Source organism: Aminobacter sp. AP02, from assembly GCF_003148805.1.
Lineage (GTDB): Bacteria > Pseudomonadota > Alphaproteobacteria > Rhizobiales > Rhizobiaceae > Aminobacter.
Genome location: NZ_QGGX01000014.1, coordinates 1 through 115,343, shown reverse-complemented (window position 1 = coordinate 115,343; position 115,343 = coordinate 1). Strand labels below are relative to the sequence as shown.

The window sequence follows — 115,343 nt, the reverse complement described above, 5'->3', positions numbered from 1 at the left end:
CCAGCTTTCGAAAAGGGCGCACGGCTGCCGTTCTTCTACCTGGCCGGCACGATGATGCTGCTCGGGCTGTGGTTCATGTGGCTGCTCGATACCAGCCGTGTCGGCGCGGTGTTCCGCTCGCTGAGGCAGAACGAGGACCTGGCGTCGAGCCTTGGCATCAATGTCGCCAAGTATCGCGTCGTCGCGTTTATGGTGAGCTGCTTCTACGCCGGCGCCGGCGGAGCCTTCTTCGCCACCCTGCAGCAGAACGTCTACCCCACCACCTTCCAGGTGCTCGATAGCGTCTACTTCATGGTCTACTGCTTTGTCGGCGGCCTCGAATTCGTCGTTGGCCCGCTGGTTGGAGCGGTCGTCATGATGAGCAGCTTCGAACTGCTGCATGATTTCCACCGTTATCAGACCGTCATCTTCTCTGGTCTGATGATCCTTTGCATCCTGCTCATGCCAAACGGAATCCTGAGTGTCATCAAGCGGCGCTCCGGCAAGTCGGAGGAGGCGCCCAATGCTTGAAGTTCGCGGACTGACCAAGATCTTCGGTGGCCTGACGGCGGTAAACGATCTCAACTTCACGCTTGGTACCGGAGAGATCCTTTCCATCATCGGCCCCAACGGCGCCGGCAAGAGCACCTGCTTCAAGCTTATCGCCTCCTTCCTCAACCCGACGAGCGGTACCGTCCGTTTCAACGGCAAGGACATTACCGGCATCGGACCGCATGCGGTGGCTCGCCACGGCATCGTCAGGACGTTCCAGGAAAACACCAGCTTCCAGGACATGACCGTGCGCGAAACTGTACTGCTCGGCTACCACAAGGACTGCAAGGCTTCGCTGGCCGGCATGATTTTCCGGTCGCCACGCGCTCGCAAAGACGAACGGGCGGCCGGCGACTATGCCGACCACGTGCTCGACCTGCTCGGCATGACACACCTTGCCAATACGGTTTCGGCTGCCTTGCCGCACGGCATGCTGCGCAATCTCGGCATCGCGGTGGCGCTTGCAGCCAAGCCGAAGCTCATCCTGCTGGACGAGCCGTTCGCCGGGCTGAACTCGGACGAGACCAAGCGCGGCGTCGAGCTGATCCGCAAGATCCGCGACGAGGGTGTCACGCCTATCCTAGTCGAGCACGACATGGCTGCGGTGATGTCGGTGAGCGAGCGCATCGTGGTCGTCAGTTTCGGCAGCAAGATCGCCGAGGGAACGCCTGCGGAGATCCAGCAGAACGAGAAAGTCATCGAAGCCTATCTCGGCGCAGAAGACACGGAGATCGGCCTATGAGCGCGCAGTTCTCGATCCGCGACCTGGCCGTGTCCTACGGCAGGGTTCGCGCCGTCAAAGGCGTGTCACTGACCGCGGGCGAGGGGCAGATCATTTCCCTCATCGGCGCCAATGGCGCCGGCAAGTCTTCTATCCTTCGCGCAATCACAGGCCTGACCGCGCCCGAAAGCGGCGAGATCTGGTTCGACGGCGAGCGCATAGATGGCAAGGGCCCCGACCAGATCGTGGCGCGCGGTGTGGCAATGGTGCCGGAAGGGCGGCGTATCTTCCCGTTCATGAGCGTGCGCGACAACCTGCTGATGGGAGCCTACCGCCGCAAGGACAATGCGGGCATCGCCGCCGATCTCGAGGGTATCCTGACGCGGTTCCCTCGTCTGCGCGAACGCATCGGCCAGCAGGCCGGCAGCCTGTCCGGCGGCGAGCAGCAAATGGTGGCGATCGGCCGGGCGCTGATGTCCAAGCCACGGCTTTTGCTGCTCGACGAGCCTTCGCTCGGCATCGCACCGATCATCGTTCGCGAGATCGCCCGTTTCATTACCAGCATCAACCGGGACAATGGCGTCAGCGTCATCCTCGTCGAGCAGAACTCGCGCATGGCGCTCAAGCTCTCGAGCCACTCCTACGTGCTCGAAACCGGCAAGATTGCCTTGTCGGGGCCGTCGCACGAGTTGGCCGAGAACGACGACGTTCGCCGCGCCTATCTCGGCGGCTAGGGGCAGACAATGAAGATCGAGATCATCAATCCGACGACCACCGCCGCCTTCGCCAAGAAGAACCTGGCGGCGGCACAAGGCGTCGCTTCGCCAGGCACCGAGATCCTGTCAGTCTCGGTCGAGAGCGGCCCGCCGTCTATCGAAAGCCATTATGACGAGGCGTTGAGCACGATCGGCATCCTCGAACAAATCCGGGAAGGTGAGGGCACCGGCGTTGACGGCTACGTCATCGCCTGCTTCGGCGATCCGGGCTATCTCGCCGCTCGCGAGATCGCATGGGGGCCGGTCATCGGCATCGCCGAGGCGGCCTTCCATGTGGCCAGCATCGTCGCGACCCGGTTCACGGTGGTCACCACGCTCGCCCGCACCAAGATCATCTGCGAGCACCTGCTGCAGATCCATGGTTTCGAACACCAGTGCCGGAAGGTCAGGGCCTGCGGGCTCGAGGTTCTCGAACTCGAGGAGACCGGTATGGAGGCATGCCGCGACATCGTCGTGGAATGCCGTCGCGCGGTCGCCGAGGACGACATCGGGGCCATCGTGCTCGGTTGTGCCGGCATGGCCGACCTGGCCGCGCATATCCAGGAACAGATCGGCGTTCCGGTCATTGAAGGCGTCACCGCAGCAACCAAGCTTGTCGAGGGCATCGTCGCCCTGAGGCTCGGCACAAGCAAGTTCGGCGACCTCGCTTATCCGCTGCCCAAGCGGCTGAGCGGGTCGGTCAAGCATCTTGAAATCGCACCGCGCGACTAGGCCAGTGTCTGTCCGGAACAGGTAGAAAGGATCGAACAATGTCATACCCCCGCGATATGGTCGGCTACGGCAGGCGCCCCCCGATGGCCAACTGGCCGAACGGTGCCAAGCTCGCGCTGCAGTTCATCGTCGCCTTCGAGGAGGGCTCGGAGAACTGCGTCCTGCATGGTGATGCCCATTCGGAGAACTTCATCTCCGACATCATCGGCGCGCCGCAGTTATTTGGCGTGCGCAACATGAACATGGAGTCGCTCTACGAGTACGGAACGCGCGTGGCGTTCTGGCGGGTTTTCGACGAGTTCAAGCAGCGCGGCATCACCACCACGGTGCTGGCGAACGGCCTGGCGCTGCACCACTACCCCGAGGCAGGCAAGATCATGCACTCCCTCGGCCACGAGATCGCCAGCCACGGCTGGAAGTGGATCGACCACCAGTGGATGGGCGAGGACACCGAACGCGCCCAGATGAAGCTGGCCATCGACACCATCACGCGGGTGACGGGCGAGCGGCCGGTCGGCTGGTACACCGGCCGCTGCAGCCCCAACACGCTCAAGCTCGTAGTCGAGGAGGGCGGTTTCCTCTACGATTCCGACACCTATGCCGATGACCTGCCTTACTGGGAAAACGTCAACGGCAAGCAGCACCTGCGCATTCCCTACACGCTCGAAGCCAACGACATGCGTTTCGTGGCGACCGCCGGCTTCAACTCCGGCGACCAGTATTTCACTTATCTCAAGGACACGTTCGACGTGCTCTACCGCGAGAGTGACAGGACACCGCGGATGATGTCGACCGGGCTGCATCTGCGCATTGTTGGCCGTCCTGGGCGCTGGGCGTCGTTCCTCCGCTTCCTCGACTATGTCCAGAAGCACGAGGGCGTCTGGATCTGCCGGCGTGATGAGATCGCCCGCCACTGGCACAAGCACCATGCACCTGAGCGGCAGTAGCGGCGTAGGAGTCCGAGAACAGATCATGTCGACCTACCTCAACGAAACCGACGCCGGGCGGCGCATCATGCAACGCTGCGACGAACTGGGCAGCATCACCGAGCCGGGTGCCGGTGTGACGCGGCTCTACCTGTCGCCGCAGCATCGTATGGCGGCCGAAACCATTGCCGGGTGGATGCGCGATGCCGGCATGGACGCGCGCATCGACGAGGCCGGCAACGTCGTTGGCCGCTATCATTCCGACAGCGGTGGCGGCCCGTATCTCCTCACCGGCTCGCATATGGACAGCGTGGTTCATGCCGGCTGCTATGACGGTCCGCTTGGCGTGCTGACCTCGCTCGACTGCGTCGCGGTGCTTCATGGCCGTGGCCGGCGCCTGCCTTTTGGCGTCGAGGTCGTGGCATTCGCCGACGAGGAGGGCACGCGCTTCCGGACGACGCTCGCCGGAAGCCGCGCCATCACCGGGCAATTCGGTGAGGACCTCTTCAATGCGAAGGACGGTGACGGCCTCAGCGTCCGCGAGGCGATGATGGAATTTGGGCTTGATCCCGACGCTGTCGGCAAGGCTTCCCATCGCCCCGATGAGCTGATCGGGTACGTCGAACTCCACATCGAGCAGGGGCCGGTGTTGCAAGCGGCGGACCTGCCGATCGGCGTGGTGACCGCGATCAGCGGCCAGACGCGTGCCGTCATCAAGCTCAAGGGCGCGGCCAACCATGCCGGCACGGTGCCGATGGGAATGCGCAAAGACCCGCTACTGGCGGCTGCCGAGATTGCGCTTGCGGTCGAGCGCGTCGCCTCAGCCTATCCAGACACGGTCGGCACCGTCGGGTTCATCAAGGCCGAGCCCGGGTCGATCAATGTAATCCCCGGCGAGGTCTCGCTGACTGTCGACCTGCGCTCGCAGGCCGACGACAACCGCCACTCCGCCTTCCGCGAACTTGACATCGCTGCCCGGGCGATCGCGGCCCTCCGAGGGGTAGGCATCGACATCAACACGATCCTCGATCTCAAGTCGTGTCCGTGCGCGCCCGGGTTCGTCAGCCAGATGACGGCGTCGGTCGAAAGCACGGGGGTAAGGCCGCTGCACCTTCCCAGCGGCGCCGGCCATGACGGCATGGCGATGAGCGCGATGACCGACATCGGCATGATCTTCGTACGCTGTAAAGACGGCATCAGCCATTCGCCGGAGGAGTCGGTCACGGCCGCCGACGTCGCAACGGGGGCGTCAGCGCTCCTGCATTTCATCGAGAATTTTCAGGGAAGACCGTAATGGAACCGAACCCCATCGCAAAAAGCCCCGGCCTGGGTTCAGAGCGTCTGCTATCGTACATCCGTGCGCATCGCGACGACCAGGCGCGCATGCTGGCGGAACTGGTCAAGGTGCCGTCAGACAACCCGCCCGGCGACTGCGCGGCGCATGCCGACCGCGCTGCCCAGCTGTACGAAGGCCTTGGCTTCACCGTCGAGCGACACAAGGTGCCAGACGCGCTGGTCGCCAGTGTAGGCATGATCAGCGCCACCAACCTGATTATCCGGCACACATTCGGTCCAGGTCCGACGATCGCGCTCAATGCGCATGGCGACGTCGTGGCTCCTGGCGAAGGCTGGACGGTTGATCCCTATGGCGCGGTGATCAAGGACGGCTGGATGTACGGCCGTGGCGTAGCAACCTCGAAGTCCGACTTCGTCACCTATGCCTATGCGCTGCTGGCGCTGCGCGCGCTTGGCGAAAAGCTGTCGGGCACGATCGAGATCCACCTGACCTATGACGAGGAGGTCGGCGGTGACATCGGCCCGCTCTACCTGCTGCAGCAGGGACTGACCAAGCCGGATTACGCGATATGCGCCGGCCTTTCCTATGGTGTCGTCACCGCCCACAATGGCTGCCTGCATCTCGACATCGACGTGCGCGGAAAATCCGCCCACGCGGCGCGGCCCGAGACGGGCATCGATGCGCTCGAGGCCGCAACACATATCCTAAGCCGGCTCTATTCGCTGCGCTCGGGCTTTTCGGAGCAGCGCTCGTCGGTCGAAGGCATCACAACGCCGTCGCTGGTGGTGGGGCTCATCTCGGGCGGCATCAACACCAATGTCGTTCCCGACAAGATCGTGATGCGCGTCGACCGCCGGATGATCCCGGAAGAGAATGGTCCTGACGTGGCGCGTGAACTGATTGCCTTCATTGAGGCGACCGCGCGGGAAATGCCTGGCGTCGAGTGCCATGTCCGCCAGCTGATGCTGGCCAATCCGCTGAAGCCCCTCGACGGGCAGGAGCGCCTGGCCGGCGCCTTGCAGAGGTATGCTTCGGAACTAACCGGCGAGCCCGTCTCGACACATGGGGTGCCGCTCTATACCGACGCGCGGCACTACAGCAACGCCGGTATCCCGACCGTGCTTTACGGCGCCGGCCCGCGCACGATGCTCGAAGCCAACGCGCACCGCGCAGACGAGAAGCTCAAGATCGACGATCTCGTGCTGGCGACCAATGTGGTGACGCTGGCTCTGTACGATATGCTCACCGGCAACGTCTGACGGTCAATCGCGCGGAGCGTTCGAACAAGACAAAAGGCCGGGCACATTCCGCCATTCCAGCCGGCTGCGGCTGGGATGCTGCTGCCACGGGCACTCTTCGCTGGCGCGGCAGAATCGCAGAGCCGCGTTGCCTTTCCCGAGCTGTCAGGATATCTCTATGGGACTGGAAACAGTGGCGTTTCCCAAATCTCCCAAAGCAGACTCCGCCCGGCTCGCGCCGATGACCGGGTAGTATCATATCGACCTGCTCAATAGGTGGCTTGTATCGCATGGCGACTGGTGACTGGCGGATTGGCGTGCTGTTTTCCAACAGCGGAGTGACCGCGGCGGCCGAAACGGCTGAAGCGAACGCGACGCGCCTTGCGATCGAGGAAATCAACGCAGCCGGCGGCGTTCGCGGGCGCGGGATTAGCGCCACCTTCTACGATCCGGAATGTTCGGCCAAGAAGTACCAGGAGCTTGCCGTCCGCCTGCTCGCCGAGGACGGCATCAAGATTATCTTCGGATGCTATATGTCATCAGCGCGAAAAGCCGTCCTGCCGGAAATCGAAGCCTATCGCGGCATGCTGTTCTACCCGACCTTCTACGAAGGGTTCGAGTATTCGACGCGTTGCATCTATACGGGTTCTTCGTCGAACCAGAACGCCGTCCAGCTCGCGCGCTACCTGATCGAGAATTACGGCACACGTTTCCTGCTGGTCGGCTCGAACTACGTGTTTCCCTATGAATACAACCGCGTCGTCATGGACCTGGTCACAAGGGCAAAGGGCACCATTCTCGACGAGCTCTATGTGCCGGTCGAACCGGTACGGAAGGATTTCAATCGTGTCATCAAGCAGATTGGCAAGCTGAAGCCCGACATCGTCGTCTCAACGGTCGTCGGTACGGGTGCTGTCATGCTCTACGAGGCCTACAAGGAGGCTGGCTTCGACGTCGCAACGATGCCGATCGCCAGCCTGACGACCACCGAAGCGGAAGTCGCGGAGATGTCGCCTGACATTGCGGCAGGGCACCTGACCTCAGCGTCGTTCTTCGAGACGCTCGACACGCCGCAGGCGCGCCGGTTCGTTTCCGCCTACAAGCAGCGGTTCGGTGCCGATGCACCTGTTACAGCCGGCGCCGAGGCCGCCTACTTCCAGGTCCACCTCTATGCCAAGGCGCTGCAGCTGGCAGGCACGGACGAGCCGGAAGCGCTGGCCAGGCATCTCGCCGGCCTGGAGTTCGAAGCGCCGCAAGGGCGGATACGCATCGACCCGGACAACCATCATACCGAACTGTGGTCACGTATTGGACGGATCAACGCCGAGGGCAAGTTCGACATCATCTGGCAGTCCGAAACGAGGGTCAGGCCGGATCCCTATTTCGTCACGGCGTCATTCGATGATTGGATGAGCAAACCCCATCAGATGAAACGCAAGGCTTAGCGGATCGTTTCGGTGCCAACCAGCATACTCCAGGACCTGAAGGGCTTGCCTGTCCAAGTAATCCACCCGCCGGACCAGGCGGGGATGGCCCTTGTCCAGCACCTCAGGCGCATCGGCTGCAGCTGCGAAACGACCTGGCCCTTGCCTGACGCCGTCAGCCCCTCTGCCGTGGTGGTACTGGTTTCGATCGAGCAGGAGAACCGCGACAAGATACTGAGCCTGTTCCGGCCCGTGGAGCCATCCGATCCTGCCCTGATTGCGGTCGTCACCTATGAGGATCCGAGCACGCTGCAGGTCGTGCTGGAGTGCGGGGCGCTGGCAGTCATCGAGCGGCCGATCCGGCCGTTCGGCCTGTTGACCAATCTGACCATAGCGCGCGCACTCTGGCTCGAGCGGCAGAATACCAGCAAGCGCATCCGCAAGCTCGAGCGGAAGCTGGCAGGCAACAACCGTATCCTGCGCGCGAAGAACATTCTGATGGAAACGCAAGGGCTTAGCGAACACGACGCGTATGAGAACATTCGCCGCCAGGCGATGGCCAAGCGCGTTCCGATGGATGATCTAGCGAGTGCGATCATCAACGCGCATGAGCTCTTGACGTTCAAGGACATGCGTGACTAATATGAAACATAATTGACGCCGGGTGAACCTCGGATGTCGATACGGTGTGAGACAATGTGGTCCCCGCCGAGTGGCTATGTAGCCCGCAAGCTCCTTGTCGGAGTTGGCGGGCTTTTTTGTTTTCGGCTTCCGACAAGGCCGTTGGTTCGATCTACAGCACTTCTTGACGCTCTTTGGGCAGCGCGTGCGAACGCGTGCGCGGCATCGTTACGTCCGGCGTTGGGATACGTCGTTTCGTCTTCGTGAAAGGAGTTTTTCAGTAAGTAAAAATTCAACAAATAATAACGCTCGCATAAAGGCAAGTATATTTCTGCATGTTACCAATGCGGAGGATGAATTCGTTATAGCAATGCAAATTTAAAATAGAAAATACACTAGAATATGCATTGACTATTATTGATTTCTAATAAAGCGTGCGGATGGCCGCGAATGGGGCGGCCTCACAAGAAATCAAGCGCACAACGATGCGAACAGGAGGACATATGAAGAACCATAATCGGCGTACGTTTCTGAAGGCATCGGGTCTTGCGGCTGTCGGATTGGCCGCTCCTTCGATCCTGCGTCTCGGCGGCAAGGCCTGGGCAGCCGACGAGATTCCTGTCGGCATCATGTATTCGCTGACCGGCACCACGGCGATTGTCGAGAAATCAATGAACCAGTGCGCCCAGATGGCGATCGACCAAATCAATGCCAAGGGCGGCGTCCTTGGCCGCAAATTGCGGGCGATCATCGAAGACCCGGCGTCCGAACCCCGTATCTACAGCGAAAAGGCCCGCAAGCTTACGATCGAGGACCAGGTCCCCGTGATCTTCGGTTGCTATACCACCGCCAGCCGCAAGGCGGTGCTGCCGGTCGTCGAGCGGCGCAAGGGCCTGCTCGTCTGGCCGACCTGGTATGAAGGCGAGGAGTGCTCCAAGAATGTGCTTTATGCCGGTTCAGCGGTGCCCAACCAGCAGCTGGAAAATTCGCTGCCGTGGCTGCAGAAGAGCCTGGGCAAGAACAAGGTGTTTATCGTCGGCTCCGACTATGCGTTCCCGCGGGGCATGGCCAAGACATCGAAGACGATCTGCGAAAAGATCGGCATGCAGGTGGTCGGCGACGAATACCTGCCGCTCGGGCATACCGAATGGGCCTCGATGGTCTCCAAGATCGGCTCGAGCGGCGCCGACGTGATATTCTCCAATGTGGTGGGTGACTCGATCGTCGCCTTCTACAGGGAGCTGCGCAACCAGGGCTACGACTTCGACAAGCTGCCGCTCTGCGCCTCGACGACGACAGAGGTCGAGATCAAGGCGATGGGCCCGGAATACGCGCTCGGCAGCTATGTTTCGCTACCCTATTTCCAGACCGTCGATACGCCGCAGAATAAGGTCTTCGTCGAGGCGTTCAAGGCCTATGCTGGCGCTGATGCCGTGACCCACGCCGCGATGGAGGCGGTCTATATCGGCGTCAACATGTGGGCGATGGCCGCGGAAAAGGCCGGCGATCTCGCGCCAGACGCGATCGTTGCCAATGCCGGCGGCCTGTCCTTCGACGCGCCGCAGGGCAAGGTTACCATCGACCCCGACAACCTGCACAGCTACCTGACGCCGCGCATTGGCAAGACCCGCGCTGACGGGCTGCTCGACATCGTTGACCAGTACGCCGAGCCGCTTGTGCCGCTGCCTTACTCAAGCGTCGGCGAGACGGCCGACAAGCGGGTCTGCATGACGAGCGGCGCAACGCTCTAGTCCTGATTGCCAGCTGTGCCGGCGCGGGTTCCGCGCCGGCACGCCCCCGACCAACGCGGATGGAAGCGGCATGGAAACTTTTGTCATTGGCCTCAGCATCGCATCGATATTGTTCATGGTCGCCCTCGGCCTGGCGATCATCTACGGCACCATGAACGTCATCAACCTCGCCCATGGCGAGATGGTGATGATCGGGGCCTACACCACGGTGCTGGCCACCAAGCATCTCGGTTTCAACATCTATCTCTGCCTGCCGCTGGCCTTCCTGGTGACGGCGACATTCGGGCTGATCATCGAGCGCACCGTCGTGCGAAGGCTCTACGGTCGGCTGCTCGACACCTTGCTGGCGACATGGGGCATCGCGCTCATCCTGCAGCAACTGATCCGGATCCACTTCGGACTTGGCCTGTTCGGCATCGAGATCGACGGTCTGGGCTCCGACCTGCAGAACGTTCCGGTTCCCGCCGAGCTGCAGCAGGCCATTCAACTGTTCGGCGCCAACATCCCGGTCTACCGGGCCTTCGTCTTCGTCACCGCGCTGGCGCTTGGCGCGATCACCTGGCTTGTCATGTACAGGACGCGCTTCGGCAGCCAGTTGCGGGCCGTTTCGGTCGCCCGCAACACGGCCGCGGCCTGCGGCATCAACGACAAGCGGGTCAACATGCTGGCCTTCGCTTACGGCTCCGGCCTCGCCGGCATCGCGGGCGTTCTGGTGTCCGGCTTCAAGACTGTGTCGCCCGACATGGGCACGCCCTATGTCGTCGACGCTTTCCTGGTCGTCGTCGCCGGCGGCGTTGGCCATCTGCTCGGCACTTTGGCTTCGGCAGGCATTCTCGGCGAGGTCCAGAGCTTCGTCGCCACCTGGGCGAACGACGTCTACGGACGGACGGTATTGTTCGCCGTCGTCATCTTCATTCTCCTCTTCAAGCCTCAGGGCCTCTTCGTCACCAAGAGCCGTTGAGCTTGGCTGAAACATGGACAAGCGTATGACTTACCGCACCGCTTCCATCATCGCCTACATAGCCTTCTTCGCCGTTGTGCTCGCGCTTCCGCTAGTGCTCAACAGCTTCTGGACCAATCGCGTCGCGATCTATCTGGTCTATTCGATCTGCGCGATCGGCATCAGCATGTCGTGGGGTTATGCCGGCATACTCAGCCTCGGCCAGGGCCTGTTTTTCGGCATGGGCGCCTACATGCTGGCGATGTCGCTGACCCTCGCAGTGCCGGAGAACAACCCGGTGCCGCAGCTCATGCTCCTCAACATGGAGCCGAATGCGGTTCGCGACCTGTGCTGCGTCACCACGGGCTCGTTCCTATGGATTCCGTTCCGGTCGATAGCGGTCGGCATGATCGCTGGGATCGTCGTGCCGTGTATCCTCGCCGCCGGCATCGGCTACGTCATGTTCAAGCGGCGCACGACAGGCGTCTATGTCAGCATCATCACGCTGGCCTTCGCGCTCATTGGGCAATTGCTCATCATCAACAACCAGCCGCTGACCGGCGGTTTCAACGGCTTGGCCGACCTGGCGCTGCTGGAAATCGGCGGCTTCGAATTCGACCCCTACGGCCCGAGCGCCTACTACGCAGTCGCGCTGACGCTGATCGCGGTGATCCTGCTCGCCCGCTACATGCTGACCGGGCGGATCGGCCAGGTACTCAAGGCCATCCGCGAGGACGAGGCGCGCGCCCGTTACCTCGGCTATGACGTCGAGAACTTCAAGGTCTTCATCTTCTGCGTTTCGGCCGGTGTCGCTGGCCTGGCGGGGATGCTGTTCACCATCACTTCCGAATTCGCGACGCCGTCGCTGATGGCGACGTCGCTCAGCATCTCTATGGTGATCTGGGCGGCCACCGGCGGTCGGGCGTCGCTGCTCGGGGCCTGCGTCGGTGCGCTGATCGTCAACTTCGTCGGCTCGCTGGCCAGCGAAAGCGCGACTTTCCAGCCGGTGTGGCCTATCATCCTGGGGCTGCTCTTCGTCTTCGTCGTGCTGTTCATGCCGAACGGCATCGCTGGGATTTTCAAGGCCTTCATCGAACGCAGCGGCAGGACCGAGCGGCTCGGCGAGGCAAGGCCCTCCGGCAAGACCGAGCGCGCCGACAAGTCCGAGCGCGTCCAGACCGAACTGACCGCAAGGGAGGCGTGACCGATGAATGCCGTTCATAGGCCATCGAAGGCGGAGACCGTGTCGGCAGTGCCGATCCTGCGGACACAGAAATTGACGGTGCGGTTCGACGAATTTCCGGCGGTGCGCGATGTCGACCTGTCGATCGCCGACGGCGAGCTCAGGGTGATCATCGGTGCCAACGGTGCCGGCAAGTCGACCCTGCTCGACCTTCTGTGCGGCAAGACGCTGCCTTCGGAGGGCGAGATCTGGCTGCGCGACCGCAACATCACCGGCATCGGCGAAGCCGCGATCGCCCGAAGCGGCGTCGGCCGCAAGTTCCAAACGCCAACGGTGTTCAAGGACATGACGGTGCTGGAGAACCTGCAGGTGGCAAGCAACCGGCGTGTCCGCGTTTTCCAGAACCTGTTCGACCGGGTGAAATCAGGCCCGAACGACAAAGAGGTCGCGGTTGCCGAACGAACCGGCCTTCTCGGCTCGCTGAAGCGCAAGGCATCGGAACTGTCACATGGGCAGCTGCAATGGCTAGAATTGGCGATGGTGCTGAGCCAGGATCCAAAGATCATTCTGCTCGACGAGCCCGCCGCAGGCATGACGGCAGCCGAGACCGACAAGACAGCGGAACTGCTGCTCGACCTTGCCGGCAGCCACACGGTTCTGGTGATCGAGCACGACATGGCCTTCGTTCGTCGCATTTGCAAGACCATCACCGTCATGCACCAGGGGGCAGTCCTTGCCGAGGGAACGGCGGAGGAGATCGAAGGCAACCCCGCAGTGATCGAAGCTTATCTTGGATCGGCGACGCTCAGCCATGCTTAAGTTCAAAGACCTCAATGCGTTCTACGGAACCAGCCACATCATTCACGATCTCAACCTCGAAATCCGCAAGGGCGAGGTGTTTTGCATCATGGGGCGCAACGGCGTCGGCAAGACGACGCTGCTGCGCAGCCTGCTCGGCATCAGCGTGCAGACGAAAGGTGCCATAGAGTTCGAAGGGACCGAGATCAGCCGCGACCTCACCTACCAGCGAGCGCGGCGCGGCATCGGCTACGTGCCGCAAGGCCGCGAGATCGTGCCCGGACTCAGCGTGCTCGACAACATCCTGCTGGGGTGCAACGCCCGGGCGGATGGCCAGACATCGGTGCCGCCGCTGGTCTGGACGCTGTTTCCCTTCCTGAAGGACCACCTTCACCGGCGCGGCACCAATCTCTCGGGCGGACAGCAGCAGCAACTTGCGATCGCCCGTGCGCTCGCCACCGACCCGAGCATACTGGTTCTCGACGAGCCGACCGAGGGCATCCAGCCCAACATCGTCGAGCACATCGAACAGGCGATCATGTCACTGAACCGGGACCATGGCCTGACCATCATCCTCGTCGAGCAGAAGATCCGCTTCGCCCGCAGCGCAGCGCACCGCTTCGCCATCCTGGAGAAGGGGCAGATCGCGGCAGCCGGCGACACCGCCGATCTCAGCAACGAGCTGATCCACAAGCATATGGGCCTGTAGCAGCTGCCTCACGCCCGAACGTCAAGCGCAGAAAGGATTTTTGAGATGCTCCGAATTGAAAGCGTGCTTGGCAGCCGAAGCGATCCGGCAATGCATGAGGCCATCCACCATCTCGAACACCATCACGCCGTGGAATTCGTGACGGTGGCCGTCGGCGATCTCGACCGCCGGCGTCTGATGGCGCGGACCGACAAGGGCGAGGAGGTGGCGATCACCCTACCGCGTGACCAGAAGCTGCATGACGGTGCGGTGCTGGTGCTTGACCATCATCGCGCGGTGATCGTGCGCGCCGGCGAGCAGCGCTGGCTGCGATTTACCCCGCGTTCGGCCAGCGACGCACTGGAGCTCGGCTACCACGCCGGAAACCTGCATTGGCGGGTGCGCTTCGACGGGGAGGACCTGCTTGTTGCCCAGGATGGTCAGGCCTCGGCCTATGCCGCACGCATCGAACAGCTGATCTCGGGCGGCCGTGTCGAGATGAGCGAGGAGGCCGAATGAACGGTCCATCGGCACCGTTGCTCGTTGCCCTGCAGCATGCCGACGGGCAGTTCCCCTCGGGCGGCTTTGCCTTCTCGCAAGGCCTCGAGGCGTCGTCCTCTCTTGCCGGAAGGCTTGGAACCTTCGACTTCGCCGCTTTCGTCGACATCCAGATCCGTCATCGCTGGGCCGATGCCGACCGCATCGCGCTGGTGCGCGCCCACCGGCTCGCCGGCGATCTCGAGGCGCTGGCTGAACTCGACCGCGAGGTCGAGGCCTCAACCTTCGTCGAGGGGCTGCGATCGGGCTCGCGCCGCAACGGCATGGCGCTGTTGACCACGCATGAGCGGATCGGAACCTGCGGCGCTGCCGCCTATCGAGCGATGGTCCGCAAGGGCGATGCCTGCGGCCACCTGCCAGTCGTCCAGGGTCTCGCCTGGCAAGCGCTCGACCTCGACGAGGCGAGTGCGGTTGCGATCGGCGGCTACCAGATGGTGGCCTCGCTGGCGACGGCTGCGGTGCGGCTTGGCGTGGTCGGCGCCATCGACGCGCAGAAAGTCGTCGCGCGCGCCCTGCCTGCCATCGAGGCCGCGGCCCGTGTTCCGACCGGCGACGATCAGCCGCTGCGATCGTTCACGCCGCTCTGCGAGATCGCGGTCGCCATGCATGGCGCTTCGGGCCAGCGCCTGTTTTCGAATTGAGGAGTAGCCACGATGTTGTTGACCCCGACCGAACTTGAACGCCTGACGATCTACACGGCGGCCGAACTGGCGCGCAAACGCCGGGCCAAGGGGCTTCTGCTCAACTATCCCGAGGCTGTGGCGATCATCACCGACGAGATCCTGGAAGGTGCCAGGGAAGGGCGTTCCGTTGCCGAGATGATGTCGATCGGCTCGGCCATCCTGACCCAGGCCGACGTGATGCCAGGGATCGCGGCAATGCTGCCGATGCTGCAGGTGGAGGCGACGTTCCGCGATGGCACCAAGCTGGTCACCGTGCACGAGCCGCTACGCCCGGCTGCCGGCGCTGCCGCCGACGATCTCGAACCCGGGGCAATCGTCGCCGAGGAAGGCGACATCGAGCTCAATGCCGGACGCCGAAAGCTGACGCTGAAGGTCGTCAACACCGGCGACCGGCCGGTGCAGATAGGCAGCCATTATCATTTCTTCGAGGTCAACAAGGCGCTCGACTTCGACCGGGCGGCAGCCTTCGGCATGCGTCTCGACATCGCCGCCGGCACCGCCGTTCGCTTCGAACCGGGGCAGGAAAAGGACGTGCCGCTGACCACCTTTGGAGGACAGCAGCAGCTGTCCGGCCTCAACGGACTGTCGAACGGCTCGGCCGATGATCCGGCGGCCAAGGCCGCTGCACTTGAAAACGCCCGCGCCCGCGGCTTCCGCGGCGCCTGAGGGAGGAACGACCATGGCAACCCTGTCACGCCGCGACTATGCGGCAATGTACGGCCCGACCACCGGTGACGGCTTCCGTCTCGGCGACACCTCGCTGGTTGCCGTCGTCGAGAAGGATTTCGCTGTCTATGGCGACGAATGCCTGCATGGCGGCGGCAAGACGCTGCGCGATGGCGCAGGCCTCGCTGCCGGCGTCACCAGCGTCGAGGGCGCGCTCGACTTCCTGCTCTGCAACGTCACCGTGATCGATGCCGTCATAGGCATCGTCAAGGGCGATCTCGGCATCCGCGACGGCAAGATCGTTGGTATCGGCAAGGCCGGCAATCCGGCCACCATGGACGGCGTCGATCCGCGCCTCATCGTCTCTGCGGCGACCACCGTGCGCGACTGCGAGGGACTGATCGCAACTGCTGGAGCGCTCGACGTGCACGTTCACTTCGACAGCGCACAACTCTGCGATCATGCCATCGCCTCCGGCATCACCACCATGCTCGGCGGCTCGCTGGGCCCGATCACCGTCGGCATCGACTGCGGCGGGCCGTTCAATGTCGGCAAGATGCTGCAGGCGGCCGAGCACTGGCCGATCAACTTCGGTTTTCTCGGCCGCGGCAACTCGCACCGCCCTGCTTCGCTCGTGGAGCAGATCGAGACGGGCTGCCTCGGCCTCAAGCTGCACGAGGATTGGGGCACGATGCCGGCCTCGATCGACACATGCCTGACCGTGGCCGATGAGCTCGATTTTCCGGTCCAGATCCATACCGACACGCTGAACGAGTCCGGCTTTCTTGAGGATACGCTCGCCGCCATCAACGGCCGCACCATCCACATGTACCATACCGAGGGTGCCGGCGGCGGTCACGCGCCCGACATCATCAGCGTCGCCGGCGTGCCGTGGTGCCTGCCGTCCTCGACCAACCCCACCAATCCCTACACGATCAACACCTTCGACGAACATCTCGACATGACGATGGTGTGCCACCATCTCAACCCGGCGATCCCCGAGGACGTCGCTTTTGCCGAAAGCCGCATCCGCGCCCAGACCATCGCGGCCGAGGACATCCTGCATGACATCGGCGCGATCTCGATGCTCGGCTCCGACAGCCAGGGCATGGGCCGCATCAACGAGGTGATCTGCCGCACCTGGCAGTTGGCCGACAAGATGAAGAAGCAGCGCGGACGCCTGCCGGAGGAGACGACGCGCTTCGGCGACAATGAGCGCATCAAGCGCTACGTCGCCAAATACACCATCAACGCTGCGCGCACGTTTGGCATTGCCGAACACGTTGGTTCGCTCGAGGACGGCAAGATGGCCGACATCGTCATCTGGCGGCCCGCCTTCTTCGGTATCAAGCCGGAACTGGTGATCAAGGGCGGCTTCATCGCCTGGGGTGCGATGGGCGACAGTGCCGCTTCGCTGATGACCTGCGAGCCGCTGCTCCTGCGCCCGCAATGGGGAGCTTTCGGCCGGGCCAAGCAGGCGCTTTCGGCCTGCTTCGTCAATCCGCTGGCGATCGACCGCGGCCTTGCCGGCACGCTTGATCTCAAGAAGGCCTTGCTGCCGTCGCGCGGCAATCGCGCGCTGTCGAAGAAGGACATGCTGCACAACGATGCCTGTCCCAACATTCGGGTCGATCCGCAGACCTTCGACGTCTTCGTCGACGGCGAACTTGCCACCTGCGAGCCGGCTTACGAACTGCCGCTGACCCAACGCTACATGCTGAGGTGACACTATGGACACCAGGACGTCTACCCATTCTCCTTCGCCGTCGCGTGTCGGCGCCGCTCGCATCGGCATCGGCGGTCCCGTCGGCTCCGGCAAGACCGCGTTGATCGAACGGCTGATCCCGGCCTTTGCGGCGCGCGGCGTGTCGCTGGCGATCGTCACCAACGACCTCGTCACCGCAGAGGATGCAGAGCGCATCCGCCGCTCGGGGCTGATCGATCCGGCGCGCGTCGCCGCCGTTGAGGCGGGTGCTTGCCCGCACACCGTCATTCGCGAGGATCCCACCCTCAACATCGCCGCCGCCGACGATCTCGAGGCGTTGTTTCCGGATGTCGAGTTGATCCTGATCGAGAGCGGCGGCGACAACCTCGCCTCGACCTTTTCGCTCGATCTCGTCGACTGGTGGATGTTCGTCATCGACGTCGCCGGCGGCGACGACATTCCGCGCAAGAATGGCCCAGGCGTGCTCAAATGCGACCTGCTGGTCGTCAACAAGACCGACCTCGCACCTTACGTCGGTGTCGATCTCGCGGCGATGGCAGCGCAGGCCGCCACCGCGCGCGCCGGTCGGCCGATGGCCCTCACCAATTGCCGCAGCAATGAAGGGGTCGACGCGATCGCTGACCGCATCGTCTCGGACGTGTTGTTCAGATGACGAGCCATTGGCCCCAACCGCCGGTATTTCGCGCTCCGGTACAGACGCGCCAGACCGGGGCGCGAAGCGGCCGCTTCGAATTGGCGCTGTCCCGTCACGGCGCGCGCACGCATATCGGGCGCCAATACGTCTCCTACCCGTTTCATATGACGCGGCCGTTTGCACTCGATGCCGCCATCTCGTCCTTGCTCACCGTCTACCAGCAGTCTTCATCAGGCGGGCTCTATCGCGACGACCGGCTCTCGAGCCGCTTCGACGTGGGGGAGGGCGCTGCCGGCCACGTCACCACCCAGGCGGCCACTGTCGTTCACGACTGCCATGGCCAGCCGGCTCACCAGACGACCGAGATCGTTCTGCAGGAGGGAGCGTTCCTGGCATTGACCCCCGATCCGCTGGTGCTGTTTCCCGGCGCCGCATGCTCGAACATCACTCAAGCCAGGCTCGCGCCAGGCGCGGTGCTGCTGTTGTCCGACGCCTTCGCCTTGCACGACCCCGAAGGTCGCGGCCGGCCGTTCGAGTGCCTGAAGGCGAAAGTCGACATTCGCGACGCCAACGAGCGGCTGCTGGTGCGCGACAATCTCGACATCACTGGAGCGGACCTTGCGGGCCCCGCTTCGCCCATCGGTATTTGGAAGGTCGTGTCCAGCTATTTGCTCGTGGGCGCGCCTAACCGGCTCCCGACGATAGATGAGCTTGCAAGCCTTGGTGGGCCTGGCCGCCAGGTTACCGGCATCACGGCGCTCCCCAATGGCGCCGGCTGGGGCGTGCGTTGCCTGGCAGCAGACGCGATCGCCGCGCGCGGTATCGCCGAAAGCCTGTTCATACTCGCCGTTGCAGCAGCCTTCGGCCAGCAACCCGCCCTAAGGCGCAAATGACAGCCCGATATCTGACTCATAGCCGATGAAAGGAAGCAGACCATGAACACCAGATTTCTCGCAAGAACAGCAGCGCTGGCAGCCTTCGCACTGGTGCCCGGACTCGCCAGCGCGCATACCGGCCTCGGTCACGTCGAAGGCTTCACCCACGGATTTGCCCACCCGCTCGGCGGCCTCGACCATGTGCTCGCCATGGTGATGGTCGGCCTCTTCGCCGCCCAGCTTGGCGGCCGGGCCCGCTGGCTGGTCCCGGCAAGTTTCGTGTCCGTCATGGTCCTGGGTGGCGCGCTCGGCCTTGCCGGCATCGCCCTACCTTTCGTCGAACTCGGCATCGGCTTGTCGATCGTCGTTTTCGGCGGCGTTGTCGCTTTCAATCTGCGGGCCGGGGCGGCCGCTGCCATGGCGCTGGTCGGCTTCTTTGCGATCTTCCATGGTTATGCCCACGGTGCCGAGATGCCCGAGAGCGCCAGCGGTCTGGCCTATGGGGCCGGTTTTGTGCTGGCGACGGCGATGTTGCATGCGGCCGGACTTGGCTTCGGCCTGGCTCTCGACGGCAAGGCCGGCGCACGCGGGGCAGTGGCTGTGCGCTCGCTGGGTGCGCTGGCCGCGATCACCGGCATAGGCGTGGTGACTGGCCTCGTTTGAGGCCGGCATTTTCAACGACCCACCCAGGGGGCAACTGATGCAAGCTCAACAGCAACGAGGTGCCAGGATGAGCAGTCCAGTTCTCATGCGTCCAGCTTGCGCCGCAGGCTTGCCGGCGCGAGGAGGAGCGGCGCTCGCCAGGACGGCCGCGCCGGTTGCCTTGCAACAGGATCCGCACGCAGTCCGGGCGCCCGGCGAGAACGAACTGCAAGCTGCTATCGGGCGCGAGGTACGAGCTTGCCGCAAGCGTCACGGCATGACCGCAACCGAGCTTGCTGGTGCCGCAAACATCTCGGTCGGGATGATGTCGAAGATCGAAAACGGTGTCATCTCAGCATCGCTGACCACGTTGCAGGCTTTGTCCCAGGCGCTCGGAGTACCAATGACCGCCCTGCTCAGAAGCTTCGAAGAAGAGCGCAGCGCGGTCTTCGTTCGGGCGGGAACGGGTGTCGAGGTCGAGCGGCGCGGCACGCGCGCCGGTCATCACTACAACCTTCTCGGCTACATCGGTTCGTCATCCAGCACGGTCTCGGTCGAGCCCTACCTCATCACCCTGACCAGCCATACCGACACATTCCCGTTATTCCAGCACGCGGGAATGGAGTTTCTCTATCTGCTTGAGGGCGAGATCACCTATCGCCACGGCTCGACTCTCTATCACATGGCGCCTGGCGACAGCCTGTTCTTCGAAGCCGACACGCCACACGGCCCCGAGCAACTGGCAAAGCTGCCGATCCGGTTCCTGTCGATCATTTCATATCCTCAGGGCGGAGAGGAGTGAAGGCTTAGCGAGCCTGCGCCTGCACCACCGTTACCGCGATCATGTGGAAGGTGTCCTCTACAGTGCCACGGGAAGGTCTTTGCCGGTTTGGCGAAACCTTGCAGGACCGAGCCGATGGTGTCGGCGCGCCCGATGCGCTGGGCGATCTAATCATCCCTTCTTGTCTCCGTCTTCAAGAAGGTCTTGCAGGTTCTGTTGCAACGTTTTGCTTGCCGGCGCTATGGCAAGACCCCTTCGACATTTTTTCGGCGGGCAAGATGTTCAAGGCCGCCAGTTCGACCAATCAGTGATCCTGCTTTGCGTGCGCTGGTACCTGGCCTACAATCTCAGCCTGCGTGATCTTGAAGAGATGATGGCCGAGCGGGGCATTGCCGTCGACCACACGACCATTCACCGCTGGACCGTTCGTTTCGCACCGCTATTGCTGGAGCGTTTCAACCGACGGCATCGAAATGATCCACATGATGCGCAAGCGGCAGGCGAGATACGCCTTCAATCCGAATCCATCCCTGGCCGAGCATTTCGGAATTCTTGCCGCGTGATTATCCTCGTATCGGACCTCTCTGCGTCCTCATCCGGCCGTTGCAACAGAACCTGCTGCACCGCCGGCGGATTTTCTCAGAGGGTACACCCCGCTCAAGCACAATTTTCGCTGCATAACGGCAACTGAGATCGCACCAAAGAAGAGCCATATCGCGCGGCTCATCGTCTCGAACGAAAGGCGGCGGTTGCTGTAGGCTGGGGTAGCTGCTCACGTACGCCAACTATAACCAGTCCATTGAAAAACGTAACAGCACCGAATGTTGCAATCTTGGCGGGAAACTGACAGGAGATGCAATGAGGCAGGACTTCGTAGCTCACCGCCGCTGGCGGGGACGACTGTTCTGGCTACGGGGGCAAGCCAGAGTTGAAGAGAGCGGCCGATCGAGAATTCGATGACACATCGGTCGCCGATTGCGACCACGGCCACGTTCGTGATGAGGTTACACCGGGGCTTGTTCCAATCTTGCGTTTCGACACCCGAGATTTGCCAACCCAAGATCAGTTCGAAGCCTGGCGTACGTTTCACTCCTCAGTGATCGATACCTCGCCAAGCGCAGAAGCGGGGCAGGGTTTCGTCTTTGAACAGAAGGTGTGGAGCCTCGGCAGCCTGGCTTTCACGTCGGCACGCATGCCGGGGAGGCCGGTGCCACGCACGTGGAGGCACATCCGCAAAGATCCGCTCGACCACTGGTGTCTAGTGCTGCCCGAAAGTGCCATGCATGCATCGCAAGGCCCAGGCGCACTACCGCGCCAGGTGCACTTCCGCTCCCTGGACCGCCCCTATGTTGGGGCGGCGACCGATTCCAGTGTGTCGACGGTCTATATCCCTCGTGACCTGTTGCGCCCGATTGCGGGCGTGCTTGATGCGCACTCTGGCACCGTGGGGCCGACGGGCATGGGCGGCCTGCTTGCCGACTTCCTGATTTCGTTCGAACGGCGGCTGTTGACCATCTCGGAAGACGATGTGCCCAATTACGTCGAGGCAATGCGGGCGATGGTCACCGCCTGTCTCGCGCCAACATCCGATCGTATCGCCGAGGCGCAGCGGCAAATCGAGGCGACGATGCTCGAAAAGGCGCGGCAGTTGATCCATCGGCAACTCTGCTCGCCGAATCTCGGGCCTGAAACGATCTGTCGGTGGTTGGGGGTGTCGCGCTCCAGACTCTACGCCCTGTTCGAACCAATGCACGGCGTGACCCGGTACATCCAACGCCAGCGGCTGCTCGCCGCCTACAAGGAACTAGCTGATCCGGCTCTGGCGCGCAGCATTGAGCAGATCGCCGACCGGCTATGCTTTTCGGAGGCCGCCACCTTCAGTCGGGCGTTCCGCAACGAGTTCGGATGCTCGCCGAGCGACGTCAGGGCTGCTGCCGCCGCTGGCATGCTCGCCCCGACGCGAACGGCATTGTCGGTGATGAACCAGGTCAATCATCTGGGGGAAATCTTGCAACAGTTGCAGATTTGATCGTGCTGTCACGGGTTCTGTCGCAAACCCGTCTTCGGGACGGATGGAAAGCACCCCTGGCAGCGCCAGCGCCCGACTATGTTCCGGTTACTTCATGATCCAAACACGTGAACCGTGAACCATCTTACGTCAAGTGAATGTACTGCACAGTTCGCACTATCGAATCAATGAGCGATGCAACATGCAAGCCGTGCCTGGTGCAATTGGGTAAGTTAACTGGCAAACGCCTCGTTTGGCTCCGGTGAAACAACGTGACATGGCCTGACTGGCAGAGAATCGGGGACGGAAGGAAGCCATCCAGCGGGATCCGGATTTTCCGAACGGCGGCAGCAGGGTGGCAACAGCACGAGCGATAGAGCCGGATCGGGCCTGGTTAGGTTTGGCTGTAAGGCCGCCGGCTGCCTGATCCGTGTCGCTCGGGCCGTAGAGTTTGCATTGTATAGAGCGAAGGCTGGCTCACACCTATACGCTGATGGCCTTCAAGCCTCAAAATAAAAGAGGAATGCGCCCATTCCGGCTGTTCACACTTTCCGTTCCGCGTTGCGACCGCAAAGGCACACGCCTCGCGCCCTTCCTCGCCGCCTCCATCGAACAGCGCCGGGACCGAGATTCAGCAACCGGATGAGCACTGCGCCATCCTCAGGTTCAACGAAGTGCAGCGGAAATGTTCCTCATTCGGCTGCACGCATCAGTCGATCTGCAGAGAGATAGCTGGATGCAGTTTCCTAAGATTCGGCAGGGATTTGTTCTGCCACGGGATCTGGGAACTACCACGTACGACAAGCGCGACGTTCGGATGCTTTCGCACCTCAATGGTAAACTTCGCCAGCAGGTTGATGCCCGAGGAGTTGAGGAATTCGAGATCGGTAAGTTCGATCGTGATAGTTTCAGGAGATCCCGCCAAAACTCCGTTCATCAGAGCCATGATCGGCGCGTAGGCATCGGTGCCTGACAGCCGCATCGTGCCGTCGAAATGGATCAAGCTGGCCTCGGCCCAAACCCGGTATTCGTCCGTCTTGATTTCGCTAATTTGGCTCATTCTCTCACTGCTGCGACTGTTTGACAGGAAGTGTGGCGAAGGTCTCGACATGCACGCGCCTGCCGTCGTCGACCGGACTAAATTTCCAAGCCAAGCGGGCACCATAGTCGCTCATCAACGTCAGCAATCCAAGGCCAGACCCGGAGGCTTCCGGGTCGGCGGCGTTGACCTCGATGCGCTGGATAAGCAGGTCGCCAGGATCGCCTACGGTGATCTCGGTGAGCAGAGCTTGGAATTTGGCAGCGGCCTCGGTGCTGATCACGTTGGCCACCTTAACCCTAAAGTTATCACTATCCATCGCCGCTTCGACCAGAATCTCGCCTGGCTCGCGGAATTTAATGGCATTTTCGATCAGCTCATTGACGAGATAGCCGATGCTATGTCGTACCTCGCGATAATCGCTGCGGGAAACATTGAACGGCAGCGCGAACAGATCTGCAATGAAGTCCGAGGTCGTGGCGCAGTGATGCCATCTCAGATCGAGCGGGCCATCGAACAGCTTCACGCGGCTGACGCTTTTGTTCATGCCGATGGTAATCTCGGTCGGACCATATAGCGAGACCATGACGTTACCTGTGCCTCATGACTACGAGTGTGATGTCATCGTGGATCTTGCTAGTGCCAATATGAGCCATCAGATCCGCCACAATTCCGTCCTTTATCTCTTCAGCACTCGCTCCATGGCGCTGGCGAGCGCTTTCGACAAGGCGATCCAGGCCAAAAAGGTCGCCCTTTGCGCCTTCCGCCTCAGTCACGCCGTCGGTATGGAGCACCACCACATCGCCGGTCGCAAAAGCTACGTTGCGAGTCGCGACAAAAGGCGAGATGTCCTTTTCCAACCCGATTGGAAATCCAAGGTCGATCGTGTCGATGCGCTCGACGCCTTCGGCGCGCACCACCACGACCTCCTCGTGCTGACCAGAAAGTGTCAGCTTCCCGTTTTCATAGTCGAGGAAGGCGAGCGAAAGGTGCTTGTCGGAATTAGTGCGCTCTAGGTTCTTGAAGATCGCTCGGTTAAGCCGATCGAGAAACTGCAGGGGATCGTCCTCGCCTGTTTCCTGCAGCGCACGGGCTACCGATTGGACCATCAGCATCAAAACGCCGCTTTCCAAGCCGTGACCGGTGACGTCACCGATGCCGACCTTGAGCTTTTGCCCGTCGAGCAGCACATCGTAATAGTCACCGCCGACCTCGTCGGCAGGCCGCATGTAGGCTGCGATCTCGACGCCTGGGATTGTCGCCAATTCGCGATCCTTGGGCAAGACCATCAGTTGAATCTGGCGCGCAACGTCCAGTTCGGCGCCGAGGCGGACGTTCTCGCTGCGCAGCTTTTCGTTGAGCGACGAGATCTTCTGGTTGGCGTTTTCGAGATCTTGGGTGCGGTCCTCAACGAGTTGCTCTAGGTTTTCAGTATGGTAGCTGATCTCCTCCGCCATGCGGTTGAAGGCCACCCCGAGCTCGCCGACCTCATCTTTTGTGGGAATGTCGACACGGACAGTATAGTCCTTGGATTGCAGCTTGCGCGCAGCGGCGGCCAGTGCACTGAGGCCCGCCGTGATGCGCTTAGATAGGCCGAACACTGCAGCAAAGACGATCATCAGCGCAACACCGATCGCTGCCAGCTGATAGAGCAAAATGCGGTTAGTTGCCTGAGAGATGCTCTCCTGAGCGGCAATCAACGTTGCATAGATTTCGCTCTCGGGAACCACGATACCGACGGTCATCGTCTCCTTGATGATCGGCCCCGCACTCCACATGTTTGTTGGCCGCAGCTTTTTCAGCACGACGATGTAGTTCAATTTCTCCCCATTGTTGTCGAGCGAAATGGTCTGGATGACGCCGTCATCGTTTTGATCGAGCGGAAGCGCAGAGATGGCTGACTGTGTGCTTCTTCTAAGGGATCGGTCGAACACCGACGGACTCGAATTACCAATGCCGAGTGTCTTCTCGCCCTCCGGGGTGACAGCAAGGACATTGCCATTGGACATGGAGAGGAAGGCAAAGCCAGTTTCGGCGATCCTTACGCTCTGGACGATGTCTGCCATCTGGTCGAGCGTCAGATCGGCGCCTACGACGCCGGCGAGGTCGGTCCGCTCCTTGTTCCAGACCGGCCGAAAGAAACTGACGATTATCTTGCCCGTGACGCCATCCTTATACGGCGAAAGCGTTGTGATCTCCTCGTCGACTGGCTTGCTGCCGGGATCCTTCAGCCAAGCCTGCCAATCCTCGTATAGCTGTGGGAAGAAAAAGTCCCACCAGTTGGTGTCATTGTGGCCGGGATAAACGCGGTCGAACGTAACACCCTGGTTGGTGTATGGCGTCGAGCGCAGGATCGGCGCGCTCTTGGGCCCGATGAAATAGACCTGCAGTTTGCGGGTTCCGGTACTCTGAACGGCGGGGCCGAAGATGTTAAATGCCGTGCTATCACGGACTATCCTCTCGACGTCAGGCGGAAGGTTTCGAGTCGCATTGAGCAGATACCCCCAGACGGTGACGGCTGAAGACTCGCCGGCTTCGTTCTGCCACCAGTCACTGGATGGATTGTAGGTAAGCCGGGTCGTGAAAGACTGATCGCGCTTGATCGCTTCGCCCACCGCCGACTGAACTTGGGGATGGTCTATCAACGCCTGCGTTGAGCCAGCCAGAATGTCGACTTCAGTGTGGACACGATCGATCAGCAGATCGGTCCGCTCCGCTGTCGTCTCAATGTAATTGTTTAGATATTCGCCGGTCGCCTTGGTCAAGCCCAGACCGACCTGCTGGGTGGCGTCCCTCGACAGGCGGTTGACGTTCCACAGTGCCAGACCGCCGCTAATCAGCAGGTCCACCAGCACCGCGCCGCCGACAACCAGAACGAACTTCGCTCGAAAGGAGCGAAGCCCAAAGCGTGACGTGCCGTTATCCACTGTGCTCATAACGGCTTGCGCCCTGACGCAACCCAGACCGGCCAGCCAGCGTAGCCTTTGGGATGCAAGGCAGCAAAGATATGGTCCTGAAATCCCCTGCGGAAACGTTCCACAAATTCTGGGCTGTCGCCGCGCTTGTTGGACATCTCTCCGGCGAATGTGTCTTCCCAGGCTTGGATGACATCTGCAAAATCTTGTGGATCGCCGTCGAGGTTGGTGACCATGAAAGACTCGGCGCGCACGTCATCGAAACCGGCATCCATTAGATAGTGGCGGTTCTTCGGCCCCATTTCCAGGTCCATCTTGAAATGGGCAAACAGCTTCGCGAGCTCGTCATATGTCCACTCTATCGATTCCCCGTGCGGCTCGCCCAGGCATTGTGAGATCTTCTCGTTGGTGATGTAGACGCGTCCGCCGGGCTTGCATATCCTATACATTTCCCTAAGGATTAGCGTTGGCCGGTCGAAGATCTGCAGTGAGTGACGGCAGGTGACGAGATCGAACTGGTTGTCTTCGAACATCATTTCCGACGCGTCGCCATAGATGTATTCAACGCCCCTGATGTTGAAATCGGCTGCCACCTGCCGGGCATAGGCTAGGCTGGAGCGCGAATGATCAAGGGCGACGATCCGAGCCGGCTTGAATTCTTTCTGAACGAGGGCCGCAAAATCGCCAATGCCGCAACATATGTCCGCCATGGTGATGCCTTCACGCATGCCGTGGCGTGGAAGAATGTTGCACTCATGGCGCCACGTCATCTTGGTCTGAGTGCGTAGAACGGGGATGAACCCACCCTCTTCGAGGAAGCTCTGGCCAGGGTAGAAGTCGGCGTCGTATTCCTCGACCCTAATGGCCGGTTCGATCCGGCTCAGCCGGCCGAATTTCTGGGTCGTCCAGCCGACAACGCTTGAGGTTATGACCACGAAGCTCATATCTGGCCTCGCCTGGCAGGCGTCCACCAGCAGGTGCGTGAAGGCATGGAAGGCCGTGTTGTTCATCTGCGAAAGGCGGCGAACATTGAGGTAGAACACGCCGCTGACGCTATCGATGGCTTCTCTGAGCAAGGTTAGGCTAGGTACAATCTCATCGACCGACCTCGGACGTACCGAGCCGGAAATCGCAAACTCCTGGTTGCTCGAATCGAACTGCACTTTGAAAGGTGGACTGTTGGTGAAAGGAACTGCGGTCAATGTGTCAGGCCCCCAAGGGGGAGGTCGACCACGAGCTTGACCGAGTCGTCGTATGTATCAAAGCGCACTTGTGCCTTGTAGCTAACTACGAGTTCGAGCAGCAGCATGTCTCGACCGGGACCGACCTCGCGTGACAATGAACTAATGTAGTCGGCCTCGACCGCGCCAGCCTCGACCGCGCCGGCTTGAATTCTTGTCACCGCATGCTCGAAGGAGCGCCGTTCATCCTCGCCGCACGTGAAAGTGAGTTCGATCCTGTCAACGTGGTTCCGGCGCGAAACGCTACATCCGAAGGTCCCACCCGAGTGGCGGGTCCTGAAGGTGATCTCAAGCAATTCGTTTAGCGCGGATGAGAGCAGATTTGCAAACAACACCGAATCAGGACGGTTATGACTGACAGTGCGCGCGAGATAAGTGGAGATGTAGTCGCAATGGGTCCAGTTAGAGTTAAATGTAGTCATCTCCATGTCGATCTGGACCATCATGCGGAAGTCGAGCTCCGCTAAGTTGTTGTGCGCGGTTTTCGGCGGCATGTCACTCTCTACTTCTGCGCTGCCCTGCGGATAGGCTACCGACTCATCTGATACGTTGGCGGAAGTTGAGAGATGCTCCCGCTTTAGAGGCGAAAACCCGCGCCCGTTCGGCACTCATCGCTCTGCCGAGGTGATGTCCCTGCAGCAAGTCGCAACCTTCCTTGATCAACCACTCGGCCTGACGGGCAGTTTCCACGCCTTCGGCGGTTACCATCATATCGAGGCCGTGCGCCAGCCCGATGATTGCCCGGACAATGGTCTGACTTTTCCCGTCTATATCGAGATCCTTAATGAAGTACTGGTCTATCTTCAGGGAATCAAAGGGGAAATTCTTGAGGTAGCTCAGCGACGAGTAGTGAGTGCCGAAATCATCGAGGGAAATGCGGATTCCAAGCACGTTGAGCGTGTTCAGCGTGTCCAAATTATCGACAGTCTGCTCAAGCAGGACGGATTCAGTGATTTCAAGCTCAAGCCTGTCGGCCCGTATGCCGCTGCTGTCGATTACTTGTGCCACGGTGTCGGTGAGCGAGCCGCCTAGAAATTGTGCGGGAGAAAGGTTTACGGCGACACTCAGCGTGTCCGGCCAGGTCTTCGCCTGCCGGCAAGCTTCTTCGAGCACCCAGCGGCCAATGTCGTCCATAAGGCCGTCGGCTTCGGCAATCGGAATGAACACGTTGGGCGGAATCAGCCCAATTTCGGAGTGGTTCCATCGAACCAGAGCCTCAAAGCCCACGATTTGGCCTGATGCATGGACCAGCGGCTGATACTCAAGGTCGAGTTCTTTGCGCTCCAATGCAAGACGCAGGTTGCGCCGAAGATTTTCCCTCTGCTCAAGCAGCAAGAGCATCGAACGGTTGAAGACACGGACGCAACCCCGGCCGTCACGCTTGGCGGCATAGAGTGCAATATCGGCTGCCTTCATCAGTTCGCTGCTTTCGGCACCATGTTGCGGGCCGTAGGCAATGCCGACACTGGCACCGACAAAGAGCGGCATGTCGTTTATGATGAAGGGCGCCTTGAAGGATTCAACGAGCGCTTGCGCCACGATCTCAGCGTCGCTTGCGTCCTTTCCATATTGGACGATCGCGAATTCGTCCCCGGCGTAGCGAAAGGCCGAATCGCCATCCTGCAAGACACTTCTTATCCGATTGGCGGCGAGCTTCAGCAACGCGTCGCCGGTAGCGTGGCCCAGCGTGTCGTTGACTGACTTGAAGTCATCAAGATCGATCTGCAGCAAGGCGGAGCGTTCACGCACGTTATCATTCGTTGCCAGGATTTCATTAAGCCGCTCGCTGAAACGCTGCCGGTTCTGCAGACCCGTGAGCACGTCATGCGTTGCCTGATGAAGCAGTTTACTGTGCTCCGCCTTGGTAGCCGCGGTTATTGCGATACCGTCGGTCAATTCTACGAGTCCCAGTCCGGCGGCTGTCACAAATACGAGGACCATCCCCTCACGATTGCTGCCGGAGGTTACGTTGATAGCATTGGACTGCCCGTCAACCAGCACTTGTTCAAGCGCTACCCGCGCCTCACCCGCCGCAAGACCGGGATATAGGTCGAACAGGCTGGCACCCTCTGTCACCGTTGGTCCGCGCAAAGCCTTGAACCGCGCTGTGGAATGCGTAAGCCTGTAATTGCGATCATAAAAAGTTATCAGCTCGCCAGAATTGGCGAGCAGTTCCGGGAAAGTGTTACTCCCGGTCAACGTGTTGTCCGTGGCCCCCACCCCGCTTTTCGGAAACCCCAACGTACTCCAAAAGCGGTGCAAAATCTGCAACTCCTGACGCTACGTAAGAAACCTAACACAGCGGCTATAGCGCTTACAAATCCCTCGCGGAAAACTCCACAGCCCATTTCGCCAAGCACGTGGAAACTCCGCTGTCACGTTAAAAGTGGGTAAATTTTGTCTTTGCTAATATTGCGATGCCTTGTTTCGAACAGTTGGCGTCTCGTGGACGCGCGACTTTCGCCCTTGGATTCCTTGATACCGACGACGGTTTTCGGGAACGCCTCGACAAGGCGCCCGACAAGCTCGACCGACAGCGCGATGCCCGACACCTGGGGGATGTGGTAGAGTACGACCTTCAGCCGGTCGTCGGCGATGCCTTCGAGGATGCACGCATAAGTGTCGAACAGGCCGTCGTCGGAGACGCCCTTGTAGTAGAAGGGCGGCAGCATGACGACCTTGTCGATACCGACGGAGAGCGCATGGCGGGTCAGCTCGATGGTTTCGGGGATTGCGGCGACGCCGGTACCCGGCATCAGCTTGTTGGCGGCAACGCCTGCCTTGACGACGCTTTCCAGCATCGCCTTGCGCTCGCCGAGCGAGAACGAATTGGCCTCGCCCGTTGTGCCGAGCAGGGCAACGCCGTGACAGCCCTCGTCAAGCAACCGCTGGCAATGCTTCGCCAGCAGGGCGTGGTCGGGAGACAGGTCGGCGTTGATGGGCGTGGCGGCAGCGGAAAAGACGCCCGTGATTGCGAATTTGGTCATGCGGTCACCCGAGGCGTTCCGGCGAGCTTGCGCGCATAGGCAATCGCCGCGTTCATGTTGACGTGGTTGGCCTTGCCGGTTCCGGCAATGTCGAAGGCGGTGCCGTGGTCGACGGAGGTGCGGTCGATGGGCAGGCCGAGCGAGATGTTGACGCCGGTGTCGAAGGCCACCAGCTGGTGCTGTCCCATTGATTTTTCGTCAATGGACTTGCGGTAGTTGGGTGGCATGAACAGCACGATGCCGGCTTAAAAAATCATCGCTTTCCGATCGAGATTGTTGCGCGGGCCGTCTGGCTTTACCTCCGGTTCAACGTGAGCCTGCGCGAGGTCGAGGAAATGATGCTCTATCGCGGTGTCGCCGTCTCCCATGAGACGATCCGCCGGTGGTGTCGGACACACGGTGCCGATTATGCGCGCCGTGTGCGCCGCAAGTCTCCCTTACCCACGGACATCTGGCACCTCGACGAGCTTGTTGTTCGTATCAATGGACGCAAATGCTTGCTTTGGCGAGCGGTTGACCAGGACGGTTACGTGCTCGACGAAATCGTCCAGGCCCGCCGCAACACCAAGGCCGCCAAGCGATTGCTGATCCGGCTGTTGAAGAAACAGGGCATGGCGCCGAAGCCCATGATCACTGACAAATTGCGCTCCTACGGTGCCGCAAGACGCCAGGTCATGCCAGAAGTCGAGCACCGCTCCCATAAGGGCCTGAATAACCGGGCCGAAAATTCGCACTTGCCGTTTCGAAAGCGGGAGGGAACACGCCAAGGCTTCCGGTCGGTCGGCTCACTGCAGCATTTCGTGTCGATCTTCTCCGCCGTCCGAAACCTCTTCGTTCCATCCCAGACCAACCGCTCCGCAGCACAAATTCGAAATCATCGACGTCAGGCCATGGCCGATTGGGCTGCCGTAAGCGCACAACCTGCCTGAAAAGCACGGCGCCGCGGTCATCTTGCGAACAACGTGACAGCACCTAAATAACTGTAGCCCATTGAGCAATCGGCGTGGCTTTAGTGCGCGATTGCGATGTGTTGGTCAGGGAATTCGAGACCTGCTTTCTTCAGCGACTCAAGGAAAAGATCGACATCCTCGGGACGGCCGAACCTCAGCGCTACCTCTTCAGGAATGTTTTTCACCAGATCGGGTTCGTGCTCTACGAGCCAGGCACGTGAGCGTTCGGCGTCGGCCTTGAGACCTCCCTCGGCAAACACCGCGGCTGCCATCACCTGGTAGAGCGCATTTTCTGGAACGTTTGCTTTCCTGATCCACATGGCAGCCTGCTGATAGTCGCCTCTGAAATAGGAGCACAGGGACAATGCCGCCTCATAATAAGCGAGCGGACCAGGACTGCGTTCACGCGCTGCCGCGACCAGCGGACACCCCTCGCTCCAATGTCCTGACAATGCCAACCTATATCCGTACTCACCCATGAGTTCGGTGTCGTTTGGATTGAGGGCCAGAGCTTGCCTGCCGACGTTGCCCGCGGCATCGAACTCCTTCTTGAAATAGAGGGCGAACATCTGTGCCTGCAGCCCCCTGATGTTGAATGGTTCCAACTCCACGGCCCGCCTTGCTGTTGCGAGGGCGCGATCCAGCAGCCGCGGAGACCAGTTGGGATCGAACGGATACTGGAACCGGGCATCATCGATGTAGGTCTGCGAAAGAAGCGCCCAGCCCGTCGCGTAGTTGGGAAAGCGTTCGACGGCTTTTTCCAGGCACGAGCGTACCGCCGGACGCGCCGCTGCATCGAAGCTGGCACGATAGGAATAGTAGGAAAGCGTACAGGAATATGCGGTCCAGTCATCTGGAGGGTTGGGCACGGCCAGTTGTGCGTCTGCCTGAAAGATCACCCCATAGGCCTGGGCCAGGCTCGTCGCCACGTTCTGGGCGACGTCGACCTGCACCTTGAGAAGATCCGGCACCGTCGTTGCGTTGTCGTAGCTCTGCGCCCAAAGCACCGAGCCGTCTGCCCTGTTCAGCATGCGGACTCGAAAACGGAATTTTTCGGCCGACAGATCCACGCTTCCTGCAAGTACATACCGTGTGTGAGGTGGATCAGATGGGTCTCGCGCCTGAACGACGACGATGTCCTTGAACTTGGAGAGTTGGCTGATGATCTCCTGGGTGAGCCCGCGGGCAAGGGCGGAGGATTCGCTCTTGCCGGACAGGTCGTCGAACCACTCCACCAGCAAACGTGGCACCTCCGGCTTGTTCGAAGCGGACCGGGACCAGTATCCCCACCAGCTCAGTGCTATGGCTGCGGCAGCTATCACCACGACCGCCGCGGCAAGATGGACATAGTTTCGTCGCCGTGGCTGCGATGGCGCGGGGGCAGGCGCGGCTGCCGGCATTTCCTTGACCGGATGGGAAGGCATCGGACGCAGGGAAAAATTGGGAACGTAGCCGCCCTTTGGAATGGTGATCAGTATCGGATCGGTCTGGCCAGCAGTCAGGCAATATCGTTCGATCGCCCGGCGGAGGTGTCCGGCTTCGATACGAACGATCGGGTCGGATTGCGGGTCGAAAGATGCATCTCGCCCGAACACCTCGACGGCAATCGAATAGGCCTTGATGCGATTGCTGCGCCCAGCCAGTGTCTCATCAACGACGTAACCGAGGAACCGTCGCTCCCGATCGGTCGCGTCAAATTCCGTGCTGTTCAGGATGCGCGCAAGCTGGGCACGACAGTCCTCGACAGGCAAGTCGTTTTTCCCGCCGGGGGCAGTTTCTGCACCGATCACCATACTTCCCTCAGCTGCCTGTGCCCGGACCTAAGTCACATTTCTTCACCGGTTACATGATCGTACCGGTAAATTACATGCCGTTACTGGCCTTCACAAGACACCGTGCCTTTAATGAGTGATCCACGGATTGAGATATGAATAGTGTACCGGAAAGCATGCGGGCAGCTTTGTCGGCGGCACTTCGCCGGTTTCCCAGCCTTGAGTTGACAATCCGTCAGTTGATCGCGACTGATCAGAACTTCCGAGACATGTGCGACGAACTGGCCGAGGCTGAAGCCGCGCTTTCGAGGGTCGACCAATTGCCGTTGCACATCTGTGCAATTCGGAAGGCCGAGTGGGGGGATCTCGTGGAGCGGTTGGCGCGCGAAATTCTTGCCGCACTGCAGGAGAAGCAGACGATCGCCCGATCGCATATCATTCCGCCGTCCCCTCGATGACCCGATCAAGTGCCGGTCTGGGCGAGGTCGTGGCACCTCGCAACCGCGTGCCTACCCTCGCGCATGGGTGTTTAGCGCCCTGGCGACATCGGGATGCATTGACACTCCTACATTCGAAGGCCGCCGGCGCTCCCAAATCTGCGCGTCGGGTCTTTCGAGACAAGGCGCGCGAGTACGGCAGGGCAATCCCATGCCTGACGCTGGCTGCTGCCTGTGGTCGTAGAGGTGCGATTGCTCGCGGCGCATTGACGGCGTCGGTCGACGAATTATCCCGTCCCCGGGAGCCTGCGCCGCCCGCGCGGTCATTGGCAGCGCGAGGCCCGTATCGAGGCACCCTTATTCCGTGTAACGTACGGTAAGATACCTCCCCAGACGATCTCCGCCGCAGCACAGTCCCAACCGTGTTCCGCTACTGGAGATTGAGATGAACATCACCCGTCGTGCCTTAACTCTTGCTGGCCTCAGTTTGCTTGCCAGCGCGTCGGCAATATCCCTCGCGCGGGCAGAGCTGGGTGATGGGGCTCTGCATATCGGCGAGGACCTGGAAGAGTTCTGGGTTGCCACCGACGCCTATGTCTACGGCTATCCGCTGGTGACGATGGAAATGACCCGTCGCATCATGACGAATGTCTCCGACGCGAAGGGGACCCGCGCCCCGATGGGGCACATCATCAAGTTGCGCGAATATCCGGACGCGTCGTTCAGGGATGTCACGGCGCCGAATGCCGACACGCTCTACACGACCGCCTTCTTCGATGTCGGCAAGGAGCCTTATGTGCTCAGCGTCCCAGACATGAAGGGGCGGTATTTTCTGCTGCCCATGCTCGACGGATGGACGAACGTCTTTCAGGTGCCGGGCAAGCGCACGACGGGAACGGGGCCCCAGACCTATGTCATCACGGGGCCGGGTTGGACCGGAACGCTCCCCGACGGCGTGGCCCACTACGAATCCCCAACCAACATTGTCTGGCTGCTGGGCCGCATCTACTGCACGGGAACGCCGGAAGACTACGCGGCGGTGCACGCCCTTCAGGATGAGTTCAAGCTGGTGCCACTCAGCGGCTACGGCTAGGACTACACGCCTCCGCCGGGCAAGGTCGATCCGTCCATCGACATGAAGACTGCCGTGCGCGACCAAGTCAATCGAATGGACGCGGTAGAGTATTTTACGCTGCTCGCCGAATTGATGAAGTCGAATCCGCCATCCGACGCGGACGCACCCGCGCTGGAGCGCTTTGCACGGATCGGGCTTGTTTCCGGCAAGGATTTCGATGCCAGCAAGCTGAGGGCAGACTTCCACAAAAAGATACCGGTTATCGGCTTCGACCGGATCATGCTGCAGTTCAAGGTCAACAGCGCGGTGAAGGATATCAACGGCTGGGCCTTCACGACGAAGACCGGGCTCTACGGCACCGATTATCTCATGCGGGCCCTGATCACCGCCATCGGGCTCGGCGCCAACCGGCCTCAGGATGCGGTCTATCCGACGTCGGAGAAGGATACCCATCGCCGCTCTTATGATGGCCGGAAGAACTACGTCATCCATTTCCCGAAGGGCCAGACGCCGCCGATCTCGGGCTTCTGGTCCATCACGATGTATGACGAGAACTTCTTCTTCGTCGCGAACCCCATCAACCGTTTTTCGATCAGCCCCCGTCAGGATCTGAAATACAACGCCGACGGATCGCTCGACCTCTACCTGCAGAGTTCGTCTCCCGGCGCTGACAAGGAGTCGAACTGGCTGCCTGCGCCGGCGGGCAAGTTCATCCTTATGATGAGACTGTATTGGCCGAACGAGAACGATCCCTCGATCCTCGACGGGACCTGGACACTCCCACCGGCCATGGCAGCCGACTGACCCCGGCATGGATGCCGGACTTTGAGGGTTTCGCGCGAGGATCAAACGCGCGAAGCCCTCGTCCAAGGCAGTCGCTCATTCAATTGAAGGAGAACATACCGTGGCTTTCAGAACCATCATGCTCGCCTTGACGGCATCCGCCGGGCTCATCTTGTCAGGCGGTGCCGCGCTCGCGCAGGACGCGATCTCTGCCCCCGCGACGAAGTCGATCGGCGCCGGCAAACCCAGGATCGAGCCTGCGCTGATCGTGCTCAACTCCAAGGGTGCAAGTCTCGCCGGCGGCAAGCTCGTTCTCTCGGGCATATCGCCGAACTCCATCATGTTCGCCGACCGTCCGGTGCGCGCCGCAGGCCATGTCCTTACGGCGCACCTCCTCGAAGAGTGGGCCGAGGGGAGCGACAGCTTCGCCAAGGATCCGCCCAATGCGACCGTGTCGGTTCTTGGCAAGGACGGCGCTTCCGTCCTCGATGTGGTCGTGACTCTGAAAACCCCGAAATTCGAGGGGGACACGCTGACCTTCGACGTCGACGTCCTTGAGGGCAGCATCGACGGCGCCGACGGTCCCGCTTCGACCTTCATAGACATCATCGGCATGCCGTTCACGCCGCTTTCCTTCGCGGGTGCGGCACGGCGGGCGGCCTATCGCGGCGCGTGGTATGCGGGTGCAGCGGCGGGCGCCGCTGCGGTGGCGGCTCCCTACGATTATCACCCCTACTACCATCCCTATATGCGCCCGGCGTGCGGCTACTATCCATATCCACCGTGCTATTGAGCCTCATCTTGGGGGAAAGTGCGGTGGGAAGGGCGGAAAGGTGCAGTTCTAACGGAAGTGCTCACTCGCCGTGCTGAATGACCTGTTCAATGCTCCGTCTCCCGATCAGATTTCCCAGGTGATCTCACACGCGATCGCTCCATCCTTCCTGCTTGGAGTGGTCGCGAGTTTCGTCTCAATGCTGTTTACGCGGCTGACCAACATTCTCGATCGTATCCGCGACCTCAATGCGCTGCCCGAGAAGGTCCATCCCATGAGCCATCTCTAGGGATGACTTGCCTCGGCTGCAACACCGGGCGCGGCTGGTCAACAACGCGATGCTCTACGCTGTCGCAAGCGGCATCGTTGCGGCGCTCCTGGTCATCTTCTCATTTGCCAGTGCCTTCTTCGGGCGACAGCACGTTTTCGGGGCAGGCGCGCTGTTCACGCTTTTCCCTGGTTCTGCTTTCGGTCGCGCTCATCACACTCGGACGCGAAGTCAGGATAGCGCTCAACGACTATGATCATCACGCTGTCGGTGGGCAGTGACGGAGTTCGGGATGAAATTGCGTCAGTCATGAAGTCGAGCTGGCGCTGATGTGGTGCATGAATTTTCTTGAGAGGGGATTGTGTTGAAGAATCTCAAAAAAGCCGTCCTTGTCTGTGGATCTCTGTGGGTGATCCCGGCGGCTGGCGCTGACGTGGACTCCGCGGCGTCCCCCGAAGCGACGCCCGTTGCCGCAAGCCGATGGACGTTTTCGGTCACGCCGTATTTCTGGGCGGCGGGTCTCTCCGGCGAGGCATCCCAGTTCGGTTTGCCTGTCGTCGACATGAATGCGAGCTTCAGCGACATCATCGACAATCTCGATTTTGCCGCGATGCTGATGGGAGAGGCGCGTAACGGGCGATACAGCCTGTTTGGCGACCTGATCTATACCAAGCTTTCTTCCGGCCGTGCTGCGCCGCGCGGCGTTCTGGCGACCAGCGTCAATGTGGAAGCTTCGACTTTCGCCGGGCTGCTCGGTGCGGGCTATTCGGTGGTGGAAGGCCCGGCCGGCCGGCTGGACGTCGTTGCCGGTATGCGGGTATGGTCGGTCAACACGGATATTTCGTTCAGCGGTGCATTCCTCGACGGCGTCACGCGCAGCGACGGAGCGACCTGGGTCGACGGGCTGGTCGGTATTCGTGGCAAATACCACTTCACTCCCAAGTTCTACGCAACGGGCTGGGGCCTGGTCGGCGCCGGCGGCGCGGATATCGACTGGGATGTCGCGGGCGTACTCGGCTACAATATCAACGAACGATTTTCGGCATCATTGGGCTACCGGGCGCTGGGCGTGAACTACAGCAGCGACGGTTTCCTGTTCGACGCCGTCGAGCAGGGGCCGATCGCGGGATTGACAATCAACTTCTGAGACAGTCGTTGCCGCTTGGCTTGGGCGGAAATCTGTGAGCGTAGGAAGGGCTGCTTTGCATGACGCGCGGAACGATCGTCCGTTCGATGACAGACCATGGCCGACGACGGGTCTTCGGTGCGCTGACTATGGCAGCACTGGCTGTCGGCTCGCTCGCCGCCTGTGCCAGCCGCCCGACGGGTGTCCTTGAACCCGTGGCGGCTTCGCCGTCGGCCAGCCAAGTCGACATGCTTGTCACGACCATGCGCGACCGTTCCAAGAATCCGGGCGAAATGTTCAGCGGCGAGCGTGGCCCCGCGCCGGCCTTTGCGGAACTCATCGTATCGATCCCGCCGGCCGATGCGCGCGAGGTTGGTGAGGTTGCGTGGCCGCGCAAGCTCCCGCCGAACCCGGCAACGGATTTCGCAGCGGTCAAAGCCGAGCAAATCGATCAGCAAGCCGCAAGGAAGTGGCTGAACGCGGCCGTGCGCAGGAGCCCGGACCGAAGCGTTCTGGTGTTCATCCACGGGTTCAACAACCAGTTCGAGGACGCCGTCTTCCGCTTCGCGCAAATCGTCCACGATTCAGGGGCCCGCAGCGTACCGGTGCTGGCCACATGGCCCTCGCGTGGAAGCCTGCTCGCCTACGGCTACGACCGTGAAAGCACGAATTACACCCGCAATGCCGTCGAAAAGCTGTTCCAGTATCTGGCGCGCGATCCAGAGATCAAAGAGGTTTCGATCCTTGCCCATTCGATGGGCAATTGGCTGGCGCTCGAATCCTTGCGCCAGATGGCCATCCGCAACGGCGGGCTGCCTGCCAAATTCAAGAACGTCATGCTGGCTGGGCCCGACGTGGACGTGGACGTCTTCCGTTCGCAGATTGCCGACATGGGGAAAACGCGACCTCGCTTCACGCTGTTCGTATCGCGCGACGATCGGGCGCTTGCCGCTTCCCGACGCGTATGGGGCGGTGTTGCCCGTCTCGGCGCCGTCGATCCCTCGCAGCCGCCCTACAAGGAGGAACTTGCCGCGAACGACATCGCGGTCATCGATCTCACCAAGGTCAAGGCCGGCGACGACCTGCACCACAGCAAATTCGCGGAGTCGCCCGAGATCGTCCAACTGATCGGCAGCCGTCTGTCGACCGCCCAACCCTTGACCATAGCCGGCTGGGGCTTGGCGACGCGATCGTGGCCGCGACTGCGGGGGCTGCTCAAACGGTGGGAACCGCGGCGGGCCTCGTCGTGGCTGCCCCAGCGGCGATCGTCGATCAGAACACCCGGCAAAACTACGCTCGTCACGTCGAACAACTACTCCGCTCCCCCGAACGCGAGAGGCAATCCACCAATGTGAAGGCGTCGACGGCGAGCCCGGCAAGCCAACCATGGGATTGAACTGGACCGCCGATAGTTCTGTTGCAAAGTTCCCAGTAAGCCTCCGATTGCATTAAGACGGCTCCATTTACGGAGCGCATCTCATGTTCATAGGCCGGCACTTTGATCGATCGGTCATCATGCGCTGCGGAGAGTGACGGCGTCAATGATGAAGCCACATGGGCGAAACCCTTTCGGGTGGCGACGTAGGAGGATCCGAACCCAAAGACTGTCGGGTGCGCAAGCCTTGTACTGTTGGCTCACGCGGTCCAGCGGGCGCGGAGCTTTATTGTCCGGGAACGTCGAGCGGATCGGCTTTCCCCACGCTACAAACTGTTCGCGAAAGGATCCCCACAAACGATAGAAGTCGTTCGGACTACCATTCGGCGAAGGAGCCGTCGGCGTGACGCCAGACGGGATTGCGCCAGCGGTGGCCTTCCTTGGCGCGTTCCCTCACGTAGTCCTCGTCGACATCGACGCCCAGGCCTGGGCCGTCGGGAATGGCAACGAAGCCGTCCTCGTAGCGGAATACGTCCTTGTTTTTGGCGTAGTCGATGAGGTCGTTGGCCTTGTTGTAGTGGATGCCGAGGCTCTGTTCCTGGATGAAGGCGTTGTAGGTGACGGCGTCTCGCTGACAGTTCAGCCAGCGCGGATCACCTGCGTGCTCGGCCGCAACGGGGTCGGCAAGACAAGTCTGATGAGATCGATCGTCGGCCAGCACAGGCTGACATCCGGCACCGTTGCCTTCGAGGGGAAGGCGCTCGACCGGAGCGCGGCGTATGACCGCGCCCGGTCGGGCATCGCATTCGTGCCGCAGGGGCGGGAGGTTTTCCCGCTACTGTCGGTCAGGGAAAACCTTGAGACTGGCTACGCCCCGCTCAAACGGGCCGAGCGCCAAGTACCGGACTATGTCTTCGAGCTGTTTCCGGTGCTGCGACAGATGCTGTCACGGCGTGGCGGCGATCTCTCGGGCGGACAGCAACAGCAACTGGCCATCGGCCGGGCTTTGGTGATGCGGCCGCGGCTTTTGGTGCTCGACGAGCCGACCGAAGGCATCCAGCCGTCGATCATCAAGGACATCGGCCGCGCCATCCGGTATCTACGCGATACCGCCGGCATGGCCGTACTGCTCGTCGAGCAATATCTCGACTTCTGCCGCGACCTGGCAGATGTCGTGTACATAATGGACCGCGGCCGGATCGTTCACGTGGGCGCTGCTCAGGACCTCGAGCGCAGTGAAGTTCGTAGGCTTCTCACGGTGTGATCTTACGATTCCTTGATCATCGACTGCCCAGCTGCATTTCTGCATAGGCGGACCCCTGTCATCGTCTGGGCGAAATCGTGTGCCACTCAAGAAGGTCCCGGTGGCGCGAGCGCCAAGGCTCATCGTTTGGGCGATGCCTGGAGCAGGCTTGATCCGCCATTCCGCGACCAGGATCACCTTCTTGGCGGAGAGCCCCACGATCGGATGATGCCGATGGTAAAGTAGATGTCGGCGGAGCGCCGTTTCAGGGTCACCGCCCGGATCGAACCTGTCAAGCCAGCGGGCGAGCTACGCCGAGGCGCTAGCATGACACTCGCAGTGGAGTTTCCTGAAACTGGCCCATACGGCGGGTGCCAGGAGAAATGCCCGGGCAGTTGAAATCAGCCGAATCTGCAGGTTCCGTCCGCGCTGTCCAGTGAGTGCGAAAGCGGAAAACTCGAGCCAAGGGTGCTTGGCGGAGGTCATCCCAAATGCACCCGACTTGCCGGGTTCTTCCTGCACCCTAGATGTGAACAAAGACAAACGACAAATGGGCGGGCAAAAATGAGAATCAACCATCTGCTATTGGTACTGTTTGCGCTGACAGCGACGGGATGCGTGTCGGAAGACCTGCCCCCTCAGCCAGGCTACGTGTCGACCGGCCATAGTGGCGTGGCCTCTGTTGCTTCGTCCGTGACCGGCCGCGCAGCAATAGCGACCAATTCATCCCGATACCAAGACCACCCATACTTCGTCGAATTCCGATCACGCTATGCACTAAGTTACGGCCATACCTACGTCGCTTTCGGGCGCCTCGACGGAGCCGGGCGGGCCGTCAATCTCGAAATTGCGGGCCTTCACCCTGCTTCTAACAGCGAAGTTCCTTATGTACTCGGTCATTTCGTGCCTGTGCCCGCCGAAACCGGAGCGAGCGACGGTGACTTGGAAGAACAATACAGGTCCGCGAGTTGGCGGGTGATGCTGAGCCAAGCCGAATACAGCGACGTCGTTGCACACATACGCGAGCTTCAGAATACTACGCGGCTCTGGCAGGCTTCGGTTTACAATTGCAACGCCTTTACCGGCGATATCGCCCGCTCCATGGGGTACAAGGTTCCCTCGAAATACCTGCGGCCTCAGCAGTTTGTAACCGAGCTTCGGGAGATGAATACGGGTCCAGGCGGTCGCCGCTAAGGTCTGTGTGCCAAGTCGGTCATTCCAGTCTCCACTGGAGGATGTCCCCTCAAGCGCACGAATTTCTCTCTGAAAAGTTCATCGCCTCGTGCGAAAGTGCGGGATGCAAGCCGTACGACAGGGAAGCGATGCTTTGAAGTGGTGGCGAGCGCGCACTAGCGCACCCTACTTTGATTGAAGCACCACGAGAATGCAGCGATTAGACTAGATATTCGTTCTTGTCGCTAGGACTTGCCCTCGGCTTGTTGGCCTCTCCGGTAGCGCTCCCTCCAGAGGCAAGCGCCCAAACCAATGTAAATATCAGCATCACTGTAGGCACCAATCTCAACAGAGGCGGGGCATAACCTGCAATCAGGGCGAAAGGCTGCTTCGCAATCGCGTTTTCCGGATCGGCGACGTGTAGACTGCCGCGGTCGGTTCTTTGTCTATAGGGCATGGCGAGGGACCACTCGCTTCGAGATTGCTGTTAGACAAAGCGATGGCCGCGTTGTCGATATGCGTCGCATCAGCAGCAGAAGGTAGCCGAAGATCTCGCGATCTGATCGCGCCCTAGCCTGTTTCCCGCCTGGTCAACTCGTGCCGCTCGATTAAAGGTTATGCCGTCTTGGCGGTCGGCATTTGCCGAGGTGCATCAGTGCGTTGTGGTGGGCGCAGCAGCTTTAGTGCTGTGCATTTTGGCTGTGGCGGGGCGTTTGGCTGCAGCAGGTCGCCTCTTGGGCTTCGCGGGGGCTAAAGGCATCGGCTCAAAGTCCGACGGAACTCTTGCAATGAACTCTCGGCCTGCTCGATAGAAGGCATAGCCAACAACTAGAAGTGCGATCGTCCGTAACATGGCGGGTCTCCTTTGCCACTTTGAACGTCTGCGAAGCCCGTATGGTTCCGGACATCTGGAGCTGAGGCTCGCCGCTGTGGGGCAAAGAAAAAGCCCGTCGCGGGGAGGAGATCGCGACGGGCTTGATAAGTCAGCGGCCTTCGGGAGGAGGAGAAGGCCGCTTGTGCATTGGCGCTCTGGGAGGAGGATGAACGCCAACAACGCGCAAATTGGCGTACATGTACGAGATTTCAAGGGTCTCCCATGCATCAAATTGTCAGGCAGCGTGTGGGACGCCTGATACTTCCTCGAATATTCCTTCTGGGAGGCCAAGCGCCCGGGCCACTCGGTCCCGATATCCCTTGTCGAAACGGTACCCGGATTCAATGTTTTCGACTTCTTCGACAGTCAGGCCGCTGACAATTGCGATGTGGTCGGTCGAATAGCCCACGTACTGCCGATAAGCTTGCAGTGCAGATATTCCGTTTGCGATTTGAGTTAGCACTGCCTCTGGCAGCGCAAAAGGCGTTGCAATAGCCATTTTGCCTCCAAATTAGAATTCAGCCCTTGCCGACGAAAACAGCACGAGCGTCAGACTGATGTGGGTGGTGCCAAAATGCCCAATTGAGCGGCACCCAATGCGCAGACCTCTTGAAACGTTGAGAGGCGCCCGGGCAATATGGCCGCTAGCCTTAGATTGATCAAGCCAGTCGGACCGCCTGCGCGCCGGAAATTGGCTGGACAGACATAGTTTCTGCCACCGAAGCAGTGTTGTTCGCCGACACATTCATGCTGATCCTCGATCAGCTTGGCGAACCGGATAGCGGCGGTTTCGTTTTGGAATTCGCTAGGGTCGAAGGCCTGTCTCGGCGTGCCATCACTATCCCTGCATTGGTTCGGCGATTGGCATTACTGGCCTAAAGGGCCGCGTTGTAGATCGACAGAATATCCTGTCGGGTCAGCTCGCGCGGGTTGTTGTCGAGCAGGCGGCGGATGGCGAAGGCGTCGTCGGCCATGGTCTCGAGGTCGTCCTCCGGCACGCCGAGCTTCGACAGGCGCATCTCGATGCCGAGCGAGGCGCAGTAGTCGTGCGTCGCGCCGAACACGTCCTGCACGGTATGGCCCTCGGGCAGCCCGAGGGCCAAGAGGATTTGGCGGGTCTTCTCCGCTGCCGCCGGCAGGTTGAAAGCGAGCACATGGGGGAATATCAGCGCGTTGGCGGCACCATGGGCGACGTGCCAGCGCGTGCCGAGCGGATAGGCGAGCGCGTGGCCGCCGGCGGTGTTGACCGGGCCGAGGCAGAAGCCGCCATAGAGCGAGGCGAGAGAAAGGCCGGCGCGGGCCTCGACATCGCTGCCGTCCTTGACCGCACGCGCAAGATAACGGCCGACCAGCTTCACGCCCTCCAGCGCGTAGAGGTCGATCATCGGATGCGCCTTCTTGTTGGTGTAGGCCTCGACGCAATGGGCCATGGCATCGACACCGGTGGCGGCGGTGACGGCTGGTGGAACTGTCATGGTCAGGGCGGGATCGACGACAGCGATGTCGGTTAGCATCTCGATGCTTTCGACGGCGAGCTTGGCCTGAGTCTTGGGGTCGGTGACGAGTGCGCGGATGCCGGCCTCGCTGCCGGTGCCCGAGGTCGTCGGCACCTGGGCGAGCGCGACCCGGCGCCGGGCCGCCTTGCCGACACCGACGATGTCCTGCAGCCTCTGCCCGGTGCCGGCCATGACCGAGACCAGCTTGGCCAAGTCCATGGCGCTGCCGCCGCCGAAGCCGACGATGAGGTCGGCCTCGGAACGGGCGGCGAGTTCGAGCACCTTTTCGAGGTTGGGCAGGTCAGGCTCGGGCCGCACTTCACCGAAGACGATCGTCTCGACGCCGAGGCCTAGTGTCTCGACGCGGGTCGCGTTGAAGGCGTCGGCGACGACAAGTGCTTTCTTGACGTTGCGCGCCTTGACCCAGCCAGCGAGCCGCGACACCACGCCGGGACCGAACTCGATGACCGGCGGCCGAACGATCGTGATGGGCGTGTTGAGACCGTTCATCGTTAGTGCTCCAGCTGGGCCGCGGTCGCGCATCGTCAGAAACTTCTCGGCGACAGGCGGACGTATTTGATGGCGCGGCGGAAATAGGTGAAGGCGACGTGGATCGCGCCGTCAGGGGTCTGAAGGATCGACGGATAGGAGAACTCGCGGTTCAGCCCGTCCTTGGAATTATTGGTCAGGCAGAAGCCGTCGCCGGTCTCGAGATCGATGCGGCCGCCGAAGCTGTCGCCGCCGCCGGACGAGAAGGCGAGGCTGAGCGGCGCGCGCGGCACGCCCCAGACGGCCTTGCGGACCGACGATGCCGCTGGCGGCGCTGCTTCCTGAGGCTCGTCGCCATCGATCTCGTCATAGAGCGATAGGCGCCGGTCATCGGACATCGAGGCATTGGCGTGGTTGTAGACGATGGCGATGCGGCCATCGGCCAGCCGCACGGCCTGCACCGAGGAGTTGTTGTTGGGCAGGTCGGTCGCTTCAGGGGCGCTCCAACTAAGGCCGCCGTCAAACGATCGGTTGCGCAGCACCTGCTCGGAGAAGCGGTTGCGGAAAATCGCTACCATCTCGTCACCGCCAAGCGGGATGATGTTCATGTGCACGGCGCCGATGCTGTCGGCCACGTCGTGCATGGTCCAGCTTGCACCGGCATCGGTGGAAACAAGCACGGCGGCGGTGTCGACATCGCCGCTCCAGCGCGTGCCTGATACGCCGATGCAACGGAACACCGGAAGAAGCCACGCGCCGCGGCCGTTCACGATGATCGGTTGACGTACGAAGGTGCCGGGCATGTCACACAGCACGGATACTGCGCCGAAGGTCTTGCCGCCGTCGTCGGAGATGCGGCATTTGACGACCGCTCCGTCCTGATGGCCCGAGGTTTGCGAGGTGTAGAGCAACCAGACCTTGCCGTCGGGCGCGTTGAACAGCAGCGGATTCTGTTCCGATTTTTGCGCGTCGTCCGACATTGTCTCGGGCGCAGACCAGACGTCCGAGCCGGGCGCCAGGCGCGACATGTAGATCGAGATGTCGCCCATGCCTTCCATGGTGCCGCCGAACCAGACGCAAGCGAGCGTACCGTCGGGCAGCAGTGTGAGGTTGGCGGCGTGGTTCTGCACTGTTGGCGACGGCAGGAAGGCATCCGATCGGCCGGCTGCGACGACCCTCACCTTACCGTCCATCCGCGCGGCAACTTCCGCGTGGGTCATGACGGATGCTTCGGCTTGTCCCGCGCCCATGGCCATCTCCCTGCTCATGGCAGTTGTTCGAGTTGCGGCTTGAGTTCGGCGATATCGCCGTCGCTGAGACCGACCAACGGCGGGCGCACCCGCCGCCAGGCCGCCTCGCCATGCTTGAGGCCGACCATCGCCTTGATGGTCGGGATCTGGGCGTAGCTGTTGGACAGGTTGCGCCAGGCATTGATGCGCGCCTGCGCCGCCTCGACCTTGGCCGCTGCCGCCGGATTGGCGTGGTTGTCGAACACCGTGCGCAGCGAATCCGCGATCAGGTTGGACGTCGCGGTGATGCACCCCGCCCCGCCCTCGCGCAGCAGCGGCAGCATCAGTGGATCAGCGCCTGGGAACACGGCAAAGGCGGGATAGGCTTTGACCAGTGCCTGCATATTGGCGAAGTCGCCCTTGGACTCCTTGATGCCGACGACCGTTTTCGGGAACGCCTCGATCAGGCGGCCGACAAGCTCGACCGACAGCGCTATGCCCGAGACCTGGGGGATGTGGTAGAGCACGACCTTCAGCCGGTCGTCGGCGACGCCTTCTAGGATGCGCGCATAAGCGTCGAACAGGCCATCGTCAGACACGCCCTTGTAGTAGAAGGGCGGCAGCATCACGACCTTATCGATGCCGACGGACAAGGCATGGCGGGTCAGTTCGATGGTTTCGGGAATGGCTGCGACACCGGTGCCCGGCATCAGCTTGTCGGCGCCGACGCCCGCCTTGACGACGCTTTCCAGCATCGCCTTGCGCTCGCCGAGCGAGAACGAATTGGCCTCGCCCGTTGTGCCGAGCAGGGCAACGCCGTGACAGCCCTCGTCAAGCAACCGCTGGCAATGCTTCGCCAGCAGGGCGTGGTCGGGCGACAGATCGGCGTTAATTGGCGTGGCGGCAGCGGAAAAGACGCCCGAGATTGCGAAACTGGTCATGCGGTCACCCGAGGCGTTCCGGCGAGCTTGCGCGCATAGGCAATCGCCGCGTTCATGTTGACGTGGTTGGCCTTGCCGGTGCCGGCAATGTCGAAGGCGGTGCCGTGGTCGACGGAGGTGCGGTCGATGGGCAGGCCGAGCGAGATGTTGACGCCGGTGTCGAAGGCCACCAGCTTCATCGGGATATGGCCCTGGTCGTGATACTGGGCGACCACGAGGTCGAAGGCGCCCGAATAGGCGCGGTGGAAAACCGTATCAGGCGGTACCGGTCCGTAGGCGTCGATGCCCTCTGTCTTGGCTGCTGCCACGGCGGGCGCGATGAATTCGTCGTCCTCTGTGCCGAACAACCCGTTCTCGCCGCAATGCGGGTTGAGGCCGGCAACCGCGATGCGCGGGTTTTCGATGCCGATGCGGCGCAGATGGCGATAGCCGGTGCGGATCGTCTCGAGGATGCGCTCGGGCTTCACCCTGGCAATGGCGTCCTTCAGCGACACATGGGTCGAGACGTGGATGACCGACATGCGCTCTGCGGCGAGCAGCATCCAAGACGAGCGTGACCCGGTGAGATGCGCGAGCATGCCGGTGTGGCCGTCATAGTGGTGGCCGGCGAGGTTGAGCGCTTCCTTGTTGATGGGGGCGGTGACGATGCAGCCGATCTCGCCAGCGGTCGCAGCCTCCACCGCGCGTGAGATGAAGCGGAACGAGGCGTCGCCGGCGCGGGTGTCGATCTTACCGAAGGCGATCGGGCCGCCGTCGATGGCGACATGCTCGACGGCAACAATATCGGCGCCGTCGGAAGTCGCGGCGAATTTCAGCGGTGCGCCGACGATCTTCGCCGCCGCCTCGAGGCTGTCGCGATTGCCGAAGACGCGGATGGTGGCGCGGTCGGCGGCACCCATCTCGGCCAGCGACTTGCAGATGATCTCGGGGCCGACCCCGGCGGGATCCCCCATGGTGATGCCAATCGTGCGGCTAGAACTCGCCATCGCTCCCTGTCCGTCTTGTCCGCAGGCTGCCCCGGTCGCCCGGTGCCCCCACGTTCTGGAATCCTCCCGAGCGCATGCACCCGTTGGGCACCTGTTGCACTTGGCCTGTGCCCGAAAACTGATCGGAACCGGCCAAGTTGTCAAGTTGCTTTTTCCGTGATCGGCTTATCGTTTGTGTCGAGTATTGCCATATCATATTGATTTATAATCAGAAATTTTCTGTCGTTTGACGACATCCTAATTTTATGAGCCCAAACCAGGAAAAAATGAATTGACATCTTTACAATATGGCGCCATTTGTTCGCCCACGGTCGCCGCTTCCGTGTCTGTTGCCTTTTGACTGACCAGAGCATCGCCGTTCACGGGTTTCAGGGAGGAAATGTGATGTCGAAACGGAACACCGAGACTCCGTCGCGCACCGGGATGACCCGCCGCGACGCGCTCAGGCTCGGCCTGGGCAGCGTTGTGGGCTTCACGCTGCTCGGCCTCAATGCCAAGATCGTCTTTGCACAGGAAGGACAGGTACTGAAGGTCGCCAATCCGGCCTTTAACCAGGACTGGTCACCGCTGCGCGGCGGCGGCGTGCCCTATCGCTGGAATTCGGCCTGGTGGGCCTCGCCGATGTATTTCGACAGCGAAGGCAAGATCCATCCTTACGTTTTCACGAGCTGGGAGGGCTCGCCGGACTCCAAGACCTGGACCTTCAAGCTCGACCCCAAGGCGACCTTCTCCGACGGCAGCAAGATCACCTCGGCAGATGTCGCGGGTTCGTGGAACGTGGCGGCGATGCCGGGTACCAAGAGCCAGCGCGCCGATCAGGTGCTCGGCAAGGTTGCGGGATTCGCCGAGGTGACCGGCGGTAGCGCCAATACCATCTCCGGCGTCGCCACCCCCGACGAGGGCACCGTCGTGGTGACGCTGACCGAATCCGACCCGATCTACTTCATGCGGGTTGCCAACCACATCGTGCCGATCACCAAGGCCTCGCAGTCGCGCGGCGAGGACGGCAACGAGATCCAGGACTGGTTCACGCCCGACTCAGGCGCGGTCTATTCCGGCCCGTTCAAGCTGACCAGCATCGATATCGACGGCGGCAAGCTGGTGTTCGAGCCGAACGAGAACTTCTTCGGGCCGAAGCCCAAGCTCGCCCGCATCGAGATCACCTCGATCGAGGACAACGTCACTGCCACCTCGCTGCTCAAGTCGGGCGAGTTCAACGCCCACACCGAGCTCGTGACCTCTACCATCGTGCAGGATCTGGGCGCAGAGTTCGCTTCCGGACCGCTGATCCCGACCAGCCAGCACTTCTGGTTCAATTCAAAGCGGGCGCCGATGGACGACCCGAAGGTGCGCCAGGCGCTGATCATGGCCGTCGACCGCGACGGCCTGATGAAGGCTTCGTTCCCCGATGGCCCGCACAAGAAGACCGACCAGGTTCTCAATTCGGTGCCCGGCGCCGACAATTCCGGCTTCGAGCCTTACCCCTATGATCCGGAGGGCGCCAAGAAGCTGCTTGCCGAGTCGACCTATGGCGGTCCCGAGCGCCTGCCCAAGATCCTGTTCGTCGGCATCTCTTCGCCGGCCAACGAGGCAGCCGCCCAGTTCATTGCCGAGCAGTGGCGCCAGAACCTCGGCATTACCGCCGTCGACATGAAGCCGCAGCAGGACGCCTATGCCGGCCCCGACCAGAACGCGGTGCAGATCTTCCGCGACGACGTTGGCACCCGTGTGCCTGATGCCGCGAGCTACCTCGCCGGCTCGATCGCCTCGACCTCTTCCAACGCCCAGAACAAGCTGGGCGGCTACAAGAACGACAAGGTCGACCAGCTGCTCGCCGAAGCCGCCACCAAGGCCGCTGACGATCCCCAGCGCGTGGCCCTTGCCCAGGAGGCCCAGAAGGCCTTCCGCGACGACTGGACCTTCATTCCCTGGTACGCGCAGGCGATGTCGCGTTGGGCCAATGCCGACGTGAAGGGCATCGACAAGAACCTCGACTGGCAGGTTGTCGCGCCTTGGGAAATCACCATCGGCTGATGCCGAGGTGAAGCGCACGGGGGCAAAGCCCCCGTGCTATGCTCCTCTTAAGAACGAACCGAGCGGTGGGAGGCCGCCCGCCATGCTGCGTTATATTGCAACACGGCTGCTGCTGTGGATCCCGTCCGTTCTGCTGGTCATGCTGGCTGTCTATGCCATGGCCTATTACGGCGCCGGCGACCCGATCAAGCTGATCTTCCTGCGCGCCCCCGGCGACGTTGCCTACAATCCGGAAAAGATCGAGGCAATCCGCGATGCGGCCGGCCTTAACCGTCCGTTCCTCGTGCAGTTCGGCAGCTACATCCTCAACCTCTTGCAGGGCAATTTCGGCAACTCGCTGACCTCTGGCCGCTCGGTCTGGGCGATGGTTTCGGCAGCGGCGCCTGTGTCGTTCAAGCTCGGCCTCTGTGCCGTGGTGCTGACGGCGGTCGTTGCCGTTCCGCTCGGCATGATCGCGGCGATGAACCAGAACACCAGGATCGACTACACGATCCTCGGCTCGGCATTGTTCCTGTGGGCCATCCCGGCCTATGTCGCCGGCCCGTTGCTGATGGTGGCGCTGATCTACGTCCTGCCCGGCGGCAAGGTTCCCTATGGCTGGGGCGGCATCTTCGACGTACGCATCCTGCTGCCGCTGCTGGTGCTTTCGTTCCAGCCGATCGCCTTGATCGTGCGCCAGACCCGTGCCGCCGTGATCGAGGTGCTGTCCGAGGATTTCGTCCGCACCGCCCGCGCCAAGGGCGTGCCCGAGTTGGTGGTGGCGCTGCGCCACATCCTCCGCCCCGTGCTGACGCCTGTCGTCACTCAGCTTGGCCTGATCATGATCACCATCGTCAACGGTGCCATTTTCGTCGAACTGGTGTTCGGCCTGCCGGGCCTCGGCCGCCTCACCGTCTCGGCGCTGACCAATTCCGACTATCCCGTCATCCTCGCCATCACGCTGATCGGCTCGTTCCTGGTGATGCTGTCGAACCTTCTGGTCGACGTGCTCTATCCACTGCTGGATCCGCGCGCCAACGACACGATGAGGAGCCGCTGACATGACGATCACACCCGTCATTCTCTCCTCAACAGTGGCCGACGACGAGCCCCCCGTCAGCTTGTGGCGCGATGCCTGGCACCGCCTGCTGCGCAACAAGCTGGCGGTCGCCGGTCTGGCTGTGGTCATCCTGCTCGCCTTCGTCGCCGTGTTCGGCCCGTGGCTTACGCCCTACGACTTCCTGACCCAGGACCTTAACGCCCGCAACCAGGCGCCATCGCTGGCGCATCTGTTCGGCACCGACGATCTCGGCCGCGACGTTTTTTCCCGCGTGGTCTACGGTACCCGCACTGCCTTCGTCGTCGCCATCGTCGTCACCGCTATCGCCGTTGTCATCGGCGTGGCACTTGGTGCAATGGCCGGCTTCTTTGGCGGAATGTTCGACCGCATCGTCATGTGGTTCACCGACATGACGATGTCGGTGCCCAACCTGCTGCTGGTCGTCGTCATAAACGCTTCGCTGAAGACGCCGATCACCGCCTGGATGGAGGCGCGCTACCAGGCGACACTGAACCCGTTCTACCGCGAGACCATCTGGGTCGACTTCCTGCTGGTCTTCGGCTCGATGGCGCTGATCAGCTGGCCGCCTTATGCCCGCCTCGTCCGCGCCCAGGTCCTGTCGATCCGCGGCCGGCCCTATGTTACCGCAGCGCGTGCGCTCGGCCTCACCAACCGCCTGATCCTGATGCGCTACATCGTGCCCAACGCCATCGGCCCGCTGATCGTCTCGGTCAGCGCCGGTCTCGGCACCGCAATGGTGCTGGAAAGCGCCTTCTCCTTCCTCGGCGTCGGCGTCAATCCGCCCACGCCAAGCTGGGGCAACATGATCTCCGACGGCCTGCGCGTCTGGCAGCACTATCCGCACCTGCTGGCAGCTCCCGCCGCCGTGCTCGGCCTCGCAACCGTCGCCTTCTCGTTCCTCGGCGACGGCCTCAACGACGCTCTCAACCCGAGGGGCAGCAAATGACCGCTCCCGCAGACAACAAGCCACTGCTCGACGTACGCGGCCTCACCATCGAGATCGACACCCGTCGCGGCCCTGCCGTCATCGTCGACGGCATCAACCTCACCGTCGGCAAAGGGGAGACCGTCGGCGTCGTCGGCGAATCCGGCTGCGGCAAGAGCCTGACCATGCTGTCGCTGGTGCGGCTGCTGCCCAACAAGATCAGGGTCAAGTCCGGCACTGCCGAATTCGCCGGCCGAGACCTGCTCAAGATGTCAAAGTCAGAGCTGCGCCAGGTGCGCGGTGGCAAGATCGGCTTCGTCTTCCAGGACCCGATGACCTCGCTCAATCCGGTCATGCGCATCGGCGACCAGCTGTGCGAACCGCTGATCTACCACCGCAACATGAGCAAGGCCGACGCTCGCGAGCGGGCGATCGAGCTTTTGCGCCTGGTCGGCATCCCCGGCCCCGAGCAGCGCATAGAGGCCTATCCGCATGAGCTTTCGGGCGGAATGCGCCAGCGCGTCATGATCGCCATCGGTCTTGCCTGCGACCCCGAGCTTCTGATCGCCGACGAGCCGACGACTGCGCTCGACGTCACCATCCAGGCGCAGATCGTCGACCTGGTGAAGGACCTGCGCAAGAAGCTCAACATGTCGGTGGTGTGGATTACCCACGACCTCGCTTTGATTGCCGGTCTCGTCGACCGCGTCGCCGTGCTTTATGCCGGAACCGTGGTCGAGGACGCTCCCGTCAACGAGCTCTTCGCCCGCCCGACGCATCCTTATACGCGCGGCCTTTTGGCCTCGATCCCCAAGCTGTCGGACGAACGCGCGAGCCGCCTCTCCTCCATCGGAGGCACGCCGCCTGAACCGGGGCGCCGCCCCAAGGGCTGCCCGTTCGCGCCACGTTGTGCGCTGGCGGAAAGCGTCTGCCATGAGCGCGTGCCGGTGCTCGAGCCGGTTGCGGGCTCGACCGGCCACCGCGTCGCCTGCTTCGTCGCCCAGCGCCAGATGATGGAGGCCGCGTGATGGCTGCCGAACCGCTGATCAAGGTCGAGAACCTCGTCAAGCATTTCGTCGTTCGCCTCGGCGCCTTCGGTGAGCGCGGCGCCACCGTATACGCCGTCGACGACGTAAACTTCGACATCTTCGCGGGCGAGACGCTGTCGCTGGTCGGAGAATCCGGCTGCGGCAAGTCGACGACTGGCTTTACCCTGCTCAACCTGCAGAAGGCGACATCGGGCAAGGTCCTCTTCCAGGGCGAGAACATCGTTTCGCTCGACGAAAAGCGCATGCGGCCCTATCGCCGCGAGCTGCAGATCGTTTTCCAGGATCCCTACTCGACGCTCAACCCGCGCATGACCATCGGCGAGGTGGTCGGCGAGCCGATCCTGTTCCACAAGCTCGCCACCAAGGCCGAGCTGCCTGAACGCGTGTCGCGCTTGCTCGCCGATGTCGGCCTGCCGGCGCGCTTCGCCCAGCGCTATCCGCATGAGCTTTCGGGCGGGCAGCGCCAGCGCGTTGCAATCGCCCGTGCACTCGCCTGCGAGCCAAAATTCATCGTCTGCGACGAGGCAATCTCGGCGCTCGACGTGTCGGTGCAGGCGCAGATCATCAACCTTCTGCTCGACCTGCAGGAGAAATACGGGCTGACCTATCTGTTCATCGCCCACGACCTTGCCGTGGTGCGCCACATCAGCACCCGGGTCGGGGTCATGTATCTCGGCCGCATGGCCGAGCTTGCAAGCCGCGAGCAGCTGTTTTCCAACCCGCTGCATCCCTACACCAAGGCGCTGCTGTCGGCCGTGCCAGAGGCCGACCCCGAGCTCGAGAAGACGCGCCAGCGCCAGATCCTGACGGGCGACGTGCCGAGCCCGCTCGCTCCGCCAGCGGGCTGCCGCTTCCACACGCGCTGCCCTATTGCGATGGATAAGTGCAAGGCCGTCGTGCCCGAGTGGCGCGAGGTTGTCCCTGGCCACCACGTCGCCTGCCACGCCGTCGAGCAAGGAGCGGCTGGATGACGCTGATGCTCGCCATCGTCGCCGACGACCTCACCGGAGCGCTCGATACTTCGGCGCCTTTCGTCGCGTCGGGCCTCGATGTCGCAGTGGCGATGACCCCCGAAGCGACCGAAAAAGCGCTGGCGGCCAAACCCGATGTGATTGCGATCAACACGGCGTCGCGCGGCCTGCCGGCGGAGGTCGCCAGATCCAGGGTGCGCGACGTCGCGAAGACATTCATGCCGTATGCGCCCGATATCGTCATGAAGAAGGTCGACTCCAGGCTGAAAGGCAATGTCGGTGCGGAAGCCGACGTGCTTGCCGAGGCCTCGGGGCGCAACGCGCTGGTGGTGGCGCCTGCCGTTCCCGACCAGGGCCGCGTTACATGCGATGGCGCCGTCGTTGGCCGCGGTGTCGATACGCCGTTGCCGGTACTTCAGGCTTTTGCTGGCTTGGCCAGGCGTGTTTCCGTGCGCAATGCGGGCAGCGACGCCGAGCTTGATCACATTGTTGCCGAGACTGACTGGAGACATGCCATTGCCGTCGGGGCGAGGGGGCTGGGCCTTGCCTTCGCCCGTAATCTTCGTGCCGACGACAATTCGCAGCACACGGCCCCGCCAGCATGCGGCCGGAGCGTGCTGTTCGCCTTCGGCTCGCGCGACCCCATCACCGACCAGCAGGTTGCCCGGTTGATCCGGGACAATTCCGCCATCCAGATCGTCGATGCCCTGAACGGTCGCTTCGCGCTGCCAGCCGAAAGCTCCCTGCCGATGGTGGTGCGCTGCACTGGCGAAATGGTCGAGGAGCCTGCTCGCATCGCCTCCCGTTTTGCAGAGGGCATCGCCGACTCTGTACTCCGGCTGCGGCCCTCGACACTGGTTATGGGCGGCGGCGACACGGCTTTGGCCATACTTGGCGCGCTTGGCGCCGACGTGTTACTTCCAAAGGGCGAGGTGGCACCGGGCCTGCCCTGGTTCACCATTACGACACGCCATGGCGAGGGGCTGCGTTGTGTCGTAAAATCCGGCGGATTCGGGACGGTCGCGGTTCTATCCGATCTTTTGCGACCGCCGAGCGGGGAACAGGCGGAACGTACATGACGACCGAGTTGCAGCAGGACGGAACAGAGCCTGATACGGCCGAAACCGGCGAAAAGCCGGGTAGCGGCATCAAGGGTGCGTCCAAGGCGCCCAAGCTGGTCGACAAGGTGTTCGACCAATTGCAGGAGCGCATCGTCTCCGGTGAGTTCCCGTCCGGTTCCAAGTTGCCGGGCGAACACGATCTTGCCACGCTGCTTGGCGTTTCCCGGCCGGTGGTGCGCGATGCGCTGGGACGCCTGCGCGACGTCGGCCTTGTCTACTCCCGCCAGGGCTCGGGCACGTATGTGCGCGTCTTCGATACCCAGAAGACCAGCCTCGGCTTCTCGCCGGTCAAGACTATCGCCGATATCCAGCGTTGCTACGAATTCCGACTTACCATCGAGCCGGAGGCCGCCTATTTCGCCGCGCTCCGCCACGACGTGGCCGCGATGCAGAAAATGCGCGCGGCTCTTTCCGAACTGCGTGATGCGACGCGCGACCAAACGCATCGCTCCGACGTCGACTTTCTGTTCCACCGCTCGGTGGCAGAGGCCGCCAACAACCACTACTACACCGCCTGCCTCGACGCGCTGCGCCAGCACATCGCCGTTGGTATGAACCTGCACGGCTTGTCACTGATGGGACCGTTGACCAAGCTTGAACAGGTCTACGACGAGCATCGCGGCATCTGCGACGCGATTGCCGCGGGCGAAGCCGAACTCGCGCGCGACCGCATGCGCGAACACCTCGAAGGCTCGCGCAACCGTTTGTTCGAAAACAAGGTGCTCGATCTCTCGCGCTGACACCGGGTTAGCAGAACTTCAGCCGCTCTGGCGTCACGGAAGGAAGGGACGATGACAACGACGATCGTTACGGTCGGCGGCCGCATGGCTGCCGAGGGCCTTGCCATGCTCGAAAATGCCGGCGTCGAATGCATCTCGACCGGACCGTATCCGACGAAACCGGAGGTGATGGCGCTGATAGACAAACACCAGCCGGAGGCACTTGTGGTGCGGCTGGTGGAACTGGTCGACCGCGACATGCTGGCCGCTTCGCGCAGCCTCAGGATCGTCGCCAAGCATGGCGTCGGTACCAACGACATCGATGTCGCGGCGGCAAAAGAGCTGGGCATTCCGGTCATCATGGCGACCGGCGCCAACGCCCATTCGGTGGCCGAGCACGCGCTTGGCCTGATCCTGGCGCTAACCAAGGATTTCCGGCGCCAGGACGGCCACATCCGCAACGGCCTGTGGGACAAGAAGCTCTATGCGGGGCGCGAGCTGCGCGGCCAGAAGCTCGGCCTCGTCGGCTTCGGCCTAATCGGTCAGATCCTTGCCCGAATGGCGGCTTCGATCGGCATGCGGGTCTCGGCCTACGATCCCTTCGCGCCGGACGAAGCCTTCGCAGGCGGCGTGACCCGCGCCGCATCGCTCGATGGCCTGCTCGCCGAAAGCGATGTCGTCAGCCTGCACTGCCCGCTGACCGAGGGCACGCGCGGCCTGATCGGAAAGCGCGAGATCGCGCTGATGAAACCTTCCGCCTTCCTCATCAACACGGCACGCGGCGAGGTGATCGACGAGCCGGCGCTGATCTTGGCGCTGCAGGTCGGCCGCATCGCAGGCGCCGGCCTCGACAGCTTTGCCGAAGAGCCTCCCCAGGCAAGCCCGCTGTGGAAATTGCCCAACGTCTTGCTTACGCCGCATGTTGCCGGCGTCACCGAGGACGCGCGCCGCGCGGTCTCGATCATGACTTCCGCAAACGTGCTTGCCTTCCTCCGCGGCGAAACGCTCGCCCAGAACCTCTATGCAAAGGTTTGACCATGGCTGAGAAGCTATACGACGTCGCCGCTCTGACCGACTTCGCCTTTGCCCTTTTCAAGGCGGCTGGCCTTGAGCCCGACAAGGCCCGTACCGTCGCAGAAATCCTCGTCGAGGCCGATATGATGGGCCACACCACCCACGGCCTGGCCCTTGCCCCTTGGTATCTCGAAAGTATCCGCAATGGCGTCATGACCAGATCAGGCGCACCCAAGGTGGTGTCCGACCGTGGCGCCTGCGTCACGTGGGACGGGCTTCGCTTGCCCGGAGCATGGCTAACGGTGTCAGCCATGGACCTCGCAGTCGAGCGCGCAGCGACCTATGGCACCGTCACTGTTGCCATCGGCAACAGCCATCACATCGGCTGCCTGGCGGCCTACCTCACTCGCGCAACCGATCGCGGGTTTGTTGCCCTCTTGGCGAGTTCCAGTCCTTCAGGCGCGTCTGTCGCGCCCTTCGGTGGTACGCAAGGCGTCTTCACGCCCAACCCTATCGCCGCAGGTATCCCGACAGGTGGTGATCCCATACTGATCGATGTCAGCGCCTCGATCACCACCAACAATATGAGCTCCCGGCTCATCGGCGAGGGTCGAACATTCGAGCACCAGTGGCTGCTTGACCGCAACGGCAATCCGACAAACGACCCAAAAGTGCTCAACGACGGCGGCACCATCCTGCCCGCCGGCGGCCTCGATCATGGCCAAAAGGGCTACGCTCTGGCGATCCTTGTCGAAGCTCTGACCCAGGGACTTGCCGGCTTTGGCCGGGTAGACGGACCAGCGGGTACCAACGCGGCCGTGTACCTACAGGTTATCGACCCCACCGCGTTCGCCGGCGACGCAGCTTTTGTACGTCAAACCGGTTGGCTTGCCGATGCGTGCCGAAAGAACCCTCCTCGACCCGGTGTCGAACGCGTGCGCCTACCTGGCGAAAGTTCTATTTGGCGCAAGCAGCAGGCACTTGCCGATGGTCTGGCGCTTCATGAGGGAGTGTTTGACAAGCTCAAGACCGAAGCTGAACGCCTTGGCGTGGAAGTTGGCCCAAATTTGCAAGCGCAATAGGCGAACGGCATCCGAAAATGCAAAATCGCCAAAAAGGGTAGGTACGGGCTTACAATGATGTCATCCATGAGCGCCTTGTCAGCTACGTGCCATTGGATGTTCCAAAGGCGGGGCATGCGCCAGTTCGATCCAGTCCTGCCCGAATTTTGACAAGCGGCTTCTCGAACGCAATAAGGTGCTAAGCGTTCACCTCGGAGCCGATTTGCTGTTTCCGGTGTCGTTCGATCATTCGTCGCCGCGGACATGTTTGCCATCTGTGGCTGGAGACCAGGATGGCATTTCGATTTGTCCACACGGCCGATATTCATCTCGACTCTCCGTTGCGTTCGCTGGCGTTGCGCAATGCCGAGCTTGCCGAGCTTGTCGGCGATGCGAGCCGACAGGCCTTTGTCGCAATCGTCGACCTCTGCCTTTCGGAGCGGGTCGATGCACTGATTATCGCCGGCGACCTCTATGACGGCGATCAGACGTCAATGAAGACCGCACGCTTTCTGGCCGCCCAGATCATGCGCCTCCATCAGGCCGGCATCATCGTCTACAAGATTCGTGGCAATCACGACGCGCTGTCGCGAATATCCAAGCAACTTACCTTTCCTGAAACCGTGACTATATTTGGTGGGCGGCCCCAGACAGTGTTGCAGACCTCAGGTAGTCTCGATGTCGCCTTCCATGGGTTGAGCTTTGCCAGCCCAAAGGCGCCGGAGGGCCTGCTTGCCAAATATGCGGCTGCCCGGGAAAATGTTGTCAATATCGGCATCATGCACACCAGCCTTGCCGGTTCTCCCGGTCACGATGTCTATGCGCCGTGCAGCGTAGCCGACCTGCAACGGCATGGTTTCGATTATTGGGCGCTCGGCCACGTCCATGTCCGCAAGGTCTATCCCGGGGCGGCGACCGTTGTGATGCCGGGTATGCCGCAGGGAAGGGACATCAACGAGGCCGGCGAGAAATCGGTCACATTGGTGACTGTCCGAGACGACCGTTCGATCGAGATCGACGAGAGGGCGCTCAGCATTGCGCAGTTCGAGCGTGTGAACGTCGATTTGACGGGCACGGTGGAATGGGCGGAAGCCGTCGGGCGCATCCGGATTGCCTTGGAAGAACGGCGGGCAGCTGTCAGGTCGCGCCATGCCGTGGTCCGCCTCAGGCTTATGGGCACATCGCCGTTGTCGTGGAAGATCATCCGCGACAGGGATCTGCTGCTGGCTGAGGCGGAACAGCTGGGCGAGCAAATTGGTGACACCTGGGTGGAAAAGCTCGAGCTCGATCTTTCTGCCTCCGGTTCCCAGGCATCTGAGGGCCCTGCTGACCCGATATTCGAACTTGCGGAAACCATGCATGCCGAAACCCGTTCCCTTGCATTTCGCGAGGATGCGAAGGCACTCGTGATGAGAGCGCTCGCAGACCTGCCACCGGAGGCACGCGAGTTCGCAGGAAAGGATGAAGCAGGCCTGGAGGAGTTTCTTGATCGGGTACTGGCCAGTGGCGCCGAGCTGGTTACAGCTCGTCTCAAGACTGGTGATGTCCAATGAGGCTCAGGCGCCTTGATCTCGTCCGCTACGGCAAGTTTACCGACAAGACGATCGACTTCGGCCAAAATCAGCAACAAGGGCCGGACCTTCATGTCGTCTTTGGGCTGAACGAGGCGGGCAAATCGACAGCGCTATCAGGATATCTCGATCTCCTGTTCGGGATCGAGGAGCGCAGCCGCTATAATTTCGTGCATGAGTACAGCGCCATGCGCGTTGGTGGTGTGCTCGAAGTCTCGGGCGAAGAGCAGGTGTTCACCCGCACGAAGCAGCGCAACAATTCGTTGTTCAATGAGGCCGGTCAACCGGTCAGCGAAGCTGCGCTGTCCGCTCATCTCGCAGGCCTCTCCCGCGATGCTTACACCACGATGTTTTCGCTTGATGACGAGACACTCGAAGCCGGCGGAAAGGCAATCCTGGAGTCTCGCGGAGATCTGGGCAAGCTGCTGTTTACGGCCAGTGCCGGGCTTGGCCGTGCCAGCGACACCCTCGGCGTTCTTGAGGCGGAGGCGGACAGGCTCCACCGTAGGCAGGCGCACAACACCGAAATCGCACTGCTCAAGAAGCGCCTGGTTGAACTTAAGACCGCGCGCGATGCGATAGACACCTTGGCATCGACCTATGAGAGCTTGGAGTCCGAGAGTAGCGACGCGAAGCGGCAATATGATCGCAGTGTGTCTGAACGGGCGGCCCTGACCGGAAGGCTGGAGACCATTTCGAGGCAGCTGCGCGCACTGCCGATACAAAACGACATAGATCGGAAGAAGGCGAGGTTGGCCGAGTTGCCGAGCCTCGTCACGCCCGCCCGTGCGTGGACAGGCAGCGTCGCCGAAATGATCGACGACGACGCAAGGCTTAGGACGAGGCAATCCGCGATCGCCGACGAGCTCGATAGAGTCCATGGCAAGATCGCATCGATCGGCTTGGACGAACAGATCCTGGCGGTGTCGGAGCGGGTGCGCGCCATGGCGGACAGCAAGGCGCGATACATTTCGGCCGGTCTGGACCTGCCCGCGCGAAAGACTGAACTGCAAATCCTCGACAATTCCGTGTCAAGCTGCCTTGCGGCCCTAGGCAGGCCGTCTGAAACAGCTCCTGAAAAGCTGCTTGTACCTGCAGCCATTGTCGGGGCTCTGCGCAGTTTGCTTGAACAGCGCTCGGGCGTCGTGACCAGCCTGCGTGTGGCACGCGATGAGGCCTCGGCCTCATTTGACGCCCTTCAGGCTGCACGTGAGCGTGTTGGCGAAGAGCCGGCTGTGCCAGCACCAGCCAGGGCACGGGTGGCGGCGTCGCTCTTGAAGGCGAGGGAAAGCGGACACCTTCGCGAAATCCGGGCCGCGCGCGAGACCGAAGATGAAAACGCCGCCCTTTGGGAGGCAGCGCTGCACCGACTGCATCCTTGGACGGGCGATGCCCCGGCCCTGCTTGGGAAGTCGGTTCCGAGCCCATCACAGATCAGCGCGTGGAAAGGGCGTTCTGCAGAACTTGCCAAGGCGAGGGCGGTGCTTCTTGCGAGGGTTGCAGAGCATGAAGACACCCAGGCATTGCTCTCGAGTCGGCTTGCGGCCCTTCGCTCTTCGGTTGATGCTTTGGACGACGAAACAGCCGCCGCGATACGCCGCGATCGCGACGAGGCCTGGGAAAGGCACAGGGGCGAGCTTGACGGCGAAACCGCCGATCAGTTTGCCTCGGCACTTGCGCGTGACGACGTTGCCGGGCTTGGCAGACTTGCCAACGCGCATGGGCTTGCCGAAAGGCGCGCGGCAATGCGGAGCCTCGCTGAAACCGAAGCTGTCCTTGCGCGAGCGCGGACTGCCATTGATGTGAACCGCGTGGAAAATGAAGGGCTGGTGACAGAGTTGATGGCTGCGGCAAGCGACCTGCTCCACCACAGGTCGGACGCTTCCACCGAGCGTCTGATAGATGCGATCGAGCACCTTTCTGAAGCGCGCGGAGACGCTCTCGATGCCTGGGCCCGGATCGACGTTGCCAGGAGGAAAGCCGAGCGTGCGACGGCTGATGGAGCTGTTGTTTCGGTGGCGCTGGCTGGCGCGCTGGAAAGCGTCGGCATTGCGCCCAACACGGGTGACAGTCTGGAAACCGTTATCGCGGTCGCGGAGCAGTTTTTGGAACGGCAAACCAGGCTGGATGCCGAGCGGGCCGAAGCGTTCCGGACCGTAGCGGCCAAGGAAGAGGACCTTGCAACCAGACGGCGCGCGGTCGAACTGGCTGAGCGACACGACCAGGAATGGCTTTGCGCCGTGATCGACACGCTCAAGGGAACATGGCTGGAGAATGGTGCTTCGATAGCGGGCCTTGGAAGCGTCCTCGATCAGTTGGCTATCCTGTCGAAATCTCATCAGGATCGAGAGGCGTTGCAGCTGCGCATAGCCAAGATGGAGGCTGACAGGGCGAACTTTATTGCTGAAGTCGTAAATGCTGCCGCCGAAGTGAACCAGCCTGTCGACGATGATCCAGCGCAACTTGCGGTGGCGCTTCAGCAGCGCCTGGAGCTCGCGGATCGTGCGAGGGAAAACAAGGCGACCCTTGTTGCCGAACTGGAGCGGTTGAAAGGAGACAGGGACAGCCTTGACGGCGAGGCGGCAACCCATGAGCGAAAAAAGCTCGAAGTGCTTCAGATTTTTGCTGTCCAGACCTTGGCAGAAGTCATCGAGCGCGACGAACAGCTGCGCGACCGGGACCGCCTGCACCATTCGGTAATCGAACTCGAAGAGCAGCTCTGTGTCGAGCTCGCGGTCGAAAGTACAAGTCAGGCGCTGTCGGTCCTCGATGGCCTGGAGCCGGACCTTCTGGGCGTTGAAAAGGCAGAAATCGACCGGCGACTTTCTGATCTCGACGACGTCATTGAGGCCCAACTCGTTCGGTTGACCCGGGCCACCGACAGGCTGGACGCGATCGGTGGAGACAGCGCGGTTGCTCGCATCGATGCCGAGCGTCGAACCACCCTGCTCGATATCGAGTCAAAGGCAGTCAGGTTCATCGAGTTGAAACTGGGCGTCATGGCTGCGACAAGCGCATTGCGCCTTTACCGTGAGCGCCATCGCTCAAGCATGATGGCACGCGCCTCGGACGCCTTTGCGCTGATGACCCGAGGGCAGTACACCGGCCTGACGACCCAGCCGAACAAGGGTGGAGAAATCCTCATCGCTTTGCAGCGTGATGGCCAATCCAAGGTGGCCGATGCACTGTCAAAGGGTGCACGCTTTCAGCTATATCTGGCGCTGAGACTGGCAGGCTATTACGAGTTCGCCCAGTTTCGTCCCTCTGTGCCGTTCATCGCCGACGACATCATGGAGACCTTTGATCATGTACGCTCCGAGGAAGTGTTCCGGCTGTTTGGGGAAATGGCGAAGATTGGCCAGGTAATCTACCTTACCCACCACCGGCATCTTTGCGAAATTGCCAGAGAGGTCGTGCCTGGTGTCAAAATCCATGAACTCGCATCGTGATCAGGCTTTGCCATAAGCAGGCTGTCGTCGAACCTGCGTGAAAATTGATCCGGTGCTAAGACCGCGCCCTGAGATTGACCGCGTCGGACGTGATCTGGCCGAGCCGTAATGGCTGGCGGGCGCACTTTTGTCGCCCCTTCAAGTGCGCATTTATATGCGCAGGTCCTAATTTAATCATCTGAGGGCCGCATCATCAACACAGTTCGTGCCTAGGCCGAAGGTCGGGTGGACGGGGAAGCTGGGGGTTCAATACCAATCTGGAACCAACGGGGAGACCCCATGACGCAACATAGCGCCAACGAGCAGTATCTGCTTGAACTCATCAACGCAGAGCGCGCCAAAGCAGGTGCCCAGCCACTAGCATTCGACAATGACCTCAGCGAAGCCGCTGAAGGACACGATCAATGGATGCTCGCGGCCGATGTCTTTTCGCATACCGGTTCGGGCGGTTCATCGCCGACCACACGCATGAAGGCTGCCGGTTATACGTTGAGCGGATCGTGGGCTACCGGTGAGAACATCGCTTGGGCGACCACGCGCGCCCCAACCGGCTATGTCGACGAGGTTCAGCTTCTTCACACCAACCTGATGAACTCCTCAGGTCACCGGGCGAATATCCTCAACCCGAACTTCCGCGAAGTTGGACTGGGCTTCGAGGTCGGCGACTACAAAGGTCGCAGCAGCGCCTTTGTCACTGAGGATTTCGGCAAGACCGGCTCGGATCTGTTCCTGACGGGTGTCGCTTTTGACGACAAAGACGGGGACCATTTCTACGATCCGGGCGAAGGGCTCGGCGCCATCACGGTGACCGCCAAGAATGCCGCGGGCCAGACCTTCAAGACCACGACGTCCGCAGCCGGTGGCTACGATCTGGCGCTGAAGCCCGGCACCTATACTGTGACCTTCTCGGGCGCAAACATCGACACCTCAACCCAGACGGCGACGATCGGCACCAAGAACGTAAAGAAGGACTTGATCGATCCGACAATGAAGTCGGGAACGCTGGCTGCGACAGCCTCGGCTGAGGATCCAGGTTCCGACGCTGGCCACACGCAACCGGCGCCCACCGACACAACGGATGCCGGGAGCAATGCCAATGCCAACGCATGGCTCGCCGACTTCTTCAAGAAGATGGATCATTTCGGTGCCGACCAGGGTACGCGTGCCGCAAGCACGGTAGCTGCGTCCGACGATGGCGCTATCAAGCGGGGCCATTCGGTAGCCTTTGATGGCGACCACCTGCAATTTGCGCAAAACATCGCCTCGCACGCCAATGCCGAGCACGTCTCGAGCCAGTTCGACGGCGACCACATCCATCAGGCCGTCGACGCCGCCGTTGCCGCACTCCAGGCGCATCTGCCAGCCGACGTTCACCTGGTTGCGGATGCAGGCGATGCGGCACAAGCCGCGGTTGCCAAGATCCTGGCGCAGATGGCCGGGCATTCCGGCCAGCACAACGCAGACCTCGTCGCGTGAACATGAGCTGACATGACAAGCCGGTTGGCCGCGCCTCAGGCGCGGTCAGCCAGCATTGCTCAAACCTGCTGCCAAGGGGAAACGCCCTGACAAAACCGCTTCCGATCGACCAGAACCGCACGAACCACTCCGAGCTTCGCCAAGCTCTGGGCTCTTTTCGGGGCGCATTTGTTGCCGTTGCCGGGTTCAGCGGCCTCATCAACGTGCTGATGCTGTCGGGTTCGTTGTTCATGCTCCAGGTCTATGACCGGGTGTTGCCGAGCCGCAGTGTTCCAACGCTTGTGGCGCTGATTGTCATGGTGGTGGTTCTTTACGTCTTTCAGGGCTTGCTGGAAGCGGTGCGCGCGCGCGTGCTGACACGTATCGGCGCCGGCATCGATGAAATGATCAGCGGCCGCGTGTTCAATTGCATTGTCCAGCTGCCGCTTCGCAGCCGAGACCGTGGCGAAGGCTTGCAGGTGCAGCGCGACCTCGACCAGGTCAGCGGATTTCTTGCGGGCGGCGGCCCCGCGGCATTGTTCGACCTGCCGTGGATACCGCTTTATGTCGGCATCTGTTTTCTCTTTCACCCTTGGATCGGTGTTGCTGCATTGATTGGCGCTGGCCTTTTGGTGTCATTGACGGTCCTTGCCGATCGGCTGGTGCGCGTACCGACGAAGGCGATGTCGGGCTTCAGCACAAGGCGCAGTGCCATCGCACAGGCCAGTGCGCGCAACGCCGAAGTGCTGGTGGCGATGGGAATGGGCGAAAACCTGGCGAAGCGCTGGAACCATGCCAACGGCGATTTCCGTCAAGCGCAAGAACGCGCCAGCGACCTGACGGGAGGCTTTGGCGCGGTGTCGCGCATCTTTCGCATGATGCTGCAGTCGATGGTGTTGGCGCTGGGTGCCTATCTTGTCATCTACCAGCAGGCGACACCGGGTATCATTATTGCAAGTTCTATCCTGACCTCGCGCGCGCTCGCACCCATCGAGCTTGCCATCGCGCACTGGAAAAGCTTCCTCAACGCCCGTCAGAGCTGGCACCGCCTCGACGAGCTGTTCAAGGCCTTGCCCGTGTCCACGGGTGGGATGGAGCTTCCCGCACCCGCCGTGGAACTCACGGTCGAAGGTATCAGCGTCGTTGCCCCCGGTGATCGACGACTTGTCGTGCAGGATGTGGAATTCTCGCTGAGCGCCGGGTCGGGTGTTGGTGTCATCGGACCCAGCGGCTCGGGAAAATCGTCGCTTGCCCGCGCGCTGGTCGGTGTCTGGCCGCTGACGCGAGGCAAGATTCGGCTCGATGGCGCAGCACTCGAACAATGGCCTGGGCAATCGCTGGGCCGCCATATCGGCTACCTGCCCCAGGATGTCGAATTGTTCGCCGGCACGGTCGGCCAAAACATTGCGCGCTTCGAAGATGATGCGCCGTCGGAAGCGATCATCGCCGCGGCAAAGGCCGCCGGCGTGCATGAGATGATCCTTCGTTTGCCCGAAGGCTATCAGACAGAAATCGGCGAAAGCGGTGCGGCCCTTTCTGCCGGCCAGCGCCAACGGGTGGCCCTGGCGCGCGCCCTGTTCGGCGACCCGTTCCTGGTCGTGCTCGACGAGCCCAACTCCAATCTCGACTCGGCGGGGGATCTGGCGCTGACGCAGGCCATCGAGCGCATCAAGGCGCGTGGCGGTATCGTCATCGTGGTGGCGCACCGGCCGAGCGCGCTCGCGGCACTCGACCATCTGCTGGTTCTCGGCGGCGGCAAGCAACAGGCGTTTGGGTTGAAGAGCGAAATCGCGCGACAGGCGCAGCAACCGGTTCATGTGCCGTTGCACGCGGTGGGAGCGGCGGGCTGATGACTGCGGTCGCAAACCATCTTTCGACAAACAGGCTGCGCGTGGCACGGGATGTCGCGTCCAGCGTCAAGGCACATGCTGCTGCGCTTCTCGACCGTGGTGCAAAGCCGATGGTCGGTGCCTCGCCGCAGCAGCAGAGACTGCGTCATGCCATACGCCGAAATGTTAGGCTGGGAACGATTGCAGCCTTGGCACTTGTCGGTGGCCTTGGCCTTTGGGCTGCCACCAGCAATCTCTCAGGTGCGGTAGTGGCAGCCGGCCACCTGGTGGTCGACTCCAACGTCAAATCTGTCCAGCATCCGCAAGGCGGCGTGGTTGGCGCGCTGAATGTGCAAAACGGCAGTATGGTCGCGTCAGGCGATGTTCTGATACGCCTCGACGACACGGTGGCGCGCGCCAATCTCGCCATCGTCGAAAATAGTCTGGACGAACTCACCGCGCGGCGGGCCCGGCTGACGGCCGAACGGGATGGCGCCGAGGCAGTCAACTATCCCGGCGAACTGACCACGCGGGCGCTCGATCCTCGTGTCGGGCAGTTGATAGAGGGCGAAAACAAGGTTTTTGCCCTGAGGCGGCAGGCCCGAGACGGCCAAATCTCGCAATTGCGCGAGCGCATCGCTCAGTTCCGCGAGGAGATCGCCGGCCTCGAGGCCCAGCAAAAGAGCAAACAGCGCGAAATCTCTCTGACCAAGGTCGAGCTCGATAGCATCAACCAGCTTTGGCAAAAGAAGCTCGTTCCCATGTCCCGGCTGGCCGAGCGGCAACGCGCCCAAGCCCAACTCGATGGCGAAGATGGCCAGCTGACGGCCGCCGCCGCCCAGACGCGCGGGCGCATCAGCGAAACGGAACTCGCCATCATCCAGATCGGCCAGGACATGCGCTCCGAAGTGGCCGCCGACCTGCGTGAAATCGACGCCAAGGCGGGCGAACTCAGGGAGCGGCAAGTGGCCGCGGAGCAGTCGCTGAAACAGATCGACATTCGCGCGCCGCAGTCGGGCCGGGTCCATCAATTGGCCATCCACACCGTAGGTGGCGTCATCACGCCAGGCGAAGCGATAATGCAGATCGTGCCGACGGCCGACGCGCTGGTCGTCGAAGCAAGGGTCGCCCCGCAGGACATCGACCAGATCCGCATCGGCCAGCCGGCGACATTGCGTCTGTCGGCGTTCAGCCAGCAGACGACACCGGAAGTGGATGGCACGGTCGACCGGATCTCTCCCGACATGATCGAGGATCCCAAGGCGGGCGTCTCCTACTACGTCGTTCGAATTGGTTTGTCGGCGGAGAGCCTGAAAAAGGCGGGCCCGCTTGAACTCAAGCCAGGCATGCCGTCCGAGGTGTTCCTCAAGACCACCGATCGTACGGTTCTGTCTTACCTGTTCAAGCCATTGACCGACCAAGCCAGCCGCGCATTCCGCAGCGACTAGATGCTGTCGACATTCAGGACGGCGGGCCCAGAGGTAGTTTGGCCTTCAGTGAGTTGCGAGAAACGATGGTCAAGCCGCGGCCGCTGGCATCGTCGCAAGCTCCAAACGAGCAAAGGCCATCGAGCTTCCGGGTTGGAGGGCGTTCCAGGGGCGATGCGCGCGCCGCTCCAGGCCAAACGGCGAGCTAAGGGAAACAGGCGAGCCGACAATCGGATCCGAGACTGGCCTTCCGCAATCGGGGGCCTCGAGCGGCCAATTTGCGCGATATTGACGATCATGCTTGATGCCGCCTCTATTTCACGGCACATCGTTCGACATGGCGGATGAGACAAGCAACCGACATCGGGACTCGCAGTGGGCCTTCCCCACGTCGCTAGTCGTGCATGCGCTACTCATCACGGTCTTGCTGGCCTACAGCCAGCCAAGGGTTGCTCAGCAGCAGGAAGAGCAGGCGATAAACGTCACGCTCGCGCCGCCGCCGGAGCAGCCAAAGTCGGAACCTGCTCCTCCACCGGCCCCAGAGGCCCCAAAAGCCGAAAAGGAACCGGAACCGAAACAAGCTCTGTCGGAAACGCAGCCACCCAAGCCGGCGCAAATCGAGGTCCTGAAACCTGTTTTCCGGTTCGGCGACAAGGATGCCGGCCCCGACAAACCTCAGGAAGGGAGCGGTGTTCAAAGCCATTCGCCTTCCCCAGAGAAAAATAACGATCCAAAGCCGACTTCCGAAAAGCAGCCGGATGCAGCCAGTGACGGAGAGAAGCAGGCAACAGCGGAGGCCGAGCCCGCCCAGAGTGCGAAGAACGAAGCAGCCTCGAACCAGGACATAGGCAAACAGGAGGCCGACAAGACAGAGGGCTTGGTGGACGGTACTGACAAGCTAGCGGCCGTGGTGCCAACGCCGTTGGGCGCTGCCGGCACCGACGGCGAGATAGCGCTTCCCGCGCTGGCCACAGCACCACAGCCTAGACCCGACAATGCGCCGAAGTCAGGCCTTGCAGAGAAATCGAAGCCCGGAAACGAAGGCGCCAAGGGTCCAAAATCCAAGAATGTGGACATTGCCGCATCGCAACCCTATCCGGGATTGCCGGGTGTTCGCAGGCCACAATCACAAGGAGCTACCGGCGACGTGTTGGCCACGACCTCGATGGCAGGCGTACCTCGCGACAGACGGGCGGCTAAACTGTGCGCTAGCGCCTTGCAGCAGCAATTGCTGGACTCGTCCTATGCACCCGACCTGGTGCCGCTTGTTCCACTGAAGCTGGGCAATGTCCTCGACGTGCCGGAAGCCGCTTTCCGCACGCGCACTGCATGGCACGCTCTGAGCTTCCGATGCGAGGTCGACACCGACGCGACGATAATCCTGTCGTTGTCCTTCCGCGTCGGAGCTACGATCCCGCGCGACCAATGGGCGCGCCTCGGTCTTCCTACGGGTAACTAGAGCTTGTTGCCGAAAAAATTAATCCGATAAAATCGGGTTCCGGCCGTATCGCAGCGCTTCGAGCATCGGCCGGCATCAGGTCCAATCTCGATTTCGTCCGGAGATTTGCGGTCTTTGACGATGCATTACCAATGGCACCATTGACCGCAACTATAGGCCGCCGCATTCTGGTAAAATTATTTCTCTGGAGGGAAACAAGTATCGACAGGAATTCTCGTGACGCCGTGATTGGAGCCGGTCTGGACTCGCACAGCTGAGAGCTCTCCAGACGGCAGCGAAAAAGCGCGGTTATCCCGGACGTTGTATGTTTCGACAAGCACTTGAAACGGGGCGGGCTGTGGAATTGTACCTGACACACAGGCACTGACGAGACCGTCGGAGAGCCGCTGTAATCTGCTTGCCCTGTCGGGCAAACACCGCGAGGATGCATCGTTGGGGCCCAGCGGGAAACAAGAGATCCGGGTCACTTCGAAGGAAAAATGCTTTCGGCTGCCAACATGGCGGTGTCGTCGCCTACAAGGAGCTTATCAAGGTTGGACCCAGATGCTCTGACGATCGCCTTGGGCGGTTTGGCCCGAGAAATTGGAGAACCCAATTTCCATCTCCGGCTATTGGAGATCGTCGGTCAGCTATTGCCGCATGAAATGGGCTGGATCGTGCGGTATCGTGCCGGTTCGGAGCCAGACGTGCTCCACACCAAGGCCATCGACGCCAAGCTTGTGGAATATTATCTCCAGACAAAACCAAGTGCTGGCGATCCCTATCTGTGCTCATGGAGGGGGAACTCGGTGCCACGAATAGAGACGCTTGACGTGGCGCTGCCTCAAGCCATCGATAGGCATTTCTATGCCGATGATTTTAAGAAGCGCGCGGAATTTACGGATGAACTGGCGCTGTTTCTTCCTATGCCCGGCGCTTCTTGTATCTCGCTGTTTCTTGAACGCCGCGAACAAATGTTTGCCAGCCGCGAACTCGACCAGGCGAAGCGACTGTTTCCGGCGATGCTGGATTTCCATCACGCTCACATCAAGTCGCTTTTCTCCAAGCTTTCAATGGCTCTGACGGATTGTCATTCCATTGAGGAGTCTGCGGTCACCGTGCTCGATCGCTCCGGCCGGGCCGTGTTTTCGACCCCGGGGTGGCGCAAGTTCGAGCTCATGGACGAGCGCAACAGGCTGCCTGAAGCAAGTGCGCCCGTTGCCGATGTCTCCGAACTAATCGCCAGGGCTTCAGGCCCGTTGAGAATGCTACCGCTCGATGATTTGAACCCCGTCGCTCCTGGCGGTTTGGTCGTCTACGTGGCCGAGGCGGACCAGCCTGGTAATGACAGCGGCATCCGGGCGGCCGAAGCGGTTGCCAAGCAGCTTACGCCGCGCGAGCGCGACATCATGCTGTTGACACTTGAAGGTATGAGCACGGGGGCGATTGCTCAAACGCTGAGCATCGCCAAGGGATCTATCAAGAACTGCAGATTGCGAATGTATCGCAAGTTGGGCGTTTCATCGGAACGAGCCATGATCTCAGCGGTCATGCCGTTCACGAAGCAACTCAAGGCGTCACTCAAGGACGGCACGCGCCGCTAGCCATCCTCGGTTACCGGCGAGGACAGCTCGTTCAGAAGGCACAGCTGGACGAAAGCGCGCTTGCGCGTGCGAATGCTCGCGCCATGCTCAGCAGCGGGACTCTGGTGCCAAGCGGCACCATTGCGACAAACATCCCAAAGAAATCAGAATTGGAACCAGCGCAGAGGTGCGCCGCCTGTTTCGACGGCGATCTGAATGTGGAGGACCCAATGCTGAAGACAAATGATCATGAATTCTTTGGGATGGACCGCTTTAAACCGGAAGATCCAGCGCATTCTTATACTTTGCCTGCGAACCTCTATTTCGACCAAGACGTATACGAGGCAGAGAAAGAGGCTGTATTTTACAAATCGTGGAATTTCGTTTGCCACGTTAGCCAACTCGAGGCGCCTGGCTCCTACACAACCGTAAAGATCGGCGACCAGAACATTGCCATCGTCCGTGGTCGCGACGGTGAGATTCGCGCCTTCCACAATGTCTGCTCGCACCGCGCGCACCAGCTGCTGACCGGCGAGGGCAAGACGCGCATGATCGTGTGTCCCTACCACGCCTGGACCTACGAACTCGACGGCAAGCTGAGGACCAACGCGATCCTCGAGACGGTAGACGGATTTGCGGCCGAAGAGTTCTGCCTGAAGCCGGTGAAGGCGGAGATTTTCCTTGGTTTCGTCTGGATCAACCTCGACCTCGGGGCCACCACGCTCGCCGACCAGTCAGGGGCCTTCGGCGACGAGGTCCGCAAGTTTGTCGATACGCCGGAAACGTTGAAGTTCGCAGGCCGGCTGACCTTCGAGATCAAGGCCAATTGGAAGAACGTCGTCGAGAACTTCCAGGAGTGCTACCATTGCCCGCCGGCGCATCCAGCTCTCGTCGAGTTGTTCGATCACGGCATTTACCGGACTAAGAACTACGGTATCTGTTCCAGCCATATCGCGCCGGCACGCGAGGACAACTCGGCCTACAAGTTCGACGCTACCAAACAGGGCAACCAGCTGATGTACGCTGCCTGGTTCCTGTGGCCGAATGTGACCTTTAATGTCTTCCCTGGGCGCAGGAACCTGTCGTTCATGCACATCATGCCCACGGGGCCTGAAACGACCTTCGAGCATTGGGACTTCTTCCTTGATGAAGCGACGCCCAATGAAGAAGAACTCGCTGCCATGGACTACATCAAGAATATTCTGCAGCCCGAGGACATTGGCTTGGTCGAAAGTGTTCAGCGCGGCCTCCACTCGCAGGCCTACAGCCAGGGCCGGCTCGTCATCGACAAGGACATGACCTCCAACAGCGAGCACGGCATCCATCACTTCCAGTCGATGTATTTCAGGGCGATGACCGCAAATCGCGGCTAGCCGATGCCTGGCCCGGTGGTGACAGCCGGGCCATCATCTCCCAATAGCCAGGGCTCCCAGATGAACCACAAAGTGTCGATACCTCAGTTCGACAGCATCATCGAGGTGCGCGCGGGACAATCGATCCTCGATGCCGCATTGAAAGCTGGTCTTGATTATCCCTATGCCTGTCGATCTGGCACATGCTCGGCATGCAAGACGCAAGTGCTGTCGGGCAGGGTCGAGCAACGCGCATACGACGCGGCTGCGTTGAGCGAGGCCGAGCGTGACGCCGGGCTTGTGCTTGCATGCCGGGCGCACCCCATTTCGGATTGCGAAGTCGCCCCGGTCGATGACGAACCGGCCGTGCCATCGCGCAAGACGGAGTGCACGATCACCTATGTCGAGCGCGTGACGCACGACGTCGTTGTCGTGCGCGCCTTGCCTGATGGGGGGCAAGCCGTCCAGTTCCTCGCCGGGCAATTTGCGGTCATCTCGCCGCCGGGATTTCCTGCCAGAGAATATTCCTTCGCCAGCCGTCCGGGATCGCCGGAGCTGGAATTCCATGTCAGGGCGCGTCCCGGCGGCAATGTCAGCTCATACTTTTATGACCGAGCCCGCCGTGGCGATCGCTTCTTGCTCAACGGACCTTTCGGCAACGCCTATCTGCGCAAGGATCATCCCGGACCTGTGACGCTCGTGGCGGGCGGCACGGGGCTCGCCCCGGCCAAGGCCATCCTGGTGGAGGCTCTGGCGGCATCGCCAGGGCGCCGGGTCGATCTGTATTTCTCGGTGCGATGGCAGCGTGATCTCTATTTCGACGATCAGTTCCGGGAACTCGCCGCCACGCACGACCGATTTCGGTTCCATCCTGTGGTGACCGACGAAACCGACACGCCCTATCCGCGCGACATATTCGCGGTCATGGCGGAACACATCGAAGACTTCAGAGCCACGAAAATCTACACCTGCGGCCCCCCCGCCTTGGTCCGCGCTTGCCAGGATTTCGTGTACTCGCGCGGAACCTCTCCCCAGGACTGCCATGCGGATCCGTTCGTCAGCCAGGAATCCCAGCAGATCCTGAATTCCGCCTAGTGGTCGAAGGTCGTGTTGAAGAAAGCAGCCGGGGATCTGGAGAAAGTGAAGTCATGAAATCGCGTGCAGCCGTCGCCTGGGGCGCAAACAAGCCTCTGACAGTCGAAACGATCGATATCGGCGGGCCCAAGGCCGGTGAGGTCTTGGTCGAGATCTTGGCGACCGGTGTCTGCCACACCGACGCCTACACGCTTTCGGGCCTCGATTCCGAAGGTAAATTCCCGGCGATTCTCGGCCACGAGGGCGCGGGCATCGTTCGCGAAGTCGGCGCTGGCGTCACCACTTTGGAGCCGGGCGATCACGTCATCCCGCTCTACACGCCTGAATGCCGGCAATGCAAAACCTGCCTGTCGCAACGCTCCAACCTGTGCACGTCGATCCGGGCGACGCAAGGCCAAGGACTGATGCCCGACAAGACCTCGCGCTTCTCCTGCGATGGCGGCGAGATCTTCCACTACATGGGCTGCTCGACCTTCTCCAACTTCACCGTACTGCCGGAAATCGCGCTGGCCAAAGTGCGCAAGGACGCGCCCTTCGACAAGATTTGTTACATCGGCTGCGGCGTCACCACCGGTATCGGTGCTGTGATTTACACCGCCAAGGTTCGGCCCGGCTCAAATGTCGTGGTCTTTGGCCTCGGTGGCATTGGCCTGAATGTCATCCAGGGCGCCCGCATGGTCGGGGCAGACAGGATCATTGGCGTCGACATCAATCCAGCCAAGGTCGAGATGGCGCGCAGGTTCGGCATGACAGATTTCGTCAACCCGCGCGACGTCGGCAGCGACAAGGTGGTGGCGGCGATCCAGGACTTGACCGACGGCGGCGCCGACTACTCGTTCGACGCCACTGGCAATACCGACGTGATGCGCCAGGCACTCGAGTGCTGCCATCGTGGCTGGGGGGAATCGATTGTCATCGGCGTCGCTGAGGCGGGCAAGGAAATTGCCACCCGTCCGTTCCAGCTCGTGACCGGCCGCGTCTGGAAGGGCACTGCCTTTGGTGGCGCACGCGGACGCACCGACGTGCCACGGATCGTCGACTGGTACATGGAGGGCAAGATCAACATCGACGATCTCATCACCCATACAATGCCGCTGGACGAGATCAACACCGCCTTCGACCTGATGCACGAAGGCAAGTCCATTCGCTCGGTAGTCCTGTTCTGACCTGACGCCCTTTTTCGTCATCTGACTCATGGCAGCGGTCAGCCGGTCCCGCCAGCCAAGCATGCGCCGGCAATGGAGAAGAACATGAAATCGTTGCATCCCGTCATCGACCACGGCATCAAGCAGGGAACGGGCAGCTTTTCCGGCGGAACCTTGGTCTGCGCCTGCGCCGACCGGCCGGTGAAGGTGAAGATCACAGGCGACGTCGCCCACAACCACGCCTGCGGCTGCACCAAATGCTGGAAGCCTGATGGCGCTACTTTTTCAGTGGTCGCGGTTACGGCGCACCACAACATCGAGGTTCTTGAAAACAGCGACAAGCTGGCGGTTGTCGACCCGAGCGCCTTGATCCAACGCCACGCTTGCCAGGAATGCGGCGTCCACATGTACGGCCCGGTCGAGCGCGACCACCCGTTCAAGGGGCTCGACTTCATCCACCCCGAACGGTTTCAGGAGAGTGGCTAGTCGGCGCCTGGCTTTGCGGCCTTTGTCTCGTCGGTGATCGAGGCCGGCGTCGATCCATCGGCTATGGACGGCATCCGCGCCCGGCTCAACGAGCTTGGCCTTGCGCCTTACGACTGCTTGTCGCCGGCCCTGATGGACTACGTTGCAACCTGGACCGCCAAGAAGAACGGGGTGCTCAAATAGCGATGGCGGAGCTCGTCTGCCGAACATCGATCTGACTGACTCCACTGATGCGCGATGACGCCCGAGCCGCGGTCGGGAAGTAGTGCCAAGTGGCATCATTGTTACCAGTTGGGCGCCTTGTATCCTCGGTTTAGCCAGCGGCAAAACGAGCCTTTGACGGTACGTTTCAAGCCGCCGCATCGATGACCCTGAAACTAGACCCCGCTGGCTGGGGCGCATGCTCCGAGCCAGGGGCGGAGCCGTGACCAGAACGTCAGAATCCAGCAGGAACAACGGGAGTAACAAGATGGTAGCGATTACCGAAACTGACGTGCCCAAAGAAGAAATGCGGCGCGCTCTGACGTGGAAAGGCGCATTCTGGATCGCAAGCGGAGCGCCGGCCTTCGTGCTGTTCTCGATAGGCGGATTGGCTGGAACGGTCGGCAAGCTCGCGATCGTCATTTGGGCGATTTCAATGGTGATGGGGTTTGTCCAGTCGTTCACCTATGCCGAGATTGCGGGTCTATACCCCAACAAGTCGGGGGGCGCTTCCATCTATGGTGCTTCTGCTTGGCTGAGATATGGGAAATTCATTGCTCCTCTGTCGGTATGGTGCAACTGGGTCGCTTGGACGTCGGTGCTTTCGCTGGGCTCGTCGATCGCTGCGGCCTACGTGCTCAACACCTTCGCACCCATTCCATCGTCTCATTCGTCAGAGGTACTTTCCTGGGTCACCGCCAACGCCAATTCGCTTGTGGGGCTTAGTCAGGACGAGCAGGTAGCCAAGGCAATTGCAGCCCTGACGCCGAATATCCGGGAATGGACGTTTTTTGGCGGTCAGATCGGGCCCGTATCCTTTTCGCTGAATGCAGCGTTCTGGATAGGTGCCGCATTCATGTTGTTGGTCTTCTCCATTCAACATCGAGGTATCCACGGTACCGCCAATGTCCAGAAATATCTCGGACTGGCCGTCATCATACCGTTGGCGGTCGTCGGCATCGTGCCGATCCTGCTGGGCAAGGTGGATGCCGGCAATTTCCTGCCCATGATACCGAACAGCGGTGAGTGGAACCTCACGAGTTGGACCGTAATCCTGTCCGGGCTGTTCATTGCGGGCTGGTCGACTTACGGTTTCGAGACCGCGATCTGTTACACGCGCGAATTCAAGGACCCTGCCAACGACACCTATAGGGCAATCCTGTCCGCTGGAATCTTGTGCCTGGCCCTATTCATCATCGTGCCGTTTACTTTCCAGGGCGTGCTTGGGCTGGAGGGCGTGACTGACCCCGCCATCGTCGACGGCTCCGGCGTCGCTCGAGCCTTGGCTTTCATGGTCGGCGGCGGTCCCGTTGTCCTGTACGCGCTGATCTTGATGATGGTGCTTGCAGTGCTGCTGTCGATCATGACATCGATGGCCGGGTCGTCACGAACGCTATACCAAGGGTCGGTCGATGGCTGGCTGCCGCGTTATCTCGGCCGGCTGAACCACCATGGCGCCCCCACCAACGCCATGTGGACCGACCTTGTCTTCAATCTGTTCGTCCTAGCCGTCGCCGTGTCGGACGCAACGAGCTTCTTCTTCCTGCTTGCCGTCTCCAACGTCTGCTACATGATCTTCAACTTCCTCAATCTCAACGCTGGGTGGATCCATCGCATCGATTCACCGAGCCGGAAGAGACCCTATCGCGCGCCCACGCTCATTCTTGGTGCGGGCGCGGTTCTGTCATATGTCAACTGCCTCTTCATGGGCGCGGGGGCCAAAATGTGGCATCCGGCTGCCTTGTGGGCCGGGCTCGGCACTGCCCTGCTGATTATCCCGGTGTTCTGGTATCGCCACTATGTTCAGGATGGCGGCCGCTTCCCATCCGCTGATGCGGAGAGCCAGGGTGAAAGGCGTGCGGGCGTTCTTCCCTATGTCGCCTTGCTAAGCGGTCTCGGAATTGTGCTGCTTGCCAACTGGATCTTCGTGCTCTGAAGGTCCGCTGGGACCTGCGTAATATGCCGAAGCGCTTCGGACCAGTTCCTCCTCGCCTTGGTCCGCTTGACCGACAACGCTGCCGGGGTTCCCATTCCTTCTCCGCGTTGTCGGTCACTTTTTGAGCTCGATCCACCCCTTCCGGAGGCGCACGTACATGACACGCCGGCTAGCGAACGCACCGCGATTTTCTTGTATTGCCGCCCGTTGTTGGACGGTCGCGCAACGGTGGCGACCGTGGAGGGTGCGGACGTCGGCATTTTGCAGCAGGTGGGGTGCGCTGAGCCGTCTAGAATGGGCTCCTTGCCCCAACAGACGCGGGTTTAGAGCGAGAACGTTTCATTTGGCGCCGACAGCCAATTCGCTTCCTTGCGCAGGTGGCACACGCCCTGCGTCTAAAGTGGTTGGAAGTTTCGGGCTAACCCCGCTGAATGTCCACTATCGTCATTCGCGGGAGATTTGCTCGGAAGCGAGCAACGCATGGATTTTTCACTGCGATGCAACAAATCGTTCCAATTTGCCCAGCGTCTCCAGTCCCAACTCCACGGCCCCGAAACCCTTCGCCTCCTGGAATTCGGCCGCTGTGGTGAAGACCATGCCGAGGGTCACCTTCGTGAACCCGTCCTGATCCTCGAAGGAGGCCCACGCATCGGCATGTTTGGGCCCATTTTCGCCCCAGAGCAGTGTATAGCCGAGCCTTTCTTCCGGCTTGACCTCGCCATAGAGATGATGGTTCGGATAGACCGTGCCGTCCCGCGCGATCATATCGAAGACCCATTCGCCGCCCGAGCGTAGGTCGATTCGCTTTGTGCGGCAGGAAAACCCCTCCGGTCCCCACCATTGCGGCAGCGTCTCGGGGTTCATCCACGCTTTCCAGACCGCCGCGCGCGGTGCACGTATCACACGCTGCAGCACCATGGTCCGCTCAGCTGCGACGGCGAGGTTGTCCAAACCTGCGCCAAAGCCCTGTCGGTAGCCCGCCTCCATGTCCTCGGCCAACGAGGAAAGCTGTACCGTCACTACCAGCGCACTGCGTTCGCCCAGGTCAGCAAAGTCGGCGGTTACCAATGCCGCCGATTGTGTCGCTCCCTCGGACGAGATCACCTCGTAGTTCACGCTACGCACCGCAGGCTCCAACTCCAACCAGCCGCCCTCGCAGCGAATGTCGGGTTGGCCCTTTACCTTGCAGAGCGAGACCTCGCGTCCGCCGACCCTGGTATCGGCTTCCAAGAATTCCACAGTGACCGACGACGACGGTGAAGCCCAGACTGCCCGTGCGGCCGGGGCCGCCCAAGCGTGCCAAAGCACCGACAACGGCGCGGCCACGTTTCGCTCGAAGGTTAGCGTCGCAAAACGGCTCGTCTTATCACCAGACGCTGAAATGGGCGTGCTGCTTGGCTTAGGGGTCGGTGTCATGATCCGCGTTCCTTCATCACATCCATCACAAACGCATCCAGCCGGTCGAGCCGCGCTTCCCAGATGCTTCGCTGTTCATCGATCCACGTCCGTACCGGTTCCATGGCTTCGAGTACGATGGCGCAGGTGCGCACCCGACCGTCCTTGGCCGTAGCAATCAATCCTGCTTCCTCCAGAACCGAAAGGTGCCGCATTACCGTGGGCAGGCGCAAACCCGTGGGCCCAGCCAAATCCGTCACCCGGGCAGGCTGTTCGGCCAGTTGGGTCAGAATCGACCGTCGGGTCGGGTCCGCCAGAGCATGGAACAACAGTGATAGATCGGTATCATGCTTAGCCATACTGCTAACTATCTCTCCGTCGCGGCGAGACGCAAGAGAAAACTTCGTCAATCTGCTAAGTTTCCGCTATCGGATCACCAAACACTGCCGGCGGGGTCAATCAACTTCGGGCGACAGTCTCTTCCCTCGGCGAACCTGCTATGAAGAACAACCCCATGATTCTCCTTGCCGACGCCGATGACCACCACCGCCCTCGAAATCCTCAAGACCGTCTATGGCTATGACGCCTTCAGGGGAGCGCAGGCGGACATCGTCGAGCATGTGATCGCCGGAAACAACGCCTTCGTGCTGATGCCGACAGGCGGCGGCAAGTCGCTGTGCTACCAGATCCCTGCCATCGTCCGCCCCGGCATGGGGCTCGTCGTGTCGCCGCTGCTGGCGCTGATGGCCGATCAGGTGGCAGCACTGCGGCAGGCAGGGGTGCGGGCGGCCGGGCTGAATTCGGACCTTTCGCCCGACGATCGACGCAACCTATGGCGCGATATCCGCGCTGGTCAGCTCGACCTGCTGTATGTCGCACCCGAAACGCTGCTACGGCCAGACGTGCTCGATCTGCTGGGGGGCGCAAGACTGTCGCTGATAGCCATCGACGAGGCGCACTGCCTGTCGCAATGGGGGCACGATTTCCGCCCGTCCTATCGCCAGCTCGACGCGGTCGTGGCGCGTTTTGCCGGGGTTCCGTGCATGGCGCTGACGGCGACGGCGGACGAGCCGACGCGCGCGGAAATCCTGTCGCATCTCGCCATCGACGAGAGCGACGCCTTCATCGCCGGTTTCGACCGCCCCAACATTCGCTACGCCATCGAGGAAAAGGACAATCCGCGCGCCCAGCTCAAGGAGTTCCTCAAGCGCTACGAGGGCGAGAGCGGTATCGTCTACTGCCTGTCGAAACGCAGGACCGAGGAGACCGCCGCCTGGCTGCAGGGCCTCGGCTACGATGCGCTCGCCTATCACGCCGGCATGGACAAGGCGGCGCGCGAGGCCAACCAGATGCGCTTCCAGCATGGCGATGCAGTGATCATGGTCGCCACCGTCGCCTTCGGCATGGGCATCGACAAGCCGGACGTTCGCTTCGTCGCCCATATCGACCTGCCAGGCAGCATCGAGGCTTATTACCAGGAGACCGGCCGCGCCGGGCGTGACGGCCTGCCCTCCGACACGGTGATGCTCTACGGCTACGACGACATTGCCCTGCGCAGCCGCTTCATCGAGGAGTCGGAGGCGCCCGACCTGCGCAAACGCATGGAGCGACAGAAACTCGACGCGCTCTTGGGACTGGCCGAGACGGCGAGCTGCCGTCGGCAGGTGCTGTTGTCCTATTTCGGCGACCAGTGCGAACCGTGCGGCAATTGCGACACCTGTGCCGAGCCGCCAAAACTGTTCGACGGAGCCATTGCCGCGCAAAAGGCACTGTCGTGCATCTACCGCACCGGCGAGCGTTTCGGACAGGCCTACATCGTCGACGTGCTTTTGGGCGTGGACAACGAACGCATCGCCCAGTTCGGCCATGACCGGATCTCCACCTATGGCATCGGCAGGGAGCACGACAACCGCACATGGCGGGCGATCCTGCGCCAGCTGATTGCGCTGCGCCTGATCGACGTCGACCTGACCGGCCATGGCGGCCTCGCGATTGCGCCGGCTGGCCGCGACTTTTTGCGCGACAAGCCGGCGCTGATGCTGCGCGTGCCGGCGCCGGCACGCGCCAGGCGCGGCAAGGCCATGCGCAGCACGAAGCAGACTGCTGTCATAGATGCGGACAATGACCTGTTCCAGGCGCTGCGGCAGAAGCGGACGGAAATAGCGCGCCAGCAGAATGTGCCGCCCTATGTGATCTTCCACGACAAGACCCTGATCGAGCTTGCGGCAGCGCGTCCAGCATCGCGCGCGGAAATGGCCAACGTGCCCGGTGTCGGCGAAGCCAAGCTCGACCGCTACGGCCCCGCCTTCCTAACTGTCATCGCCGAGCACGCGTGAAGGGCGAACTCGTTACGGCATCAGTGGCAACGCTGTCTGGCCATACCGGCGCTACTTTTCCCCCTCGGGGCTTGCCCGCATCAGGTGGCGCCGAGGGGGGCGTAAGCAAAGCCGAAGTCGGCAGCTTCGACCGCGCAATATCGAAAGATGGTCATGCGTCGCCTCGACCGCCGATTGAACGGCGTAGTGGGGACTTCTGATCTGGCGAGCATTGCCGCCCCTCAGTCGATGTCGAAGCTGACACCCTGGGCGAGCGGCAGTGCCTTGGAGTAGTTGACCGTGTTGGTGGCGCGGCGCATGTAGGCGCGCCAGGCGTCGGAACCTGACTCGCGGCCGCCGCCGGTCTCCTTTTCGCCGCCGAACGCACCGCCGATTTCCGCGCCCGAGGTGCCGATATTGACGTTGGCGATGCCGCAGTCGGAGCCCTCGACCGACAGGAAGCTCTCGGCCTCCTGCAGGTTGAGCGTGAAGATCGACGACGACAGGCCGGCGCCGACGGCGTTGTGCAGCTCAAGCACCTGGTCGAAGTCGGAGTACTTCATCACATAGAGGATCGGCGCGGGTTCTGTCGCAAAATTTCGTAGAGCTGTAGAAATTTCAGGACGCACCCGGACTATGCAGCCAGAATGGCGAATTGCTCGGCCAGAGACGGACTTGGATTGAAGGCGAACCTCGCCTGTCGCTTCCGCATCATGTGGATCAGCTCTATTCCAGACAGGATTATGTTGGCGGAGGCTGGCGATTTGAAACCGAGCATCGGCCGGATACGACGCTTGATATTTCTGTGATCCTGCTCGATCCGATTGTTCAAATATTTGCTCTTGCGGATCGTGATTGGTTTTGAAAAGCCAGCTGCACGGGTCTGCAGCCGATGCGTGATGTCGCAAGAAACGATGGCCTCATGATTGGTTTGGCTGCCGTCGATGACAACACGATTCGGTCTGCCATAACGCTCAAGAGCCTGTTTGAAAAAGCGCCTGGCCGCTGGCAAATCCCGTTGCTCGCTGAAATAGAACTCGACCGTATCGCCGACGCTGTCGATGGCCCGGTAGAGGTATGTCCATTGCCCGCGAACCTTGATGTAGGTCTCGTCCATATACCATTTCCCGGTCACGGAACGCTTGCGAAGATTGAAGCGCTTCAACAGCCAGGGTGAGAAGCGAATGACCCAGCGATGGACACTCGAATGATCGACGCTGAGGCCGCGCTCGGCCATCATCTCCTCAAGGTTTCGCAGGCTCAGCCCATAAGCCAGATACCAGCGCACGCACAGCAGGATGACAGACCGATCAAAATGGCAGCCTTTGAACATCTTGAGCCCTCCGAAAATCATCGAGGGCCATTGCCAGACAACCCGCAACCGAAAATTTGCGACAAAACCCAAAGGGGCTGCTGTCGATGCAAGGATCGCAGCAAACGCAATGGAAGCCTGGCGTGTCCCGATGCAAATCTATGGCTACGCCTTGATTTCATGTTGAACGATATCTATGTTATGTCCAACATTGGAGGCTAGTATGTGTGCCCAGATTCTTTCCGCTGCAGAAAACGATGCAACGGTTGCGTTGACCCGCAACAAGCTCGTGCTTGAGCAAGCGCGGGCCGTTGGCCTTCTGGGCACCGCGAAAAATACCCGTTTGTCGGGGCGTGTACCATCGGAATTGATCGACGCCGCCAAGAAGCGAGCTCACGTCACGTCCGATACCGAATTGTTGGAACTGGCACTGTCACGGTTGGCACTGGAGGACGACTTTGGCGCCCGCCTTGTCGGCCGGAAAGGCAGCATTCCAGCGGATGTCGATCTTGGGCTTTGATCTCTCCGAAGCCCTTCGATCACTGAAACCCCTTAAACGTATGGGAACGCTCGAACGTCGGGCCGATGATGATTTGCCTTGGGTAGATGACGAGCCAATCGTTGGCGGTCCATTATTTCTGGACACGAGCGTCTACCTGGATGTGCTGCAGGGGCGATCGCCGGCAGAGGTGGATACACTTCTAACGTATCGGCTTTGTCACCATTCGGCGGTGTGCCTCTCAGAGCTGACCTACGCATTTGGCCGGCTAGATCCGAAACATGCTTCAACGAAGTCGGTGCTGGAAACAATTCAGGCGACGGTAGACGACATACCGGAGCACAGACTGCATGCCCCGGACGCAGCGACATGGGGGCAGGCCGGCGTCCTTGCCGGCTTGCTCTTTCGGTTGAGCAACTTGCAAAAGGGTGAGGGTCACGAGCGCCGGTTTGTCAACGATGCTCTTATTTTCCTGCAGGCGCGGCAATTCGGTGCAAGTGTGCTTACCGGAAACATCCGGGACTTTGACTATCTTTCACAGATCATTCCAACGGGGCGGGTCATTCTGTACCGATCTCCTCCAGCGTCATGAATAAACACGGTGTGGTTCGTGCGCAGTGATTGGTCGCTACTTGCAGGCAGGACACACCTTGATTTATCCCGATGGGCCTGCCCGCCGCATTTGCGCTCCCGCCGGGAGGGGACGCGCCGCGATCATGTCGCAGTTGATGGTCTATCTCGGCGTGGGAAGCGCGACGGCGCAGGAGCGTCGTGCAACCGGCGAGCTAATTAACATCGCAGTAGCGTTCGACGGTTTGGATCCCTTAGAGCTTCGAGTTTAACCCATCAAGCCGGTGTAGGTTGCGGGCAAGCGAGCACAGGGGTTTGAATTTGTTTCAAGATCGACTGAGCATCTGTGACGTTCGCCGTTTGTGCTGATAAGGTCGCATAAATGGCAACGTGGAACCAGCTCCCTAAGCTGGTCCATAAGGCGCCTGTCCAACCTAAGCGCTTGTCACCCGCCTGATCCGCAGGGAGACATGGCGCACCAGCGTCTGTTGTTTATGGGAGATCGTTCCTCACGCAACCGACCCGATCTCACGTGCGTCGCGAACTACCAATTCTGGCAGGGACTTATGCTTCAAATCGTCCTGATCGCCTATGCCGTTCGCAAGCCACGTCAGCATCGCTCTTCCGAGCATTGGCATCCACCTTAGCACGAAAGAGACGGCACTCGGCGCACTTTCCCGTGGCAGGAGAGAACTCGGCGGTAACAAGAGGTGGACTGGTGAGTGAGCCTAACCCTGCACCTGTCCACCGCCCGTTGGAAGCAGCGATCCACGGTGTCAAACGGCCCTTTAATTGCGGGCAGGTGTCAACCCGGTTTCGCACTGCCATCGCCGGGGTCATGGTCCTTTCCGAGGTCGAGTGCCTCATGATGTTGTTCGGGTCGGGCGCCTCAACGTTTCCAACGAGATGCAGATGAACTGCTGTCAGCCGTTTGACCGAGGTCGCCGCAACCACCGTCCCGGCGGGGACATCACGAGTTCCGCGTTGATGGCGGCCCGAGAACTCGTTTGGGGGAAGTCGACTAAGCTATCTTTTCGTTACCCCACTCGAAGCTGGTGCCGTCAGCCCAAATGCAATGTAGCAAAACGGCGATCTTCCGTGCGACCGCCACCTTTGCCTTCTTCAAGCCGATCCGCCTCGACAGCCAGATGTGACTTTCCGGTCCCGGTGCCGCCGATGAGGACGGCATTGCGCTGATCGGCGACAAAGGTTCCGTTGGCCAGGTCGCGGATAAGTGCCTCGTTGACCGGCGTGCCGTCGAAGTCGAATTCCTCGATATCCTTTGCCAGCGGCAGCTTGGCGACGGTGAGCTGGTATTTGATAGAGCGCGCCTGCTTCTCGGCGATCTCAGCCGACAGAAGATCGCCGACGATCCGCGGGGGCTCTGCTGGCGCTTGATGCCGGTCGCCATGACCTCGTCATAGGCACCGCGCATACCGTAGAGCTTCAAGGTGCCCATCAGTTCCAGAACCTGCGTGCGTTCCATCAGCTTGCCCTCCTGAGGCTGTCGTAGCGGGCACAGTCAGCCTGCGGCTCGTGCTGCAGGCGGAGCGCATCCGGGGTGAGGATGGTGATGGCCGGCACCGGGTCTCGCCGCCGTGCCAGGATGTTGATGATGATGGCGGCGGAGAAGACGTTCTGGTCGATCGCTTCCTGGCAGGCAGCCTCCACGGCATCGATGCCGTCGGTCAACACCGTGGCTAGGATCGACACCATCTGTCGATCGCCGTCATTCGCCGCCTTCAATCTCCGCCGCACCCGCTCCATGGCCGTCGGCAGCATCCAGCCTTGGAACGGCGCGCCATTGCGCAGCGCGCCTGGCTTGCGGGCAAGCACAGGGACGTAATGCCAGGGATCGTAGATCGTCTCGCCGCGCCCGAAGGAACGGACATGCTCGGCGACGATCGCGCAGTTCACTACGGCCAGCCCGTCTGGGCCAATGCCACCTGCCGTGGTGGTGCCGGTGGCTACCCCATCACTGGCCGGCGAAGGGGCAATCGAAGGCCCGGGCGATGTGGCAAAGCTTCCGCTTTGCACCTTGCGACGCGGTCCAAGGCATGGGCCGACTGGTTCTCCCTGACCGGTGTGGAGACGGGCTCTGCCTTCCAGGGCCACCGCTTCGACCAGTTTGGCATGCTGATTCAAGCTGCCGTATCGGGCATGGGCGTAGCGTTGTTGCCGCGCTACCTCGTGGAGCAGGAGCTCGCATCAGGGGTGCTCACCGTCATTGCCGATGCGCCGCTTGCTACCAGGAATGCCTATCATTTCGTCGTGCCGGACGGAAAACGCGAACATCCAATTGTTGCCGGATTCTACGAGTGGGTGTGTCGACAGGTACAGGGGCCCGACTCGGGATAAAAAGGACGCAGCCTTGCGTGGATCTCTGCCGCCTGCCGGCCAAGATCCAAAAATTTCACGTTGCGGGGCGCGAGGCCTCGTGACTTCGGCCTTGGTTGTGGCGCACCATGCTTGCCTACGAAACTTCCACACCGCCAGCAGGAACCCAATGAGACGTAAGCCTATCATCGCTGTGATCATGGATGAAAACACCAGTGCTGGGGGAAGCCTGTACGAAACCTCGAAAAACTACTTTTCTGCCATCGCAGCGGCAGGAGCACTGCCGATTGGCATTCCGTACGTGGCCGAACTTGTCGACCAGGTGGTTGATGAGTTCGACGGGTTCCTGAGCGTCGGTGGACGAATAAACTTCCCTGAGAACTGGTACGTCGAAGGTGATCAATCCAGGTATCCGGCGTCTGAGCGCGTTGCCGTGGAGATCGCGCTGATGGAGGGATTTCTTGCGCGCGACAAAGCCGTGCTCGGTATCTGCAATGGCATGCAGATGCTCGGATGTCTGAACGGCTGTCGGATGGTCTCGGATGTCCATTCGTCGTGGCCGGGCGCGTTGGACCATGACCAGGCAAACGTGTTCCACGATGTAAGCATCCAGGCCGACACCCGAATGGCGGGTATCTTTGATGCCCGGACGTTCAGCGTGAATACGTTTCATCGAGAGGCACTCGTCGAGATATCCAGCAGCGTCGTCGTTGCAGCCCGCGGGCCGGATGGCGTAGTCGAAGCCATTGAAGTGCCTTCACGTTCTTTCGCCATGGGGTTGCAATGGCATCCCGAAAAACTGGATGCCGCTGAACATCCCGGGGCTCGGATATTTGACGCATTCGTGAAGGCCACGGCCGCACGGTCGTAGCGTCTGAGCTTCAATTGCCCGCTGTACCAAGCGAAAGCCTTCCCTGACGGAAATATCAGGTTGCACAAGTGATGCATCAGTTGTACCTAGTTGCTTCCGATTAGTCGTCGGCTCACCCGCAGCATGATCTTTGCTCGAGGGGAGGAACAGGATCGTCAGGTGCTGGCTCGGGAAAGCCGCACTGGTGCATGGGGAGTGGCATGTCTTCAATTAATCGTCGTCATCTCATGGTAGCCGCGGCTGGCGCTGCCTTGGCTTCCTCATTCGCCTTGCCGACTTTGGCGCAGACGCAGCCGAAGCTTGAATTTCTTTACTCGCCCTATGCCGACTACGCGCCGTTCTTCGTTGCTAAGGAGCTCGGTTTCTTTGACGAGTTCGGCGCCGAGGTGACGCTGTCGCCGAAGGGCGATACTGCCGAGACCATCCAGATGCTCGCCTCCGGCAATATCGAAGCCGGTGGCGCGACCTGGGGCGCCAGCCTTTTCAACGCGCTCGACCGCGGCGCCACCGTTTCGATCATCGCCACGCTGGCTCGCATGCCGGCGACGGTTCCGTCGCCTTCGCCCTTCATGGTTTCGCAGAAGGCCTGGGACGAAGGTATTCGCACGGTCGCTGACCTCAAGGGCAAGCGCGTCGGCATTCCTGGCCCGGGTGGCTTCGGCATGTACTCCGTCGCCAAGGCGCTGGAGAAGGGCGGGCTGACGATCGAGGACGTTGAAGCGGTGTTCCTGCCGCCTCCCGCGACGGCTGCCGCCTTCGCCAATGGCGCGATCGAGGCGGGGTGGAGCATCGAGCCCTTCGCTGGGCAGCTCGAGAAGGAAGGGCTTGGCCGCCGGTTGGTCGAGGACCACACCTTCGGCACCGAGCTTGGCCTGATCGCGTTTAACCAGGACTTCGTCGCCAGCAACGAGGATCTGGTGGTGCGCTTCATGGCTGGCTACCTGAAGGCCGCTCGCCTTCTCGACAATGGCGGCTGGCAGGACGACAAGATCGTGACCATCGTGTCGAAGTACACCGGCACGGAGCCCAATACGCTGCGCGGCATCCCCTATACCGTCCGCTCCGAGGATGGGACCATCGACATGGCTTCGGTGCGCGAGCAGGAGGAGTTCTTCCGCAAGCGCGGAACGCTCGAATACGAAGGTCAGGCCAAGATTGACGATGTTTACCGCCTCGATCTGCTGAAGCGTGCCAACGATCTCCTTGCAAGCAAGAAGTGATGCTGGCCGTGCATGAGGCTCTGCAGCCGTTGCCGGCGGAAGCAGTTCCACCGGCCATCGAGGTCAATCATCTGACCAAGGCGTTCTATGATAGCGAAGGCGACCGCGTCACCGTGGCCGTCTCCGATGTCAGCTTCACGGTGGCGCGCGGAGAGTTCGTCTGCATCGTCGGGCCGAGCGGCTGTGGCAAGACCACGGTCCTGCGCATTCTCGCCGATCTTGAAGAGCAGCTCGGCGGCACGGTGAAGCTGAACAGCGCGACGCCGCCGGCCATGGTTTTCCAGGAAGCTTCCGTGCTGCCCTGGCTGACGGTGGCGGAAAACATCGCCTTTCCGCTGAGCCTCAAGGGCGTCTCGCGCGTTGAGCAGGATGCCCGCGTGCGCGAATTGCTGGCGCTGACGGGCCTCACCGATTTTGCAAAGGCTCGCCCGCACCAGCTCTCGGGAGGCATGAAGCAGCGCGTCTCTGTGGCGCGCGCTTTGGTCGACGATCGCGACATCCTCTTGATGGACGAGCCTTTCGGCGCGCTCGACGAACAGACCCGCCTGGTGCTGCAACAGGAGCTGTTGCGCATCTGGGAAACAACCGGCAAGACGGTGGTCTTCATCACACACAGTGTCGACGAGGCTTTGACGCTTGCCGACCGCGTGATCGTCATGTCGCCGCGCCCGGGAACATTGGTGGCCAATCTGACAGTTCCTTTCGAGCGGCCGCGCGACGTTGTCGAGATGCGCCGCGACAAGCGGTTCTGGGACATGACATACGAGGTCTGGCGCCTGCTGGCCTCTCCTGTGGGAGCCTGAGATGAGCGCCACGCCCGTGACACTGACGGAAGAGCAATGGCGTCGGCTCAAGGCGCCGGCACGCCGCGAACGCATCTTCCGCATCGCTTCCTATTTCAGCCCTTTGCTGCTGCTTTTGCTATGGGAGCTGGCGAGCCAGTTCAACCTGATCGACCGTCGCTTTTTCCCCGCTCCTAGCGCGATCGCGGGGACCGCCTGGCGGATGACGGTGAGCCTGGAACTGTTCGACCATATCGGCGCAACCCTGCGCCGCGTGGCCATCGGCTATGCCATGGGCGCGGTGCCCGGCATCGTTCTTGGGCTTATCCTGGGGCTGTCTCGACCAGTTCGCAGGCTGCTTGGGCCGATTTTCGCTGCACTCTATCCTGTGCCGAAGATCGCCATCCTGCCACTGATCCTGCTGGTCTTTGGCGTCGGCGATGCCTCGAAATTTGTCGTCATTGCGATCGGCGTGTTTTTCCTGATGCTCTACAACACCATGAGCGGGGTGATGCAGACACCACAGATCTACATGGACGTCGCCAAGAATGCCGGTGCGACTCGTCTCCAGACCTTCTGGCGCATTGCTTTCCCAGCCGCGCTTCCGAGCATCTTCACCGGGCTCAAGCTTGCCGCCGGTTCGTCTTACATCATCATCGCGGCCGCCGAGTTTCTTGGAGCGCGCAGCGGCGTGGGCTTCTTCATCTGGGCGTCGTGGCAGACCTTTGCGGTGTCTCGCATGTTCGTCGGCATCGTCGTGATCTCTGCCATGGGCTATCTCACCATTCTTGCGCTTGAAGCACTGGAACGGCGTTTCGTGCCCTGGGCGAAGCACTGAGGAAGTGAGGAGCAGAAGCTCATGACCGTCGAAGCTGACCCCATTGCCCATGCACCGGTTTCGGAACGCATCTACCTGGCGCTTCGCCAGGAGATCATGCGCTGCGAGATCGTGCCGGGGACGACGCTCGACGCAGCCTCGATCGCCAGCCAATACGAGGTTTCGAAAACGCCGGTGCGCGACGCCATGCAGAAACTGGCCGCCGATGGGCTGGTGATGATCCTGCCGCGCAGCGGCTATCGCGTTGCACCGATCACCTTCCAGGCGGTGCACGACATCCTCGACATGCGCGCTGCCATCGGCCCGCACGCCGCACGGCAAGCGGCCCGCTACGCCACGCCGGCCGAGATCGCCCTGCTGCGCCAGATCGTCAAGGAATATGCCGCGCCGATGGACATCGGCACCATGCAGCAGGTTGCGCGGCGTTTTCACCTCGCCATCGCCCGCTGCAGCCGCAACAAGCGCGTCGTTGCGCTCTCGGAGACCCTGTTCGATGAGCTCGAACGCCTGCTGCGCTTTGCCATCGACTTCACGGTCAAGACCGGCGAGCATTCCGACGAGCACACAGCCCTCGTCGATGCCATCGAAGCCGGCGACGGTGAGCGGGCCGCCACGATCGAATTCGATCACATCAAGCACAGCCGGGAGTTTCTGATCGAGCGCCTGATGACCCTGGGCTACCTGTCGGAGAGCGAGATCCAACTCGGCACCTCAGCGCGGATTGCCGGCGAATGATGGCATTTCCTGATGCGGTAGAGCGGCTGTCGGCGGCGCTCGGCGCAAGCCCTGCGGCCAAGCTCGCGGCTTCGGCCCTGATCGAAGCCGATGCGCTCGGCCAGCCCCGCTTCGGCATCTCGATGCTCGATGAATGGACCGCTGATGCTGACCCCGTGCCAAGGCGCGACGGTTTGCAGGCAATCAGCTGGCTTGACTGCACCTCCTGCTTTGCGCCGCTAGCGGTCGCCAGCGCTACCCTCGATCTGGCCGTGGCCGCGCGAGAGTTCGGCGTCGCTGCCGCCTTCCTGCGTGGCGTCAGGGGCTTTGGGCGGTTAGCGCCCTTCGTTCGCGAACTCGCCGATGCCGGCCTGCTCGGCATCGCCGGCGCCGAAGGTCCGCCTTTTGTCGCACCGTATGGCGGCATCCGCCCGGTAATCGGCACCAACCCATTCGCGCTTGCCATCGGGCAGGGCATCGATCGCGTGGTCATCGACGTCGCCAGCAGCATGGCAACGATGGCCGATGTTCGCAGCGCTCGCGCTGCCGATACGCCATTGCCAGGCGGGATCGCGCTCGACGGCGAGGGAAGGCCAACCACCATCGCGTCGGAGGTTGCCGCGCTTCTGCCGCGCGGCGGCCAGATCGGCTCGCTGCTCGGGCTGGTGGTCGAGCTCATGGCCGGCGTTGCCGGTGGGGGGCGGGGCGATCCGAAGGGCCGCGGCGTCTTCATCGTCGCATTCGATCCAGCCGGTGCAGAAGATCGCTTCGACTGGCAAGCCAAGCTCGCCGGGTTGAAGCGAAGTTGGACCGACGGCGGCGGCCGCTGGCCGCGCGGCGGCAGTGTTTCGCCCGACACCGTTTTGTACGGCGATTTCGCACGGCGCCTCGACGCCCATCTGGCCCTCATGAACGGTGAGACAAGCCGATGATCATTGGCCGCGCAGCCTAAAGAGTTGATGACCTAAGATGACGACGAAGCCTGTTTCCGCACCTGTCTTTTCCATCGATCCTGTTGACAGCCTGATCGATGAGCTGCGCCGGATTGTAGTCTCGGGCCTCGCTCCCGACGAACTTGTCGCCATCTCTGCCTACACCGAGCGTGCGCGTGGCGTGGTCTGGATGAGCCAGGCGACCTTCATGGCCGACGCACATGGCGTGGTCGACCTGACCAGCGATGCTCCCGTCGGCGGCGACTATGCCGAAGTGTCGGCGACGGGCCTGATCTGGGCTCAGCGACCCGTCGATAGCACGAGCGCTGAACTCTTTGCCGACGACGTCATGCGGCCGCTGGTAACGACGCTGACGGCCGAAACAGCTGATGGCATGAAGGCTGAGGCCGAGCTCTACCAGCGTTTCGCTGCAGCGGGCGTGGAGCGGAACGAAATCCGCGAGGACGGGCTGGTGGGAACGCTGTTCACCCCAGTGGGGCCAGGCCCTCATCCGGTCGTGGTGGTGCTCAACGGCTCGGGCGGCGGCATCAACGAACCCCGCGCCGCGCTGCTGGCCTCCCGTGGCTACCAGGCATTTGCGCTCGGCTACTTCAAGGCACCGGGCCTGTCGCCCTTCATTACCGAAACGCCGCTTGAGTATCTTGAGACTGGCCTTCGCTGGGCGCACCAGAAGCTTCAGCCAAAAGGCGGCTTCGTGGCGGTCAGCGGCCAGTCGCGCGGCGGCGAACTGGCACTCTTGCTCGGCGCCACCTTCCCGGACCTTGTTTCCGCCGTCATCGCCTTCGTACCCGGTGCCATGGTCCATGGCGCCCAGGGTGCCGGCGATCCGGCGCGTGGCGGCTGGCAAGGTGTAACCTGGACCAGGGACGGCATTGCCTTGCCGCATCTATGGCAGAACAACAACTCCGTTCGCTGGCACCCCTGGGCCGGCGATGCTCCGCCCAGCCGGCATCACTCGGTGTTCTTCGAGGGGCTTAAGGACACTGAACTTGCCGCCCGCGCGCGCATTCCGGTCGAAAACATCGCTGGGCCAGTGCTGCTGATCTCGGGCCGCGACGACCGTGCGTGGCCATCCAGCCTCTATTCGCGCATGGTTGTGTCGACCTTGAGCCAGCACGACCATCCTCATCTTGTCCGCCACCTCGACTTCGACGATGCCGGGCATGCCATCAACCTGCCGATCGTGCCATCGACGCAGCTCAGCCGCGAACACCCGGTCTCGAAAGTGCCCTACACCAATGGCGGCACGCCTTCTGGCAATGCCCGGGCAGACGTCGGCTCCTGGCGCGGCATGCTCGCCTTCCTGGACGAGCTGACCGGACCAGGCAGTCAAGGTGCAGCCCACCGGAACCCACATGCGCAAGCAGACAGCTGAATCCTTCGAAAGGGAGACGATCATGCCCACAACAGAACATTTGCAAGGCCAGTGGCGCGAATGGCGCTATGCCCATGTCGCCACGATGTTTCGCCCATACGGCTGGACCTCGCTGGTTGCCCAGTACTGGCTGGAAGCAGACGACAAGGATGTCAGTTTCGATCTGCTTCCAGGCACGTGGTCGGTCGAAGATGGCCGCGTTATGTTCACCCCGCCTGCCGAGGGACCATCACTCTCGGTGAACGGGAGTTATCCCACCGGTCCCGTCGAAATCATCCCAGGCCGCAACCAGACCTATGGCCACGGCAAGAGCCAGCCGGTCTATTTTGGCGTCAACGAGGTCGAGACGATCCTGCGCAGCAAGCACGATGGCCAGTCGCTGTTTGGTGTGCGCGTGCGAGACCCACGCGAGGCGACAAGCGTGGAGGAAGCAGGCGTCACCGATTTCGACTATGACCCGACATGGCGCATTCCCGGCGTTTACACGCCAACTGCGCTCACGGAGTTCGAGGCCGAAACCGTGGAGGCGGGTGTGCGTGAATCGACGCCGCGCATCGGCACTTTCACCTTCGAGCACAAAGGCAAAAGCTACAGCCTTTTGTTGATCGGCAAGGACACGGCGAACGGTGTCCAGCCCGTCGCGCACATTCGCGATCTGACCAGCGGTCCCGTCACCTATGGTGCCGGGCGTGTCATCGAACTGCAATTCGCCGACGATACCCAGACCCGCATCGACTGGATCGACTTCAACTACGCTGTGGCGCTGCCGTGCGCGTTCACGAATTTCGTCACCTGTCCGGTGGTTCCGCGTGAAAATCACCTCGATTTCGAGGTGCTAGCGGGCGAAAAGCGCCCCTCGCAGGATATTGCGCGCACGATGACCTATCAGCCCAAAGCCAACAGCGCTCGCTGACTGCGTCGCGGCTCACTTCGGGAAGTGTCCATCAACAAGCGGGCACCTGCCCGCGCCTGCGCTTCCTCTCGATCTAATGGAGCAGTGGCGTCACAGCGATTGCCCAATAAGGTTAAATTCGCCGTGAGCATCATGGACAGATGAGCTTGGATCATGCGGCCACACCCGCAATGGCCTTTCAATGTGCGAGCGCTGTAAGGCGATGCAGGTGGACGGCGATGGCTGAGTGTTTCGAGTGAGGCGGGACGAAGAGATTTCGGACTGCAGAGAAGATAAACAGGAAGCGTTGCAGGCCGCCTGGAGATTGAAATCCCTGCAGCCCGCTCTCGTTTTCGCAAGGGCAGGTGCGAGTTCTCGGCGCGATTGTTCAGACCCTTATGCGATCGATGCTCGACGGTGGGCATGACCTGGCGTCGTGCCGCTCCATAGGAGCGCAGTTTGTCAGTGACGATCTGCTTTGGCATGCATCCCTGCTTCTCATCAACCGGATCAGGAGACGCTTGGCAGCCTTGGTGTTGCGGCGCCTCTGGACGATCTCATCGAGAACATGGCCGTCCTGATCAAAGGCGCGCCACAGCCAGTGTTTTCTCCCGCCAATCGAAACGACCACTTCATCCAGATGCCAAACATCGCTGGAGCTTGGTGGTTTCCGGTTTCCGCCGCAAGCGGCCAGCATATTTTGGGCCGAACTTCTTCGCCCAACACCGGACCGTTTCATAAGAGGCGACGATGCCCCGTTCCAGCAGCATCTCTTCCACCAGACGCAGGCTCAGCGGAAATCGAACGTAGAGCCAGACCGTGTGAGCAATGACAGCGGGCGGAAAACGATGACGTTTGTAGCTGACAGTGGACTGGACCATGACTGCTGAATATCAGCCAACGGCTTCGCCCGCGTTAACCTGACATCACCGTTGTGAGGTATTCGTGCGCGTCGAAGGACTCTTGACCGAGCCTTTCCGCCAATTTGAATCTCCTAACTGCTCGGCCGACCACTTCACCCTCTCGGCCAGAAACGCCGCAAACGGCTTCACATTCATATTGCCGCTCGCCTCCTCCAGCCCCGCTAGGTACGCCTTCCGGTCTTCCACCCTGACAACGGTCCACGGATAGCCGCCGGACGCCAGCATGGCATTCATTAGAAACCGAGCCATGCGTCCATTGCCATCGGGGTAAGGGTGCACATAACCCACAAGCCAGTGCCCGACCACGGCGCGCACCGACGCTTCCTTCTCCGCCTCCAGCAAGTCGAACAGCTCGTACATGCCATCGGGTACCGCCTCTGTTCGCGGCGGTACATGCTGCGATCCACGCAGGTACACGGGGTGGTTACGGTAACCCGCAAGAGCGCTGGGCCTGAGTATGCCAGCCGTCACGGACGGCGCGAACAGCTCGCGGTACCACTCCCTGTGCGTATCACGCGTCAACGCGCCCGCAGGCGCGCCGTCGATGATGGCCGCAACGGACTCTTTGACTTTCTGGAACGCGAGATAATAGCCGCGCGCGGCAAGCGCATCGCGGTTTTTCCGGTCCGCTTCATCGATCTCCGGATTCCAGCTTCCTTCGCGCACGCGGTCGATCAACTCAGGCGTCACGCTGTAGCCTTCGATCGACAGCGAGTGGTAGGCATCGCTCTCGTAGATATCCTCGACGAACTTCATGTAGGCGCTCTTGTCGGACGGCAGGCCGGGCGCTTTCGGGAATATCTGTATGATCGCCTCGCGCTGGGATTCCCAGATGGCGCGCAGGCGCGCGACCAGCGGCGGTACACCGGCCGTTATGGTCGTGACGGCGGTCTGACCCGCGAACGGATCGGACTCGCGCACGTCGTACCCGGCCGCTTTGAAGGCAGACACTATTTCGTCGGCGAAGGCGTCGCGCCCCACACGGCGGAATGCGCCCGCAAGCCGCCCCGCCACGGCGGAGTGGCCGCCATCGAGCAGCAATGCCAGAACGGTTGACACGTCGCGCACGGAGGCCATGGCAACCTGCATTTCGATCGGCGCGCGCTGGAAGAACCCTTCCGGTACACGGATAAGCGCGGCCTCAACGGTGAGCACCCGCTGGCCGTTCTTTTCGGTCAGCTGTTCCGGCATTTCCTTGACCGCGAGGTCATAGAGGGAGGTACCGAACAGCAGGTCGAACTTGTTGTTCTTACCCTTGGGCGTGTTCACGACCACTTGAGGCGGGATCGTCGACGCTTCCGCATGCAGCAGGAGGGACTGCTCCGGAGACAGGAACCAGTCTTTGCCGAAACGGTCATTGCAATATAGGGAGCAAAATTCCCATAAGCTCGCATACCAGGGGGTGGTGTCCTGTTGCTGGGCCTGTGGCCCGGTGGCCATGACCCATCCTTTGATCACGTCGCGCAAAAAGCCGTTGGCCAAAAGCCGCTCCCGGTGGACGCGGGTCAGCTCGTCTGACTTGAATATGCGTCGCCCCCCCTCCTGCAGCTCTTTGAGGATGGCTAGGGACTCTGCAAGTTTCTCATGAGGCTTGGCCATGGCCGTGCCTTTGCAAGTTTTTTGTGTTGTGCGATTACACGTATATAATGCCGAGTCATTACAAGTCAATGATGCTGTGGAATCACAAGTGTATTATGCTGCGAATCTCATACCTGCAATACGGTCAATGGGTTAACCCGGAAACCGCCTCAAGCGAGACACTCTAAAATGACCAATTTCAAAGTTCCCATAAACGCCTAAAATGCGCACCGCTAGAGGTGAGGCAGGACGATGGTGCAGGCGACAGGCCGTTGGAAATCAATAAGAAACCAGCCTGAGCCCGGCCGCTCCTATCTTGTCAGCGCTACCTATGGAGAATAGCTGCACCCGCCGCAGCCGAACGAGCATGCGGGCAATATGCGGACCGACCAACCCGACAAAACCGATCGTGCCTACGAAAGCGGTTGCCGTCGCTGCAAGAAGCGAGATGCAGGCGAGCATCTCGAGACGTATGCGAGCGACCGGAACCCCAAGGCTTGCGGCACGGTCATCGCCCATGGCAAGCGCCGTCATCATCGAGTTGCGGGCCCAGCAGAGCGGTACCACCATCGCAAGCAGGCCGGCGCAGATCGCTATCTTGGTCCAGCTCGCACGTGCCAGGCTTCCCATCATCCAGAAAATAATCTGCTGCAGCTGGGTTTCAGAAGACTGACATTGGATGAAAGCGAGCAAGGGGCACCGTAAAGTTATGAGGCGACGGGTACAGCGATGGCCACTCGGTCAGGTTTCAGGCGGCATCGAGGTGAGCGATTTCACGCCAGGTCGTCATTGCGCTACGGCGGAGATCGCGATGGTCGGCGGACGATAGAGCGTGGCGAGGGAGGTGAAACAGATTGGCGATCAGGTCGTGGACGGAGACGAAGCGCTGGAGCTGACGTGACGAAGCGCTTCATAATCCGTTCCCTTCGCCGGATCGGCTGGTGTGAATTCTCCGCCCGGTTATTGAGGCCTTTATGAGAACGGTGCACGACATCCGGGCATGACATCCTGCCTTGCCCGGCCATAGGAGCGTAGCTTGTCAGTGATCATCACCCGAGGCGCATGGCCTTGCGCCTTCAGCAGCTTGCGCATCAACCGTTTCGCCGCGCCCGCATTTCGGCGACTTTGAACCAGAACCTCGAGGACGAAATCCTGATCGACGGCACGCCACAGCCACTACTTCCTGCCATTGATGGCCACCACGCATTCGTCCAGATGCCATTTGTCGCCCAGGCATCCGGCTGACCGTCGTTTGATCCCCTTGGCGGGTGATGTCAGGTTAACTGGGCTGAAGTTGTTAGCTGCTAGTGGGCGGTCATGATCCAGCCCATTGTCAGTTACAAGCGTCATCGTTTCCCGCCGTCGCGCCCATGCGGTCTGGCTCTACTTCCGATTTCCGCTGAGCCTGCGCCTAGTGGAGGAGATGCCGCTGGAGCGCGGTATCGTCGTCTCCTATGAGACGATCCGTTGCTGGGCGAGGAAGTTCGGCCCGGACTATGCCGGCCGTTTGCGTCGAAAACCGCCAAGCCCAAGCGATGTCTGGCATCTGGACGAGGTGGTCGTGACGATCGGCGGGAGGAACCACTGGTTCTGGCGTGCTGTGAGTTCTCGTTGAAGCGCGACTTTGCAGCGGCTCAAATTAGCCTGAGCGCCTCGACGCCGTCATCAGCTTTTGCCGGAACACCTCAGACGGTGTCTTGAAGCCGAGGCATTTACGCGGCGTGTTATTGAGGCGGTCGCAAATACCCTTCAGGTCGCTGTCGTTGACCGACAGAGGATCGAGGTCCCGCGGCAGCCATTTGCGGGCTCTGCGGTTGGTGTTTTCAACCGAACCTTTCTGCCACGGCGACTGCGGGTCGCAGAACCAGGTTTGCACGCCGAGCCCGGCTTGGAGATACGCCCAGTCGGTGACGAAAGGATTGGATCTTGGGGGGGCGGGACGATTTGATTTGGCGAAATGGTATCGGATAGATGAGAACAGCGAGACAAATCGTTGCAGCGAACCGATCGACCGAAATCCTTGTCGTGTTCGTTCCCGCTCTCGGAACGGCAGATGCGATTTCTTTGCGCGATTACTGAGACCTTTATGAGAGCGATGCTCGACATGCGGCATGACCTTTCGCAGGGCGGCACCAGCTTGTCGGTGATGATGCGTTTTGGCGCTGAGCCCTGTTTCTTCATAAGTCGAACCAGCAAACGCCTGGCAGCTTTGGTGTTGCGACGGGTTTGGACGATTTCATCCAGCACATAGCCGTCCTGATCGACGGCCCGCCACAGCCAGCACTTTCTGCCGCTAATGCGAACGACAGCCTCGTCGAGATACCATACGCCGTTGGACGAAAGCGATTTGCGGCGCAATCAGGCTGTGATCATGAAACTGTGCGATCGGCACCACCGGCGGATCGTTTCATACGAAACGGGCACACCGCGCTCCAACATCATCCCCTCGACTTCCCGCAGGCTGACATTGAACCGGCAATACGGCCAGAGCGAGAAACAATTTCAATTGGGAAGCGATGGTTATTATAGGTTGGCGCCGCGTTGTTCATCCTTCACGACTACCGCAAAGTAATTGATAAGAATTCAATGTGACAGCGCCGTGCACGACCATGAACGTCGACGACGTCACCGACACGCTCGACTTGGCGCTTGCCACGTCAGGCTGCTACAGCGTCAAGGTTACCACGGGAAGCCCTGCGGTGGCGCGATGGCGATGCGGCTGAAAGCCCGCTTCGATTCGCTGACCCCGGGCAAGAGGGCCGTCATCATGATCCTCCACGCCGACTACTTGAACATCTGGCCGGTCCACGACCCGATGCTGGCGATCACGGAGCAATCGCGAGACGATACCGACGCCACCACGACGTCAGTATTGCTGTTTATGGGGCTGCCAAACTTCGACTAGCGATCCGGTGGCCAGCCAGCTATGGCACGCGAACTCGCCGGAGACTATGTCCGTTCGCTTGATCTGCAGGGCCGCTCCCATCTGCCGGTTTGTTAGTCGTTGCGGCTAATAATGATAATAGGTTTGATATAGACATGCTCCGATTTCCATATTATGAGAATGATATGGAAATGAAGAGCAACCCTATCGCGAAAGTCGAGGCCCACCGTACGGGCCGGCCCGAGCTGCGCGTGCTGGTGTTGTTTCATTCCTGGAGCGGCAATACGCACTGCCTGGCAGAAGCCGTGGCCGCGGGTGCTGCGCTCGGGCCGGAGGTTAAGGTCGAGATGCGGCGCGTGGCGGAGCTTCGCGACGAGCAGGTGCTTCTGCAGGATCAGCGCATCGGCTCCAAGTTTGCCGTGTTTCGGGCGTGCCCGGTGGCGACCTCCGACGATGTGATCGGGGCGGATGTGCTGGTCCTTGGCTGCCCGACGCGGATGGGCACCATGTCGGCCGAAATGAAATGCTTCATCGACGGGCTGAGCACGCTGTGGCGGGCAGGGGCCTTCGAAGACAAGGTCGGCGCTGCCTTCACCACGGCGTCGACGCCGCATGGCGGCCACGAGATGACCCTGATGTCGCTTGCCGTGGCGATGACGCATCTGGGTATGGTGATTGCCTCTCCGGGCTACACGGCGGCGATATTTGAAGATGCTGGCTCGCCTTACGGCGCCACTGCGACCTCGAAGGTGCAGGGTGTAAGGGTGCGGCCATCGGAGGCGGACCAAGCCGCGGCGAGGGCACTGGGCAGGCGCGCGGCGCGTGTCGGTCAGTTGCTCCAGCGCGGCAGGGATGCCGAAAAAGTTCTCAGCTAAAGGAGGAAACAAACGTGTCTACAACTGAGATCGGCCTACAGAACAGGACCATGGCGCCCGGCGAGCGGGACAAGAGCCGAGAGAATGCATTCGGCCTCGCTAGTGTCGACCATTTCGCGCTGCCTACGCGCAACATCGCGCTAATGGAGCGTTTCGTACGTGAAGTACTCGGCGGCGTGCCCTACTACTATGCCGGCTTTGATGAGACTGACCGCAACATGGGTCGCGTGCCCCACATCTTCATCCGCGTCGGTGACGTGCTGTTCCAGTGCACCGAGGTGCCGGAAGGCGACATGACCGTGCGCAAGGATGACGAGAACATCGCCCCGCACGTGGCGTTCAAGGTCACGGCCAAGGACCTCGAAGCCAATTTCGAGCGCCTGAAGAAGATCATCCCGGTGTCGGGGCCCTACCGTCACCGCGGCATCGACTGCACCACCTTCTACTTCATGACTCCGGAAGGTCACAAGCTCGAGATCTGTACATGGGAGCCCTATCCCGAGGACAAGTCGCTGATGATGGGCGCGCCGGGCGTCGGCATCATGAAGTGGTCCGACCTTGCCCACGACTGGCCGAACGTGCCGGGCAAATCCGCCTGACATTTCGCCACGCCCGCCGCAAGCCAACATTGAATAGAGGTTACCTTGATCATTCTCGACGACGACCATCCGGTCGAATTCAAGATGCTGACGCCGGGCTTCAACTGGCTGCGGCTGGGCGCGGTGCTGGCGCATGCGCTGAACGGCTATCACAGCCCGCTGCCCAAGGGGTCGACCATCTCGACCCATACCAAGCATGCCGGCCAGATGTGCTTCGAAGGGCCTGAGCTGGTGCATCGCGGCGTCTATCACACCGGCATGTCCTCGCCGCCATGGCTGGTGAAGGCGATCAGCGAGGCCAAGGTCGCCTCCAATCACGAACTCGACCTGGTGGCGCTGGCCGTGCTGCCGCACCACGACGTATCGACGATGATGGTGCGCAAGGAACTGGGCATCACCAGCATCGAGCAGATCCGCGACCGCAAGATTCCGCTGCGTGTCGGCATCCCGCCGCGTGGCATGGATCATCCAGGCGGTTGGATCATCGACAAGGTACTGGAAGAATACGGCTTCAGTCTTGCCGACATCGAAGCCTGGGGCGGCCAGGTCATCGATTCCGACCGGGCGCCGATTGAGGCGCTTGCGGTACACGTCAAGCAGAAGAGCCGTATCGACAAGCTGCGTGACGGCGAGCTCGACGCGATCTTCGACGAGGCGATCATGACCAAGCCATGGAAGGATATGACCGATACCGTCGACATGCAGTTCCTGTCGATCGACGAGGCGGTGCTGAATCGGCTCGAAGCCAAATATGGCGCCAGGACGGCGACCCTGCCGGCTGGTAAGTTCCGCCTGCAGAACCAGGACGTGGCCTGCGTCGACTTCAGCGGCTGGTGCCTGTATTGCCGCCGCGATCTGCCAGAGCGCTATGCCTATCTCGTCACCCAGGCGATCGTGCAGCATGCCTCGGAGGTCGAGGGCATGTATCCCAGCCCGTTCAGCCCGCTGACCTCGCCGATCAGCGCGCAGGTGTTGTGCACCGACACTGCGCTGCCGTTTCATGCCGGCGCCATCCGCTTCTATGAGGAACAGGGCGCAAAGATCGGCGGATAGCTGCCGATCACGATGCCGCGGTGGAGGCCGCGGCAATCAACTTTGGGAGGAGAGTTGCGATGAGTACGCACGTCGAGGACGGGCGATCGGTAACTTGCGATCAGGCACCGGCGCTGTCCAGCGGGCCGCTGTCGCAGATCAGGGTGGTCGAGCTCGGCTCGTTCATCGCCGGCCCGTTCTGCGGCCAGCTGCTTGCCGACCTGGGAGCGGAGGTCATCAAGATCGAGCCGCCGATCATCGGCGACGCGATGCGCCAGTGGGGTGCGGTAAAGGCCACCAACGGGCGTTCGCTGTGGTGGCCGGTCATCGGCCGCAACAAGCGCTCCGTTACCCTTAACCTGCGCAAGCCCGAAGCCCAGCAGATCGTACGTGAACTTGTTCGCGACGCAGACGTTCTGATCGAGAACTTCCGACCAGGAACGCTGGAACGATGGGGACTTGCACCCGACACGCTGCGCCAGGAAAACGACAAGCTCATCGTTGCCCGCGTGTCGGGTTTCGGCCAGACCGGCCCCTACAGCGACCGGGCCGGCTTCGGCGCCATCGCCGAGGCGATGAGCGGCCTCAGGAGCCTCACTGGCCATCCCGACAGGATGCCAACGCGTGTGGGCATTTCGATCGGTGACTCGCTCGCCGGTCTTTATGCCACGATTGGCGTGCTCTCGGCGTTGGTGGCGCGGCCGTGTAGTCAAGGCAAGGGACAGGACGTTGACGTGTCGATCGCCGAGAGCGTGCTCGGCGTTCTCGAAAGCGTTATCTCCGAATTCGCTGAAACGGGCGCGATCCGCAAGCGCACCGGCCCGCTCCTTCCCGGTATCGCTCCTTCAAATCTCTATCCCACCGCTGATGGCCAGCCCGTGCTGATCGGCGCCAATGCCGACGGCCTGTTCAAGGAACTGGCTATCGCCATGGATGCGGCGGAGCTCGCAATTGACGAACGATTTGCAAGCCATGCGGCGCGTGGCCGCTACCAGCATGAACTCGACGAGATCATTGCCAGCTGGACAGTGACCAAGACACAAGCCGAATTGCTGGAGCTGATGGACGAGCATGGCGTCCCCGCGGGGCCCGTCAACGACGCAAGGGCGGTCGCCGAAGATCCACATTTCAGGGCACGCGAGGCAGTTCTTGAGGTGCCCGATCCAACGCTGGGCAGCGTGACCATGCAAGGGGTTTTCCCAAAACTCTCGGCGACGCCAGGACGTGTCCGCTGGACCGGTCCGGAACTCGGCGCCGACACCGACGACATCCTATCCCGCCGGCTCGGTTTAGACGCCGAACAGATCGCGCGGTTGCGGCAGGACGGGGTGGCATGACCGGGGTAGGCACTTTCGGCGTCTCTGGCGGGGCGCTGCCCAAGTCGGTCAGGATCGTGGAGGTCGGGCCGCGCGACGGCCTCCAGAATGAGAAGGGTGTCGTGCCCCTCGCAGCCAAGCTGTCGCTTGTCGAGAGCCTTATCGCTGCCGGGCTGAAGACGATCGAGGCCGGCAGCTTCGTTGCGGCGCGCTGGGTGCCGCAAATGGCGGACACCGACCGCATCGTTGCGCATTTCCGTGGCGGCGAAGGCGTCGAGTTGCCGGTGCTGGTCCCCAACCTTCGCGGCCTGGAACTGGCCAAGGAGGCCGGCGCGCGCACGGTCGCCATCTTTGCCGCGGCGACAGAAAGCTTTGCGCGTGCCAACCTCCGCGCCTCGCGCCAGGAAAGTCTAGCGCGCTTCGCCGAAGTGGCGGCGGGGGCGCAAGCTTACGGCATGCGGATCCGGGGCTATGTCTCATGCGCGGTGCACTGCCCCTATGAAGGCTGGGTCAAACCCGGCGGCGCCGCCGAAATCGCTGCCAGCCTGAGCGAGATGGGCTGCTACGAAATTTCCATGTGCGACACGACAGGCGCAGCCTCGCCAAGGCTGGCCAGGGCAATGGCCGAAGCCGCGATCGCCGCCATTCCACGCGAACAGGTGGCTGTGCATTTCCACGACACCTACGGCCAGGCCCTTGCCAACACGCTGACATGCCTCGAGCTGGGCATTTCGGTGGTCGACAGCTCGGTCTCTGGTCTCGGCGGATGCCCGTTTTCGCCTGGGGCCGCTGGCAATCTCGCGACCGAAGACCTGGTCTACATGCTTGATGGGCTTGGCATCGAAACCGGTGTCGACCTCATGGCGCTGGTCGAGGCCGGTCGGCAGATTTCCGATGTTCTGAGTCGCAAGCCGGCCAGCCGAACGGCACTGGCGATGGCTGGGGGCCGGACGCCGGCCGCAACATGCAATGCACCGCACTCCAACTGAAGGCGACTCGACGATGATGGTGACAACTGCCGATCTCTACGACCACTACCACCAGACGCTCCACGTTTGCGAACTGCAGTTTCGCAGTTTCGGCCGCCGCAAGCGCTTCTTTGGGCAATGCGCGACGGTGTGGACGCATGAGGACCATTTGCCGGTCCTGAACGCGCTGAAGGCGGACGGCAGGGGCAAAGTGCTGGTCGTCGACGGTGGCGGTTCGCTCAGAGTTGGCATCATGGGCGATCGCATCGCAAGCGTTGCCGTCGCAAATAACTGGGCGGGTGTGGTGATCTACGGCGCGGTGCGCGACTCTTGTGCCATCGACGAGCTAGACATCGGCGTCAAGGCGCTGGGCGCGACCGCGCGGCGTGGTTGGAATCCGGTTTCGGGTGTCGGCAAGGGCGTCGTCAATTTCGGCGGAGCCCTATTCAGCCCCGGCCAATGGGTCTATGCCGACGAGGACTGTGTCCTGGTCAGCCCGAATGAACTCGACTTTGAGCTTGGGAGTCAGACGGCAGCCCCCCTATCGGCGCTCGAAGTGGCGGCAAACTACAAGTGACGGTACAGGAAGCCGGAGCTGTGGCACAAGCGGGCCAGCGGGTGTAAGGGCGATGTTCACGCTGGATCATCTTCATTGCTGGAACCGGGAGCCGGAAGCAGCCGCCCAGGCCTATGTCGACATGTTCGGGGCGGAGCGGCTTTCTGCCAGCAACACGGCAAATGGCCTTCGCGTCGTCATACGCCTGGCTGGTCAGCTGATCTATGTCGAACAGGCGCCGGCAGGCGGGGCCGAACCCGACCGCAACGGATTGGAGCATTTTGCGCTTTCAACGGATGAGTTTGATAGGGCTGTCGCCGAATTGCGGCGCAAAGGCGCGCGGTTTCCCGTCGAGCCGAAACAGGCCCGGCCCGGTGTCCGCGTCGCCTTCGTCGAGGTTCCGGACGGTGGGCGCGTCGAGATCGTCGAACGAGGTGCGTGCGAGTAAGGCGGCGCAACAATCGTTACGAAAATACCAAAATATGATAATATGATGTTGACTTGTGGCATAATTACCTAATTATGATAAGTATGTAAGTTCACCGGACGTAAAAAGTCACAATCGTCCAGAAGTGATGCATTAAGGGGAAACGCTATGAACCGTCGCACATTCCTAGGCAGCTCCGCAGTACTCGCCGCATCGTTGATCGCCTACAAAAACACCGCCCTGGCCCAGGCTATGGGTACGGACCCGGATCCTGCACCGGTCGGCCTGAAGACGGTTGAGGCCATCTACAAGAGTTCGAACGGCAATGTCGTGGCAATGGATTCGCTGCTCTACATCTATGACAAGAGCATCACCATCAACGATGTCGTCATTGCCGGCTCCTATTGTGGCGCAGCCAACCTGCCTCATGCCATCAAGACCGGCGTCAAGGCGATGATCGCGCACAATGCCGGCATCGGCAAAGACGACGCAGGCATCGGCGCCCTGTATCTCGGCGAAAAGCACGACTTCCCGGTCGCTGCGGTGGAATGCCTGTCGGCTTCGATCTCGAACGGCCGCTCGATGGCGGCTGGCATCATCAGCCACGCCAACGCCCAGGCGCTGGCTCTTGGCGTGAAGCCGGGCCAAAACGTGACCGAGGCAGCCAAGCTCCTGCTCGCTGCCCAGGCCGGCAAACCGAGCGATGTCGCGGTGCCGTTCGACAAGAAGGTTTTCGAAAAGGACAAGGTCGGCAGCAGCCGCATCTACGCGTCCTCGGCCCTGACCAATCTCCTGCCGGAAGACGACCACAGCAACGACGTCATCGCCTGGGGTGCGCATTCGGGCTCCATCGCCGCCGATCTCGTCAAGAAGTGGAAGGTCAAGGGCTGGATCGGCAACGACGCGGGCATGGCCAAGAACCACACCGGCATTGGCGGCCTGCCGGCATGCAACGCCATTGGCGTGGCTGCTGCCGCAGTGGCGGCCTTGTCGGCGCGCATCGGTGATGGCGTCAGCACCTATGAGGACGGCATTATCTCGGCGGCCAACGACCTCGCTCGTCAGAAGGGCGTGCGCGACGGAATGAAGGCATCCGAAGCGCTACGGCTGCTCGCTGCCTAACACTTCAATCCAGAGGCCGGTGGTGTTGTCCGGCCTCCCAACGGCTGTTCAATCCCAACCGAGGAGCATGTGCCATGCGGACCGAAGATTTCGACTACAACCACACGGGGCGGAGTTTCGGCGCGTATGCTGCCTATGACGAGACGCAGACCGGCAAGCGTCCGGGCGTGCTGGTGATCCACGACCTGTGGGGCCTGGGCGAACAGCCCAAGGAGCGGGCCCGCCGGCTGGCCGAACTCGGCTATGTCGGTCTCGCCATCGACCTCTTCGGCGGCCGGTTCCAGCCCAAGGCACTGAACGAGGCCCTGCCGATCGTCGGCGAAATGCGCGCCAATTCGCGCAGCTTCCGTGATCGCCTGCGCGCTGGTCTCGAGCAACTTGCCAACCATCCGCAGGTCGATTCCTCGCGCCTGGGCGCGATCGGCTTCTGCCTTGGTGGCATCTCGGTGCTGGAGCTTGCCCGAGACGGTGCGGACCTTAAGGGCGTTGTCTGCTTCCACGGCAACCTCGATGCTGTCGATCCGGCGCAAAAGGGCGCGGTCAAGTCCAAGGTGCTGGTCTGCACCGGCGGCGGCGATGGCATCGTTCCCGATACCCAGATCTCGACCTTCCAGGACGAAATGCGCAACGCCGAGGCCGACTGGCAGGTCAACGTCTATGGCGGCGCCGAGCACAGCTTCACCAACATCTATGCCGATCGCGCTGGCATTCCCGGCGTGGCCTATCACGAAAGGGCCGACCGCCGCTCGTGGGAAGCCATGCGCAGCTTCTTTGCCGAAGCCTTTGCGAAGTAACAGCTGACGACCGGCCGTCGCCGCCTTCGGGCGGTGACCGCCGCGCAGCATTCAGCCGCCGCTTTTCGCTCAAAAATGCCTCGCGGCGGCGGCCAGCCGGGCAATTGTTCCAGTCCGGATAACAGCCATGCTTGTCGAAAAGACCAGGCCCGCGGCCGAGGCAGCGCGCGCGCCTATCCCATGGCGCGCGGTCGCGCTGCTGTCGCTCGCGGCGTTTGCCAGCGCCGCTTCCATTCGCGTCGCCGACCCGCTTCTGCCGGCGATCGGCGGTGAGTTCGGTGTTAGCACCGGAGTCGCGGCCAATGTGGTGATCGCGTTTTCCATAACCTATGGCATGTTCCAGCTGGTCGGCGGCCTGATCGGCGACAGGTTCGGCAAATTCCGCACCGCCACCGTCGCGACGCTGCTTTCGGGGTTCGGCGCGCTGCTGTGCGTCTACGCCGTTTCGATCGACGCGCTGACCCTCGCGCGCCTGGCGTCGGGTGCGACAGCAGCGGCGATCATGCCGATGGCACTGGCCTGGATTGGCGATTCGGTCGATTTCGAACAGCGCCAGAACGTGCTAGCCCGCTTCCTGCCGGGCCAGATCCTCGGCGTGATATTCGGCCAGGCGATCGGCGGCGTGCTCGGCGAATTCATGGGCTGGCGCAGTGTTTTCCTGGTCATTGCGTGCCTGCAATTCGCCGTCGGCGCGGCGATGCTGTTCGAGCTCTGGTTGAGGCGAAAGGCCGAAACTAAGTCATTCGTCCAGGATCTGGGCCCTGTCGCGCTCTTCAAGCGCATGGGCAGCCTGCTGCGCGACGGCTGGGTGCGCACCGTCCTTGGCGCTGTGTTCATCGAAGGCTTTGCCGTTTTCGGGGCAATGGCGTTCCTGGCCAGCCATCTGCAACAGCGGTTCGGCCTGGGCGTCGGTGGCGCGGGCGTGGTCGTTGCTACCTTCGGCCTGGGCGGACTCATCTTCTCCGCTACTTCACAGCGCCTGCTCGACTGGATGGGGCCGGCCGGACTGGCGCGGCGCGGCGGGCTCGTGCTTTCCATCGCCTTCGGCGTGCTCAGCGTCATGCCCACCGTATGGCTGGCACCTGTGCTCACCGCTGTAATGGGCCTTGGCTTCTACATGCTGCACAACACGCTGCAGGTAAGCGCGACGCAGATGGCGCCCGAGGCGCGGGGCACCGGCGTGGCGATCTATGCCTCGTCGCTGTTCTTTGGCCAAACGGCGGGCGTCGCGGCGGCTGCGCTGGTCTTCGACAGATGGGGTGCAGGCCCGGTATTCATTGCCGCATCGATCATCCTGCCGGTGCTCGCTTCCTGGTTTGCAGTCCGACTCGGCACGAGCAGCGGCCGTTAATGCGCCGCGCGGACGTGCCGGGACGAGGGAAAGCCCTTCCCAGCGATACTTTGCGCCAGTTTTTGCCAAAGTGAAAATGCATGATAGTCAAAAAATGAGAATATCGGATTGACATTTTGTGTTATTTTATCATAATACGGGTATAGGAGATCGACATGAAGCTTACGACCGTTGAGGCGGGTGCGTATCTGCACCACATCCATCTTCACAGCCCGGATCCGGACGCCCTGGCGCAGTTCTATAGCGACACGATGGACATGCCGGTCGTCGAGCGCGAAGGCGACATCATCATCTGCCGTGGTCCGCGCCGCCGGGTCCTGATCAGCAAGGGGCCGGCCAAGAAGCTGGCGCATTGTGCCTTTGCATGCCGCGACGTTGATGGGCTCAAGCGCATTTACGAGCGCGCCATCGCAGAGGGGCTCGACCCGCGTACCTTCTCGACGCCGCTGCTTGGACCGGGTGCATTCGTGGTTCGCGATCCCGATGGCAACCATGTGGTCTTCGGCATGGCCAAGGGCGGCGACGAGATCAAGGTTGGCATCAAGGGCCCGATCCAGCACCTGACGCTTGCTTCGCAAGACATCGGCGCCATCGAGCGCTTCTACGCCGGCATGCTGGGCTTTGCCGTGTCGGACCGCGTTCTTGGCGAGGACGGTGAGGTGATGACCTGCTTCATGCGTTCCAATCATGAGCACCACACGCTTGCCTGCTTCCTTCATCGCAACCGTTCGGGCATCGACCACCACTCCTACGAGGCTGGCGATTTCACCACGATCCGCGATTGGTGCGACCGTTTCGCCGACCGCGAGATCAAGCTGATGTGGGGGCCGGGGCGCCATGCGCCGGGCAACAATATCTTCATTTTCATCGTCGATCCGGACGGGAACTGGATCGAGGTTTCGGCCGAACTCGAGGTCGTCTACGACCGTCCGGTTCGTGAATGGCCGCATGTCGAGCGCACGCTCAACATGTGGGGCGACGGCCTGATGCGGGCCTGAGGAGAGCCGCATGCGTTTTGTATCTTTTCAAGCCGAAGGCAATGCGAGCTACGGCATCGTCACCAGCCGGGGCGTTCACGATCTCGGTGCCCGTATCGGCTCCGTCGTTCCGGACCTGAAGTCCTATCTCAAGGCATCGGAACTCGGGCTCGTGCCGTCGGCCAAGGCGGATCTTGCTGCCGACTACCCGGTTGACGACATCGCCTACCTGCCGCCGGTAACCGAGCCGGGCAAGGTCATCTGCGTCGGCCTCAACTATGAGGGCCATCGCCTGGAGACAGGGCGACCGAAGCAGACCTATCCGACGCTTTTCGCGCGCTTTGCCGACACGCTGATCGGTCACAACGTTGCGATCCGCCGTCCGCCGGTTTCCGAGGCGCTCGATTATGAGGGCGAGCTTGCGGTGGTCATCGGTCGTAGCGGTTTCCGGATTCCCAAGAGCGAGGCCGCGTCGTTCGTTGCCGGCTATTCCTGCTTCAACGATGCGTCGCTGCGCGACTTCCAGAACCACACGCACCAGTTCATGCCAGGCAAGAACTTCCCAGGCACCGGTGCATTCGGCCCCTTCATGGTGACCCCCGATGAAGTCGGCGCGCTTGGCGACCTCAAGATCGAGACCCGTCTCAATGGCACGGTCGTCCAGCAGGCCAAGCTGGAGGAGCTGTTGTTTTCCATCGAGGAACTGATCGCATACATCTCGATCTTCACTCCGCTTGCACCCGGCGATGTGCTGGTCACGGGTACGCCGGGTGGTGTCGGCTTCAAGCGCGTGCCGCCTCTGTACATGAAACCTGGCGATGTTGTTGAAGTCGAGATTGATAAAGTTGGTCAATTACGCAATGAAATCACAGAGGAACTGCCGAAGGGATAACCATGTCAGGATTGGATCGGTTTGTTGCGGTTCTGTCGTTATATAGCGAGAGCGCAGATGTCTGGTCCGTCCAGGAGATGGCGAATGCCTTGGACGTGCCTGCAAGCACCGTCTACCGCATCGTTCGGGACCTGGTGAAGGCATCGTTCCTCGAACCGGCGACCGGCGCCCGCTATCGGCTGGGTTCTGCGTTTCCGCGATACGACAGGCTGGCGCGCAATACCGATCCGGTGGTGCGCGCCGGAAGCTCGCTGCTACACGAAGTCGTCCTGCAGGCGCGGGTACCGTGTGTTGCCTTGCTGTCACGGCTTTGCAACGACATGGTCATGTGTATTGACCACGAAGCCGCCAAGAATGTCGAGTTCGAGTGGAGCCTGTTCGAGCGGGGCCGGCCGATCCCGCTGACCAGGGGGTCGACGTCGAAGGTGATACTGGCCCAGCTTCCCGCCCAGCAGCGCAAGAAGCTGCTTGCCAGTGGAAGCGGTAACGGTTCGGCGGAGGCCGCCGAGCTTAGCCAGAAGGGCGACCTGTTCACCTTCATCCGCAAGCAGGGCTACCATATTTCCTATGGCGAGATCGATCCGGCGCTGATCGCTATCGCCGCACCGATTTCGGTGCCGGAAATGGGGCTGTCGGCGAGCATCAGCCTCATTCTCGAGGCCAGGATCAACCACGAGGACCTGGAACGCCGGCTGGTGCTCCTGCTTGTCTCGTCGGCCAGCCTTCTGACCGAACAGTTGCGGCGCTCGGACGAGGGCGCGATCGCAAGCCACAGCGCCGTCGGATAGACCAGCGCGCATATCAATAAGGGACCGCAGAGGTCGTGACCCCGTCGGCTGGGCTTCCGGGGGCGCTGGGCGCATGTCTTGTGAGCGCCAGCGAAGCAATGGGAAGGAACGGCGGAGATGGCCGATTATCAATGCGATGTCGCGGTGCTCGGTGCCGGTCCGACAGGTTTGACCGTGGCCAATTTGCTCGGACAGGCCGGCGTCCGTGTCATCCTGATCGAGCGAAACGCCTCTACTGTCGGCGAACCGCGCGCGGTTTCGATCGACGACGAATCGCTGCGGACGATGCAGGCGGCCGGGCTGGTCAACGACGTGCTCAAGGATGTCGCCCAGGACTACGGCTCCTATTACTACTCTGCACGTGGAACTCGGTTTCTCGCCGTCGCGCCCAGTAGTCGCGATTACGGCTTTCCCAAACGCAACGCCTTTTCGCAGCCGGTGATCGAGGCAACGCTGTGCAGAGGTCTCGGTCGCTTTGCCAACGTTGAAACCCTGTTTGGGCACGAGTGCGAAGCGATCGACGAGCATGCCGACGGAATCCTGCTCACCATAAGGGCGGCTGATGGCCGCGCGGTCACCGTGCGCGCAGCCTATCTTGTCGGCAGCGACGGGGCCCGCTCGATGGCGCGAAAACATGTTGGCGCGACGTTCGAAGGTTCGACCTACAAGCAGCGGTGGCTGATCGTCGACCTGGCTTCAACCCGCGAGCGGCTGCGTCAGACCCGCATCATGTGCGATCCAGCACGTCCGTTCATCACGCTGCCTGGGCCGGGTGGCATCCGCCGCTACGAATTCCTGCTGCACGACCACGAAAACGACGGCTCGATGACCAGCGACGAGGCAATCCACCGGCTGCTCTCGGCTCATGGGCCCGATGCCGACCAGCCGATTGTACGCAGGCAGATCTACACCTTCCATGCCCGCATTGCCGACCACTGGAGTACCGAGCGGATCTACCTCGCTGGTGACGCCGCGCATCTGTCGCCGCCATTTGCGGGGCAGGGCATGAACAGCGGCATTCGCGACGCGCATAACATCGCCTGGAAGCTCGCCTCCGTGGTCAAGGGCGAGATCGGACCGGGGTTGCTGAAGTCTTACCAAGCCGAGAGGCGGCCGCACGCGGCAGCGCTGATCCAGCTCGCGGTACGCTCGGGCGGTGTGATGGTGCCTTCGTCGCGTCTGCACGCCTGGCTGGTGCAGACGGCCTTCCGGATCAGCAGCCTCATTCCGCGCGTGCAATCCTATTTTGCCCAGATGAAATACAAGCCCAAGCCGCATTATACCGAAGGCTTCATCAGGACCGACGACGACGAGCTCGACATCGTCGGTCGGATGGTCTTGCAGCCGATGATCGAGACGGCAAGCGGCCAGCGCGTGTTGCTCGACGATATGATGGGGCCAGGGTTCCGTCTGGTAGCATATGGCGAAGATGCCCAACGTGTTCTGGACGAGGCGCGTGAGCATTGGATGGGCTTTGATGTCGGGCGCCCACTCGCGGTCCTTCCGTCGACGGTGCTGCCGGACCGTACGGCTGCCGCTGATATCGAGGTGGTGCGCGAGCTGGACGGGTTGATGGGCGCAGTCATGCCCGCAGGTCGCGCGGTGCTGATGCTCATTCGCCCCGACCGGTACGTGGCAGCCGCGACGGCCGGTTCGCCTGCAGTCTTTGCCGACCAGATCAAGGCGATGGTGGCAACATGCGGTGAGGTCGCCGGTCTGCCTGCAAACTGACAGAGGATGTTCAAGACCCCTTGCAGCGCTTTCCCGCAACGCGGTTCGCCGGCGTCAGGCACGTGGGAGGTGCTTGCGCGCATTGCTTGGTGCAGGATGGCGCATCCTTAGCTTGGCGGCTGGTCTCTCAAATGCTCAGGCAGGACATGATGACTAGCGGCGCGCCGACTCGCCGTTTCGGGGAAAGAGCAGCAGAAATTTTCCGTTCCCCGCAGGGGGGATGCCCTTTCATCTCAGCGATGCGCGATGTCGAGTCGCCGCCAGGCCATGCCTTTGTTTGCCTGCCTGCCTGGCCGTTCTGAAATGAGCCTTGGGCCAGGCGACAGTCATCGCCAACTTGCCGAGATACCGAGCATCGGGTCCGTCCGCAAAGCGGTATCGCTATCCCGTCCTTGTCGTGAGACGGGACGTCATGATAATATCAAAAAATGATAAATCCGATATTTAGCATTTACATATTTATCATATTACGTAATTATTGCTGAATGGCCTGCGCATTCTTTTGAGGCTCGATGGTGATGTCCTGCCCGGCACAATGGTCCGGTGAGGGCGCCGGAGGAGGTCGAGCCGGGCGTGGGCCGCATCGAAGGGAGGAAATCGATGAAGTTCTTCAGAATTTGCATTGCCGCCGTCGTGGCGTTCGCGCCTTTTGGCGCCGCAGCAGACGAGGTTGTTCTCAAGTCAGTGTCGACCTGGCCGAGTTCGTATGCCGTGGTGAAGGAATATCTTCGCTTCGTCGACCGTGTGAACGAGACTGGCCAAGGTGTTGTCCGGATCGAGCATGTCGGCGGTCCTGAAGTCGTTCCCGCCGACCAGCAGGACACGGCGATCCGCAACGGCGTGTTCGACATCCAGTTCGGTGCCGCTTCCTACTATTCGGGCGTGGTTCCGGAAGCTGATGCGCTGAAGGCATCTGAGCTCTCGCCGATCGAGGCGCGCAAGGCCGGCGCGATCGAGCTTCTCTCCGGTATCTGGCGCAAGAAGCTGAATGCCGAAGTTCTGGGCTGGATGAGCGGTGGCATCGGCTTCTACCTCTACCTGACCGAAGCGCCGAAGCTGACCGATGAGGGTGTACCGGATCTGCGCGGCCTGAAGCTGCGCTCGTCCTCGGCATACAAGGACTGGTTCGAGGCGATGGGGGCGACCAATGTGATGATGGCGCCGCCCGAAACTTTCTCTGCCTTCGAGCGTGGCATGGTCGACGGTCTCGCGGCAACTGGGATCAATTTCCGTGATGTTGGCGTTACCAAGTTCATCAAGGCGCGCGTGAGCCCCGCCGTCTGGCAGATCGATACGCTGATCGTGATGAATGCCGGCAAGTTCGATTCCGTATCGGAAGCCGCCCGCAAGGTGCTGGTCGACGCCGCAATCGCGCAGGAAGCGCAGACCATGGATGCCTACCGCATCCAGGCCGACGAAGAAGCGGCCGAAATCGCCAAGTCCGGCGTGCAGCTCGTCGAGCTGAGCGCCGACGCCGGGGCCAAATACAAGGCTTTGGCCCATGAACTCGTTTGGGAGCGTCTGGCGCGCAATGCGCCCGACAACGCCGACGCGCTGCGTCGCGCACTCTCCAGGTAATCCTCCCAAGGTGCCGTCGGCGCGAAGGACGCGTCGGCGGCACGGCCGTGAATCTGGAGATCGAACGTGGCTTCCATTGCAAAGACCTATGATACTGTCAGCGACGCATGCTGCGTCGGACTTTCGGGCGCAGCCCTGGTATTTACCTGCGTATCCGTCCTTTACGACGTCGGCGCTCGCGCCTCCGGCCTGCAACCGCCGATCTGGACGAGTGCGGCGACCGAATACGCCATGCTGCTGTTGACCATGGCGATCGCTCCCTACCTGGTGCGCCATCACGGCCATGTGCGTATCGAAATCCTCAACCGGACCTTGCCCGCCGTCGGGCAGAAGCTGCTGCACAGGGGCGTCAGCCTAATGGGCTGCGGGGTTTGCATGGTGATCTTTGTGATCGCCATGCGCATGGGCATCGATGTCCATAGCCGCGGCGAACTCGACATCCGCTCGATCGAGATGCCGCGCTGGGTGCTGTTTGCAGCCATCGCCGCCGGCTTCGGCCTGTGCGCGGTCGAGTTCTTGCGGCAGGGCCTGTCGCCGGCGAACGACGCCGAAGCCCACGACGCGACGGGAGGGCTGTGACCATGATCTGGTATCTCTCGGGTACACTGCTCATCGGGCTGATCATCGCGTCGATGGCCTCGACGCTACCGGTTGCCTTTGCCTTCCTGCTTGCCAACATGATCGGCGTCTTGGTTTTCATCGGCGGCCAGGCAGGCCTGGAACAACTTGTCGCCAATGCGACGACCTCGATCACATCGTTCACGCTGGTGACGATCCCACTATTCATCCTGATGGGCGAGCTGTTCTTCCATACAGGTGTTTCGAACCGCATCTTCGACGTGCTCGACAAGCTGTTCGGCCGATTGCCGGGCCGGTTGTCCTACATGACCGTGTCGGGCGGCACGCTGTTTGCGGCGCTGTCCGGGTCGAGCATGGCAAACACGGCTCTGCTCGGCGCCTCGCTGCTGCCGGAGATGACGCGGCGCGGCTACAAGGACCATCTCTCCATGGGGCCGATCGTTGCCTGCGGCGGCCTGGCGATCATCATTCCGCCTTCGGGCCTCGCCGTCCTGCTCGGCAGCCTTGCCCATCTCGACATCGGGGCGCTGCTGCTTGCCGGACTGGTGCCCGGCCTACTGCTGGCGCTGCTCTACGCGGCGGTGATCTTCATCTCGGTTCGGATCGATCCCGACGCCGCGCCGCGCTACGATGTCAAGCCGGCAAGCTGGGGCGAGATCACTCGGCTTGTCGCCATCAACCTGCTGCCGATGGCGTTTGTCATCTTCCTCGTCGTCGGTCTGATCGTGCTTGGCCTCGCGACCCCGACAGAGTCCGCGGCATTCGGCGTGCTCGGCGTGGTCATCGTCGCGGCCGGCTTCCGCAGCCTCAGTGTCGTGGCATTCCGGAACGCGATCGTCGGATCGGCCAAGGTCAGTGGCATGGTGTTCCTGATCATCATGGGCTCGTCGACGTTCAGCCAGCTGTTGGCCTTCTCCGGCGCGTCGCCGGGGCTGATCTCCTGGGCGACGTCGCTCGATGTCGCGCCAGTGGTCCTGCTTGCGGCGATGTTCGGGGTCCTGTTGTTCCTCGGCCTGTTCATGGAAGCGGCATCGATCATGATGCTGACCGTGCCGATCTTCTTTCCACTGGCGCTCGGACTCGGCTACGACCCGATCTGGTTCGGTATTGTCATGCTGATTTCGCTGGAGATTGGGCTCGCCACGCCGCCATTCGGCATGGGCCTGTTCGTCTTGCTTGGCGTCGCACCCAAGGGCACGTCGCTAGGACAGGTCAGCCTGGCCGTGCTGCCCTACCTCGCCTGCACCCTGTTCCTGGTCCTGCTGCTGGTGGCGTTCCCACAACTGACCGCGACCTTCAGATGATGGCGGCGATCCTCGACATAGACACTGCAACGCGTGGGCTATTTGCGCGTCCGCGTACTGGTGAGGTCCTCGAGCGGCAGAGCGGTCTTGTACTTGACCTGCTTGAGGGCAAAGCTCGAGCGGATGTTTGCGACGCCGCGCGTCTTGGACAGGCGGTCGACGATGAAGTGCTGGAGCGCGACGGTGTCGCGCACCACCACGCGCAGAAGATAGTCAGAATCGCCGGTCATCAGGTAGCACTCCATGACCTCTGGAAAGCGTGCCATCGCTGCCTCGAAAACCTCGAGCAGCGCCTCGGTCTGCTTTTCCAGCGTGACCTGTATGAAGACGCTGACGTTGGCGCCCAGCATCACCGGATCGAGCAGGGCGACGCGGCGGATGATGACGCCCGCGTCTTCCAGCGTACGCACGCGGGCAAGACAGGGGGAAGCCGACAGGCCGACGCGCGCGGCAAGTTCGACATTGGTCAGGCTGGCGTCCTCCTGGATCTCGGTAAGGATGCGCATGTCTATCGCGTCAAGGTTCATTTGCAGCATATCCTGTTCAAAGGGCAAATTGATCCGATAATATCTGCTGCAACTATCAGAATTTGCAACACCTTCGGCAGGAAATGCCGGAGCCTTGCCGCTATCCTCGCGCGCAAGTGGAAACTCAAGGAGCTGGAGCGCCATCATGCTCAACAAGACCCCTTCCGACGCCATTGGTGAGGTCCACGCCGGACATGAC

98 protein-coding genes and 17 pseudogenes (1 of these 115 running past the window's edge) are annotated in these 115,343 nt (G+C 61.5%); 87 read left to right on the top strand and 28 right to left on the bottom strand.

What is annotated here, in order from left to right:
* From C8K44_RS18495 to C8K44_RS18380, 24 genes and pseudogenes are all read left to right on the top strand, one after another.
* Positions 1–510, top strand: partial view of a branched-chain amino acid ABC transporter permease gene (locus tag C8K44_RS18495; RefSeq protein ID WP_109577248.1) — the 3' end only. Its footprint begins 528 nt before the window's first position; only the last 510 of its 1,038 coding nucleotides appear in the window; its start codon lies off the left edge, out of view; it ends in the stop codon at positions 508–510.
* A complete protein-coding gene (locus C8K44_RS18490) occupies positions 503–1,273 on the top strand; it encodes an ABC transporter ATP-binding protein (RefSeq protein WP_109577247.1) in 771 nt (256 codons plus the stop codon). Before C8K44_RS18495 ends, C8K44_RS18490 begins: the two co-directional genes overlap by 8 nt.
* Complete coding sequence (locus C8K44_RS18485; protein ID WP_109577246.1) at positions 1,270–1,986, top strand: ABC transporter ATP-binding protein; 717 nt, start codon at positions 1,270–1,272, stop codon at positions 1,984–1,986. The genes C8K44_RS18490 and C8K44_RS18485 overlap by 4 nt, the downstream gene beginning before the upstream one ends.
* Positions 1,987–1,995: 9 nt before the next feature.
* Positions 1,996–2,739: an aspartate/glutamate racemase family protein gene (locus tag C8K44_RS18480; protein WP_109577245.1), complete on the top strand. Its 744-nt coding sequence runs from the start codon at positions 1,996–1,998 to the stop codon at positions 2,737–2,739.
* A gap of 38 nt (positions 2,740–2,777) precedes the next feature.
* On the top strand, positions 2,778–3,686 hold the full coding sequence (gene puuE / locus C8K44_RS18475) for an allantoinase PuuE (RefSeq protein ID WP_109577244.1): 909 nt from the start codon (positions 2,778–2,780) through the stop codon (positions 3,684–3,686).
* Positions 3,687–3,711: 25 nt separating this feature from the next.
* Positions 3,712–4,959 (top strand): allantoate amidohydrolase, encoded by a 1,248-nt coding sequence (locus C8K44_RS18470; RefSeq protein ID WP_109577243.1) that lies wholly within the window; start codon positions 3,712–3,714, stop codon positions 4,957–4,959.
* Positions 4,960–5,048: 89 nt separating this feature from the next.
* A complete protein-coding gene (locus tag C8K44_RS18465; protein ID WP_199227138.1) occupies positions 5,049–6,221 on the top strand; it encodes an ArgE/DapE family deacylase in 1,173 nt (390 codons plus the stop codon).
* Positions 6,222–6,490: 269 nt separating this feature from the next.
* Positions 6,491–7,645: a transporter substrate-binding domain-containing protein gene (locus C8K44_RS18460; RefSeq protein WP_109577241.1), complete on the top strand. Its 1,155-nt coding sequence runs from the start codon at positions 6,491–6,493 to the stop codon at positions 7,643–7,645.
* Positions 7,646–7,657: 12 nt separating this feature from the next.
* Positions 7,658–8,266: an ANTAR domain-containing protein gene (locus C8K44_RS18455; protein WP_109577240.1), complete on the top strand. Its 609-nt coding sequence runs from the start codon at positions 7,658–7,660 to the stop codon at positions 8,264–8,266.
* 482 nt (positions 8,267–8,748) lie between these two features.
* Positions 8,749–9,996 carry a transporter substrate-binding domain-containing protein gene (locus tag C8K44_RS18450; RefSeq protein WP_109577239.1) on the top strand — a complete coding sequence of 416 codons (1,248 nt, stop codon included), beginning with the start codon at positions 8,749–8,751 and terminating at the stop codon, positions 9,994–9,996.
* A gap of 70 nt (positions 9,997–10,066) precedes the next feature.
* On the top strand, positions 10,067–10,957 hold the full coding sequence (gene urtB / locus C8K44_RS18445) for an urea ABC transporter permease subunit UrtB (RefSeq protein WP_109577238.1): 891 nt from the start codon (positions 10,067–10,069) through the stop codon (positions 10,955–10,957).
* 25 nt (positions 10,958–10,982) lie between these two features.
* The gene (urtC, locus tag C8K44_RS18440) at positions 10,983–12,140 is read left to right on the top strand and encodes an urea ABC transporter permease subunit UrtC (RefSeq protein WP_109577294.1); all 1,158 of its coding nucleotides are present in this window, start codon (positions 10,983–10,985) and stop codon (positions 12,138–12,140) included.
* Between the two features lie 3 nt (positions 12,141–12,143).
* Positions 12,144–12,938 (top strand): urea ABC transporter ATP-binding protein UrtD, encoded by a 795-nt coding sequence (urtD, locus tag C8K44_RS18435; RefSeq protein WP_109577237.1) that lies wholly within the window; start codon positions 12,144–12,146, stop codon positions 12,936–12,938.
* A complete protein-coding gene (gene urtE, locus C8K44_RS18430) occupies positions 12,931–13,626 on the top strand; it encodes an urea ABC transporter ATP-binding subunit UrtE (RefSeq protein WP_109577236.1) in 696 nt (231 codons plus the stop codon). Before urtD ends, urtE (C8K44_RS18430) begins: the two co-directional genes overlap by 8 nt.
* Positions 13,627–13,671: 45 nt before the next feature.
* Complete coding sequence (ureE, locus tag C8K44_RS18425; RefSeq protein WP_109577235.1) at positions 13,672–14,124, top strand: urease accessory protein UreE; 453 nt, start codon at positions 13,672–13,674, stop codon at positions 14,122–14,124.
* Positions 14,121–14,804 carry an urease accessory UreF family protein gene (locus tag C8K44_RS18420; RefSeq protein WP_109577234.1) on the top strand — a complete coding sequence of 228 codons (684 nt, stop codon included), beginning with the start codon at positions 14,121–14,123 and terminating at the stop codon, positions 14,802–14,804. The genes ureE and C8K44_RS18420 overlap by 4 nt, the downstream gene beginning before the upstream one ends.
* Positions 14,805–14,816: 12 nt before the next feature.
* Positions 14,817–15,512 (top strand): urease subunit beta, encoded by a 696-nt coding sequence (locus tag C8K44_RS18415; RefSeq protein ID WP_109577233.1) that lies wholly within the window; start codon positions 14,817–14,819, stop codon positions 15,510–15,512.
* A gap of 13 nt (positions 15,513–15,525) precedes the next feature.
* Entirely contained in the window at positions 15,526–17,238 is a 1,713-nt protein-coding gene (gene ureC, locus C8K44_RS18410) for an urease subunit alpha (RefSeq protein WP_109577232.1), read from the top strand.
* Positions 17,239–17,242: 4 nt separating this feature from the next.
* Entirely contained in the window at positions 17,243–17,890 is a 648-nt protein-coding gene (gene ureG / locus C8K44_RS18405; protein WP_109577231.1) for an urease accessory protein UreG, read from the top strand.
* Entirely contained in the window at positions 17,887–18,765 is an 879-nt protein-coding gene (locus C8K44_RS18400; RefSeq protein ID WP_109577230.1) for an urease accessory protein UreD, read from the top strand. Before ureG ends, C8K44_RS18400 begins: the two co-directional genes overlap by 4 nt.
* Positions 18,766–18,807: 42 nt before the next feature.
* Positions 18,808–19,410, top strand: a complete 603-nt coding sequence (locus C8K44_RS18395; protein ID WP_109577229.1) for a HupE/UreJ family protein — start codon at positions 18,808–18,810, stop codon at positions 19,408–19,410.
* 67 nt (positions 19,411–19,477) lie between these two features.
* Positions 19,478–20,191 carry an XRE family transcriptional regulator gene (locus tag C8K44_RS18390; RefSeq protein WP_109577228.1) on the top strand — a complete coding sequence of 238 codons (714 nt, stop codon included), beginning with the start codon at positions 19,478–19,480 and terminating at the stop codon, positions 20,189–20,191.
* A 220-nt stretch (positions 20,192–20,411) separates the two neighbouring features.
* Positions 20,412–20,636 (top strand): annotated as a pseudogene (locus C8K44_RS18385) (hypothetical protein); the annotation flags it as partial.
* Between the two features lie 462 nt (positions 20,637–21,098).
* Complete coding sequence (locus C8K44_RS18380; RefSeq protein WP_109577227.1) at positions 21,099–22,199, top strand: helix-turn-helix domain-containing protein; 1,101 nt, start codon at positions 21,099–21,101, stop codon at positions 22,197–22,199.
* 688 nt (positions 22,200–22,887) lie between these two features.
* Here C8K44_RS18380 and C8K44_RS18375 read toward each other — a convergent pair.
* The 8 genes and pseudogenes from C8K44_RS18375 to C8K44_RS18340 form a co-directional block, all read right to left on the bottom strand.
* Complete coding sequence (locus tag C8K44_RS18375) at positions 22,888–23,238, bottom strand: hypothetical protein (RefSeq protein WP_109577226.1); 351 nt, start codon at positions 23,236–23,238, stop codon at positions 22,888–22,890.
* Between the two features lie 4 nt (positions 23,239–23,242).
* On the bottom strand, positions 23,243–23,803 hold the full coding sequence (locus tag C8K44_RS18370) for an ATP-binding protein (protein ID WP_109577225.1): 561 nt from the start codon (positions 23,801–23,803) through the stop codon (positions 23,243–23,245).
* Positions 23,804–23,807: 4 nt separating this feature from the next.
* Positions 23,808–26,153 (bottom strand): SpoIIE family protein phosphatase, encoded by a 2,346-nt coding sequence (locus tag C8K44_RS18365; RefSeq protein ID WP_109577224.1) that lies wholly within the window; start codon positions 26,151–26,153, stop codon positions 23,808–23,810.
* Positions 26,150–27,334 (bottom strand): class I SAM-dependent methyltransferase, encoded by a 1,185-nt coding sequence (locus tag C8K44_RS18360; protein ID WP_109577223.1) that lies wholly within the window; start codon positions 27,332–27,334, stop codon positions 26,150–26,152. Before C8K44_RS18360 ends, C8K44_RS18365 begins: the two co-directional genes overlap by 4 nt.
* Positions 27,331–27,867, bottom strand: a complete 537-nt coding sequence (locus C8K44_RS18355) for a ubiquinone biosynthesis methyltransferase UbiE (RefSeq protein WP_109577222.1) — start codon at positions 27,865–27,867, stop codon at positions 27,331–27,333. The genes C8K44_RS18360 and C8K44_RS18355 overlap by 4 nt, the downstream gene beginning before the upstream one ends.
* A 43-nt stretch (positions 27,868–27,910) precedes the next feature.
* Positions 27,911–29,572 carry an EAL domain-containing protein gene (locus C8K44_RS18350; protein WP_245417530.1) on the bottom strand — a complete coding sequence of 554 codons (1,662 nt, stop codon included), beginning with the start codon at positions 29,570–29,572 and terminating at the stop codon, positions 27,911–27,913.
* Positions 29,573–29,748: 176 nt separating this feature from the next.
* On the bottom strand, positions 29,749–30,360 hold the full coding sequence (locus tag C8K44_RS18345; RefSeq protein WP_281063003.1) for a dihydrodipicolinate synthase family protein: 612 nt from the start codon (positions 30,358–30,360) through the stop codon (positions 29,749–29,751).
* Positions 30,357–30,536 (bottom strand): annotated as a pseudogene (locus C8K44_RS18340) (4-hydroxythreonine-4-phosphate dehydrogenase PdxA); the annotation flags it as partial. The gene C8K44_RS18345 and the pseudogene C8K44_RS18340, both read right to left, overlap by 4 nt.
* 21 nt (positions 30,537–30,557) lie before the next feature.
* Between C8K44_RS18340 and C8K44_RS18335 the strand changes: the two are divergent.
* Positions 30,558–31,289: pseudogene (locus C8K44_RS18335) on the top strand (IS6 family transposase); the annotation flags it as partial.
* Positions 31,290–31,369: 80 nt separating this feature from the next.
* Here the strand turns inward: C8K44_RS18335 and C8K44_RS18330 are convergent.
* Positions 31,370–33,103, bottom strand: a complete 1,734-nt coding sequence (locus tag C8K44_RS18330; protein WP_109577220.1) for a hypothetical protein — start codon at positions 33,101–33,103, stop codon at positions 31,370–31,372.
* A 134-nt stretch (positions 33,104–33,237) separates the two neighbouring features.
* Between C8K44_RS18330 and C8K44_RS18325 the strand changes: the two genes are divergently transcribed.
* The 6 genes and pseudogenes from C8K44_RS18325 (at position 33,238) to C8K44_RS18295 (ending at position 38,939) form a co-directional block, all read left to right on the top strand.
* Entirely contained in the window at positions 33,238–33,540 is a 303-nt protein-coding gene (locus C8K44_RS18325; RefSeq protein ID WP_109577219.1) for a hypothetical protein, read from the top strand.
* Positions 33,541–33,964: 424 nt separating this feature from the next.
* Positions 33,965–35,398: pseudogene (locus C8K44_RS18320) on the top strand (DUF1254 domain-containing protein).
* Positions 35,399–35,516: 118 nt separating this feature from the next.
* Positions 35,517–36,170 carry a hypothetical protein gene (locus tag C8K44_RS18315; protein ID WP_245417540.1) on the top strand — a complete coding sequence of 218 codons (654 nt, stop codon included), beginning with the start codon at positions 35,517–35,519 and terminating at the stop codon, positions 36,168–36,170.
* Positions 36,171–36,240: 70 nt separating this feature from the next.
* Positions 36,241–36,438: a hypothetical protein gene (locus tag C8K44_RS18310; protein WP_109577218.1), complete on the top strand. Its 198-nt coding sequence runs from the start codon at positions 36,241–36,243 to the stop codon at positions 36,436–36,438.
* Between the two features lie 412 nt (positions 36,439–36,850).
* The gene (locus C8K44_RS18300) at positions 36,851–37,564 is read left to right on the top strand and encodes a hypothetical protein (protein ID WP_245417539.1); all 714 of its coding nucleotides are present in this window, start codon (positions 36,851–36,853) and stop codon (positions 37,562–37,564) included.
* Positions 37,565–37,692: 128 nt separating this feature from the next.
* A pseudogene (locus C8K44_RS18295) lies at positions 37,693–38,939 on the top strand (alpha/beta hydrolase).
* Positions 38,940–39,091: 152 nt separating this feature from the next.
* On the opposite strand, the pseudogene C8K44_RS27960 reads toward C8K44_RS18295, so the two are convergent.
* Positions 39,092–39,239, bottom strand: a pseudogene (locus tag C8K44_RS27960) (IS3 family transposase); the annotation flags it as partial.
* A gap of 55 nt (positions 39,240–39,294) precedes the next feature.
* Positions 39,295–39,555: pseudogene (locus tag C8K44_RS18290) on the bottom strand (enolase C-terminal domain-like protein); the annotation flags it as partial.
* Between C8K44_RS18290 and urtE (C8K44_RS18285) the strand changes: the two are divergent.
* A complete protein-coding gene (gene urtE, locus C8K44_RS18285; RefSeq protein WP_245417538.1) occupies positions 39,511–40,182 on the top strand; it encodes an urea ABC transporter ATP-binding subunit UrtE in 672 nt (223 codons plus the stop codon). The pseudogene C8K44_RS18290 and the gene urtE (C8K44_RS18285) overlap by 45 nt on opposite strands.
* A 543-nt stretch (positions 40,183–40,725) precedes the next feature.
* Positions 40,726–41,355 carry a hypothetical protein gene (locus C8K44_RS18280; protein WP_109577216.1) on the top strand — a complete coding sequence of 210 codons (630 nt, stop codon included), beginning with the start codon at positions 40,726–40,728 and terminating at the stop codon, positions 41,353–41,355.
* Positions 41,356–42,443: 1,088 nt separating this feature from the next.
* On the opposite strand, the gene C8K44_RS18270 is transcribed toward C8K44_RS18280, so the two are convergent.
* The 5 genes from C8K44_RS18270 to pdxA form a co-directional block, all read right to left on the bottom strand.
* Positions 42,444–42,707 carry a DNA-binding protein gene (locus C8K44_RS18270; protein WP_109577215.1) on the bottom strand — a complete coding sequence of 88 codons (264 nt, stop codon included), beginning with the start codon at positions 42,705–42,707 and terminating at the stop codon, positions 42,444–42,446.
* A gap of 376 nt (positions 42,708–43,083) precedes the next feature.
* Complete coding sequence (locus C8K44_RS18265; RefSeq protein WP_109577214.1) at positions 43,084–44,214, bottom strand: iron-containing alcohol dehydrogenase; 1,131 nt, start codon at positions 44,212–44,214, stop codon at positions 43,084–43,086.
* Positions 44,215–44,249: 35 nt separating this feature from the next.
* Positions 44,250–45,386, bottom strand: a complete 1,137-nt coding sequence (locus C8K44_RS18260; RefSeq protein ID WP_109577289.1) for an exo-alpha-sialidase — start codon at positions 45,384–45,386, stop codon at positions 44,250–44,252.
* A gap of 71 nt (positions 45,387–45,457) precedes the next feature.
* Positions 45,458–46,363 carry a dihydrodipicolinate synthase family protein gene (locus C8K44_RS18255; protein WP_109577213.1) on the bottom strand — a complete coding sequence of 302 codons (906 nt, stop codon included), beginning with the start codon at positions 46,361–46,363 and terminating at the stop codon, positions 45,458–45,460.
* The gene (pdxA, locus tag C8K44_RS18250) at positions 46,360–47,349 is read right to left on the bottom strand and encodes a 4-hydroxythreonine-4-phosphate dehydrogenase PdxA (RefSeq protein WP_199227134.1); all 990 of its coding nucleotides are present in this window, start codon (positions 47,347–47,349) and stop codon (positions 46,360–46,362) included. Before pdxA ends, C8K44_RS18255 begins: the two co-directional genes overlap by 4 nt.
* A 384-nt stretch (positions 47,350–47,733) precedes the next feature.
* On the opposite strand from pdxA, the gene C8K44_RS18245 reads away from it, so the two are divergent.
* The 23 genes and pseudogenes from C8K44_RS18245 (at position 47,734) to C8K44_RS18145 (ending at position 76,270) form a co-directional block, all read left to right on the top strand.
* Positions 47,734–49,383, top strand: a complete 1,650-nt coding sequence (locus C8K44_RS18245) for an ABC transporter substrate-binding protein (protein ID WP_109577211.1) — start codon at positions 47,734–47,736, stop codon at positions 49,381–49,383.
* Between the two features lie 82 nt (positions 49,384–49,465).
* Entirely contained in the window at positions 49,466–50,422 is a 957-nt protein-coding gene (locus tag C8K44_RS18240) for an ABC transporter permease (protein ID WP_109577210.1), read from the top strand.
* Position 50,423: 1 nt separating this feature from the next.
* Positions 50,424–51,389, top strand: coding sequence for an ABC transporter permease (locus C8K44_RS18235; RefSeq protein ID WP_109577209.1), 966 nt, complete (start codon positions 50,424–50,426; stop codon positions 51,387–51,389).
* Positions 51,386–52,396 carry an ABC transporter ATP-binding protein gene (locus tag C8K44_RS18230; protein WP_109577208.1) on the top strand — a complete coding sequence of 337 codons (1,011 nt, stop codon included), beginning with the start codon at positions 51,386–51,388 and terminating at the stop codon, positions 52,394–52,396. The genes C8K44_RS18235 and C8K44_RS18230 overlap by 4 nt, the downstream gene beginning before the upstream one ends.
* Positions 52,396–53,388 (top strand): ABC transporter ATP-binding protein, encoded by a 993-nt coding sequence (locus C8K44_RS18225; protein WP_109577207.1) that lies wholly within the window; start codon positions 52,396–52,398, stop codon positions 53,386–53,388. Before C8K44_RS18230 ends, C8K44_RS18225 begins: the two co-directional genes overlap by 1 nt.
* Positions 53,385–54,467 carry a four-carbon acid sugar kinase family protein gene (locus C8K44_RS18220; RefSeq protein WP_109577206.1) on the top strand — a complete coding sequence of 361 codons (1,083 nt, stop codon included), beginning with the start codon at positions 53,385–53,387 and terminating at the stop codon, positions 54,465–54,467. The genes C8K44_RS18225 and C8K44_RS18220 overlap by 4 nt, the downstream gene beginning before the upstream one ends.
* Positions 54,464–55,249 (top strand): FadR/GntR family transcriptional regulator, encoded by a 786-nt coding sequence (locus C8K44_RS18215; protein ID WP_109577205.1) that lies wholly within the window; start codon positions 54,464–54,466, stop codon positions 55,247–55,249. Before C8K44_RS18220 ends, C8K44_RS18215 begins: the two co-directional genes overlap by 4 nt.
* Before the next feature lie 51 nt (positions 55,250–55,300).
* Positions 55,301–56,263, top strand: a complete 963-nt coding sequence (locus tag C8K44_RS18210; RefSeq protein ID WP_109577204.1) for a hydroxyacid dehydrogenase — start codon at positions 55,301–55,303, stop codon at positions 56,261–56,263.
* A 2-nt stretch (positions 56,264–56,265) separates the two neighbouring features.
* Entirely contained in the window at positions 56,266–57,324 is a 1,059-nt protein-coding gene (locus tag C8K44_RS18205) for an Ldh family oxidoreductase (RefSeq protein WP_109577203.1), read from the top strand.
* A gap of 272 nt (positions 57,325–57,596) precedes the next feature.
* On the top strand, positions 57,597–58,856 hold the full coding sequence (locus C8K44_RS18200; protein ID WP_109577202.1) for a DNA repair exonuclease: 1,260 nt from the start codon (positions 57,597–57,599) through the stop codon (positions 58,854–58,856).
* Positions 58,853–59,392: pseudogene (locus C8K44_RS27955) on the top strand (AAA family ATPase); the annotation flags it as partial. The gene C8K44_RS18200 and the pseudogene C8K44_RS27955, both read left to right, overlap by 4 nt.
* Before the next feature lie 756 nt (positions 59,393–60,148).
* Complete coding sequence (locus C8K44_RS27950; protein ID WP_245417541.1) at positions 60,149–62,323, top strand: hypothetical protein; 2,175 nt, start codon at positions 60,149–60,151, stop codon at positions 62,321–62,323.
* A 279-nt stretch (positions 62,324–62,602) separates the two neighbouring features.
* Positions 62,603–63,799, top strand: coding sequence for a CAP domain-containing protein (locus C8K44_RS18190; RefSeq protein ID WP_109577200.1), 1,197 nt, complete (start codon positions 62,603–62,605; stop codon positions 63,797–63,799).
* Between the two features lie 209 nt (positions 63,800–64,008).
* A complete protein-coding gene (locus tag C8K44_RS18185) occupies positions 64,009–65,628 on the top strand; it encodes a type I secretion system permease/ATPase (protein ID WP_245417537.1) in 1,620 nt (539 codons plus the stop codon).
* Positions 65,628–67,055: an HlyD family type I secretion periplasmic adaptor subunit gene (locus C8K44_RS18180; RefSeq protein WP_109577198.1), complete on the top strand. Its 1,428-nt coding sequence runs from the start codon at positions 65,628–65,630 to the stop codon at positions 67,053–67,055. Before C8K44_RS18185 ends, C8K44_RS18180 begins: the two co-directional genes overlap by 1 nt.
* A gap of 283 nt (positions 67,056–67,338) precedes the next feature.
* Positions 67,339–68,493: a DUF930 domain-containing protein gene (locus tag C8K44_RS18175; protein ID WP_245417536.1), complete on the top strand. Its 1,155-nt coding sequence runs from the start codon at positions 67,339–67,341 to the stop codon at positions 68,491–68,493.
* Positions 68,494–68,693: 200 nt separating this feature from the next.
* Positions 68,694–68,843, top strand: a pseudogene (locus C8K44_RS27945) (NAD(P)/FAD-dependent oxidoreductase); the annotation flags it as partial.
* Between the two features lie 129 nt (positions 68,844–68,972).
* Positions 68,973–70,076, top strand: coding sequence for a helix-turn-helix transcriptional regulator (locus C8K44_RS18170; protein ID WP_109577197.1), 1,104 nt, complete (start codon positions 68,973–68,975; stop codon positions 70,074–70,076).
* 209 nt (positions 70,077–70,285) lie between these two features.
* Positions 70,286–71,428, top strand: a complete 1,143-nt coding sequence (locus C8K44_RS18165) for an aromatic ring-hydroxylating dioxygenase subunit alpha (RefSeq protein WP_158282756.1) — start codon at positions 70,286–70,288, stop codon at positions 71,426–71,428.
* A gap of 60 nt (positions 71,429–71,488) precedes the next feature.
* Complete coding sequence (locus C8K44_RS18160; protein ID WP_158282755.1) at positions 71,489–72,502, top strand: 2Fe-2S iron-sulfur cluster-binding protein; 1,014 nt, start codon at positions 71,489–71,491, stop codon at positions 72,500–72,502.
* Positions 72,503–72,555: 53 nt separating this feature from the next.
* Positions 72,556–73,668 (top strand): S-(hydroxymethyl)glutathione dehydrogenase/class III alcohol dehydrogenase, encoded by a 1,113-nt coding sequence (locus tag C8K44_RS18155; protein WP_109577194.1) that lies wholly within the window; start codon positions 72,556–72,558, stop codon positions 73,666–73,668.
* 72 nt (positions 73,669–73,740) lie between these two features.
* Positions 73,741–74,316: pseudogene (gene gfa, locus C8K44_RS18150) on the top strand (S-(hydroxymethyl)glutathione synthase).
* A gap of 286 nt (positions 74,317–74,602) precedes the next feature.
* Positions 74,603–76,270, top strand: coding sequence for an APC family permease (locus C8K44_RS18145; protein ID WP_109577193.1), 1,668 nt, complete (start codon positions 74,603–74,605; stop codon positions 76,268–76,270).
* Between the two features lie 489 nt (positions 76,271–76,759).
* On the opposite strand, the gene C8K44_RS18140 is transcribed toward C8K44_RS18145, so the two are convergent.
* Positions 76,760–77,686, bottom strand: coding sequence for an SRPBCC family protein (locus tag C8K44_RS18140; protein WP_109577192.1), 927 nt, complete (start codon positions 77,684–77,686; stop codon positions 76,760–76,762).
* Complete coding sequence (locus C8K44_RS18135; RefSeq protein WP_109577191.1) at positions 77,683–78,024, bottom strand: metalloregulator ArsR/SmtB family transcription factor; 342 nt, start codon at positions 78,022–78,024, stop codon at positions 77,683–77,685. The genes C8K44_RS18140 and C8K44_RS18135 overlap by 4 nt, the downstream gene beginning before the upstream one ends.
* A gap of 177 nt (positions 78,025–78,201) precedes the next feature.
* On the opposite strand from C8K44_RS18135, the gene recQ reads away from it, so the two are divergent.
* Complete coding sequence (recQ, locus tag C8K44_RS18130) at positions 78,202–80,001, top strand: DNA helicase RecQ (RefSeq protein WP_109577190.1); 1,800 nt, start codon at positions 78,202–78,204, stop codon at positions 79,999–80,001.
* 221 nt (positions 80,002–80,222) lie between these two features.
* On the opposite strand, the pseudogene C8K44_RS18125 reads toward recQ, so the two are convergent.
* Both C8K44_RS18125 and C8K44_RS18120 read right to left on the bottom strand, forming a co-directional pair.
* Positions 80,223–80,561: pseudogene (locus tag C8K44_RS18125) on the bottom strand (aldehyde dehydrogenase family protein); the annotation flags it as partial.
* 53 nt (positions 80,562–80,614) lie between these two features.
* Positions 80,615–81,313 carry an IS6 family transposase gene (locus C8K44_RS18120; RefSeq protein ID WP_109577287.1) on the bottom strand — a complete coding sequence of 233 codons (699 nt, stop codon included), beginning with the start codon at positions 81,311–81,313 and terminating at the stop codon, positions 80,615–80,617.
* Positions 81,314–81,515: 202 nt separating this feature from the next.
* Here C8K44_RS18120 and C8K44_RS18115 point away from each other — a divergent pair, with 202 nt between their 5' ends.
* Together C8K44_RS18115 and C8K44_RS18110 are read left to right on the top strand one after the other, a co-directional pair.
* Complete coding sequence (locus C8K44_RS18115; RefSeq protein ID WP_109577189.1) at positions 81,516–81,812, top strand: hypothetical protein; 297 nt, start codon at positions 81,516–81,518, stop codon at positions 81,810–81,812.
* Positions 81,802–82,383, top strand: coding sequence for a hypothetical protein (locus C8K44_RS18110; RefSeq protein ID WP_109577286.1), 582 nt, complete (start codon positions 81,802–81,804; stop codon positions 82,381–82,383). Before C8K44_RS18115 ends, C8K44_RS18110 begins: the two co-directional genes overlap by 11 nt.
* Positions 82,384–83,500: 1,117 nt before the next feature.
* Here C8K44_RS18110 and C8K44_RS18095 read toward each other — a convergent pair.
* Positions 83,501–83,847: pseudogene (locus tag C8K44_RS18095) on the bottom strand (ATP-binding protein); the annotation flags it as partial.
* Positions 83,847–84,266: pseudogene (locus C8K44_RS18090) on the bottom strand (IS21 family transposase); the annotation flags it as partial. The pseudogenes C8K44_RS18095 and C8K44_RS18090, both read right to left, overlap by 1 nt.
* Between C8K44_RS18090 and C8K44_RS18085 the strand changes: the two are divergent.
* From C8K44_RS18085 to C8K44_RS18045, 9 genes are all read left to right on the top strand, one after another.
* Positions 84,207–84,719 (top strand): LysR substrate-binding domain-containing protein, encoded by a 513-nt coding sequence (locus tag C8K44_RS18085; protein WP_109577188.1) that lies wholly within the window; start codon positions 84,207–84,209, stop codon positions 84,717–84,719. The pseudogene C8K44_RS18090 and the gene C8K44_RS18085 overlap by 60 nt on opposite strands.
* A 148-nt stretch (positions 84,720–84,867) precedes the next feature.
* Positions 84,868–85,569 carry a gamma-glutamyl-gamma-aminobutyrate hydrolase family protein gene (locus C8K44_RS18080; RefSeq protein WP_109577187.1) on the top strand — a complete coding sequence of 234 codons (702 nt, stop codon included), beginning with the start codon at positions 84,868–84,870 and terminating at the stop codon, positions 85,567–85,569.
* 200 nt (positions 85,570–85,769) lie between these two features.
* The gene (locus C8K44_RS18075) at positions 85,770–86,789 is read left to right on the top strand and encodes an ABC transporter substrate-binding protein (protein ID WP_245417529.1); all 1,020 of its coding nucleotides are present in this window, start codon (positions 85,770–85,772) and stop codon (positions 86,787–86,789) included.
* A complete protein-coding gene (locus C8K44_RS18070) occupies positions 86,789–87,592 on the top strand; it encodes an ABC transporter ATP-binding protein (RefSeq protein ID WP_109577185.1) in 804 nt (267 codons plus the stop codon). The genes C8K44_RS18075 and C8K44_RS18070 overlap by 1 nt, the downstream gene beginning before the upstream one ends.
* 1 nt (position 87,593) lies before the next feature.
* Entirely contained in the window at positions 87,594–88,409 is an 816-nt protein-coding gene (locus tag C8K44_RS18065; protein WP_109577184.1) for an ABC transporter permease, read from the top strand.
* 21 nt (positions 88,410–88,430) lie between these two features.
* Positions 88,431–89,144, top strand: coding sequence for a GntR family transcriptional regulator (locus tag C8K44_RS18060; RefSeq protein ID WP_109577183.1), 714 nt, complete (start codon positions 88,431–88,433; stop codon positions 89,142–89,144).
* Positions 89,141–90,055 (top strand): Ldh family oxidoreductase, encoded by a 915-nt coding sequence (locus C8K44_RS18055; RefSeq protein WP_109577182.1) that lies wholly within the window; start codon positions 89,141–89,143, stop codon positions 90,053–90,055. The genes C8K44_RS18060 and C8K44_RS18055 overlap by 4 nt, the downstream gene beginning before the upstream one ends.
* Positions 90,056–90,092: 37 nt before the next feature.
* Complete coding sequence (locus tag C8K44_RS18050; RefSeq protein WP_109577181.1) at positions 90,093–91,451, top strand: acyl-CoA thioester hydrolase/BAAT C-terminal domain-containing protein; 1,359 nt, start codon at positions 90,093–90,095, stop codon at positions 91,449–91,451.
* 22 nt (positions 91,452–91,473) lie between these two features.
* The gene (locus C8K44_RS18045) at positions 91,474–92,364 is read left to right on the top strand and encodes a DUF1684 domain-containing protein (RefSeq protein ID WP_245417528.1); all 891 of its coding nucleotides are present in this window, start codon (positions 91,474–91,476) and stop codon (positions 92,362–92,364) included.
* Positions 92,365–92,542: 178 nt separating this feature from the next.
* Here the strand turns inward: C8K44_RS18045 and C8K44_RS18040 are convergent.
* From C8K44_RS18040 to C8K44_RS18025, 4 genes and pseudogenes are all read right to left on the bottom strand, one after another.
* Positions 92,543–93,224, bottom strand: a pseudogene (locus C8K44_RS18040) (IS6 family transposase).
* A 45-nt stretch (positions 93,225–93,269) separates the two neighbouring features.
* Entirely contained in the window at positions 93,270–94,865 is a 1,596-nt protein-coding gene (locus tag C8K44_RS18035) for a Fic family protein (protein WP_109577179.1), read from the bottom strand.
* A 258-nt stretch (positions 94,866–95,123) separates the two neighbouring features.
* Complete coding sequence (locus C8K44_RS18030) at positions 95,124–95,537, bottom strand: iron chelate uptake ABC transporter family permease subunit (protein WP_281063002.1); 414 nt, start codon at positions 95,535–95,537, stop codon at positions 95,124–95,126.
* A 55-nt stretch (positions 95,538–95,592) separates the two neighbouring features.
* Positions 95,593–96,071, bottom strand: a pseudogene (locus tag C8K44_RS18025) (DDE-type integrase/transposase/recombinase); the annotation flags it as partial.
* Between the two features lie 90 nt (positions 96,072–96,161).
* On the opposite strand from C8K44_RS18025, the pseudogene C8K44_RS18020 reads away from it, so the two are divergent.
* Positions 96,162–96,447: pseudogene (locus C8K44_RS18020) on the top strand (IS6 family transposase); the annotation flags it as partial.
* A 36-nt stretch (positions 96,448–96,483) separates the two neighbouring features.
* On the opposite strand, the pseudogene C8K44_RS27740 reads toward C8K44_RS18020, so the two are convergent.
* A pseudogene (locus C8K44_RS27740) lies at positions 96,484–97,337 on the bottom strand (IS6 family transposase); the annotation flags it as partial.
* Positions 97,338–97,551: 214 nt separating this feature from the next.
* Between C8K44_RS27740 and C8K44_RS18005 the strand changes: the two are divergent.
* From C8K44_RS18005 to C8K44_RS17920, 18 genes are all read left to right on the top strand, one after another.
* Entirely contained in the window at positions 97,552–97,749 is a 198-nt protein-coding gene (locus C8K44_RS18005; protein WP_158282753.1) for a hypothetical protein, read from the top strand.
* Positions 97,750–97,919: 170 nt separating this feature from the next.
* A complete protein-coding gene (wrbA, locus tag C8K44_RS18000) occupies positions 97,920–98,603 on the top strand; it encodes an NAD(P)H:quinone oxidoreductase (protein ID WP_158282752.1) in 684 nt (227 codons plus the stop codon).
* 14 nt (positions 98,604–98,617) lie between these two features.
* Entirely contained in the window at positions 98,618–99,202 is a 585-nt protein-coding gene (locus C8K44_RS17995) for a VOC family protein (protein ID WP_146203959.1), read from the top strand.
* Between the two features lie 45 nt (positions 99,203–99,247).
* Positions 99,248–100,255, top strand: coding sequence for a TAXI family TRAP transporter solute-binding subunit (locus C8K44_RS17990; RefSeq protein ID WP_109577174.1), 1,008 nt, complete (start codon positions 99,248–99,250; stop codon positions 100,253–100,255).
* Between the two features lie 59 nt (positions 100,256–100,314).
* The gene (locus C8K44_RS17985; protein ID WP_109577173.1) at positions 100,315–101,571 is read left to right on the top strand and encodes a CoA transferase; all 1,257 of its coding nucleotides are present in this window, start codon (positions 100,315–100,317) and stop codon (positions 101,569–101,571) included.
* Entirely contained in the window at positions 101,568–102,539 is a 972-nt protein-coding gene (locus C8K44_RS17980) for a hydroxymethylglutaryl-CoA lyase (protein WP_109577172.1), read from the top strand. The genes C8K44_RS17985 and C8K44_RS17980 overlap by 4 nt, the downstream gene beginning before the upstream one ends.
* Before the next feature lie 13 nt (positions 102,540–102,552).
* Positions 102,553–103,095, top strand: coding sequence for a ribonuclease E activity regulator RraA (rraA, locus tag C8K44_RS17975; RefSeq protein WP_199227132.1), 543 nt, complete (start codon positions 102,553–102,555; stop codon positions 103,093–103,095).
* Between the two features lie 52 nt (positions 103,096–103,147).
* Entirely contained in the window at positions 103,148–103,522 is a 375-nt protein-coding gene (locus C8K44_RS17970; RefSeq protein ID WP_158282751.1) for a VOC family protein, read from the top strand.
* A 147-nt stretch (positions 103,523–103,669) separates the two neighbouring features.
* Complete coding sequence (locus tag C8K44_RS17965; protein WP_146203958.1) at positions 103,670–104,623, top strand: hypothetical protein; 954 nt, start codon at positions 103,670–103,672, stop codon at positions 104,621–104,623.
* Positions 104,624–104,697: 74 nt separating this feature from the next.
* Positions 104,698–105,417, top strand: coding sequence for a dienelactone hydrolase family protein (locus tag C8K44_RS17960; RefSeq protein ID WP_109577169.1), 720 nt, complete (start codon positions 104,698–104,700; stop codon positions 105,415–105,417).
* 127 nt (positions 105,418–105,544) lie between these two features.
* The gene (locus C8K44_RS17955; RefSeq protein WP_109577168.1) at positions 105,545–106,768 is read left to right on the top strand and encodes an MFS transporter; all 1,224 of its coding nucleotides are present in this window, start codon (positions 105,545–105,547) and stop codon (positions 106,766–106,768) included.
* Between the two features lie 155 nt (positions 106,769–106,923).
* Positions 106,924–107,766, top strand: a complete 843-nt coding sequence (locus C8K44_RS17950) for a VOC family protein (protein ID WP_109577167.1) — start codon at positions 106,924–106,926, stop codon at positions 107,764–107,766.
* Between the two features lie 10 nt (positions 107,767–107,776).
* A complete protein-coding gene (locus C8K44_RS17945) occupies positions 107,777–108,637 on the top strand; it encodes a fumarylacetoacetate hydrolase family protein (protein ID WP_109577166.1) in 861 nt (286 codons plus the stop codon).
* A gap of 2 nt (positions 108,638–108,639) precedes the next feature.
* On the top strand, positions 108,640–109,425 hold the full coding sequence (locus tag C8K44_RS17940; RefSeq protein WP_109577165.1) for a helix-turn-helix domain-containing protein: 786 nt from the start codon (positions 108,640–108,642) through the stop codon (positions 109,423–109,425).
* A 117-nt stretch (positions 109,426–109,542) separates the two neighbouring features.
* Positions 109,543–111,156 carry a bifunctional 3-(3-hydroxy-phenyl)propionate/3-hydroxycinnamic acid hydroxylase gene (locus tag C8K44_RS17935; protein WP_109577164.1) on the top strand — a complete coding sequence of 538 codons (1,614 nt, stop codon included), beginning with the start codon at positions 109,543–109,545 and terminating at the stop codon, positions 111,154–111,156.
* Between the two features lie 600 nt (positions 111,157–111,756).
* On the top strand, positions 111,757–112,734 hold the full coding sequence (gene dctP / locus C8K44_RS17930; protein ID WP_109577163.1) for a TRAP transporter substrate-binding protein DctP: 978 nt from the start codon (positions 111,757–111,759) through the stop codon (positions 112,732–112,734).
* 66 nt (positions 112,735–112,800) lie between these two features.
* Complete coding sequence (locus C8K44_RS17925; RefSeq protein WP_158282750.1) at positions 112,801–113,313, top strand: TRAP transporter small permease; 513 nt, start codon at positions 112,801–112,803, stop codon at positions 113,311–113,313.
* Between the two features lie 2 nt (positions 113,314–113,315).
* Positions 113,316–114,617 carry a TRAP transporter large permease gene (locus tag C8K44_RS17920; protein ID WP_109577161.1) on the top strand — a complete coding sequence of 434 codons (1,302 nt, stop codon included), beginning with the start codon at positions 113,316–113,318 and terminating at the stop codon, positions 114,615–114,617.
* 38 nt (positions 114,618–114,655) lie between these two features.
* Here C8K44_RS17920 and C8K44_RS17915 read toward each other — a convergent pair whose 3' ends face one another.
* A complete protein-coding gene (locus tag C8K44_RS17915; protein WP_109577284.1) occupies positions 114,656–115,153 on the bottom strand; it encodes an Lrp/AsnC family transcriptional regulator in 498 nt (165 codons plus the stop codon).
* Between the last annotated feature and the right edge of the window lie 190 nt (positions 115,154–115,343).

Coding starts and splice junctions, on each gene's coding strand:
- C8K44_RS18220 (WP_109577206.1), top strand. CDS start 53,385: ATGACGCTGATGCTCGCCATCGTCGCCGACGACCTCACCGGAGCGCTC.
- dctP (WP_109577163.1), top strand. CDS start 111,757: ATGAAGTTCTTCAGAATTTGCATTGCCGCCGTCGTGGCGTTCGCGCCT.
- C8K44_RS18365 (WP_109577224.1), bottom strand. CDS start 26,153: ATGAGCACAGTGGATAACGGCACGTCACGCTTTGGGCTTCGCTCCTTT.
- C8K44_RS18070 (WP_109577185.1), top strand. CDS start 86,789: ATGCTGGCCGTGCATGAGGCTCTGCAGCCGTTGCCGGCGGAAGCAGTT.
- C8K44_RS18215 (WP_109577205.1), top strand. CDS start 54,464: ATGACGACCGAGTTGCAGCAGGACGGAACAGAGCCTGATACGGCCGAA.
- C8K44_RS17950 (WP_109577167.1), top strand. CDS start 106,924: ATGAAGCTTACGACCGTTGAGGCGGGTGCGTATCTGCACCACATCCAT.
- urtC (WP_109577294.1), top strand. CDS start 10,983: ATGACTTACCGCACCGCTTCCATCATCGCCTACATAGCCTTCTTCGCC.
- C8K44_RS18330 (WP_109577220.1), bottom strand. CDS start 33,103: ATGGTGATCGGTGCAGAAACTGCCCCCGGCGGGAAAAACGACTTGCCT.
- C8K44_RS18465 (WP_199227138.1), top strand. CDS start 5,049: ATGCTGGCGGAACTGGTCAAGGTGCCGTCAGACAACCCGCCCGGCGAC.
- C8K44_RS18075 (WP_245417529.1), top strand. CDS start 85,770: ATGTCTTCAATTAATCGTCGTCATCTCATGGTAGCCGCGGCTGGCGCT.
- C8K44_RS18205 (WP_109577203.1), top strand. CDS start 56,266: ATGGCTGAGAAGCTATACGACGTCGCCGCTCTGACCGACTTCGCCTTT.
- C8K44_RS18325 (WP_109577219.1), top strand. CDS start 33,238: ATGAATAGTGTACCGGAAAGCATGCGGGCAGCTTTGTCGGCGGCACTT.
- wrbA (WP_158282752.1), top strand. CDS start 97,920: ATGAAGAGCAACCCTATCGCGAAAGTCGAGGCCCACCGTACGGGCCGG.
- C8K44_RS18230 (WP_109577208.1), top strand. CDS start 51,386: ATGACCGCTCCCGCAGACAACAAGCCACTGCTCGACGTACGCGGCCTC.
- C8K44_RS18080 (WP_109577187.1), top strand. CDS start 84,868: ATGAGACGTAAGCCTATCATCGCTGTGATCATGGATGAAAACACCAGT.
- C8K44_RS17985 (WP_109577173.1), top strand. CDS start 100,315: ATGAGTACGCACGTCGAGGACGGGCGATCGGTAACTTGCGATCAGGCA.
- C8K44_RS18050 (WP_109577181.1), top strand. CDS start 90,093: ATGACGACGAAGCCTGTTTCCGCACCTGTCTTTTCCATCGATCCTGTT.
- C8K44_RS18345 (WP_281063003.1), bottom strand. CDS start 30,360: ATGACCAAATTCGCAATCACGGGCGTCTTTTCCGCTGCCGCCACGCCC.
- C8K44_RS17980 (WP_109577172.1), top strand. CDS start 101,568: ATGACCGGGGTAGGCACTTTCGGCGTCTCTGGCGGGGCGCTGCCCAAG.
- C8K44_RS18450 (WP_109577239.1), top strand. CDS start 8,749: ATGAAGAACCATAATCGGCGTACGTTTCTGAAGGCATCGGGTCTTGCG.
- C8K44_RS18245 (WP_109577211.1), top strand. CDS start 47,734: ATGTCGAAACGGAACACCGAGACTCCGTCGCGCACCGGGATGACCCGC.
- recQ (WP_109577190.1), top strand. CDS start 78,202: ATGACCACCACCGCCCTCGAAATCCTCAAGACCGTCTATGGCTATGAC.
- C8K44_RS18140 (WP_109577192.1), bottom strand. CDS start 77,686: ATGACACCGACCCCTAAGCCAAGCAGCACGCCCATTTCAGCGTCTGGT.
- rraA (WP_199227132.1), top strand. CDS start 102,553: ATGATGGTGACAACTGCCGATCTCTACGACCACTACCACCAGACGCTC.
- C8K44_RS18355 (WP_109577222.1), bottom strand. CDS start 27,867: ATGCCGCCGAAAACCGCGCACAACAACTTAGCGGAGCTCGACTTCCGC.
- urtB (WP_109577238.1), top strand. CDS start 10,067: ATGGAAACTTTTGTCATTGGCCTCAGCATCGCATCGATATTGTTCATG.
- C8K44_RS17915 (WP_109577284.1), bottom strand. CDS start 115,153: ATGCTGCAAATGAACCTTGACGCGATAGACATGCGCATCCTTACCGAG.
- C8K44_RS17945 (WP_109577166.1), top strand. CDS start 107,777: ATGCGTTTTGTATCTTTTCAAGCCGAAGGCAATGCGAGCTACGGCATC.
- C8K44_RS18255 (WP_109577213.1), bottom strand. CDS start 46,363: ATGACCAGTTTCGCAATCTCGGGCGTCTTTTCCGCTGCCGCCACGCCA.
- C8K44_RS18490 (WP_109577247.1), top strand. CDS start 503: ATGCTTGAAGTTCGCGGACTGACCAAGATCTTCGGTGGCCTGACGGCG.
- C8K44_RS18155 (WP_109577194.1), top strand. CDS start 72,556: ATGAAATCGCGTGCAGCCGTCGCCTGGGGCGCAAACAAGCCTCTGACA.
- C8K44_RS17955 (WP_109577168.1), top strand. CDS start 105,545: ATGCTTGTCGAAAAGACCAGGCCCGCGGCCGAGGCAGCGCGCGCGCCT.
- C8K44_RS18055 (WP_109577182.1), top strand. CDS start 89,141: ATGATGGCATTTCCTGATGCGGTAGAGCGGCTGTCGGCGGCGCTCGGC.
- urtE (WP_109577236.1), top strand. CDS start 12,931: ATGCTTAAGTTCAAAGACCTCAATGCGTTCTACGGAACCAGCCACATC.
- C8K44_RS18085 (WP_109577188.1), top strand. CDS start 84,207: ATGCCAGGGATCGTAGATCGTCTCGCCGCGCCCGAAGGAACGGACATG.
- C8K44_RS18420 (WP_109577234.1), top strand. CDS start 14,121: ATGAACGGTCCATCGGCACCGTTGCTCGTTGCCCTGCAGCATGCCGAC.
- C8K44_RS18135 (WP_109577191.1), bottom strand. CDS start 78,024: ATGGCTAAGCATGATACCGATCTATCACTGTTGTTCCATGCTCTGGCG.
- C8K44_RS17960 (WP_109577169.1), top strand. CDS start 104,698: ATGCGGACCGAAGATTTCGACTACAACCACACGGGGCGGAGTTTCGGC.
- C8K44_RS18175 (WP_245417536.1), top strand. CDS start 67,339: ATGCCGCCTCTATTTCACGGCACATCGTTCGACATGGCGGATGAGACA.
- C8K44_RS17920 (WP_109577161.1), top strand. CDS start 113,316: ATGATCTGGTATCTCTCGGGTACACTGCTCATCGGGCTGATCATCGCG.
- C8K44_RS18185 (WP_245417537.1), top strand. CDS start 64,009: ATGCTGTCGGGTTCGTTGTTCATGCTCCAGGTCTATGACCGGGTGTTG.
- ureC (WP_109577232.1), top strand. CDS start 15,526: ATGGCAACCCTGTCACGCCGCGACTATGCGGCAATGTACGGCCCGACC.
- C8K44_RS18060 (WP_109577183.1), top strand. CDS start 88,431: ATGACCGTCGAAGCTGACCCCATTGCCCATGCACCGGTTTCGGAACGC.
- C8K44_RS18190 (WP_109577200.1), top strand. CDS start 62,603: ATGACGCAACATAGCGCCAACGAGCAGTATCTGCTTGAACTCATCAAC.
- C8K44_RS18225 (WP_109577207.1), top strand. CDS start 52,396: ATGGCTGCCGAACCGCTGATCAAGGTCGAGAACCTCGTCAAGCATTTC.
- C8K44_RS18160 (WP_158282755.1), top strand. CDS start 71,489: ATGAACCACAAAGTGTCGATACCTCAGTTCGACAGCATCATCGAGGTG.
- C8K44_RS18235 (WP_109577209.1), top strand. CDS start 50,424: ATGACGATCACACCCGTCATTCTCTCCTCAACAGTGGCCGACGACGAG.
- C8K44_RS18165 (WP_158282756.1), top strand. CDS start 70,286: ATGCTGAAGACAAATGATCATGAATTCTTTGGGATGGACCGCTTTAAA.
- C8K44_RS17970 (WP_158282751.1), top strand. CDS start 103,148: ATGTTCACGCTGGATCATCTTCATTGCTGGAACCGGGAGCCGGAAGCA.
- C8K44_RS17965 (WP_146203958.1), top strand. CDS start 103,670: ATGAACCGTCGCACATTCCTAGGCAGCTCCGCAGTACTCGCCGCATCG.
- urtD (WP_109577237.1), top strand. CDS start 12,144: ATGAATGCCGTTCATAGGCCATCGAAGGCGGAGACCGTGTCGGCAGTG.
- C8K44_RS18170 (WP_109577197.1), top strand. CDS start 68,973: ATGCTTTCGGCTGCCAACATGGCGGTGTCGTCGCCTACAAGGAGCTTA.
- C8K44_RS18375 (WP_109577226.1), bottom strand. CDS start 23,238: ATGAGCCAAATTAGCGAAATCAAGACGGACGAATACCGGGTTTGGGCC.
- C8K44_RS18065 (WP_109577184.1), top strand. CDS start 87,594: ATGAGCGCCACGCCCGTGACACTGACGGAAGAGCAATGGCGTCGGCTC.
- ureE (WP_109577235.1), top strand. CDS start 13,672: ATGCTCCGAATTGAAAGCGTGCTTGGCAGCCGAAGCGATCCGGCAATG.
- C8K44_RS18265 (WP_109577214.1), bottom strand. CDS start 44,214: ATGAACGGTCTCAACACGCCCATCACGATCGTTCGGCCGCCGGTCATC.
- C8K44_RS18470 (WP_109577243.1), top strand. CDS start 3,712: ATGTCGACCTACCTCAACGAAACCGACGCCGGGCGGCGCATCATGCAA.
- C8K44_RS18280 (WP_109577216.1), top strand. CDS start 40,726: ATGAGAATCAACCATCTGCTATTGGTACTGTTTGCGCTGACAGCGACG.
- C8K44_RS18145 (WP_109577193.1), top strand. CDS start 74,603: ATGGTAGCGATTACCGAAACTGACGTGCCCAAAGAAGAAATGCGGCGC.
- C8K44_RS18180 (WP_109577198.1), top strand. CDS start 65,628: ATGACTGCGGTCGCAAACCATCTTTCGACAAACAGGCTGCGCGTGGCA.
- C8K44_RS18260 (WP_109577289.1), bottom strand. CDS start 45,386: ATGGACGGTAAGGTGAGGGTCGTCGCAGCCGGCCGATCGGATGCCTTC.
- C8K44_RS18400 (WP_109577230.1), top strand. CDS start 17,887: ATGACGAGCCATTGGCCCCAACCGCCGGTATTTCGCGCTCCGGTACAG.
- C8K44_RS18210 (WP_109577204.1), top strand. CDS start 55,301: ATGACAACGACGATCGTTACGGTCGGCGGCCGCATGGCTGCCGAGGGC.
- ureG (WP_109577231.1), top strand. CDS start 17,243: ATGGACACCAGGACGTCTACCCATTCTCCTTCGCCGTCGCGTGTCGGC.
- C8K44_RS18315 (WP_245417540.1), top strand. CDS start 35,517: ATGCTCGCCTTGACGGCATCCGCCGGGCTCATCTTGTCAGGCGGTGCC.
- C8K44_RS18485 (WP_109577246.1), top strand. CDS start 1,270: ATGAGCGCGCAGTTCTCGATCCGCGACCTGGCCGTGTCCTACGGCAGG.
- C8K44_RS17935 (WP_109577164.1), top strand. CDS start 109,543: ATGGCCGATTATCAATGCGATGTCGCGGTGCTCGGTGCCGGTCCGACA.
- C8K44_RS18045 (WP_245417528.1), top strand. CDS start 91,474: ATGCCCACAACAGAACATTTGCAAGGCCAGTGGCGCGAATGGCGCTAT.
- C8K44_RS17940 (WP_109577165.1), top strand. CDS start 108,640: ATGTCAGGATTGGATCGGTTTGTTGCGGTTCTGTCGTTATATAGCGAG.
- C8K44_RS18270 (WP_109577215.1), bottom strand. CDS start 42,707: ATGGCTATTGCAACGCCTTTTGCGCTGCCAGAGGCAGTGCTAACTCAA.
- C8K44_RS18035 (WP_109577179.1), bottom strand. CDS start 94,865: ATGGCCAAGCCTCATGAGAAACTTGCAGAGTCCCTAGCCATCCTCAAA.
- C8K44_RS18005 (WP_158282753.1), top strand. CDS start 97,552: ATGGCGATGCGGCTGAAAGCCCGCTTCGATTCGCTGACCCCGGGCAAG.
- C8K44_RS18240 (WP_109577210.1), top strand. CDS start 49,466: ATGCTGCGTTATATTGCAACACGGCTGCTGCTGTGGATCCCGTCCGTT.
- C8K44_RS18460 (WP_109577241.1), top strand. CDS start 6,491: ATGGCGACTGGTGACTGGCGGATTGGCGTGCTGTTTTCCAACAGCGGA.
- C8K44_RS18200 (WP_109577202.1), top strand. CDS start 57,597: ATGGCATTTCGATTTGTCCACACGGCCGATATTCATCTCGACTCTCCG.
- C8K44_RS18390 (WP_109577228.1), top strand. CDS start 19,478: ATGAGCAGTCCAGTTCTCATGCGTCCAGCTTGCGCCGCAGGCTTGCCG.
- C8K44_RS18120 (WP_109577287.1), bottom strand. CDS start 81,313: ATGTTCAAAGGCTGCCATTTTGATCGGTCTGTCATCCTGCTGTGCGTG.
- C8K44_RS18415 (WP_109577233.1), top strand. CDS start 14,817: ATGTTGTTGACCCCGACCGAACTTGAACGCCTGACGATCTACACGGCG.
- puuE (WP_109577244.1), top strand. CDS start 2,778: ATGTCATACCCCCGCGATATGGTCGGCTACGGCAGGCGCCCCCCGATG.
- pdxA (WP_199227134.1), bottom strand. CDS start 47,349: ATGGCGAGTTCTAGCCGCACGATTGGCATCACCATGGGGGATCCCGCC.
- C8K44_RS18115 (WP_109577189.1), top strand. CDS start 81,516: ATGTGTGCCCAGATTCTTTCCGCTGCAGAAAACGATGCAACGGTTGCG.
- C8K44_RS18395 (WP_109577229.1), top strand. CDS start 18,808: ATGAACACCAGATTTCTCGCAAGAACAGCAGCGCTGGCAGCCTTCGCA.
- C8K44_RS18480 (WP_109577245.1), top strand. CDS start 1,996: ATGAAGATCGAGATCATCAATCCGACGACCACCGCCGCCTTCGCCAAG.
- C8K44_RS18370 (WP_109577225.1), bottom strand. CDS start 23,803: ATGGTCTCGCTATATGGTCCGACCGAGATTACCATCGGCATGAACAAA.